Source organism: Frigoribacterium sp. 9N (assembly GCF_902506305.1).
GTDB lineage: Bacteria > Actinomycetota > Actinomycetes > Actinomycetales > Microbacteriaceae > Frigoribacterium.
In genome coordinates, this window is sequence record NZ_LR733392.1 from 1,351,840 (window position 1) to 1,455,611 (window position 103,772).

General features: G+C 71.1%; 100 protein-coding genes. 31 read left to right on the forward strand and 69 right to left on the reverse strand.

Going from position 1 to position 103,772, the window contains the following annotated elements:
• Positions 1-57: 57 nt before the first annotated feature.
• Entirely contained in the window at positions 58-984 is a 927-nt protein-coding gene (locus tag ARTHRO9V_RS09365) for a proline iminopeptidase-family hydrolase (protein ID WP_236557002.1), read from the reverse strand.
• A 127-nt stretch (positions 985-1,111) separates the two neighbouring features.
• Here ARTHRO9V_RS09365 and ARTHRO9V_RS09370 point away from each other — a divergent pair, with 127 nt between their 5' ends.
• Positions 1,112-1,912, forward strand: a complete 801-nt coding sequence (locus ARTHRO9V_RS09370; protein ID WP_056049431.1) for a FadR/GntR family transcriptional regulator — start codon at positions 1,112-1,114, stop codon at positions 1,910-1,912.
• A gap of 673 nt (positions 1,913-2,585) precedes the next feature.
• Here ARTHRO9V_RS09370 and tyrS read toward each other — a convergent pair.
• From tyrS to infC, 20 genes are all read right to left on the reverse strand, one after another.
• Positions 2,586-3,824 (reverse strand): tyrosine--tRNA ligase, encoded by a 1,239-nt coding sequence (tyrS, locus tag ARTHRO9V_RS09375; protein WP_159828620.1) that lies wholly within the window; start codon positions 3,822-3,824, stop codon positions 2,586-2,588.
• A gap of 110 nt (positions 3,825-3,934) precedes the next feature.
• Positions 3,935-4,579 carry a DNA-3-methyladenine glycosylase gene (locus ARTHRO9V_RS09380; RefSeq protein WP_201298930.1) on the reverse strand — a complete coding sequence of 215 codons (645 nt, stop codon included), beginning with the start codon at positions 4,577-4,579 and terminating at the stop codon, positions 3,935-3,937.
• Between the two features lie 31 nt (positions 4,580-4,610).
• Positions 4,611-4,748 (reverse strand): hypothetical protein, encoded by a 138-nt coding sequence (locus tag ARTHRO9V_RS09385; RefSeq protein ID WP_192122614.1) that lies wholly within the window; start codon positions 4,746-4,748, stop codon positions 4,611-4,613.
• Complete coding sequence (gene argH, locus ARTHRO9V_RS09390; protein WP_159826792.1) at positions 4,745-6,211, reverse strand: argininosuccinate lyase; 1,467 nt, start codon at positions 6,209-6,211, stop codon at positions 4,745-4,747. The genes ARTHRO9V_RS09385 and argH overlap by 4 nt, the downstream gene beginning before the upstream one ends.
• On the reverse strand, positions 6,208-7,410 hold the full coding sequence (locus ARTHRO9V_RS09395; RefSeq protein ID WP_056048027.1) for an argininosuccinate synthase: 1,203 nt from the start codon (positions 7,408-7,410) through the stop codon (positions 6,208-6,210). The genes argH and ARTHRO9V_RS09395 overlap by 4 nt, the downstream gene beginning before the upstream one ends.
• Before the next feature lie 55 nt (positions 7,411-7,465).
• On the reverse strand, positions 7,466-8,386 hold the full coding sequence (gene argF, locus ARTHRO9V_RS09400; RefSeq protein ID WP_159826794.1) for an ornithine carbamoyltransferase: 921 nt from the start codon (positions 8,384-8,386) through the stop codon (positions 7,466-7,468).
• Positions 8,383-9,579, reverse strand: coding sequence for an acetylornithine transaminase (locus ARTHRO9V_RS09405; RefSeq protein ID WP_123571770.1), 1,197 nt, complete (start codon positions 9,577-9,579; stop codon positions 8,383-8,385). The genes argF and ARTHRO9V_RS09405 overlap by 4 nt, the downstream gene beginning before the upstream one ends.
• A gap of 2 nt (positions 9,580-9,581) precedes the next feature.
• Positions 9,582-10,628, reverse strand: coding sequence for an acetylglutamate kinase (gene argB, locus ARTHRO9V_RS09410; protein WP_159826796.1), 1,047 nt, complete (start codon positions 10,626-10,628; stop codon positions 9,582-9,584).
• A complete protein-coding gene (gene argJ / locus ARTHRO9V_RS09415) occupies positions 10,628-11,785 on the reverse strand; it encodes a bifunctional glutamate N-acetyltransferase/amino-acid acetyltransferase ArgJ (protein ID WP_056048035.1) in 1,158 nt (385 codons plus the stop codon). The genes argB and argJ overlap by 1 nt, the downstream gene beginning before the upstream one ends.
• Positions 11,782-12,831, reverse strand: a complete 1,050-nt coding sequence (gene argC, locus ARTHRO9V_RS09420) for an N-acetyl-gamma-glutamyl-phosphate reductase (RefSeq protein ID WP_159826798.1) — start codon at positions 12,829-12,831, stop codon at positions 11,782-11,784. The genes argJ and argC overlap by 4 nt, the downstream gene beginning before the upstream one ends.
• Before the next feature lie 59 nt (positions 12,832-12,890).
• The gene (pheT, locus tag ARTHRO9V_RS09425; protein WP_159826799.1) at positions 12,891-15,401 is read right to left on the reverse strand and encodes a phenylalanine--tRNA ligase subunit beta; all 2,511 of its coding nucleotides are present in this window, start codon (positions 15,399-15,401) and stop codon (positions 12,891-12,893) included.
• Complete coding sequence (gene pheS, locus ARTHRO9V_RS09430; protein WP_056048045.1) at positions 15,401-16,441, reverse strand: phenylalanine--tRNA ligase subunit alpha; 1,041 nt, start codon at positions 16,439-16,441, stop codon at positions 15,401-15,403. The genes pheT and pheS overlap by 1 nt, the downstream gene beginning before the upstream one ends.
• A gap of 94 nt (positions 16,442-16,535) precedes the next feature.
• Positions 16,536-17,453, reverse strand: a complete 918-nt coding sequence (locus ARTHRO9V_RS09435; RefSeq protein WP_159826800.1) for an amino acid ABC transporter permease — start codon at positions 17,451-17,453, stop codon at positions 16,536-16,538.
• The gene (locus ARTHRO9V_RS09440; protein ID WP_043596711.1) at positions 17,450-18,118 is read right to left on the reverse strand and encodes an amino acid ABC transporter permease; all 669 of its coding nucleotides are present in this window, start codon (positions 18,116-18,118) and stop codon (positions 17,450-17,452) included. The genes ARTHRO9V_RS09435 and ARTHRO9V_RS09440 overlap by 4 nt, the downstream gene beginning before the upstream one ends.
• 76 nt (positions 18,119-18,194) lie before the next feature.
• Positions 18,195-19,058 (reverse strand): glutamate ABC transporter substrate-binding protein, encoded by an 864-nt coding sequence (locus ARTHRO9V_RS09445; protein WP_056048049.1) that lies wholly within the window; start codon positions 19,056-19,058, stop codon positions 18,195-18,197.
• A 103-nt stretch (positions 19,059-19,161) separates the two neighbouring features.
• Positions 19,162-19,899 (reverse strand): amino acid ABC transporter ATP-binding protein, encoded by a 738-nt coding sequence (locus ARTHRO9V_RS09450; protein WP_159826801.1) that lies wholly within the window; start codon positions 19,897-19,899, stop codon positions 19,162-19,164.
• 129 nt (positions 19,900-20,028) lie between these two features.
• Positions 20,029-20,829 carry an RNA methyltransferase gene (locus ARTHRO9V_RS09455; RefSeq protein WP_159828623.1) on the reverse strand — a complete coding sequence of 267 codons (801 nt, stop codon included), beginning with the start codon at positions 20,827-20,829 and terminating at the stop codon, positions 20,029-20,031.
• 125 nt (positions 20,830-20,954) lie between these two features.
• Complete coding sequence (rplT, locus tag ARTHRO9V_RS09460) at positions 20,955-21,341, reverse strand: 50S ribosomal protein L20 (protein WP_043596706.1); 387 nt, start codon at positions 21,339-21,341, stop codon at positions 20,955-20,957.
• 30 nt (positions 21,342-21,371) lie between these two features.
• Positions 21,372-21,566 (reverse strand): 50S ribosomal protein L35, encoded by a 195-nt coding sequence (rpmI, locus tag ARTHRO9V_RS09465; protein ID WP_043596704.1) that lies wholly within the window; start codon positions 21,564-21,566, stop codon positions 21,372-21,374.
• A 3-nt stretch (positions 21,567-21,569) separates the two neighbouring features.
• A complete protein-coding gene (gene infC, locus ARTHRO9V_RS09470; RefSeq protein ID WP_082060163.1) occupies positions 21,570-22,220 on the reverse strand; it encodes a translation initiation factor IF-3 in 651 nt (216 codons plus the stop codon).
• 378 nt (positions 22,221-22,598) lie between these two features.
• On the opposite strand from infC, the gene ARTHRO9V_RS09475 reads away from it, so the two are divergent.
• Positions 22,599-22,931, forward strand: a complete 333-nt coding sequence (locus ARTHRO9V_RS09475) for a DUF1844 domain-containing protein (protein ID WP_043596743.1) — start codon at positions 22,599-22,601, stop codon at positions 22,929-22,931.
• A gap of 57 nt (positions 22,932-22,988) precedes the next feature.
• On the opposite strand, the gene ARTHRO9V_RS09480 is transcribed toward ARTHRO9V_RS09475, so the two are convergent.
• The 6 genes from ARTHRO9V_RS09480 to ARTHRO9V_RS09505 all read right to left on the reverse strand — a co-directional run bounded on the left by ARTHRO9V_RS09480 (position 22,989) and on the right by ARTHRO9V_RS09505 (position 27,409).
• A complete protein-coding gene (locus ARTHRO9V_RS09480; RefSeq protein WP_056048055.1) occupies positions 22,989-23,792 on the reverse strand; it encodes an SseB family protein in 804 nt (267 codons plus the stop codon).
• Positions 23,792-24,538, reverse strand: coding sequence for a bifunctional 1-(5-phosphoribosyl)-5-((5-phosphoribosylamino)methylideneamino)imidazole-4-carboxamide isomerase/phosphoribosylanthranilate isomerase PriA (gene priA / locus ARTHRO9V_RS09485; RefSeq protein WP_043596701.1), 747 nt, complete (start codon positions 24,536-24,538; stop codon positions 23,792-23,794). The genes ARTHRO9V_RS09480 and priA overlap by 1 nt, the downstream gene beginning before the upstream one ends.
• Positions 24,539-24,604: 66 nt before the next feature.
• A complete protein-coding gene (gene hisH, locus ARTHRO9V_RS09490) occupies positions 24,605-25,243 on the reverse strand; it encodes an imidazole glycerol phosphate synthase subunit HisH (protein ID WP_056048061.1) in 639 nt (212 codons plus the stop codon).
• Positions 25,240-25,857: an imidazoleglycerol-phosphate dehydratase HisB gene (gene hisB / locus ARTHRO9V_RS09495; RefSeq protein WP_056048065.1), complete on the reverse strand. Its 618-nt coding sequence runs from the start codon at positions 25,855-25,857 to the stop codon at positions 25,240-25,242. Before hisB ends, hisH begins: the two co-directional genes overlap by 4 nt.
• The gene (locus tag ARTHRO9V_RS09500) at positions 25,854-26,939 is read right to left on the reverse strand and encodes a histidinol-phosphate transaminase (RefSeq protein ID WP_056048069.1); all 1,086 of its coding nucleotides are present in this window, start codon (positions 26,937-26,939) and stop codon (positions 25,854-25,856) included. Before ARTHRO9V_RS09500 ends, hisB begins: the two co-directional genes overlap by 4 nt.
• A 101-nt stretch (positions 26,940-27,040) precedes the next feature.
• Entirely contained in the window at positions 27,041-27,409 is a 369-nt protein-coding gene (locus ARTHRO9V_RS09505; protein WP_159826802.1) for a hypothetical protein, read from the reverse strand.
• 272 nt (positions 27,410-27,681) lie between these two features.
• Between ARTHRO9V_RS09505 and lexA the strand changes: the two genes are divergently transcribed.
• Complete coding sequence (gene lexA, locus ARTHRO9V_RS09510) at positions 27,682-28,395, forward strand: transcriptional repressor LexA (protein WP_159826803.1); 714 nt, start codon at positions 27,682-27,684, stop codon at positions 28,393-28,395.
• A 96-nt stretch (positions 28,396-28,491) separates the two neighbouring features.
• Here the strand turns inward: lexA and hflX are convergent, their stop codons facing one another.
• Positions 28,492-30,039 carry a GTPase HflX gene (gene hflX / locus ARTHRO9V_RS09515; RefSeq protein ID WP_123571780.1) on the reverse strand — a complete coding sequence of 516 codons (1,548 nt, stop codon included), beginning with the start codon at positions 30,037-30,039 and terminating at the stop codon, positions 28,492-28,494.
• Between the two features lie 76 nt (positions 30,040-30,115).
• Here hflX and ARTHRO9V_RS09520 point away from each other — a divergent pair, with 76 nt between their 5' ends.
• Positions 30,116-30,736: a class I SAM-dependent methyltransferase gene (locus tag ARTHRO9V_RS09520; protein ID WP_123571781.1), complete on the forward strand. Its 621-nt coding sequence runs from the start codon at positions 30,116-30,118 to the stop codon at positions 30,734-30,736.
• Positions 30,737-30,778: 42 nt separating this feature from the next.
• Here the strand turns inward: ARTHRO9V_RS09520 and dapF are convergent, their stop codons facing one another.
• The 16 genes from dapF to thyX all read right to left on the reverse strand — a co-directional run bounded on the left by dapF (position 30,779) and on the right by thyX (position 48,178).
• Complete coding sequence (gene dapF / locus ARTHRO9V_RS09525; protein WP_056048080.1) at positions 30,779-31,657, reverse strand: diaminopimelate epimerase; 879 nt, start codon at positions 31,655-31,657, stop codon at positions 30,779-30,781.
• Positions 31,654-32,565: a tRNA (adenosine(37)-N6)-dimethylallyltransferase MiaA gene (gene miaA, locus ARTHRO9V_RS09530; RefSeq protein ID WP_159826804.1), complete on the reverse strand. Its 912-nt coding sequence runs from the start codon at positions 32,563-32,565 to the stop codon at positions 31,654-31,656. Before miaA ends, dapF begins: the two co-directional genes overlap by 4 nt.
• Before the next feature lies 1 nt (position 32,566).
• A complete protein-coding gene (gene miaB / locus ARTHRO9V_RS09535) occupies positions 32,567-34,144 on the reverse strand; it encodes a tRNA (N6-isopentenyl adenosine(37)-C2)-methylthiotransferase MiaB (protein ID WP_159826805.1) in 1,578 nt (525 codons plus the stop codon).
• A gap of 37 nt (positions 34,145-34,181) precedes the next feature.
• On the reverse strand, positions 34,182-34,604 hold the full coding sequence (locus ARTHRO9V_RS09540) for a regulatory protein RecX (protein WP_159826806.1): 423 nt from the start codon (positions 34,602-34,604) through the stop codon (positions 34,182-34,184).
• 395 nt (positions 34,605-34,999) lie between these two features.
• A complete protein-coding gene (recA, locus tag ARTHRO9V_RS09545) occupies positions 35,000-36,061 on the reverse strand; it encodes a recombinase RecA (protein WP_056048091.1) in 1,062 nt (353 codons plus the stop codon).
• Positions 36,062-36,355: 294 nt separating this feature from the next.
• Positions 36,356-36,580, reverse strand: a complete 225-nt coding sequence (locus ARTHRO9V_RS09550; RefSeq protein WP_159826807.1) for a DUF3046 domain-containing protein — start codon at positions 36,578-36,580, stop codon at positions 36,356-36,358.
• 70 nt (positions 36,581-36,650) lie between these two features.
• Positions 36,651-36,959 (reverse strand): helix-turn-helix domain-containing protein, encoded by a 309-nt coding sequence (locus tag ARTHRO9V_RS09555; protein WP_043596680.1) that lies wholly within the window; start codon positions 36,957-36,959, stop codon positions 36,651-36,653.
• A gap of 149 nt (positions 36,960-37,108) precedes the next feature.
• Entirely contained in the window at positions 37,109-37,600 is a 492-nt protein-coding gene (locus ARTHRO9V_RS09560; RefSeq protein WP_159826816.1) for a CinA family protein, read from the reverse strand.
• Positions 37,597-38,244 carry a CDP-diacylglycerol--glycerol-3-phosphate 3-phosphatidyltransferase gene (gene pgsA / locus ARTHRO9V_RS09565; RefSeq protein WP_159826818.1) on the reverse strand — a complete coding sequence of 216 codons (648 nt, stop codon included), beginning with the start codon at positions 38,242-38,244 and terminating at the stop codon, positions 37,597-37,599. Before pgsA ends, ARTHRO9V_RS09560 begins: the two co-directional genes overlap by 4 nt.
• A 3-nt stretch (positions 38,245-38,247) precedes the next feature.
• Positions 38,248-41,088, reverse strand: coding sequence for a DNA translocase FtsK (locus ARTHRO9V_RS09570; protein ID WP_159826820.1), 2,841 nt, complete (start codon positions 41,086-41,088; stop codon positions 38,248-38,250).
• 54 nt (positions 41,089-41,142) lie between these two features.
• Positions 41,143-42,360, reverse strand: a complete 1,218-nt coding sequence (locus ARTHRO9V_RS09575) for an ABC transporter permease (RefSeq protein WP_236557004.1) — start codon at positions 42,358-42,360, stop codon at positions 41,143-41,145.
• A complete protein-coding gene (locus ARTHRO9V_RS09580) occupies positions 42,357-43,118 on the reverse strand; it encodes an ABC transporter ATP-binding protein (protein WP_159826822.1) in 762 nt (253 codons plus the stop codon). Before ARTHRO9V_RS09580 ends, ARTHRO9V_RS09575 begins: the two co-directional genes overlap by 4 nt.
• Entirely contained in the window at positions 43,118-44,140 is a 1,023-nt protein-coding gene (locus tag ARTHRO9V_RS09585; RefSeq protein ID WP_159826824.1) for a hypothetical protein, read from the reverse strand. Before ARTHRO9V_RS09585 ends, ARTHRO9V_RS09580 begins: the two co-directional genes overlap by 1 nt.
• 436 nt (positions 44,141-44,576) lie before the next feature.
• The gene (locus tag ARTHRO9V_RS09590; protein WP_043596674.1) at positions 44,577-46,253 is read right to left on the reverse strand and encodes a ribonuclease J; all 1,677 of its coding nucleotides are present in this window, start codon (positions 46,251-46,253) and stop codon (positions 44,577-44,579) included.
• A gap of 83 nt (positions 46,254-46,336) precedes the next feature.
• Positions 46,337-47,314: a 4-hydroxy-tetrahydrodipicolinate synthase gene (dapA, locus tag ARTHRO9V_RS09595; RefSeq protein WP_123571789.1), complete on the reverse strand. Its 978-nt coding sequence runs from the start codon at positions 47,312-47,314 to the stop codon at positions 46,337-46,339.
• A gap of 96 nt (positions 47,315-47,410) precedes the next feature.
• Positions 47,411-48,178, reverse strand: coding sequence for an FAD-dependent thymidylate synthase (gene thyX / locus ARTHRO9V_RS09600; protein WP_233568516.1), 768 nt, complete (start codon positions 48,176-48,178; stop codon positions 47,411-47,413).
• A gap of 91 nt (positions 48,179-48,269) precedes the next feature.
• On the opposite strand from thyX, the gene ARTHRO9V_RS09605 reads away from it, so the two are divergent.
• A complete protein-coding gene (locus tag ARTHRO9V_RS09605) occupies positions 48,270-49,175 on the forward strand; it encodes a TIGR01777 family oxidoreductase (protein ID WP_159826826.1) in 906 nt (301 codons plus the stop codon).
• 27 nt (positions 49,176-49,202) lie between these two features.
• Here ARTHRO9V_RS09605 and ARTHRO9V_RS09610 read toward each other — a convergent pair whose 3' ends face one another.
• Positions 49,203-49,622 (reverse strand): tetratricopeptide repeat protein, encoded by a 420-nt coding sequence (locus tag ARTHRO9V_RS09610; protein WP_123571887.1) that lies wholly within the window; start codon positions 49,620-49,622, stop codon positions 49,203-49,205.
• 23 nt (positions 49,623-49,645) lie between these two features.
• On the reverse strand, positions 49,646-50,380 hold the full coding sequence (gene dapB / locus ARTHRO9V_RS09615; protein WP_159826828.1) for a 4-hydroxy-tetrahydrodipicolinate reductase: 735 nt from the start codon (positions 50,378-50,380) through the stop codon (positions 49,646-49,648).
• A 63-nt stretch (positions 50,381-50,443) separates the two neighbouring features.
• Between dapB and ARTHRO9V_RS09620 the strand changes: the two genes are divergently transcribed.
• The gene (locus ARTHRO9V_RS09620) at positions 50,444-50,971 is read left to right on the forward strand and encodes an N-acetyltransferase (RefSeq protein WP_159826830.1); all 528 of its coding nucleotides are present in this window, start codon (positions 50,444-50,446) and stop codon (positions 50,969-50,971) included.
• 24 nt (positions 50,972-50,995) lie between these two features.
• Here ARTHRO9V_RS09620 and ARTHRO9V_RS09625 read toward each other — a convergent pair whose 3' ends face one another.
• Positions 50,996-51,598, reverse strand: a complete 603-nt coding sequence (locus ARTHRO9V_RS09625) for a histidine phosphatase family protein (RefSeq protein WP_056049062.1) — start codon at positions 51,596-51,598, stop codon at positions 50,996-50,998.
• A 14-nt stretch (positions 51,599-51,612) separates the two neighbouring features.
• A complete protein-coding gene (locus ARTHRO9V_RS09630) occupies positions 51,613-52,971 on the reverse strand; it encodes a pitrilysin family protein (protein WP_159828629.1) in 1,359 nt (452 codons plus the stop codon).
• A gap of 252 nt (positions 52,972-53,223) precedes the next feature.
• Between ARTHRO9V_RS09630 and ARTHRO9V_RS09635 the strand changes: the two genes are divergently transcribed.
• Positions 53,224-53,841, forward strand: a complete 618-nt coding sequence (locus tag ARTHRO9V_RS09635; RefSeq protein WP_123571792.1) for a TetR/AcrR family transcriptional regulator — start codon at positions 53,224-53,226, stop codon at positions 53,839-53,841.
• Positions 53,842-53,972: 131 nt separating this feature from the next.
• On the opposite strand, the gene ARTHRO9V_RS09640 is transcribed toward ARTHRO9V_RS09635, so the two are convergent.
• Both ARTHRO9V_RS09640 and ARTHRO9V_RS09645 read right to left on the reverse strand, forming a co-directional pair.
• The gene (locus ARTHRO9V_RS09640; protein WP_236557008.1) at positions 53,973-55,022 is read right to left on the reverse strand and encodes an aldo/keto reductase; all 1,050 of its coding nucleotides are present in this window, start codon (positions 55,020-55,022) and stop codon (positions 53,973-53,975) included.
• A gap of 249 nt (positions 55,023-55,271) precedes the next feature.
• Positions 55,272-57,545, reverse strand: coding sequence for a polyribonucleotide nucleotidyltransferase (locus ARTHRO9V_RS09645; RefSeq protein ID WP_056048130.1), 2,274 nt, complete (start codon positions 57,543-57,545; stop codon positions 55,272-55,274).
• Between the two features lie 338 nt (positions 57,546-57,883).
• On the opposite strand from ARTHRO9V_RS09645, the gene ARTHRO9V_RS09650 reads away from it, so the two are divergent.
• Positions 57,884-59,116 carry a hypothetical protein gene (locus ARTHRO9V_RS09650; RefSeq protein ID WP_159826832.1) on the forward strand — a complete coding sequence of 411 codons (1,233 nt, stop codon included), beginning with the start codon at positions 57,884-57,886 and terminating at the stop codon, positions 59,114-59,116.
• A gap of 123 nt (positions 59,117-59,239) precedes the next feature.
• Here ARTHRO9V_RS09650 and rpsO read toward each other — a convergent pair whose 3' ends face one another.
• Together rpsO and ARTHRO9V_RS09660 are read right to left on the reverse strand one after the other, a co-directional pair.
• A complete protein-coding gene (gene rpsO, locus ARTHRO9V_RS09655) occupies positions 59,240-59,509 on the reverse strand; it encodes a 30S ribosomal protein S15 (protein ID WP_043596660.1) in 270 nt (89 codons plus the stop codon).
• A gap of 93 nt (positions 59,510-59,602) precedes the next feature.
• Positions 59,603-60,064 (reverse strand): VanZ family protein, encoded by a 462-nt coding sequence (locus ARTHRO9V_RS09660; RefSeq protein WP_056048134.1) that lies wholly within the window; start codon positions 60,062-60,064, stop codon positions 59,603-59,605.
• A gap of 148 nt (positions 60,065-60,212) precedes the next feature.
• On the opposite strand from ARTHRO9V_RS09660, the gene ARTHRO9V_RS09665 reads away from it, so the two are divergent.
• The gene (locus ARTHRO9V_RS09665; RefSeq protein ID WP_123571797.1) at positions 60,213-60,947 is read left to right on the forward strand and encodes a M50 family metallopeptidase; all 735 of its coding nucleotides are present in this window, start codon (positions 60,213-60,215) and stop codon (positions 60,945-60,947) included.
• A 40-nt stretch (positions 60,948-60,987) separates the two neighbouring features.
• Here ARTHRO9V_RS09665 and ARTHRO9V_RS09670 read toward each other — a convergent pair whose 3' ends face one another.
• On the reverse strand, positions 60,988-61,527 hold the full coding sequence (locus ARTHRO9V_RS09670) for an adenine phosphoribosyltransferase (protein WP_054147222.1): 540 nt from the start codon (positions 61,525-61,527) through the stop codon (positions 60,988-60,990).
• Positions 61,528-61,669: 142 nt separating this feature from the next.
• Between ARTHRO9V_RS09670 and ARTHRO9V_RS09675 the strand changes: the two genes are divergently transcribed.
• Genes ARTHRO9V_RS09675 through ARTHRO9V_RS09685 form a run of 3 tightly spaced genes read left to right on the forward strand, consistent with a single transcriptional unit; the run spans position 61,670 to position 63,689 of the window.
• Complete coding sequence (locus ARTHRO9V_RS09675; RefSeq protein WP_159826834.1) at positions 61,670-62,707, forward strand: M4 family metallopeptidase; 1,038 nt, start codon at positions 61,670-61,672, stop codon at positions 62,705-62,707.
• Between the two features lie 56 nt (positions 62,708-62,763).
• Positions 62,764-63,063, forward strand: coding sequence for a protealysin inhibitor emfourin (locus ARTHRO9V_RS09680; RefSeq protein ID WP_056048144.1), 300 nt, complete (start codon positions 62,764-62,766; stop codon positions 63,061-63,063).
• A complete protein-coding gene (locus ARTHRO9V_RS09685; RefSeq protein WP_159826836.1) occupies positions 63,060-63,689 on the forward strand; it encodes a hypothetical protein in 630 nt (209 codons plus the stop codon). Before ARTHRO9V_RS09680 ends, ARTHRO9V_RS09685 begins: the two co-directional genes overlap by 4 nt.
• 127 nt (positions 63,690-63,816) lie before the next feature.
• Here the strand turns inward: ARTHRO9V_RS09685 and ARTHRO9V_RS09690 are convergent, their stop codons facing one another.
• The gene (locus ARTHRO9V_RS09690) at positions 63,817-64,785 is read right to left on the reverse strand and encodes a LacI family DNA-binding transcriptional regulator (protein ID WP_159826838.1); all 969 of its coding nucleotides are present in this window, start codon (positions 64,783-64,785) and stop codon (positions 63,817-63,819) included.
• 178 nt (positions 64,786-64,963) lie between these two features.
• Between ARTHRO9V_RS09690 and ARTHRO9V_RS09695 the strand changes: the two genes are divergently transcribed.
• The 5 genes from ARTHRO9V_RS09695 to ARTHRO9V_RS09715 all read left to right on the forward strand — a co-directional run bounded on the left by ARTHRO9V_RS09695 (position 64,964) and on the right by ARTHRO9V_RS09715 (position 69,891).
• On the forward strand, positions 64,964-65,788 hold the full coding sequence (locus ARTHRO9V_RS09695) for an ABC transporter permease (protein ID WP_071257252.1): 825 nt from the start codon (positions 64,964-64,966) through the stop codon (positions 65,786-65,788).
• Positions 65,785-66,582 (forward strand): ABC transporter permease, encoded by a 798-nt coding sequence (locus ARTHRO9V_RS09700; RefSeq protein WP_233568518.1) that lies wholly within the window; start codon positions 65,785-65,787, stop codon positions 66,580-66,582. Before ARTHRO9V_RS09695 ends, ARTHRO9V_RS09700 begins: the two co-directional genes overlap by 4 nt.
• Positions 66,579-67,589: an ABC transporter ATP-binding protein gene (locus ARTHRO9V_RS09705; protein ID WP_159826840.1), complete on the forward strand. Its 1,011-nt coding sequence runs from the start codon at positions 66,579-66,581 to the stop codon at positions 67,587-67,589. The genes ARTHRO9V_RS09700 and ARTHRO9V_RS09705 overlap by 4 nt, the downstream gene beginning before the upstream one ends.
• A 113-nt stretch (positions 67,590-67,702) precedes the next feature.
• Positions 67,703-68,773, forward strand: coding sequence for an extracellular solute-binding protein (locus tag ARTHRO9V_RS09710; RefSeq protein WP_159826841.1), 1,071 nt, complete (start codon positions 67,703-67,705; stop codon positions 68,771-68,773).
• On the forward strand, positions 68,770-69,891 hold the full coding sequence (locus ARTHRO9V_RS09715) for a hypothetical protein (protein WP_236557010.1): 1,122 nt from the start codon (positions 68,770-68,772) through the stop codon (positions 69,889-69,891). Before ARTHRO9V_RS09710 ends, ARTHRO9V_RS09715 begins: the two co-directional genes overlap by 4 nt.
• A gap of 94 nt (positions 69,892-69,985) precedes the next feature.
• On the opposite strand, the gene ARTHRO9V_RS09720 is transcribed toward ARTHRO9V_RS09715, so the two are convergent.
• The 3 genes from ARTHRO9V_RS09720 to ARTHRO9V_RS09730 form a co-directional block, all read right to left on the reverse strand.
• Positions 69,986-72,277 (reverse strand): UvrD-helicase domain-containing protein, encoded by a 2,292-nt coding sequence (locus tag ARTHRO9V_RS09720; protein ID WP_159828635.1) that lies wholly within the window; start codon positions 72,275-72,277, stop codon positions 69,986-69,988.
• A gap of 150 nt (positions 72,278-72,427) precedes the next feature.
• Positions 72,428-73,261, reverse strand: coding sequence for an aldo/keto reductase (locus ARTHRO9V_RS09725; RefSeq protein ID WP_123571801.1), 834 nt, complete (start codon positions 73,259-73,261; stop codon positions 72,428-72,430).
• On the reverse strand, positions 73,261-73,635 hold the full coding sequence (locus tag ARTHRO9V_RS09730) for an FKBP-type peptidyl-prolyl cis-trans isomerase (RefSeq protein WP_043596717.1): 375 nt from the start codon (positions 73,633-73,635) through the stop codon (positions 73,261-73,263). The genes ARTHRO9V_RS09725 and ARTHRO9V_RS09730 overlap by 1 nt, the downstream gene beginning before the upstream one ends.
• Before the next feature lie 225 nt (positions 73,636-73,860).
• Between ARTHRO9V_RS09730 and ARTHRO9V_RS09735 the strand changes: the two genes are divergently transcribed.
• Positions 73,861-75,201, forward strand: a complete 1,341-nt coding sequence (locus tag ARTHRO9V_RS09735; RefSeq protein WP_236557011.1) for an MFS transporter — start codon at positions 73,861-73,863, stop codon at positions 75,199-75,201.
• Positions 75,202-75,268: 67 nt separating this feature from the next.
• On the opposite strand, the gene ARTHRO9V_RS09740 is transcribed toward ARTHRO9V_RS09735, so the two are convergent.
• The gene (locus ARTHRO9V_RS09740) at positions 75,269-76,645 is read right to left on the reverse strand and encodes a PrsW family intramembrane metalloprotease (RefSeq protein ID WP_159826845.1); all 1,377 of its coding nucleotides are present in this window, start codon (positions 76,643-76,645) and stop codon (positions 75,269-75,271) included.
• 84 nt (positions 76,646-76,729) lie between these two features.
• Here ARTHRO9V_RS09740 and ARTHRO9V_RS09745 point away from each other — a divergent pair, with 84 nt between their 5' ends.
• Positions 76,730-77,863 (forward strand): YihY/virulence factor BrkB family protein, encoded by a 1,134-nt coding sequence (locus ARTHRO9V_RS09745; RefSeq protein WP_123571803.1) that lies wholly within the window; start codon positions 76,730-76,732, stop codon positions 77,861-77,863.
• A 64-nt stretch (positions 77,864-77,927) separates the two neighbouring features.
• On the opposite strand, the gene ARTHRO9V_RS09750 is transcribed toward ARTHRO9V_RS09745, so the two are convergent.
• The 4 genes from ARTHRO9V_RS09750 to ARTHRO9V_RS09765 form a co-directional block, all read right to left on the reverse strand.
• Complete coding sequence (locus ARTHRO9V_RS09750) at positions 77,928-79,445, reverse strand: aspartate ammonia-lyase (RefSeq protein WP_159826847.1); 1,518 nt, start codon at positions 79,443-79,445, stop codon at positions 77,928-77,930.
• Between the two features lie 164 nt (positions 79,446-79,609).
• A complete protein-coding gene (locus tag ARTHRO9V_RS09755; protein ID WP_056048161.1) occupies positions 79,610-79,819 on the reverse strand; it encodes a hypothetical protein in 210 nt (69 codons plus the stop codon).
• On the reverse strand, positions 79,819-81,099 hold the full coding sequence (locus ARTHRO9V_RS09760) for an inorganic phosphate transporter (RefSeq protein WP_123571804.1): 1,281 nt from the start codon (positions 81,097-81,099) through the stop codon (positions 79,819-79,821). The genes ARTHRO9V_RS09755 and ARTHRO9V_RS09760 overlap by 1 nt, the downstream gene beginning before the upstream one ends.
• 109 nt (positions 81,100-81,208) lie before the next feature.
• Complete coding sequence (locus ARTHRO9V_RS09765) at positions 81,209-82,768, reverse strand: carboxylesterase/lipase family protein (protein ID WP_159826849.1); 1,560 nt, start codon at positions 82,766-82,768, stop codon at positions 81,209-81,211.
• Positions 82,769-82,911: 143 nt separating this feature from the next.
• On the opposite strand from ARTHRO9V_RS09765, the gene ARTHRO9V_RS09770 reads away from it, so the two are divergent.
• The 3 genes from ARTHRO9V_RS09770 to ARTHRO9V_RS09780 all read left to right on the forward strand — a co-directional run bounded on the left by ARTHRO9V_RS09770 (position 82,912) and on the right by ARTHRO9V_RS09780 (position 86,337).
• Entirely contained in the window at positions 82,912-84,660 is a 1,749-nt protein-coding gene (locus ARTHRO9V_RS09770) for a sodium:proton antiporter (RefSeq protein ID WP_123571806.1), read from the forward strand.
• Between the two features lie 74 nt (positions 84,661-84,734).
• The gene (locus ARTHRO9V_RS09775) at positions 84,735-86,084 is read left to right on the forward strand and encodes an ABC transporter permease (RefSeq protein ID WP_056048169.1); all 1,350 of its coding nucleotides are present in this window, start codon (positions 84,735-84,737) and stop codon (positions 86,082-86,084) included.
• Positions 86,085-86,103: 19 nt separating this feature from the next.
• The gene (locus tag ARTHRO9V_RS09780; RefSeq protein ID WP_056048171.1) at positions 86,104-86,337 is read left to right on the forward strand and encodes a hypothetical protein; all 234 of its coding nucleotides are present in this window, start codon (positions 86,104-86,106) and stop codon (positions 86,335-86,337) included.
• A gap of 24 nt (positions 86,338-86,361) precedes the next feature.
• On the opposite strand, the gene ARTHRO9V_RS09785 is transcribed toward ARTHRO9V_RS09780, so the two are convergent.
• Positions 86,362-86,661, reverse strand: a complete 300-nt coding sequence (locus ARTHRO9V_RS09785; RefSeq protein WP_056048172.1) for a hypothetical protein — start codon at positions 86,659-86,661, stop codon at positions 86,362-86,364.
• 127 nt (positions 86,662-86,788) lie between these two features.
• Positions 86,789-87,286, reverse strand: a complete 498-nt coding sequence (locus tag ARTHRO9V_RS09790; protein WP_056048175.1) for an 8-oxo-dGTP diphosphatase — start codon at positions 87,284-87,286, stop codon at positions 86,789-86,791.
• Positions 87,287-87,419: 133 nt separating this feature from the next.
• On the opposite strand from ARTHRO9V_RS09790, the gene ARTHRO9V_RS09795 reads away from it, so the two are divergent.
• The 5 genes from ARTHRO9V_RS09795 to ARTHRO9V_RS09815 all read left to right on the forward strand — a co-directional run bounded on the left by ARTHRO9V_RS09795 (position 87,420) and on the right by ARTHRO9V_RS09815 (position 91,407).
• Positions 87,420-87,773, forward strand: a complete 354-nt coding sequence (locus ARTHRO9V_RS09795; RefSeq protein WP_236557013.1) for a hypothetical protein — start codon at positions 87,420-87,422, stop codon at positions 87,771-87,773.
• 49 nt (positions 87,774-87,822) lie between these two features.
• A complete protein-coding gene (locus ARTHRO9V_RS09800; protein ID WP_056048177.1) occupies positions 87,823-88,353 on the forward strand; it encodes a hypothetical protein in 531 nt (176 codons plus the stop codon).
• A 95-nt stretch (positions 88,354-88,448) separates the two neighbouring features.
• Entirely contained in the window at positions 88,449-88,733 is a 285-nt protein-coding gene (locus ARTHRO9V_RS09805; protein ID WP_159826851.1) for a hypothetical protein, read from the forward strand.
• Positions 88,734-88,753: 20 nt separating this feature from the next.
• Complete coding sequence (locus tag ARTHRO9V_RS09810) at positions 88,754-90,862, forward strand: S9 family peptidase (protein ID WP_159826853.1); 2,109 nt, start codon at positions 88,754-88,756, stop codon at positions 90,860-90,862.
• Positions 90,863-90,867: 5 nt separating this feature from the next.
• Positions 90,868-91,407, forward strand: a complete 540-nt coding sequence (locus ARTHRO9V_RS09815; protein ID WP_159826855.1) for a DUF1697 domain-containing protein — start codon at positions 90,868-90,870, stop codon at positions 91,405-91,407.
• A gap of 46 nt (positions 91,408-91,453) precedes the next feature.
• Here the strand turns inward: ARTHRO9V_RS09815 and ARTHRO9V_RS09820 are convergent, their stop codons facing one another.
• Complete coding sequence (locus ARTHRO9V_RS09820; protein ID WP_159826857.1) at positions 91,454-93,064, reverse strand: CYTH and CHAD domain-containing protein; 1,611 nt, start codon at positions 93,062-93,064, stop codon at positions 91,454-91,456.
• 74 nt (positions 93,065-93,138) lie between these two features.
• Here ARTHRO9V_RS09820 and ARTHRO9V_RS09825 point away from each other — a divergent pair, with 74 nt between their 5' ends.
• Positions 93,139-94,494, forward strand: a complete 1,356-nt coding sequence (locus ARTHRO9V_RS09825; protein WP_159826859.1) for a maltokinase N-terminal cap-like domain-containing protein — start codon at positions 93,139-93,141, stop codon at positions 94,492-94,494.
• Between the two features lie 123 nt (positions 94,495-94,617).
• Here ARTHRO9V_RS09825 and ARTHRO9V_RS09830 read toward each other — a convergent pair whose 3' ends face one another.
• On the reverse strand, positions 94,618-96,375 hold the full coding sequence (locus tag ARTHRO9V_RS09830) for a pyruvate dehydrogenase (protein WP_159826861.1): 1,758 nt from the start codon (positions 96,373-96,375) through the stop codon (positions 94,618-94,620).
• A gap of 83 nt (positions 96,376-96,458) precedes the next feature.
• Here ARTHRO9V_RS09830 and ARTHRO9V_RS09835 point away from each other — a divergent pair, with 83 nt between their 5' ends.
• Together ARTHRO9V_RS09835 and ARTHRO9V_RS09840 are read left to right on the forward strand one after the other, a co-directional pair.
• On the forward strand, positions 96,459-96,731 hold the full coding sequence (locus tag ARTHRO9V_RS09835) for a mycoredoxin (RefSeq protein WP_056048200.1): 273 nt from the start codon (positions 96,459-96,461) through the stop codon (positions 96,729-96,731).
• Between the two features lie 7 nt (positions 96,732-96,738).
• Positions 96,739-97,776: an NAD-dependent epimerase/dehydratase family protein gene (locus tag ARTHRO9V_RS09840; protein ID WP_236557014.1), complete on the forward strand. Its 1,038-nt coding sequence runs from the start codon at positions 96,739-96,741 to the stop codon at positions 97,774-97,776.
• Positions 97,777-98,083: 307 nt separating this feature from the next.
• On the opposite strand, the gene ARTHRO9V_RS09845 is transcribed toward ARTHRO9V_RS09840, so the two are convergent.
• Complete coding sequence (locus ARTHRO9V_RS09845; protein ID WP_056048202.1) at positions 98,084-98,479, reverse strand: VOC family protein; 396 nt, start codon at positions 98,477-98,479, stop codon at positions 98,084-98,086.
• Positions 98,480-98,633: 154 nt separating this feature from the next.
• On the opposite strand from ARTHRO9V_RS09845, the gene ARTHRO9V_RS09850 reads away from it, so the two are divergent.
• Positions 98,634-99,587: a hypothetical protein gene (locus tag ARTHRO9V_RS09850; protein ID WP_148053714.1), complete on the forward strand. Its 954-nt coding sequence runs from the start codon at positions 98,634-98,636 to the stop codon at positions 99,585-99,587.
• Positions 99,588-99,699: 112 nt separating this feature from the next.
• Here the strand turns inward: ARTHRO9V_RS09850 and ARTHRO9V_RS09855 are convergent, their stop codons facing one another.
• Together ARTHRO9V_RS09855 and ARTHRO9V_RS09860 are read right to left on the reverse strand one after the other, a co-directional pair.
• The gene (locus ARTHRO9V_RS09855) at positions 99,700-101,832 is read right to left on the reverse strand and encodes a DEAD/DEAH box helicase (RefSeq protein ID WP_056048208.1); all 2,133 of its coding nucleotides are present in this window, start codon (positions 101,830-101,832) and stop codon (positions 99,700-99,702) included.
• 380 nt (positions 101,833-102,212) lie between these two features.
• Positions 102,213-103,772 (reverse strand): FAD-dependent oxidoreductase (locus ARTHRO9V_RS09860; protein WP_370516194.1); only part of this gene is annotated, 1,560 nt, incomplete at its 5' end.

Below are 103,772 nucleotides of genomic sequence, written 5' to 3' on the forward strand. Positions count from 1 at the left end.
GGGTCGGGGGGCGGGAAGCGCGGGCCGCGTCGGTTCAGGAGGCGCGGCCCGCGCCGGTCAGGAGGCGCGTGCGGCGTCGCGCAGCTCGTCGTGCGCCGCCAGGAACGGCGCGACGACGGCCCGGAACTCCTCGGGCTGTTCGAGGTGCGAGCAGTGGCTGGCACCGGCGAACACGTGCGACCGGACGTCGGCGATGCCGTCGACGAAGGGCTGCCAGGTGGCGGGCGTCGCCTCGTCGAACTCGCCCGCGACGACGAGGGTCGGCGTCGTGATCGCCGGCAGGCGGTCCACGACGGTCCAGTCGCGCAGCGTGCCGATGACGTGGAACTCGTTCGGCCCGTTCATCGTGTGGTAGACCGTCGGCTCGGCCTCCATCTGCTCCTCGCTGTCGACGAAGTCCTGCGGCATGGGCACCACGCGGCAGACGTGCCGCTCGTAGAACGCCTGGGTGGCGGCGAGGTACTCGGGGTCGGTGGTCGTGCCGTCCGCCTCGTGGCGTGCCAGCGCCTCCTGGGTGTCGGTCGGCAGCTGGTCGCGCAGCTCGGCGGCGCCCTCGACCCAGAGCTGCATGGACGCGGGCGAGTTGCAGATGGCCAGGCTCGCCAACCCGTCCGGCGTCGTCACGGCGATCTCGGCCCCGAGCATGCCGCCCCACGACTGGCCGAGCAGGTGGTACCGCTCGAGGCCGAGGTGCGCCACGAGGTTCGCGAACTCCGAGACGAAGAGGCTGGGCTGCCAGAAGTCGACGGGCGCGTCGGGCAGGTGGGTGCTGCGGCCGCAGCCGAGCTGGTCGTAGTGCACGACGGTGCGGCCGGTCTCGTCGGCGAGGGCCTCGAGGTTGCGAAGGTAGTCGTGGGCCATCCCCGGGCCGCCGTGCACCACGACGAGGGGCAGCGCACCCTCGCGCGGCTCGTCGGGCGTGGTGACCCGGTACCAGGTCTCGGCGTCATGGAAGGCGGCGGTGCCGGTGGTGATCGTGGACATGCGGGTGAGCATGCACCCGGCTAAGGTCTCACGACAAGACCTTTCGCGATGCCTTAATCTGCTCGTAACACGACGAGACCTCGACGGCTGCACGCACGACGGGTCGGCGAGCCGGGACGGGGACGCGATGGGCCAGGACGACAGCCGAGGAGGCGCGGGCGGCGCGCGCTCGGACGTCGCGGTCGACGGCGCCCTCGGTGGCGCCCTCGGGGCCCCTCTCGCCCCCACGACCCGGGTCGACGACCTCACCGACCGCCTCGTCACGGCCATCACGATCGGCGAGTACCTGCCCGGCTCGCGCCTCCCCGCCGAGCGCGACCTCGCCGCCTCGCTGCGGGTCGGTCGCATGACCGTGCGGGCCGCCCTGGCCCGACTCGTCGAGCAGGGGTTGATCGTGACGCAACGCGGGCGCGGCGGGGGCTCGTTCGTCCAGGCGCCGGCACCGGGTTCGGGCACCGACGTCGTGCGCCGCACGCTCGCCGCGCGCTGGTCCGACCTGCGCGACACGAGCGAGGCGATCAGCCGACTGCACGGCGTCGTCGCCGAGGCCGCGGCCGAGAACCGCACCCCGGACGACGTCGACCGGCTGCACGACCGGCTCGAGGGCTATCGCGGCGCCGCGTCCGGCCTCGCGTCGCAGAAAGCCGACGAGGCGCTGCACGTCGCGATCGCCGAGGCCGCCGGCAACGCCACGCTGCGCGGGGTGCTGTTCGACCTCGAGGCCCGGGTGAGCATCTCGGCGCCGGCGCACCTCTGGGGCGGGCCGGACGGCATGCGCGAGATGGAGCTGCGCGCCCTCGCCGACCACGAGGCGCTCGTCGCCGCGATCTGCGACGGGCGTGCGGCGGACGCCGCGGCCATCGCCCGCGAGCACGTCAAGATCGACCTCGAGCTGCTCGAGCGCGAGCTCGGCCGCGCCGCGCCCTGACCCCGCACCCGCGCCAAACAGCACAACCGGAATAGGCCATGACTGCTGAATTTGATGCTGACTAAAGAACAAAACAATCTGACGATTGTTGTTGTCCATCAATCTCAAAGAAACCTAAACACCACTCACAACCCCACCAAAGATGAAGCCACAAGCAATGCCAGGGTATAATTTGGCATTTGACAATGTGCACGCTGTTGAGTTCTCAAGGACCAAACGCACTCGAGGCCCGGTCGGAAAGACCCTCGCTCGAAGCTGCTGTGGAACCGTACCATCCTGATGGACCAAGTCGGAACGACTTGATTTCCGGCCCCCAAAGTTGAGGACCAGCACCTGGTAATGACCAGAGGATGGATTTGAAACCCTACCACACGAATCGCAAGCCGTAAACGACGTGGCTTCGGGGAGGATGTCACCACTTGAGGCCGGGGAACTCCGGAGCAGAACCATTGCTGGTCGCTGTCCTAGCCGTTCCGCCGCACCTTTGGGCTGACTCGAATTACTTTACACAGCTCACCGGTCGCACCTCCAAATGTCTGGGCATCCCGGGCGTGTCGCGTGACTGAAGCCCTGAAAGCATGGCCAGCCGCGTGCATTCCTTGCCGTGGGATGACGTCAAGCCCGCCCCCTCGACGAGGGAACGGGCTTCCGTCGTCCGGAGGTCGATTCGAGGTCAGACCTTGACGGTGACGCCGGCGAGCGTCTTCTTACCGCGTCGGAGCACGACGACTCCCCCGTCGAGTCTCGAGTCGGCGACCAGAGCATCGCCGTTCTCGACCCGGGTGTTGTTCACGTAGACACCACCCTCCGCCGTGGCCCGGCGGGCTGCACCCAACGACGCGACGAGTCCGGTGTCGACCAACGCCTGAGCGATCGTGGTCGACGCATCGGCCTCGGCCGCCGGCAACTCGGCGATGGCACTGGCGAGAGTCCGCGGGTCGAGGACCGTGAGGTCGCCTTGCCCGAAGAGCGCGGCGGCTGCGTCGATGGCCGACTGCGTGGCCGAGGTGCCGTGGACCAGGGACGTGACGTTCCAGGCCAACGCTCGCTGCGCCTCCCGACGGAAGGGTTCGTCGGCGACGGCGCTCTCGAGCCGCTCGATCTCGGAACGCGAGAGGAACGTGAAGACCTTGAGCCGAGGGACGACGTCGGCGTCGTCGGTGTTGAGCCAGAACTGGTACATCGCGTACGGGCTGGTCAACTCGGCGTCGAGCCAGACCGCGTTGCCCTCGCTCTTGCCGAACTTGGTGCCGTCGGTGTTGGTGATCAGCGGCGTGCCGATCGCGTGGACCGAGACGCCTTCGGTGCGGCGGATGAGTTCGGTGCCACTGGTGAGGTTGCCCCACTGGTCGCTGCCGCCGGTCTGCAGGACGCAGTCGTAGCTGCGGTAGAGCTCGCGGAAGTCGAGGCCCTGGAGGATCTGGTAGCTGAACTCGGTGTAGCTGATGCCGGCGTCGGAGTTGAGACGCGCGGCCACGGCGTCTTTCTTGAGCATGGTGTTGACGCGGAAGTTCTTGCCGATGTCGCGCAGGAACTCGATGGCGCTGAGCGGAGACGTCCAGTCGAGGTTGTTCACCACTCGGAGACCGTTGTCACCGTCGGGCGAGAGGAACTTCTCGACGTGGACGCGGATGCGGTCGACCCACTCGGCCGTCTGCTCGGGCGTCTTGAGCACCCGCTCGGCGGTGGGGCGCGGATCGCCGATGAGGCCGGTGGACCCGCCCACGAGCCCCAGGGGCCGGTGGCCGGCGAGCTGCAGGCGGCGCATGGTGAGCAACTGCACGAGGTTGCCGAGGTGGAGGCTGGGGGCCGTCGGGTCGAAACCGCAGTAGTACGTGATCGGCGGACCGGCGAGAAGGGTCTTGAGGGCGTCGGCATCGGTCGACACGTGCACCAGGCCGCGCCACTGCATCTCGTCCCACACGTCGTCGAACGAGGGGTCGTTGCTCTGGGCGGCCAGGACGTCTGCAGTCGTTTCACTGGTCACGTCGGAAACGGTACCAGCGGCCTCCGCCACCGTCTTCACGCCCCACCGCGTCGTCGCGAGACGGCGGCGCGGTACGGGGAGACAGAGGGATCACCCTCGAGCGAGAACCGCCACGGGAACGCGTCGCCACCGGCGTGACCCGACACACCGACACGCGGGCCGGCGGCGATCGGGCCGACCGGTGCGGACGGGAGGCGAAGACGGAACCGCGCCTCCTGACCGGGGGTGTCGGCGACGAGGCGTGAGCCGTCGTCGCCGAGCTCCATGCCGAGTGCGGAGCCGAGACGGCCGGGACCTCGGGCGAGGTCGGCCGACGTCCGCGACGTCGTCCGACGCGCCCGGACCTCGTCGACGCCGGCCACCACTTCGCCCGAACGCAAGAGGACACCGGACGCGAAGCCCTCGGGCCCGCACACGATGTTGACGCAGCGGTGGATGCCGTAGGACAGGTACACGTAGAGCGTTCCGCCGCGTTCGAACATGCTGTCGTTGCGCGCCGACCGGCCCCGGTGCGCATGCGAGCCGGGGTCCTGCCCCTGGCCGTGGTACGCCTCGACCTCGGTCAGGCGGATGCCGACGCCGCCCGACCAGAAGACCGAGCCCAGGAGGCGCGGCGCGACGGCCAGCGCCGGTTCGGCCAGCAGTGCCGCGAGCACGTCGTCGTCGGGTGTCGTCGTCACCACTCCCCCGTGCTCACCGCGATCGTCTCGTTCAGAAGAAGCGCTGACCACTGGCGACTGCGATCACCGCGACGGCGACGAGCACCGCCACGGCGATCGCGACGACGACGGGGACCACCCAGGCACGGACCGGCCGGTCGTCGCGAGCGCCCGGTCGTCGACGGGTCACGGTGCCGCCGGGGCGAGGGACCGGACCAGGTGGCGCATCTGCTCGGTCAGCTGCGCGAGCTGCTCGGCGACCCGCTCGGGAGCCGTGCCGCCGGCCCCTCGACGGCTGGCGATCGAGCCCTCGACCGTCAGGACGGGGCGGATCTCGGGTGTGAGATGCGCCGAGACGGACCGGTACTGCTCGTCGGTGGGCTCGTGCAGCTCGAGGTCGTGCTGTTCACAGAACCGCACCAGCTCGCCGCTGATCTCGTGTGCGTCGCGGAACGTGACCCCCTGACGGACGAGCCACTCGGCGACGTCGGTCGCGAGTGAGAATCCCTGCGGCGCGAGCTCGGCCATTCGGACCTCGTCGAAATCGAGGGTCGCCACCATGCCCGTGAACGCCGGGAGCAGCACCTCGAGCTGGCTGACCGAGTCGAACACCGGCTCTTTGTCTTCCTGGAGATCTCGGTTGTAGGCCAGCGGCAGCCCTTTGAGGGTCGCGAGCAGACCCGTCAGGTTGCCGATGAGCCGCCCCGACTTGCCGCGCGCGAGTTCGGCGATGTCGGGGTTCTTCTTCTGCGGCATGATGCTCGACCCGGTCGAGAACGCGTCGTGCAGACGGACGAAGCCGAATTCGCGGGTGTTCCAGAGGATGATCTCTTCGGCCAGCCGCGAGAGGTCGATGCCGATGGACGCCGTGACGAACGCGAACTCCGACACGACGTCACGACTGGCCGTCGCGTCGATCGAGTTCTCGGTCGTGCGGTCGAAGCCCAGATCGGTCGCCACGAGGAGCGGGTCGAGCCCCAGCGAGCTACCCGCGAGGGCACCCGCTCCGTACGGCGAGGCACCGGCCCGACGCGACCAGTCGCGCAGGCGCTCGAGGTCGCGGACCAGAGGCCAGGCGTGGGCGAGGAGGTGGTGCGCCAACAGCACCGGCTGCGCGTGCTGGAGGTGCGTCCGGCCGGGCATCACGGCCGACGGGTGGGCCGTCGCCTGACCGGCGATCGCGTCGACCAGGTCGACGACGTGCCGACCGATGACGCGGGCGTGGTCGCGCAGGTACAAGCGCACCAGCGTCGCGATCTGGTCGTTGCGGCTACGCCCCGCCCGGAGCTTGCCGCCGAGCTCGGCGCCGGCGATGCCGATGAGCCCCCGCTCGAGGGCGGAGTGCACGTCCTCGTCGGTCTCGGCCGCGGTGAACGTGCCGTCGAGCACGTCCGACTCGAGCCGGTCGAGCGCCGACAGCATGGCCTCGAGCTCGGACGCGTCGAGGTATCCCGCCGCCGCCAGAGCCCTGGCGTGTGCGCGCGACCCGGCGATGTCGTACGAGGCCAGCTGCCAGTCGAACTGCGTGGACTTGCTGAGCGCGGCGAGCTCGGCGGACGGCCCGGAGGCGAAGCGGCCGCCCCAGAGGGCGCCCGCCTCGCCTGCTCGCTCGTTCTTGCCCGACCCTTCGCCGAGCCCGCTCGCGTCGGTCACGCCCCGTGGGCCAGGTCGCGACGAGCCGAGATCTTGCTGGGCAGCGACCAGATCTCGATGAAGCCCTTCGACAGGGACTGGTCGAAGGTGTCGCCCGTGTCGTAGGTCGCGAGGTCGAAGTCGTAGAGGCTCGCGTCGCTCTTCTGACCGGTGACGACCGCGCGCCCGCCCTGCAGCTTGAGACGGATCTCGCCCGACACGTACTTCTGCGTGTCGTCGATGAAGACGTCGAGCGACCGCTTGAGACCCGAGAACCACAGGCCGTCGTAGACGAGGTTGGACCACTCGGCCTCGACGCCACGCTTGTACCGGCCGAGGTCGCGCTCTATGGTCAGGGCCTCCAACGCCTCGTGCGCGGCGATCAGCGCCATCGCGCCAGGGGCCTCGTAGACCTCGCGGCTCTTGATGCCGACGAGCCGGTCCTCGACGACGTCGATGCGGCCGACGCCGTGCTTGCCGGCGAGCTCGTTCATGCGCTCGACGATGCCCAGCGGGGTGAACGCCACCCCGTCGATCGCCGTCGGGACTCCGGCCTCGAAGGTGATGACGACCTCGTCGGCGTCCTTGACGACGGCCGGGTCTTGCGTGTACTCGTACAGGTCCTCGATGGGAGCGTTCCAGGGGTCCTCGAGGAACCCGGTCTCGACCGCGCGGCCCCAGACGTTCTTGTCGATCGAATAGGGGTTCTTGGCGCTCTGGCGGATGGGAAGGGCGTGCTCTTCCGCGTAGACGATCGCCTTGTCGCGGGTGAGGGCCAGGTCACGGACCGGGGCGATGCTCGTCAGGTCGGGGGCGAGGGCCGCGACGGCCGCCTCGAAACGGACCTGGTCGTTGCCCTTGCCGGTGCACCCGTGGGCCACGCTGTTCGCACCTAGTTCCTTCGCGACCGACGCCAGGTGGCGGGCGATCAGCGGACGGCTGAGGGCGGACACCAGCGGGTAGGTCTTCTGGTACAGCGCGTTGGCCTTGAGGGCCGGCATCAGGTAATCGGTGCCGAACTCTTCTTTGGCGTCGACGACGACCGATTCGACCGCACCGCAGTCGAGGGCACGCTGTCGGATGTCTTCCATGTCCTCTCCGCCCTGTCCGACGTCGACGGCGAGGGCGACCACCTCTTTTCCGGTGGCGTCGGCCAACCAGCCGATGCCGACCGAGGTGTCGAGGCCTCCTGAGTATGCGAGGACGACGCGTTCCGCCATGGTTCTCCTTGAGTGGTGTGGGTGTGGCTACGTGTGTGTGAGGTGGTGGGGGTGCTCAGCGGGCCAGCAGCCAGGTGAGCAGCGCCTTCTGGGCGTGCAGCCGGTTCTCGGCCTCGTCCCAGATGACGCTGGTCGGGCCGTCGATGACGTCGGCCGTGACCTCGTACCCGCGGTCGGCGGGGAGACAGTGCAGGAAGATCGCGTCGGCGTCGGCCTGGGCCATCAACGCCTGGTCGACCTTGAACGATCCGAAGACGGCGACCCGTTCGTCTTTCTCGTCCTCCTTGCCCATCGAGACCCAGGTGTCGGTCACGACGACGTCGACCCCGGCGACGGCCTCGACCGCGTCGGTCGTGACGAGCACGGAGCCACCCGTCCGCGCGGCGATCGCCTCGGCGTCGGCCACGACGGTCGGGTCGGGCAGGAAGCCCTCGGGGGCACCGATGCGGACGTGCATGCCCGCGGTCGCGCAGGCCAGCAGGTACGACTGGCCCATGTTGCAGCGCCCGTCACCGACGAAGGCCACCGAGAGGCCGGCGAGCGTGCCCTTCTTCTCGCGGATGGTCTGCAGGTCGGCGAGCAGCTGACACGGGTGGAAGTCGTCGCTCAACGCGTTGACGACGGGCACGGTCGTCCCCGCCGCCATCTCTTCGAGGCCGGACTGCGCGTAGGTGCGCCAGACGATGGCGGACACCATGCGCTCGAGCACGCGCGCCGTGTCGGACGGGGTCTCCTTGCCGCCGAGCTGGCTGTTCGCGGTGGCGATGATCAGCGGGCTGCCGCCGAGGTCGGCGATGCCGACCGCGAAGGAGACCCGGGTACGGGTCGACGACTTGTCGAAGATGACGGCGACGGTCTGCGGACCGGCCAGCGGGCGCTGGGACCAACGGTCGCGCTTGAGTTCGTCGGCGAGATCGAGCACCTCGAGCTGCTCGGCGGTGGTCAGGTCGTCGTCCCGGAGGAAGTGGCGGGTCATTCGAGGCCTTTCAGGACGGTGGTCATGATCTGGGTGAACTCGGCGATCTCGTCGTCACCGACGATCAGGGGAGGCGCGAGACGGATGCTCGAGTCGTTGGGGGCGTTGACGATGAGGCCGGCCTCGAGGGCGTCGGCGGCGACCTGGGCCGCGACGGGCTGCGCCAGCCCCAGGCCGATGAGGAGGCCGTTGCCGCGGATCTCGCGGACGAGCGGCGAACCGATCGACTCGACGGCCGCGCGGAGCTGGTCGCCCCGGACGATCGCGTTGAGCACGAGCTGGCTCGACTCGATCTCGCCGAGCACGGCGTTGGCCGCGGCGGTCGCGAGCGGGTTGCCGCCGAAGGTGCTGCCGTGCTGACCGGCCTCGAACAGGTCGGACGTGTCGCCGAAGGTGATGAGCGCACCGATGGGGACTCCCCCGGCGATGCCCTTGGCGACGGTGATGGCGTCAGGGACGATGTCGTGCTGCTGGAAGGCGAACCACGAGCCGGTCCGGCCGATGCCGGTCTGGATCTCGTCGAGGATCAGCAGGGCCCCGTGCTTCGTGGTGAGTTCGCGGGCACGCTCGAGGTAGCCCTCGGGCAGGTCGACGACGCCGGCCTCGCCCTTGATCGGCTCGACGAACAGGGCGGCCACCGTACCGTCGAGGGCCGCTTCGAGTGCCTCGACGGTCGTGTCGATGTGCTCGACCCCGGGCATCATCGGCTCGAACGGTTCGCGCAGCGCCGGCTTGCCGGTCAGCGCGAGCGAGCCCATGGTGCGCCCGTGGAACGAGTTCTGCAGGGCGAGGATGCGGGTGCGCGAGCCGTCACCGCGGTTGAGGCGAGCCAGTTTGACCGCGGCCTCGTTGGCTTCGGCTCCGCTGTTGCCGAAGTAGACGCGCCCACGCTCGCCGGCACCGCTGATGCGGGTCAGCCGTTCGGCGAGCTCGACCTGCGGGGCCGTCGCGAAGTAGTTGGAGACGTGGATCAGCTTGCTCGCCTGCTCGGTGAGCGCCTCGACGAGCACCGGGTGGGCGTGTCCGAGGGCGTTCACGGCGATGCCCGCCAGGAAGTCGAGGTAACGCTTGCCGTCGACGTCCCAGACCTGGCAGCCCTCGCCGCGGTCGAGCATCACCTTCGGAGTCGACAGCGAACGCATCATCGAGTCGCCGAATCGGCGCTGCCAGGTACCGCCTTGGGTCTGGATCATGGTCACGACTGTCCTTTCGTGTCGGTGCCGCTCGCGGCAGGGCCACCCGGGGCGGTGCCCCCGGTGGTGACGATCTCGCCGGCGGGGGTGCCGAACGAGGTGACGACGGGGGCGCCGGTCGACGCCGCCCGGTCGTCGGGAACCACCTCGGTGCCCGACCCGCGTTGGGTGAACACCTCGAGGAGGATCGAGTGCGGGATGCGACCGTCGATGATGGTCGCTCCTCCGACGCCACCGACGACCGAGTCGAGGCAGGCGCGCATCTTGGGGATCATGCCCGACTCGAGGGTCGGGAGCATGTCGGTGAGGGCCGACACCGTGATGGCCTCGACGAGCGAGTCGCGGTTCGGCCAGTCGGCGTAGAGCCCTGCGACGTCGGTCAGGACGACGAGCTTGGCCGCACCGAGGGCGATGGCCAGGGCCCCCGCCGCCGCGTCGGCGTTGACGTTGAGGGCGTGTTCCGGGTCGATCGTGTTCGTCGCGATCGACGACACCACGGGGATGCGCCCCGCCTCGATCTCGGCCAGCACCGACGACGGGTCGACGTGTGTCACGTCGCCCACGTGTCCCAGGTCGAAGGTCTCGCCGTCGACCACGACACCGCGCTTGCGACCCTCGAACAAGGTCGAGCCCTCGCCGGAGACACCGCGGGCCAGGTCGCCGTGCTCGTTGATCAGGTCGACGATCTCGCGGTTGACCTCGCCGGCCAGGACGTCGCGCACGACCGAGATCGCCTCGGTCGACGTGTAGCGGTAACCGCCCCGGAACTCGCTCTCGATGCCGGCGGCGTCGAGGGCGGCCGAGATCTGTGGCCCCCCGCCGTGGACGACCACCGGGTGCAACCCGGCGTACCGCAGGTAGACCATGTCCTCGGCGAACGCCTGCTTGAGGGCGTCGTCGACCATGGCGTTGCCGCCGAACTTCACGACGACGACCTTGCCAGAGAAGCGCTTCAGCCAGGGCAGGGACTCGATCAGGGTCGAGGCCTTGACCGCCGCGAGCTCCTGCTCGTCGGCCGCCGTCGCACCGGTGCTCGTGTGGACGCCCATCAGCTGGAGTACGCGCTGTTCTCGTGCACGTAGTCGTGCGTGAGATCGTTCGTCAGGATGGTCGCCTCAACCGGCCCCGTCTTCAGGTCGACGAGCACGTGGACCGCCCGGGGCGTCAGGTCGACGTCGTCGCTCGGCCGATCGGGTGCCCCGGCGTGGCAGACGCGGACGCCGTTGATGGTCACGTCGACGTCGTACGGGTCGAACTCGGCCGACGTGGTGCCGATGGCGGCGAGCACGCGGCCCCAGTTGGGGTCGTTGCCGAAGACGGCTGCCTTGAAGAGGTTGTTGCGGGCGATCGAACGGCCCACCTCGACGGCGTCGTCGTCGGATGCCGCCCCCACGATCTCGATGCGGATGTCGTGCGAGGCACCCTCGGCGTCGGCCTGCAACTGCTCGGCGAGGTCGGCACAGAGCGCCGTGACCGCCGCCGCGAAGTCGCCGGCAGGAGGCGCGACACCGGACTCGGCGCTGGCCAACAACACGACGGTGTCGTTCGTCGACATGCAGCCGTCCGAGTCGAGACGGTCGAAGGTGACCCGGGTCGCCTCGCGGAGTGCGGAATCGAGACCGGACGCGTCGACGTCGGCGTCCGTCGTGAGCACGACGAGCATCGTGGCGAGTCCGGGGGCGAGCATGCCCGCACCCTTGGCCATTCCGCCGACGACCCAGCCGTCACCCGAGACGACGGCCTGCTTGGGCTTGGTGTCGGTCGTCATGATCGCCGTGGCGGCATCGAGGCCGCCGTCGACCGACAGGGCGTCGGCCGCGGCCGTGGAGCCGCTCAGCACCTTGTCGCGGAAGGTCTGGTCGCCGACGCCGATGAGGCCCGTCGAGCAGACGAGGACGTCCGTCGCCGACAGGCCGAGGGCGCCGGCCACGGTCTCGGCCGTGGAGTGCGTCGTCTGGAAGCCGAAGGCTCCCGTGAAGCAGTTCGCGCCTCCGGAATTGAGGACGACGGCGTCGACGCGACCGTCGGCGACGACCTGCTGGGACCACAGGACGGGGTTCGCCTTGGCCCTGTTGCTGGTGAAGACGGCCGCTGCGGCCGTGCTGCGACCTCGGTTGACGACCAGGGCGACGTCCGGCGCGCCCGAGCTCTTGAGGCCGGCGACGACGCCGGAGGCCTCGAAACCGGCTGCTGCGGTGACGCTCACGGGGCGACTCCGTTCTGGCCGAGGCCGGTGGTCTCGGCCAGGCCGAGCGCGATGTTGGCGGACTGGACGGCGGCACCGGCCGTGCCCTTCACGAGGTTGTCGAGGGCGGTGACCACGACCACGCGGTCGGCGGCCTCGTCGACGGCGAGTCCGATCAGGGCGGTGTTGGCACCGATCGTGTCGGCCGTCCGCGGGAACTCGCCGTCCGGCAGCAGGTGCACGAAGGGCTCGTTCGCGTAGGCCTGCTGCCAGGCGGATCGCACGTCGTGGGCGGTGACGCCCGGGGCGAGACGCGCCGTCGTCGTGGCGAGGATGCCCCGCGCCATCGGCACGAGCACCGGGGTGAACGAGACGTTCACCTCCGTCGCACCGGCCACCCGGAGGTTCTGCTGGATCTCGGGGATGTGCCGGTGGCTGCCGCCCACCCCGTAGGCCGACGCCGACCCCATCAACTCGCTGGCCAACAGGTGGGTCTTGAGCGCCTTGCCCGCCCCGGACGGACCGACGGCCAGCACGGTCACGATGTCGGCGGTCTCGACGACGCCCGCCTGGACGCCGGGGGCCAGCCCCAGGGTCACCGCGGTGACGTTGCAGCCGGGCACCGCGATGCGCTTGGCCCCGACCAGGACGTCGCGCTGACGACCCGGGGTGTCACCGAGGACGAGTTCGGGCAGGCCGTACGACCAGGCTCCGTAGAACTCGCCACCGTAGAACGCCTGCCAGGCGGATTCGTCGGTCAGCCGGTGGTCGGCACCACAGTCGACGACGAGCGTGTCGTCGGGCAACTGGGCGGTGATCGCCCCCGACTTGCCGTGGGGCAGGGCGAGGAACACGACGTCGTGCCCCGAGAGGGCTTCGGGCGTCGTGTCGACCAGGGTCAGGTGCGCCAGCGAGCGCAGGTGCGGCTGGACCGCGAGGAGTGGCTGACCGGCGTTCTGGAACGCGGTGACGGTCTGCACCTCGAAGTCGTGATGCTCGGCCAGCAAGCGCAGGAGCTCACCACCGGCGTAACCACTCGCGCCGGCCACGGCAACGGAGAAAGGCATGCGTCCACCCTAATGTTCGAATTCGGCCTGGGATCAGGGGCGGCGGCGCCGGGCGAGTGTCAGTCGCGGAGCGCCGCCCCGAATCGCTCGCCGGCCAGGCGGACGGAGCCGGACTTGGCCTCGGAGGCCTCGGCGGCGGTGAGGGTGCGGTCTCCGGCCCGGAAGCGCAGGGCGAAGGTGAGCGACTTCGTCGCGTCGGGCAACCCGGCACCTCGGTAGTCGTCGACAAGCCGGACCGTCTCGAGCAGTTGGCCCGCACCCTCGCGCACGGTCGCGAGCACGTCGCCCGCGGGGACGTCGACGCCCACCACGAGGGAGAGGTCTTGGGTCGCCGCGGGGTAGGACGAGAGGGCCGAGGTGGCCGGCTCGGCGACGGCGAGGGCGATGAGGCGGTCGAGGTCGAGCTCGGCCACGGCGACCACCCGGGGCAGGTCGAGCTCGGCTGCCACGCTGGGCAGCAGCTCGCCCGCGATGCCCACGACCTCGTCGCCGACGAGCACCTCGGCCGTGCGGCCCGGGTGCAGCGAGACGTGCCGGGCCTGTCGGAAGGTGACCTCGGCGGCCACGGCCGACGCCGCGACGCGCACGGCGTCGAGCACGTCGGCGAGGGACGCCGGGACGGCGGATTGCCCGGGGGCGCGATCGACGACCGTGCCGACCGTCAGGAGGCCGAGGTGTCGCGGCTGGCGCGGCAGGGCGTCGGCGAGGGCGCCCAGCGTGGCGTCGTCGGGGCGGGCGGCCCCGAACGGGACCTCGTCGCTGCCGTAGACGACGCCCTCGTCAGGCAGGAAGACCGTGCCCACCTCGAACACCGAGAGGTCGACGAGACCGCGACCGAGGTTGCGACGGGCGACCTCGAGCAGCCCCGGCACCAGTGACCGACGGAGTTCGGGCACCGCCGAGTCGAGGGGGTTGGCGAGTCGGACGGCGGGCAGCCCGGTGCCGTCGGCCGAGCCGAAGGCGAGGTTCTGGGCCGAGGAGACGAACGGGTACGCGGCGACCTCGGTCGAGCCGGCCGCGGCGAGCCCGTTCGACACCTGCCGACGCAGCTGCTGCTCGCGCGACAACCCACGACCGGCCGGGGCGACGGGCAGGACGGAGGGGATGCGGTCGTAACCCGTGATGCGAGCGACTTCTTCGACGAGCGACGCGGAGTCGACCAGGTCGCTGCGCCAGGTCGGCGGGGTCACGAGCCAGTCGTCACCAGCCCGCTCGACGCTGGCCCCGATGGCCGTGAGGGCACCGGAGACCTCGTCGTCGGTGTAGTCGACGCCCATGAGGCGGGCGGCTCGATCGACCGGCAGGGTGATCGTGTCGGGAGGGGTGGAGGCGTCCCATCGTGACCCGAGCGCGTCGGACGTGCCGCCGGCGAGCTCGACGAGCAGGTCGACCACGCGCTGGGCGGCTGCCTCGGCCACCTGCGGGTCGACACCGCGCTCGAAGCGCTTGGACGCCTCGCTCGGCAGCTTGTGGCGGCGGGCGGTACGGGCGATCGACGTGGGGTCGAAGGTCGCGGCCTCGACGAGGACGTCGGTCGTGGTCGCGCCGATCTCGGTCGAGGCGCCGCCCATGACGCCGGCCAGGCCGACGGCACCCGACTCGTCGGCGATCACGAGGTCCTCGGCGTGCAGGTCGCGTACCTGGCCGTCGAGGGTCTCGAGGCGCTCGCCCGGTGCGGCCCGGCGGACCGAGAGGCCACCGCTGACCTTGTCGAGGTCGTAGCCGTGGATCGGCTGGCCGAGCTCGAACATGACGTAGTTCGTGACGTCGACCGGCAGCGAGATGCTGCGGACCCCCGCCAACCGCAAGCGCGACGCGAGCCACGGAGGGGTCGGACGGGTCGCGTCGATGCTGCGGACCACCTTGGTGGTGAAGGTCTGCACGCCGACCCGGTCGCGCACGGGGGCCTGGTCGTCCACGACCACCGGGAAGCCGGACGACGGGGTCGGAGAGACGAGCGACGCGGGGTCGCGGAAGGTCGCCCCGGTGGCGTGCGAGTACTCGCGGGCCACCCCCCGGATGCTGAAGGCGTAGCCCCGGTCGGGCGTCACGTTGATCTCGACCGCGGCCTCGTCGAGGCCGAGCAGCGCGATCGCGTCCGTGCCGACCTCGGGATCGAGACCGAGCGACGAGAGGACGAGGATGCCGTCGTGCTCGTCGCCGAGGCCGAGCTCGCGGGACGAGGCGATCATGCCGTCGGAGACGTGCCCGTAGGTCTTGCGCGCGGCGATCGGGAACGGACCGGGCAGCACCGCACCGGGCAACGACACGACGACCTTGTCGCCGACGACGAAGTTGTGGGCACCGCAGACGATGCCGCGGACGTCATCGGGGTCGGTCGAGGCGTTCGGCCCCACGGCGACCTGGCACCAGTTGATCGTCTTGCCGTTCTTCTGCGGCTCGGGCGTGAACTCGAGCACCTGACCGACCACGAGGGGCCCGGTCACGTCGCCGACGTGGACGTCTTCTTCTTCGAACCCGACCGACACGAGGGCGGCGTGGACGCTCTCGAGCGACACGTCGCCCGGCAGCTCGACGAACTCACCGAGCCAACTCAGCGGAACCCGCATCAGACCACCATCCCGAACTGCTCGCTGAACCTGACGTCACCCTCGACCATGTCGCGCATGTCGTTGAGGTCGTTGCGGAACTGGAGGGTGCGCTCGATGCCCATGCCGAAGGCGAAACCCTGGTAGCGCTCGGGGTCGATGCCGGCCGCCCGCAGCACGTTCGGGTTGACCATCCCGCAACCGCCCCACTCGACCCACCGTGCGCCGCCCTTGGCGTTCGGCTGCCAGACGTCCATCTCGGCGCTGGGCTCGGTGAAGGGGAAGTAGTTGGGGCGCAGCCGGATCTGCGCCTCGGCGCCGAACATCGAGCGGGCGAGGTGCTCGAGGGTTCCGCGCAGGTGCGCCATGGTGAGGCCCTCGTCGACGGCGATGCCCTCGAGCTGGGTGAAGACGGGCGTGTGCGTCGCATCGAGCTCGTCGGTGCGGAACACCCGGCCCAGCGCGACGTTGTAGACCGGCAGCTCTTTCGAGAGGAGCGTGCGGATCTGCACCGGCGACGTATGCGTGCGCAACACCAGGTGACGGTCGACGGGGTCGACGAAGAACGTGTCCTGCATGGCCCGGGCCGGGTGGTCGGCGTCGAAGTTCAGGGCGTCGAAGTTGAACCACTCGTGCTCGAGTTCGGGGCCCTCGTTGACCTCCCACCCCATGCCGACGAACAGGTCGGCCATGCGCTCTTGCAGCAAGGTCAGGGGGTGACGGGCCCCGGCGCGACGGCGCGACGGCAGAGCCGTGACGTCGACGGCCTCGGCCTCGAGCCGCGCGGACTCCTCGATCACGGCCAGCTCGGCCTCGCGCGTGGCGACGGCCTGACCGACCCGACCTCGGGCCTGACCGACGAGCTTGCCCGCCGCCGCCTTCTGGTCGTTCGGCAGGTCGCGCAGACCGGCGTTCAGGCGGGCCAGCACCGAGGCCTCGCCGACGTGCTGGGCACGGGCGGTCTTGAGCTCGGCGACGGTGGCCGCCGTGGCGATCGCCGCAAGGGCGGCGTCGACCGCCGACGCGACGGCGTCTTCGGAGAGGGGGACGGAGTCTGACACGAGAACCAAGCTTAGCGATCGTTGGGAGGCGACCCGCGCCTCCTGGTCGTGACGGACGAGGAGGCGCGGGCTGGGATCGGGTGGACGGACCGGGTCAGGTCGCGCGGCCCGACACGTGGTCGGACTCGTAGCGGCCGCCGCGTCCGAACATGCCCGGGTCCTTCGGCGTGCCCGGGCGCTTGGCGACGACCGCACGCCGCCCCGTCCGTCGGTCGACGACGCGGACGACCCACGAGAGCAGGAGGTTCGTGGCGAGGTAGACGACGAGGACGACCGCGAAGAGGGTGAACGTGTACGTGCTGCCGTAGTAGGTGCCCAGACGCGTGAGACCGCTCCGGGTCAGTTCGACGTAGCCGACGATGTAGCCGAGCGAGGTGTCCTTCAACAGGACGACGAGCTGGGCCAGGATGATCGGCAGCATCTGACGGAAGGCCTGCGGGAACTCGATGGCGAAGCGCGTGCGGATCGGGGTGAGCCCGATCGCGAGGCCGGCCTCGCGTTGCCCCCTCGGCAGCGAGGCTATGCCCGCGCGCAGCGCCTCGCCGATGAGCGCCCCGTTGTAGACCGCCAGCGCCGCGACCACGGCCCAGAAGGCCCCGGTCGAGAAGACCAACAGGATGAAGAGCATCATCAGCAGGACGGGCATGCCGCGGAAGAACTCGAGCAGCACCGTCGTGGGAACGCGCACCCAGGCGGACCGCGCCGTCCGGAGGAACGAGAAGAGGACGCCGATGACCACCGCGAGGACCGACGCGACGGCCGCGGCCTGGATGGTCGCCAACCAGCCCCGACCGATCGCCCGCCAGAGCGCGAGGTCACCGAGGATGTCCCACCGCGACGCGTCGAGCACGCCGGAACTCTCGGCACCGTTCGCGCTGATGCGGGGGCGGCCGAGGAGGTAGACGAGGTAGGCGACCAGGGCCAGGACGAGCACGACGCCGACCACCGAGATGATCCGCGAGGTGCGGCGGGCCCTCGGCCCCGGGGCGTCGTAGAGGACGGAGGTGCTCATCGGAGGACTGCGACCTTCTTCTCGACCACGGCGGCGAGACGGCCGAGCGTGATGGTGACGAGCAGGTAGAAGAACGCCACGGCGAGCAGCGTCGTGATGACGGCGTCACCACGATCGTTCGCGATGTAGCGCCCCGCGGCGAAGAGTTCGGCCACGAAGAAACCACCGGCCACCGAGGTGTTCTTGGTGAGGGCGATGAAGACGTTGATCAGCGGGGGCACGACCATGCGCATGGCCTGCGGGAGGATCACGTGGCCGAGCGTCTGGCCGAAGCCGAGGCCGATGCTGCGGGCCGCCTCGGCCTGCCCGACGGGGACGCCGTTGATGCCCGACCGGATGGCCTCCGCGACGAACGGCGAGGTGTACGCGGTCAAGCCGATGACGGCCAACGGGAAGTACGTGCCGAAGTCGACTCCGAGGTACGGCAGGACGAAGGCGCAGAAGAAGAGCACGAGCGTGAGCGGGATGTTGCGCAGCGCCTCGGTGTAGACCGTCGCGAACGTGCGGAAGGACGCCACGGGCGAGATGCGCAGTGCCGCGACGAAGAAACCGATCACGAGGGCCCCGAGGCCCGACAGAACGAGCAGCTGGAGCGTCGTGACGAAGCCGTCCCAGAAGCGGGGCCAGTTGTCGGTCACGGCGTCGAAGCCGGGGATGACGTCCAAGGGGTTCAACAGGGTCCTTCGGTCGGGGCAGGACGCGGGCACCCGGGGGCTGGTCGCCCCGGGTGCCCGCGCGGTGTCAGTAGCGGTCGATCGTGGGGGGCGTCGGGGTGTCGAGCACCTTGCCCGCGGTCTTCTCCCACAGCTCGTCCCAGGTGCCGTCGTCCTCGGCGTCCTGGAGCGTGTCGTTGACGAACATGCGGAAGTCGGTGTCGTCGAGGGCCAGACCGATGCCGTAGGGCTCTTCGGTGAAGGTCTCCCCCACGACCTCGAACTCGCCCTCGTTCTGGTCGGCGAGGCCGGCCAGGATGACGTTGTCGGTCGTCACGGCCGACACCGCACCGGTGCGGAGGGGCTCGAGGCAGTTCGAGTACGTGTCGGTGGCGAGGATGTCGGTGGTGTACTCGGCCACGTTCTTCTCGCTGGTCGAGCCGCTGACGGTGCAGACCTTCTTGCCGGCCAGATCGTCGGCGGACTCGATCCCCTCGGGGTTGCCGTCGAGCACGAGCAGGTCTTGACCGGCCGTGTAGTACGGGCCGGCGAACGAGACGACCTTCTTGCGATCGTCGTTGATCGTGTAGGTCGCGATGACGAGGTCGACCTGGCCGTTCTGGATGAACGGCTCGCGGTTGGCCGAGACGGTCTCGACCCACGTGATCTTGTCGGCTTCGATGCCGAGCTTCGCGGCGACGAGCTTGCCGATCTCGGCATCGAAGCCCTCGGGCACGCCGTCGGGGTTGGCCAGGCCGAACAGCGGCTGGTCGAACTTGGTGCCGATGGTGATCTCACCGGCGTCGGCGAGGCGGGCCATGGTGCTGCCTTCGGCGAAGTCGGCCGGCGTCTCGACGTCGACGGCCGGGGCCGACGAGTCGGTGCAGGCCGAGAGGCCGAGGACCACGGCGGCTGCTGCGGCTACGGCGACGAATCCCTTGCTGAGTCGCATTCTGATCTCCTTGCTGGGTGACCCGGACGCCGGGCGGCGATCGGGTGTCGTGGGCCGGCTGTTCGGGTGCCGGGGAACGGGTCGCGGACTCGGCCGCGCCCGCTCAGTGCGTGAGGATCTTCGCGAGGAAGTCCTGGGCGCGGGGCGACTGAGGGTCGGTGAAGAACTTCTCGGGCGTCGCCTCTTCGACGATCTGACCGTCGGCCATGAAGACGACGCGATCGGCGGCCTTGCGCGCGAACCCCATCTCGTGGGTGACGACGATCATCGTCATGCCGTCCTTCGCGAGCTGCACCATCACGTCGAGCACCTCGGTGATCATCTCGGGGTCGAGTGCGCTGGTGGGCTCGTCCAGGAGCATCACCTTGGGGTCCATCGCCAGTGCCCGGGCGATCGCGACACGCTGCTGCTGCCCGCCCGAGAGCTGGGACGGCATCTTGTCGGCCTGGTTCGCGACGCCGACCCGCTCGAGCAACTGCATCGCCCGCTCGCGCGCCTCGGCCTTGGTGCGCTTCCGCACCTTGAGCTGGCCCAGCATGACGTTCTCGAGGATGGTCTTGTGCGAGAAGAGGTTGAAGCTCTGGAACACCATGCCGACGTCGGCGCGCAGGCGGGCGAGAGCCGCACCTTCTTCGGGCAGACGCGTGCCGTCGATCGTGATGACGCCGTCGTCGATGGTCTCGAGGCGGTTGATCGCCCGGCAGAGGGTCGACTTGCCCGAACCGCTCGGGCCGATCACGACGACCACCTCACCCTTGCCCACCGTCGTGGTGATGTCCTTCAGGACGTGGAGGTCACCGAAGTGCTTGTTGACGTGGTCGACCACGACGAGGGGTTCCATGCGCCCACACAAACAGACCCCCAGGTCGGGGTCAAATTCACAGTGGATTCTTAATGAAAACGAAACGACGCGTCCCACCGCGACCAGAGTGCCCGACCCGACCCGCGCCTCCTGCGAGACGAGGAGGCGCTAGCCGCGGTGGGCGAAGGCGCTCTCGTAGAGGCACACCGAGGCCGCCGTCGCGAGGTTCATCGATTCGGCGTGACCGTAGATGGGCACGACCAAGGTGCGGTCGGCACGCGCGAGGTCGGCGTCGGTGAGACCCCGGGCCTCGTTGCCGAAGAGCCAGGCGGTCGGCTCGGCGAGCACGCCCTCGGTGCGGGCGGCGAGCAGGTCGTCTCCCTTGACGTCGGCGGCGAGCACCTGGAGGCCGATCTCACGACACCGGTCGACGATCGCCGGCAACTCGACGCCCACGGCGACCGGCACGTGGAACAGCGAACCCGTCGTGGACCGGACGACCTTGGGGTTGTAGAGGTCGACGCTGCGACCGGTCATGATGACGGCGTCGGCACCCGCGGCGTCCGCGGCCCGGATGATGGTGCCCGCGTTGCCGGGGTCGCGGACTTCCTCGAGGATCACGACGAGCTTCGGCTCGGCGGCGAAGACGTCCTTGACCGACGTGGGGAACTGCCGACAGACGGCGACGATGCCCTGTGGCGTGACCGTGTCGGCCATGGCCTCGAGCACCGGCTCGGTGACGAACTGGACGTCGATGCCCTCCGCCCCGGCGGCGACCGCCACCTCGGGGTAACGCTCGAGAGCCGTCGGGGTGCCGAAGAGTTCGACGATCAGCTCGGGCCGGAAGGCCAGGGCCTCACCGACCGACTGCGGCCCTTCGAGCAGGAACGTGCGGGTCTCGGTGCGAGCGTCGCGCTTCGAGAGCTTGGCCACCGCCCGGACTCGGGGTGAACGGGGATTGTCGAGCAGGGAGTCGTGGGGCACCCGTCCATGATGCCGCACGAGGACCACCGCCTGCCGCGGACGCACGAGACCCGACGGCGACACCGGGGTGGGTGTCGGGCCGTCGGGCCTCGAGGGTGGTGCGGGTGCGACTACGCGGCGACCTTGGGGGCCGAGGTGTCGGCGGGCAGCGCGGCCTTGGCGGTGGCGACGAGCGACGCGAACGTGGCGGGCTCGTTGACGGCCAGCTCGGCCAGGATGCGACGGTCGACCTCGACGCCGGCCAGGGACAGACCCTGGATGAGGCGGTTGTAGGTCAGGCCGTTCGCACGCGACGCGGCGTTGATGCGCTGGATCCACAGACGACGGAACTCGCCCTTGCGCGCACGACGGTCACGGTACGAGTAGACGAGCGAGTGCGTGACCTGCTCTTTGGCCTTGCGGTACAGGCGCGAACGCTGACCGCGGTAACCCTCGGCACGCTCGAGGATGACGCGACGCTTCTTGGCGGCGTTGACCGCTCTCTTGACTCTTGCCATTTTCTTGTTCCTCTACGTTCGTGTCAGCGGTCAGTGACCGAGAAGCTTCTTGGCGACCTTGGCGTCGGCGGGAGCGAGCACCTGGTCCTGGTTCAGGCGAGCCTTGCGCTTGGCGCTCTTCACCTCGAGGTTGTGGCGCATGCCAGCCTGCTGCTTCATGATCTTGCCGGAACCGGTGACCTTGAAGCGCTTCTTGGCGCCGGAGTGGGTCTTCTGCTTGGGCATGTCTTACTTACTTTCTTCTGTCGGTCGCTCGGCCGGTGCATCGGCCGGGACCTCGTCGGACGTCGGGTGCTTCGGCGGCTTGTTGGCCGCCTTGCGAGCTTCTGCCTCGGCCTTGGCCTCGGACTTGTTCTTGTGCGGGCCGATGACCATCACCATGTTGCGGCCGTCGATGGTGGGCGTCGACTCGACGCTGCCCCACTCGGAGACGTCTTCGGCGAAGCGCTGGAGCAGGCGGACACCCTGGTCGGGACGCGACTGCTCGCGACCACGGAACAGGATCATGGCCTTGACCTTGTCGCCGCCCTGGAGGAAGCCCTCGGCGCGCTTGCGCTTCGTCTCGTAGTCGTGCTTGTCGATCTTCAGGCGGAAACGGACCTCTTTGAGGATCGTGTTCGCCTGGTTGCGACGGGCTTCTTTCGCCTTCTGCGCAGCCTCGTACTTGAACTTTCCGTGATCCATGATCTTGGCCACGGGAGGCTTCGAGTTGGGGGCCACCTCGACCAGGTCGAGCTCGGCCTCTGCGGCGAGACGCAGGGCCATGGCGATGGGAACGACGCCGATCTGCTCACCTGCGGGCCCGACGAGGCGGACCTCGGGGACGCGGATACGGTCGTTCGTACGGGGATCGCTGATGCGGAACTCCTCTGTCGTCATTTCTGCATCTGGCGGGGCCGGACGGCCTCACCAGAGAAAGAGGAGTTTCGTGCGAGCACCGTCTGACGACGCATCACACCGCACCCTGGCTGCTCGGTCGCCGTCCACCCGAGGCCTCTGACGAGGAACGACGTGGAACGGTGGTGCTGATCGAACGGGGTGCCAACAACCCGGTAACCTTGTCTAACGGTCAAGCGCGGGTGGGAGAATCTCCACTTTCGCACGGAGCAGACGCTCCGAGCCTGGACGAGTTTAGCAGAGGATCAGTTCGTGAGCCACTCCCCCGACGACGCACCCATTCCCGACGCCCGCTTCGGCGATCCGGCACCGGCCACGTCGTCCGACACCTCCCCCGCGACGGCGCGGTTCGAGGACGATCTGCACTTCGGTGACGACGCCGCCCGTGACATCGCCGACGTCAACGCGGTCGAGGTCATCAACACCGTCTGCGTCCACCTGATGAGCGCCGCCGCGGTGAAGGTCGGCCTGGCCGACGATCCGCAGCGACAGACCGACCTCGACGAGGCCCGCAAGCTCATCACCTCCCTCGCCGGACTCGTGACCGCCAGCGCACCCGAGATCGGCGACCAGCACGCCCGGGCGCTCCGCGACGGCCTGCGATCGCTGCAACTCGCCTTCCGTGAAGCGTCGGCCATCCCCGACGCGATCGGCCAGGGCCCCGGCGAGAAGTACACCGGCCCCGTCAACTGAACGGCGCGTCCCCCGAACCGCGCGTCCGGCTCCCGCACCCTGACGGACGGCTCGTCCTCAGCCCGGGACGACCTTCACCGACATGCTGTCGACCCGGTCGGCGATCACCGGATCGGCGGCCCAGGCCGCCTGCAGTCGCTGCAGCAGCGCGTGCAGGGCGTCCCGGTCCAGACCCGGCGCCACGCCCAGCTGGACGACGATCTCGGGGGCACCGAGCCGGGCGTCTCGATAGCCGGGCGCGACGACCAGGCTGACCAGCGCCTCCTCGTCACGTGACGCGTCGAGGAACGCGCGCAGGACCTCTTCGTCGTGGTGGCTCGGCACCCACGGGAGGTCTTGCGCGACGGCCCAGACGGCCGGACGACGCAGACCGAACTCGGTGATCGATCCGGGGTCGACCACGATGCGGTCGGTCGACTCCGAGGCGGCCGCGAGGGCCACGCGCCGAGCCTCCACCGGCACCGGTCGGGCAGCGGGACGCCACCGCGTCAAGGTCTCTACCGAGGTGAATGCCGGCAACACGTCCCGGCCGTCCGGACCGGAGACCGTGACGATGGAGAGCTCCTGCGTCTTGTCGACGCGGCGACCGTGGTCGTCGAGACCTTCGTCCCCCGCCACGGCGACCAGAGGCACGAGCAGGCGCGCCGGACGGAGGGCGTCGACGACGTCGCTCTCTCCGAGCCGCCCCTCGCGGAACCCGAGGAGGGCGTCGAGCAGGTCCGGGTCGGCGGACCCGTCGTCTCCGGCGTGCGCCGTGTCGTGATGGTCGAAGGTTCGCCCGGCCCACGGACGCCCGGCGCTGTCTCCGCCGGGACCGGGATCGTCGTGTGCGTGCCCCGGTCCGCCCGGCGCGGTCGTCATCAGTTCGACGCGACGTCGAGGGCTGCGCCGAGGGTGAAGGCTCCCGAGTAGAGCGCCTTGCCGACGATGGCGCCCTCGAGCCCCTGCGGCACGAGCTCACGCAGAGCCACGAGGTCGTCGAGGCTCGAGATGCCCCCCGAGGCGATCACCGGACGATCGGTGTGCTCCATCACCTGACGCAACAGGTCGACGTTGGGACCCTGGAGCGTGCCGTCCTTCGTCACGTCGGTCACGACGTAGCGCGCACAGCCGGCCTCTTCGAGCCGCGCGAGGACGGTCCAGAGATCGCCGCCCTCTTCGGTCCAACCCCGCGCCGCCAGCGTGGTGCCCCGGACGTCGAGCCCGACGGCCACCGCCTCGCCGTACTCGGCGATGACGTGGGCGGCCCATTCGGGGTTCTCGAGGGCCGCGGTACCGAGGTTGATGCGCTTCACGCCGGTGCTCAACGCGTCCTCGAGGGACTTGTCGTCGCGGATGCCACCGCTGAGCTCGACGTTGACGCCCTTGACCTGCTTGATGACCCTCTTGATGACGGCGCGGTTGTCTCCGCGCCCGAAGGCGGCGTCGAGGTCGACCAGGTGCAGCCATTCGGCGCCCTGGCTCGCCCAGTCGTCGGCTGCCGAGACCGGGTCGCCGTAGTTCGTCTCGCTGCCGGCCTCACCCTGGGTCAGGCGCACGGCCTGACCGCCCGCCACGTCGACGGCGGGGAACAGGGTCAGGGCGGGGGTGGTGCAGAACTCGCTCATGTCGTCTCTCTCACGGCGCCGGGCACCGCAGGGTCAGGAGGCGCGATCGGGTCGGTCGCGCCGGGGTCAGAGGGTGCCGAGCCAGTTCGAGAGCAGCCGGATGCCCGGCCGGCCCGACTTCTCGGGGTGGAACTGCGTCGCCCAGAGCGGGCCGTTCTCGACGGCGGCGACGAAGCGGCCGCCGTGGTCGGCCCACGTGACGTGCGGTTCGGTGAAGGGTCGGATCACGTCGAGGGACCACTCTTGTGCGGCGAACGAGTGGACGAAGTAGAACCGCTCGTCGGCCACCCCGTCGAAGAGCACGCTGCCCTCGGGAACGTCGACGGTGTTCCAGCCCATGTGCGGCAGGACGTCGGCCTTCAGTTCGTCGACCACCCCAGGCCACGCCCCGAGGCCACCGGTGCTGTTGCCGCGTTCGACGCCGCCCTCGAAGAAGACCTGCATGCCGACGCAGATGCCCATGACCGGACGCCCGCCGGCCAACCGTCGGTCGATCAGCTCGCCACCGCGGACGGACTCGAGCTGGCTCATGACGGCTGCGAACGCACCGACGCCGGGGACGAAGAGGCCGTCGGCCGCCTGCACCCGGGCGCGATCGGACGTCAGCTCGACGTCGGCACCCGCCAACTCGAGCGCCTTGACGGCCGAGTGGACGTTGCCGCTGCCGTAGTCGAGGACGACGACGGAGGGACGCGCGCCGCTCACAGGGCGCCCTTCGTCGACGGGATGCCACTGACGCGCGGGTCGGGCTGGACCGCCTGGCGGAGCGCCCGGGCGAACGCCTTGAACTCGGCCTCGGCGATGTGGTGCGGATCACGCCCGCCCAGCACGCGGACGTGCACGGTGATGCCGGCGTGGAAGGTGATCGCCTCGAAGACGTGGCGGACCATCGAGCCGGTGAAGTGCCCGCCGATGAGGTGGTACTCGAACCCTTCCGGCTCGCCCGTGTGGACGAGGTACGGACGCCCCGACACGTCGACGACCGCCTGCACGAGGGCCTCGTCGAGCGGGACGAGCGCGTCACCGTAGCGCGAGATGCCCGACTTGTCGCCGAGCGCCTGCTTCAGCGCGGTGCCGAACGTGATGCCGATGTCTTCGACGGTGTGGTGGACGTCGATGTGCGTGTCGCCCTTCGCGGTGACCTCGAGGTCGATCAGGGAGTGCTTCGACAACGCCGTCAGGAGGTGGTCGAAGAACGGCACCGACGAGTCGATCGTCGATCGGCCCGAACCGTCGAGGTCGAGGGCGAGGGCGATGCTGGACTCGCTCGTCTCGCGCGAGAGGGAAGCGGTACGGGCGGCGCGGGTCGTCTCGGTCACGAAGAGAGCCTAATGTCGCGGAGCGCCTCGAGGAACGCGGTGGTCTCGGCCTCGGTGCCCGCGCTGACCCTCAGGTGGTTCGGGATGCCCAGGTTGCGGACGATGACGCCCCGCTCGAGCAGGCGCTCGAAGACGTCGGTCGGGTCGTCGACCCCGCCGAAGAGGACGAAGTTCGACCAGGTGGGCCATGGCTCGTACCCGAGCTCGGTCAGCTCGTGCACGATGCGATCACGCTGGGCCTTGATGTCGTCGACCATGGCGAGCATCTCGCTCGCGTGCGAGAGCGCTGCGACGGCCGCCGCCTGCGTCAGGGACGAGAGGTGGTACGGGAGGCGCACGAGACGCAGCGCGTCGGCCACGGCCGGGTGCGCGGCCAGGTAGCCGACCCGGGCACCGGCGAACGCGAACGCCTTGCTCATCGTGCGGGACACGACCAGTCGTTCGCGGCCGGCCAGGAGGGTCAGTGCCGTCGGCTGGTCGGCCGGCATGAACTCGGCATAGGCCTCGTCGACGAAGACGATGCCGTCCGTCGCGTCGTAGGCAGCCTCGATCGTGGCGAGATCGAGAGGGGTGCCCGTGGGGTTGTTCGGTCCGCAGAAGAAGACGATGTCGGGACGGGTGCGCTCGATCTCGGAGACCGCGGTCTCGGGCGAGATGCGGAACCCCTCGTCACGACGACCCTCGATCCACCGGCTGCCGGTGCCCGTGGCGATGATCGAGTGCATCGAATACGTGGGGGGGAACCCCAGGACGGATCGGCCCGGGCCTCCGAAGGCCTGGAGGAGCTGCTGGATGACCTCGTTGGAGCCGTTCGCCGCCCAGATGTTGTCGCGGGTCAGGTCGTGACCGAGGTAAGCCGCCAGCGAGTCGCGCAGCGTCGTGAACTCACGATCGGGGTACCTGTTGACGTCGAGGACCGCCCGGGCCACCGACTCGACGATGTCGCGAGCGACGTCCTCGGGGATGGGATGCGTGTTCTCGTTGACGTTGAGAGCGACCGGGACCTTCTTCTGGGGAGCGCCGTAGGGCGTCAGCCCCCGGAGGTCGTCACGGATGGGCAGGTCGTCGAGACTGAAGGACACCCCACCATCGTACGGGCGGGCCGACGGTGTGTCGGGTCGGTCGCCACCGAACGAACACGATGTCAGTGGGCCGGACTACCCACCTCGTCGGCGGCGGCAGTTCAGCGAGTGTACTGAGCGGGGACGGCGAGGCTCTGCCCGGCGGAGACCTCGGCGCTCGGCAGGTTGTTGAGCGAGACGAGGTCGGCGATGACGTCGCGAGGATCGGCGTCGGGGTCGATCTCGGACGCGACCTGCCAGAGCGTCTCGCCACCGTCGACGGTCACGTGCTGGAAGTCCGCGCGACCCGTCGTGTCGGACGCGACGGCGCCGCCACCGTTGAGGACGAGCGCACCCGCCACGACGACGAGCGGGACCGCGACGAGCGCGGCGACGACCGCGCGGCCCCGCCGGGTGATGCGCAGACGCGTGCGCACGACTCGGGTCGAGTCGACGGGGGACACAACTGCTGATGCTGAGGTGACGCTCATGAGGTGGTCCTTTCACCGTGGAAGACAGGGGACGAGTTCGTGCCCGGCACTCGGCCGGGAATGCCGGGCACGAAGACGTGTTCCGAACATACATTCGATTGCCGAGGCTTTCAACCCCCGCGACAGGTATCACCGGACGGAATCGCTGTGGATCGGGAGGCGATAACGCGACACACTCGAACATGTGTTTTGTCGACACCGCCCGATCGGATACGGTTTCGATCGGTGGTAAGAGTCAAACAGGGACCACCGACATCGACGGCAGGAGACCCATGAGCGACCCGAAGCGCACCCCGCAGGCGGCCACCGACGCCCCCCGTCCGCTCGATCCGGGTGTCCTCCCCCGCAAGGAGTTGACGGCGAAGCAGGCGTCGATCCTCGCCGCGATCACCGAGAGCATCGGACACCGCGGGTATCCCCCGAGCATGCGCGAGATCGGCGACGCCGTCGGTCTCAAGTCCCTGTCGAGCGTCACGCACCAGCTGAACCAGCTCGAACTCGCCGGCAAGATCCGCCGCGACCCGAACCGACCCCGAGCCCTCGAGGTCCTCGTGGACGCGACGGCGCCGGCGGCGGCCCCGGCCACCGTCTTCACGACGAGTGACGACGGCGACACGGCTCACGTCCCCATGGTCGGACGGATCGCCGCCGGCATCCCCATCACGGCCGAGCAGCAGATCGAGGACGTGATGCCGCTGCCGCGTCAACTCGTCGGCAAGGGCGAACTGTTCATGTTGCGGGTGGTCGGCGACTCGATGATCGACGCGGCGATCTGCGACGGGGACTGGGTCGTCGTGAGGCAGCAGCAGGACGCCGAGAACGGCGACATCGTCGCGGCCATGCTCGACGACGAAGCGACCGTCAAGGTGTTCCGCCAGAGAGACGGCCACACCTGGCTGCTTCCCCGGAACAGCGCGTTCGAACCCATCGTCGGCGACCATGCGCAGATCGTCGGCAAGGTCGTCGCCGTGTTGCGCTCCGTCTGATCGTCTCTCGGCGGTCGCGACCCGCCCCGCGCACGACGAAGCGCCGACCACCACAGGTGGTCGGCGCTTCGTCGTTCGAGGACGTGGGGCTCGGAGTCAGCGCCCCACGCCCACGGGAGCCACGTAGGGCGTGAGCCCGGCGACGTCACTCGGGTAGACACGGGCGTGGACCCGGGTGCCCTCTTCTTCGTAGTCCGTGCTGACGATGCGGCCCGAGTCGTGGAGGTGGGAGACGACGTCGCCGCGGTCGTACGGCACCAACAGGTCGAGCTCGATCTCGGGTTCGGGCAGGACGGCTGCGATGCGGGCCAGCAGCTCGTCGATGCCCTCACCCGTCCGTGCCGAGACGAAGACCGCCGTCGGCTCGAGTCCGAGCAGGACGAGACGCTGGTCGTCGTCGACGAGGTCGCTCTTGTTGTAGACGACGATCTCGGCGATGTCGCGACCGTCGACCTCGGCGATGACGTCTCGGACGGTGGCGAGCTGGGCGGCGGGGTCGGGGTGCGACCCGTCGACGACGTGCACGATGACGTCGGACGCCTCGACCTCCTCGAGCGTCGATCGGAATGCCTCGACCAGCTGGTGAGGGAGGTTCCGGACGAATCCGACGGTGTCGGCGTACGTGAAGGGACGACCGTCGGCCGTCACGCTCTTGCGGACCGTCGCGTCCAGGGTCGCGAACAGCGCGTTCTCGACGAGGACGCCCGCGCTCGTCAACCGGTTCAGGAGGCTGGACTTCCCGGCGTTCGTGTACCCGGCGATGGCGACGGTGGGCACCTCGTTGCGGTCACGGTTGGCTCGCTTGGCGTCGCGGGCAGGCTTCATCTCTTTGATCTGCTTGCGGAGCCGGGCCATGCGGGTGTGGATGCGGCGCCGGTCGAGCTCGATCTTGGTCTCACCGGGGCCGCGGCTGCCCATTCCGGCACCCGCGCCTCCGACTTGTCCACCGGCCTGGCGGGACATCGACTCGCCCCAACCGCGGAGACGGGGCAGGAGGTACTCGAGTTGGGCCAGTTCGACCTGCGCCTTGCCCTCACGGCTCTTGGCGTGCTGGCTGAAGATGTCGAGGATGACGGCCGTGCGGTCGATCACCTTGACCTTGACCACGTCCTCGAGGGCCCGCCGCTGGCTGGGGGCCAGCTCGGTGTCGGCGATGACGGTGTCGGCGCCGAGGGCCGCGACCGTTCCGCGCAGTTCTTCGGCCTTGCCCTTGCCCAGGTAGGTGCTCGGGTCCGGGTTCGGCCGTCGCTGCAGCAGTCCGTCGAGCACGACCGCCCCCGCCGTCTCGGCCAGGGCAGCGAGCTCGCGGAGGGAGTTCTCGGCATCCGCCATCGACCCCTGCGAGTAGACGCCGATCAGGACGACGTTCTCGAGGCGCAACTGACGGTACTCGACCTCGGTGACGTCCTGCAGTTCGGTCGACAGGCCCGCCACGCGGCGGAGGGCCTGGCGGTCGTCGCGCTCGGACTGATCGCCGTCGGAGTCGCCGTCGTGGTGCAACGAGCGGGTCTGGATGGCCTGAGCCGGCGAGAAGACGGTGTAGCCGGATGCCCTCTGTGCCGCACGATCGAGCACGCGCGCGACGACGTCGTCGGGCTGGTCGTTCCGCTCCGGATCGAGCGGGGTCGTGGTGTGGTCTGTCATCGGGGTGATACTAACCCTTTCGGTGTGCGGAGAGCAGGGAGCGAGGCCCTGCCCGATGTTCGGTAGGTTGGCGACCATGGCCAGCGAGCACTACTTCTCCCCCCAGCCCGGCAGCGCGGCCAAGCCCCGGACGATCGAGGTCGTCCTCGCGGGCCGGGAGCTAACCCTGACCACGGCTGCCGGCGTCTTCAGCCCCGGCCGCGTCGACCCGGGCACCTCGGTCCTGCTGGGGGGCACGCCGACGCCGCCGAGGGCGGGCCATCTGTTGGACGTCGGGTGCGGGTGGGGCCCCATCACACTGAGCCTCGCGTTGTCGTCACCCGACGCGACGGTCTGGGCCGTCGACGTGAACGAGAGAGTGCTCGACCTCGTGCGCGAGAACGCGCGGTCGGTCGGCCTCGAGAACGTCAACGCCGTGACCCCCGACGGTGTTCCCGACGATCTGCGCTTCGCGACGATCTGGTCGAATCCGCCGATCCGGGTCGGCAAGGCCGAGCTGCACTCCCTACTCGAACGGTGGCTCCCCCGCCTCGACGCGGGGTCGGACGCGTGGCTGGTCGTGCAGAAGAACCTGGGGGCCGACTCCCTACAGCGCTGGATGAACGAGACCATGACCGGCGTCGTGGACGTGACCCGCGCCTCCACCAGCAAGGGATACCGGATACTGCGCGCCGAGCGACTCACCGACGCCGACTGATCGGACTTCTCGCCGAGATCTGGACGCCGCCCCCGGCGCGGCTCAGAGCTCGAGCGCGCCGGTGAAGACCAGTTCGGCCGGCCCACTGAGCGAGACGTGCTCACCATCGGCGTGATGACTCACCGACACGCCCACGACGCCGCCGGGGACCTCGACCAACCAGGCCTCGGGTGCCGAGGCTCCTGCCCAGTACCGCGTCGCCAGGGCGGCCGCTGCCGCACCGGTGCCGCACGACAGGGTCTCGCCGCTGCCCCGCTCGTGGACACGCATGCGGATGCGACCCAGCCCGTCGACCACGAGCGGGTCGGCCGGGACCACGAACTCGACGTTCGCCCCGTCGGCCGGGGCCGGGTCGACGATCGGCACGTAGGTCAGGTCGAGACCGTCCAGTTCGTCGTCGCCGGCGAGTGCCACCACCACGTGGGGGTTGCCCACCGAGATCGGCAGGCCGGGACGCGCCGCGTGCAGCTCGCGCGCCCGCACGACCGGATCGTCGTCGCCGAGCCTCCACGGCCCCAGGTCGACGCGGAAGCCCGTGCCGTCACGACGCACCTCACGCGCGCCGGCGCGCGTGCCGACGACGAGCACGTCGTCCTCGCCCAGCTGGACCAGCCCCCGCTCGAGGAGGTAGCGCGCGAAGACACGGATGCCGTTGCCGCACATCTCGGCCGGGCTGCCGTCGGCGTTGTGGTAGTCCATGAACCACTCGGCGCGGGGCTCGGTCTCGAGCAGGCCCGCCTCGGTGGACAACGCCGCCGTGCGGACCGCACGGATGACCCCGTCCCCGCCCACCCCGAACCTCCGGTCCGCCAGGGCCCGGATCATGGCAGGGCTCAGGTCGGTGCCCGCATCGGGATCGGTGAACAAGACGAAGTCGTTGCCCGTGCCGTGCCCCTTGGTGAACTGCAGCGTGGTGGTCACCCCAGGATTCTAGCCACGGTCCGGTCGACCGCCTGGGCGTCGCCCGAGCGGGACCACTCGACGTCGTCGTACCGGCGGAACCAGCTCGCCTGGCGGCGGGCGTAGCGACGGGTGAGGGCCGCCGTGGCATCGATGGCGTCCCCCTCGCCGAGCTCACCCCGGATCTGGGCGACGGCCTGCGCGTAACCGATCGCCCGGCTCGCCGTGACCCCTCGCTCGAGCCCGAGGGGAAGCAGACCCCGTACCTCGTCGACGAGGCCGTCTCGCCACATCTGGTCGACGCGTCGGTCGAGACGTTCGACGAGCACGGGGCGCTCCTCGGCCACACCGAAGACGCTCGACGGCCGCCACGGTGACGACTTCTCGGGCAGCGTTCCCGAGAGGGGACGTCCGGTGAGGTCCCCGACCTCGAGCGCCCGGACGAGACGTCGGGCGTTGGAGGGCCCGATCGACGTGGCGGACGCCGGATCACGCTCTCTCAACAAGTCGTACAGCGCCCCTGCTCCCCGCTCGTCGGCGATCGCTTCGTAGCGACTCCGGATCGCAGGGTCGGTGCCGGGGAACCGGAAGTCGAACAACACGCTCGAGACGTAGAGCCCGGACCCACCGACGAGGACCGGCACCGCCCCGCGCGCGACGATGCCGTCGATGAGGTCCCTGGCTTCGCGTTGATACCACTCGACGCTCGCCTCGTCGGTGACGTCGAGGACGTCGAGGAGATGATGCGCGAAGCCTCGCCGTTCGGCGACCGGCAGTTTGGCCGTGCCGACGTCCATGCCCCGGTAGAGCTGCATGGCGTCCGCGTTGACGATCTCGACCGTCTCGCCCCGGGCCGACAGTGCCTCGGCGAGGTCCAGCGAGAAGGCGGACTTCCCCGTGCCGGTCGCCCCGACGATCGCGACCAGCACGTCAGCGGACGTCGTCGGTCGTGCTGTAGATCGGCGTCGTCGCCACCCGCAGCGTGGGCAGACCGAGGCTCACCCTCGCCGGCCGAGCCGAGGAGGCGCGGGTCGCGTCACCCCCGGACGGCACCCCGCACGAGGCGGCCTGCGCGGCGTCCCAGGCATCGCCCGCCCGCGTGCGACGGACCTCGTAGAGGGATTCGGGCCCCTCGACCGCATCGGCGAGCAGGTAGAACGGCGCGGCGTCGGTGATCCTCACGCTGACGACGTCGCCGGGTCGCGGAACGGCAGCACCCGTCGGCACCTCGAAGTGGACGAGACGGCTGTCTTCGGCGCGACCCGAGAGACGGTGGGTGGAGGCGTCCTTCCGCCCCTCGCCGGTGGCCACGAGGACCTCGACGGGACGCCCGACCTGGCGACGGTTCTCTTCGGCCGAGATGCGGTCCTGAACGGCCGTCAACCGCTCGAACCGTTCTTGGACGACGGCCTTGGGAATCTGGTCGGCCATCTCGCCCGCGGGTGTCCCGGGGCGCACCGAGTACTGGAACGTGAACGCCGAGGCGAACCGGGATCGCTCGACGACCCGGAGGGTCTCGGCGAAGTCGTCCTCGGTCTCGCCGGGGAACCCGACGATGATGTCGGTGCTGATCGCGGCGTCGGGCATGGCCGCGCGCACACGATCGATGATGCCGAGGAACTTCTCGCTGCGGTAGCTGCGTCGCATGGCCCGCAACACCCGGTCGGACCCCGATTGCAGGGGCATGTGCAACTGGGGCATCACAGCGGGCGTCTCGGCCATGGCGGCGATGACGTCGTCGGTGAAGGACGCCGGGTGCGGGCTGGTGAAGCGCACCCGCTCGAGCCCGGGGATCGCGCCGACGGCCCGCAGCAACTTGCCGAAGGCGAGTCGATCGCCGAACTCGACACCGTACGAGTTCACGTTCTGCCCGAGCAGCGTCACCTCGACGGCCCCGTCGTCGACGAGCGCCCCGACCTCGGCGAGGATGTCGCCGGGGCGGCGGTCCTTCTCCTTGCCTCGGAGCGAAGGGACGATGCAGAAGGTGCAGGTGTTGTTGCAGCCGACCGAGATCGAGACCCAGCCGCTGTGCGTGGACTCGCGCTTGGTCGGCAAGGTCGAAGGGAAGACGTCGAGCGCTTCGAGGATCTCGAGCTGGGCCTCGTCGTTGTGCCGCGCGCGTTCGAGCAGCGTGGGCAGGGCACCCATGTTGTGCGTACCGAAGACGACGTCGACCCACGGCGCCCTGTCGAGGATGACGTCCTTGTCTTTCTGGGCCAGGCACCCGCCGACGGCGATCTGCATGCCTTCGTGCTTCTTCTTCAGGCCGGCGAGGGTCCCCAGGGTCCCGTAGAGCTTCTTGTCGGCGTTCTCGCGTACTGCGCAGGTGTTGATGACGACGATGTCGGCCTCGGCTCCGTCGGCGGCCACGTAGCCAGCCGCCTCGAGTGAACCACTCAACCGCTCCGAATCGTGCACGTTCATCTGGCACCCGAAGGTTCGGACCTCGTACGTGCGGGCCGGGCCGTCGACGGGCGAGGGGATGCTGGTGGTGGCGACCGTCGTCATGGTGACTCAGTGTAGATCGCCGCCACCCCCGAGCCGATCACTCGAAGCGGACGCCGCCCCGACCGCTGCCACCCCGAGGCAGGGCCTTCTCGATGGCACGACGCACGACCTCGGAGCGGTACCCGCGGCGCATCAGGTATCCGTTGAGACGACGCTCCGCCGTCTCGCGGTCGAGCCCGCGCAACGAACCGGCCCGTTTGCGAGCCCATTCGTCGGCACGTTCTTGCTCTTCGTCGTCGTCCGTGTCGGACAGCGCCTCGTCGATGATCGACGGATCGATTCCACGGGCGCGGAGTTCGGACGTGACGGCCCCGCGGCCCAGCCCCTTGCGCTCTTGCTTCGACCGGACCAGGGTCGCGGCCAGTTCGCTGTCGTCGAGCAGGCCCACCCGCTCGAGCCGAGCGATCTCGTCGGCGACGACCGATTCGTCGAGGTCACGCGAGAGAAGCAGCTTCTCCATCTCGTGAGAGGACACACCACGGCGCGAGAGGGCGTGCAGACTGACGTTCTCCGCCCGTCGCTTCTGCGCTTCGAGGTCCTCCGGCCCGTCGTCGGGCTGATCGTCGAACCCGGTGGCCTTGGGCCGACCGGCCGCGCCCGCCCGAGAACCTCGCGCGGACGGGTGGTCGGCCTCCGAGGCCAGCGGGGACGCGTCGCCGACCCAGTGGGCGCTGATGGCCGTCAGGACGGCTTCGGAATCGTGAGACGGAGCGTCCGAAGCCGCTGGAGCGACCCTCGCGCCGGACGTCGACGATCCGGTCGCAACACCGAAGAGGGGCGTGACCGGCGCGAGCCGCCCGCTGTCGACGCCGTCGACAGCGGGACCCGCCCCTGTGGCGTCGTCGTCGCGCGTGGTCATGCGCCCTTGCGAGCGGCGATCTTGGCCTCGATCGACTCGACGGGCGCTTCGACGGGCTTGGCACCGCCGACTCCGAGCTTGGCGAGGATCTTCTGCTCGATCTCTTGAGCGATGGCGGCGTTCTTGATGAGGAAGTTGCGCGAGTTCTCTTTGCCCTGACCGAGCTGGTCGCCTTCGTACGTGTACCAGGCGCCCGACTTGCGGACGATGCCGTGCTCGACACCGAAGTCGATGAGGCTGCCCTCGCGCGAAATGCCCACACCGTAGAGGATGTCGAACTCGGCCTGCTTGAAGGGCGGAGCCATCTTGTTCTTGACGACCTTGACGCGGGTGCGGTTGCCGACCGCGTCGGTACCGTCCTTCAACGTCTCGATGCGGCGGATGTCGAGACGCACGGACGCGTAGAACTTGAGCGCCTTTCCGCCGGCCGTCGTCTCGGGGCTGCCGAAGAAGACACCGATCTTCTCGCGCAGCTGGTTGATGAAGATCATCGTGGTGCCGGTCTGGCTGAGCCCACCGGTCAACTTGCGCAATGCCTGGGACATGAGTCGAGCCTGCAGACCGACGTGCGAGTCGCCCATCTCGCCCTCGATCTCGGCACGCGGCACGAGCGCGGCCACCGAGTCGATGACGACGAGGTCGATCGACCCCGAACGGACGAGCATGTCGGCGATCTCGAGAGCCTGCTCACCCGTGTCGGGCTGCGAGACCAGCAGCGCGTCGATGTCGACGCCGAGCTTCTTGGCGTACTCGGGGTCGAGAGCGTGCTCGGCGTCGATGAACGCAGCGATGCCGCCGTTGCGTTGGGCATTCGCGATGGCGTGCAGGGTCAGGGTCGTCTTACCGGACGACTCGGGACCGTAGATCTCGACGATGCGGCCACGAGGGATGCCACCGATGCCGAGAGCGACGTCGAGGGCGATCGAGCCGGTGGGGATCACCGCCACGGGAGCACGCTCGTCGCTGCCGAGGCGCATGACGGCGCCCTTGCCGAACTGGCGGTCGATCTGGGCGAGAGCCGTCTCGAGTGCTTTCTCGCGGTTTTCAACTGAGGGCATGTCGTTCTCCTTCGTGGTGGTCGTCCGTGCGCCTGTAGGCTGTCGCGTCGACGCCGACCGGTGGTGCAAGGTCGTCGTCGCTACGACAAGGCTGGTGTCGCCGGCATGTGCCGGTGACGCGGGACGTCGATGCGAGAAACGCTACGGGCCACCTCCGACATCGCAGTGGCGGTGGGGGCCCGACGTGCAGAACTCGCTCGTCCACGTCCCTGTGGAGGACGCTACCATCCGTCCGAACAGGTGTTCGACCCATCGGCCCCGGCGTGTCGAACACACGCCCGACCGGACTGCGCCTCAGTCCGTCGGTTCGGGCAACCCCACACCGTGGCGACGGCCCACGGGGACGCCCTCGGCGTCGCAGAGGGCGAGCCACACGTCGCGGGGTGACTCGCCCTGCGCGATCGCCTGGTCGGCGGTCCTGTCACCGAGCGACTGGATCACGAGATCCCGGGTGACCACCCGACCGTAGGCTTCTCCGAACTCGTCCTCGACGGCCCGGGCGAACTCGCTCTTGCGCATCAGACGAGGGTACCCCGGACGACGAACGCCCCCGGCGGGAGCCGGGGGCGTTCGTGGCGACGAAGGACGGTCAGCGGACCGCGAGGTCGGAGTCGAACTCGGCGACGAGGTCGTCCGGAAGCGTGTCGGGGATCGGGTTTAGCCCCTCGATGACGGCCATGCGGTCACCGACCTCGCGCATGATGACCGAGATGGGCGTCTCGAGGGCGTCCGCGACGGACGCGAGGATCTCGGAACTCGCTTCTTTCTGACCCCGCTCGACCTCGCTGAGGTAGCCGAGGGCGACGCTGGCCTTGCTCGCGACCTGACGGAGCGTGCGACCCTTCTGCAGACGGAAGTCGCGAAGGACGTCGCCGATTTCTTGACGTACCAGGACCATGGGACCCTCCTTCGGGGACGACCCATCTGCCGGGATGGTTGCAGATGGGGGACGGCGGGTGGTGCTCGGACCGACTGACCACGACTGTAGCCATCGGGGACTGTGCACCTGTTGTGAACTCGAGAGATGTAACGAGACCGAAACGCCGGCTATTCCCTCGTCTCGACCAGCCATCGATCGAGTGCTGCGAGGGATTCGGAGACGGTGGCGTTTCGGATGGCCTGCCGGTCGCCCACGAGCGAGAGCTCGGCGACGCGGACGTCACCGGGCACCGCCAGACCGACGAAGACCGTTCCGGGTGCGTGACCGCCCTGGGGGTCGGGACCGGCGACGCCGGTGGTCGCGAGACCGATGTCGGCCGGGTGACCGCCTGCGGCCAACCGATCCCGCACCCCGACGGCCATGGACGCGGCGACGTCGGGATGCACGGGTCCGTGTCGCGCGAGCAGTCCTGGATCGACCCCGAGGAGCGTGTGCTTGAGCTCTGTCTGGTAAGCGACCACCCCACCCAGGACGACGGCCGAGGCCCCGGGCACGGACACGAGTTCGGCGACCAGGGCACCGCCGGTGAGGGACTCGGCGACGGCGACCGTGAGCCCCCTGCTCGTCAACTCGGCCACGAGGTCGGCAGCCACGGTCATGCGGAGGTTCGTCCGTGCTTCATCGCCACGCGCAGGTAGTCCGCCCCGGAGACGAGGGTGGCGATCGTGGCCGCCGTCATGAGCACGCCGTTGACCCAGTGCATGCCTTCTCCGACGACGTTCCAGAGGGGGAAGAGCGCCAGCGTCACCGCGACGGCTTGCAGCACGGTCTTGACCTTGCCGCCCCGGGAGGCCGGGATCACCCGGTCACGCAAGACGGCGAAGCGGTAGACGGTGATGCCGACCTCGCGGACGAGGATGAGGGCGGTGACCCACCACGGCAGCTCACCGAGGATGGTGAGCGAGACGAGTGCGCCACCGATCAACACCTTGTCGGCGATCGGATCGACGATCTTGCCGAAGTCGGTCACGAGGTCGAGGCCACGGGCCAGCATGCCGTCGAGGCTGTCGGTGAGGATCGCGACGACGAACAGGGCAGCGGCCCAGACGCGGAGTGAGCCGTCGGCCCCGTCGTCGATCAGCAACCAGGCGATGAACAGCGGCGCCATGAGTATGCGCACGACGGTGATCACGTTCGCGATGTTGCCGGTGCTGGCGGGCCCGGGCCCTCTCGAGGCCACCCGCCCTCGGAACGAGAAGGCCGAGCGTGGTGCCGTCGGGCGGGAGGCGTCGTCGTGGCTCATGGTCTACTCCCTGCCGGTCAGGTGCCAGGCGTCTTCGCTGCCGGCGTCGTCGTCCTCGGCGTACCCACGGGTCATGGCCTCGACCGGATCGCCGTCGTAGTCACCGGCGTCGGCGCGCGCGGCGGAAGAGGACCCGGAAGAGGCGCGGCCGGCGCCGGCGTCGGAGGCCGCGTCGCCCCCGCGCAGCTTCGCGAGCACGCCCGGGAGCTGCTCGGTGGTGACGAGCACGTCGCGAGCCTTCGACCCTTCGGACGGACCGACGATGTCTCGCGACTCCATGAGGTCCATCAGGCGGCCGGCCTTGGCGAACCCGACGCGCAGCTTGCGCTGGAGCATCGACGTCGAACCGAACTGCGTGCTGACCACGAGCTCGGCAGCCGCGAGAAGCAACTCGAGGTCGTCGCCGATGTCACCGTCGATCTCGCGCTTCTCGACCACCGCGGCGACGTCGGGGCGGTAGTCGGGTCGCGCCTGGCGGGTGACGTGGGCCACGACCTGGGCGATCTCGTTCTCTTGCACCCAGGCGCCCTGGACGCGCATGGCCTTGGAAGCACCCATGGGGAGGAACAGCCCGTCGCCCTGACCGATGAGCTTGTCGGCCCCGGGCTGGTCGAGGATCACCCGCGAGTCGGTGACGCTCGAGACGGCGAACGCGAAGCGCGAGGGGACGTTCGCCTTGATGAGTCCGGTCACGACGTCGACCGAGGGGCGTTGCGTCGCGAGAACGAGGTGGATTCCGGACGCACGGGCCAGCTGGGTGATGCGGACGATGCTGTCCTCGACGTCGCGCGGAGCCACCATCATGAGGTCGGCCAACTCGTCGACGACCACGAGGAGGTAGGGGTACGGCTTGAGCTTGCGCTGACTGCCGACGGGGAGGACGATCTCGCCACCGACGACGGCGCGGTTGAAGTCGTCGATGTGCCGGAAGCCGAAGCTGGCGAGGTCGTCGTACCTCATGTCCATCTCTTTGACGACCCATTGCAAGGCCTCGGCGGCCTTCTTGGGGTTCGTGATGATGGGCGTGATCAGGTGCGGCACGCCGGCGTAGATCGAGAGCTCGACCCGCTTGGGGTCGATCAGCACCATGCGGACGTCGGTCGGCTTGGCGCGCATCAACAACGAGGTGATCATCGAGTTGATGAAGCTGGACTTACCCGACCCGGTGGCGCCGGCCACGAGCAGGTGCGGCATCTTGGCCAGGTTGGCCACGACGTAGCCGCCCTCGACGTCCTTGCCGACGCCGATCGTGAGCGGGTGGACGCTCTTGCTCGCCGCTGAGGACCGCAGGACGTCGCCGAGCGCGACGATCTCTTTGTCGGTGTTGGGGATCTCGACGCCGATCGCACTCTTGCCGGGGATCGGCGACAGGATGCGGACCTCGTTGGAGGCCACCGCGTAGGCGAGGTTCTTGGTCAGGGCGGTGACCCGCTCGACCTTGACGCCGGGACCGAGTTCGATCTCGTACCGCGTGACGGTCGGACCGCGCTTGAGGCCGGTCACCTTGGCGTCGACGTTGAACTGGTCGAGCACCTGGCTGATGGCGGCCACGATCGCGTCGTTCGCCTCGCTGCGGGCCTTCGCGGGCTCGCCGACCGACAGGCTCGAGGCGGCGGGGAGGCGATACGGGGCGCTCTCGGCACCGTCGTCGACCTCGTCGAGAGAGGGCGGTGCCGCCTCGTCGGGGTCGACCGCCAGGAAGTCGGCCGCTGCGTCGCTCTCGCCGACGGGCTCGGCCGGGACGACCGGGAGCACCGTGGTCGACGCGGTGGGCTGAACGGACGGGACGTCGAACCCCTGGGCACGGACGGCGTCCTCTGCCCGATCGAGGTCGCCGAGGAGGTCGGCGGAGAAGACGTCGGTCGGAGCCGTCGTCGGCGCGGCGGAGCCTGCCGCACCCGCCGCGGCGGCGTTGCCCGCGTCGTCCACGCTCGGCTCGAAGACGGGCTTCTTCCGTCGACGTCGTCCGGACGTCTCGGTGGCGGACGACTCGTCCGCCTTCACGAGTGGGGTGTCGTATGCGGGGTCGTCCTCGCGCTGGTCCTTGTTCCGCCGCCACCAGGGCAACGACTCGGACTCGGCCAGGTCGACGAGGTCGGGATCGGCGTCGGCCCCGTCCGGAGCCGAGGTCGTCTCGCCGAAGAGGTAGGAGTAGAGCTCGCCCAGACGGCGGTGGATGCGGTTCGGCGGCGTCTTGGTGATGATGAGCAGCGAGAACGCCAGGAGGATCACGACGAGAGGGACCGCGACCCACTCGGTGGCGAGAGCGACGAGCCAGGACGCCACGACCCAACCCAGCACGCCGCCACCGGTGGCGAGGGCCCGGAGCCCGGCGGCGGCCTCGGGTTGCCCTCCGAAGATGTGGCACAGAGCGCTGATCGAGACGATGGACAGGCCCAGTCCGATGCCGATGCGGGTGTTGTCGTGGACGGACGCCGGGTGCCGGAAGAGCCAGCCCGCGAAGAGGATCATGATGACCGGCAGGGCGTAGGCCACCCGCCCCACGAGCCCGCCGAAGGTGTAGGCGTCGAAGCCGACCGCGAGGGGGCTGGTCGGGTTGAGCCACTCGACGACGGCCCCGGCGATCGCGAGCAGCACGAGTAGGAACGGCACGCCGTCTCGCCGCTCGTCCTTCGCCAGGGACTCTTTGCCCAGGAGCCGGAACGCGCCCCCGGTCAGGTGCGCGAGCCCCATCCACGCCGTCACGAACGGCCCTGGGCCGTCCGGGACCGGGTCGGGCTGACGGGACGCGGGCAGCTTCTTGGTCGCCTTCGTGACGCCGGAGGTCTGCGACGCTCGCGACGACGAGCGAGCGCGCGCGGTCGACTTGGTGGGCGTGGCCATGGGCTCCAAGGTACCTCTCGGCACCGACAGCGGCCGGAGGTGCTCCGGTGTGTGTCAGTAGCGGATGGCGTCGATCACCTTGACGCGGATCGCCACGAGAGCAGGCAGGAGACCGGCCACCGCTCCGATCGCCGTGGCCGACGCCAGACCGATCAGGGCCGCCTCGACCGGGAACGGCGGGAGATCGCTGACGGCGCCCTGCGCGATGAAGCCCTGGACCGTCGGGTTCTCGACGACCAGGACGGCCACCATCACGCCGACGGCTCCCGCGACGACCGTGCCGACGACGCTCTCGAGCATGACCGAGAAGAAGACCCGAGGAGCCGTGGCCCCGAAGGACCGGCGCACGCCGATCTCGCGGATGCGCTGACGGACGGTCACGAGCGCGATGTTGACGAGGCCGAGACCGCCCAGCAACAACACCAGCACACCGACCCCGGTGATGATCAGCTTGATGGGACCGAAGGGGTCGGCGTCGCCGCCTGCGGCGTAGTCCTGTCGCGACACGTCGACCTGCACGTCGTCGCCGAGGCTGGCCCCCATGTCGGACGCCACCTGAGCGCTCAGGGCATCGCTGGTCTCGGGCGGCAGCCACATCTCGTACTGCGGGGTCTCGGCGCCGTAGCTCGCCAGCGCGAGGTCGTGGTCGGTGATCGGCAGAAGGTACATCTGCGGACCGTCGTACTCGGTCGCGGCCGAGACTCCGGTGACGACGAGCGTCGCCGAGTCCGCCCCTCGGACCAGCAGGGTCGGATGCGACGACAACGGTGGGGAGCCGAGCTGCCGCCAGAGCACCTCGTTGACGATGACGGGCGGCGCGAGACGTGACGCGTCCCCGTCGGTGAACCACGACCCCTCCGTCATGACGACCCGGTGCATCTCGCCGTAGGGGACGTCGACCGTGACGGCCCCGACCTCGGTCACCCCGTCCGGCAGCTGGACGGCTCGATTGCCGTACACGACGCGGCTGGTCTGCTCGATCCCGTAGCGTGCCGTCGTCGTGGCGAAGGCGTCCGCGATCGCCTCGGTGCTCGGCGACGTGGCACCGTTGGAGTAGGCGTTGACGTAGTAGTTCGCGGGACGGCCACCGAACCGCTCCGCGTTCTCGCGGGAGGACTGCTCGGCGAGCCCGCCGAGGGCGACCACGCCGGTCAGGGCCGCGACGGCGACTGCGACCCCGATCAGGCTGAGCAGCACGCGGAGCTTGTTGACGCGCAGTTCGGCCCAGGCCTCGGCGAAAGCCCCCACCACGTCGGCCACCACACGCTTCACGCGTCGACCTCGTCACGCAAGGACGACGTCGACGCGGCAGACGACGACGTAGGCGTCGGTGTTCCGAGAGCTCCGTCGACCGACGCCGAGAGGACACCGGTGTCGAGCTGATAGTGCCTCGAGGCCCGGGCGGCGACGGCCAGGTCGTGGGTGATGGTGACCAGGGCGGCCTCGTTCTCGGTCGCGATGCCGTCGAGCAGCGTCATCACCCCGGCGCCCGTCTCGACGTCGAGGGCACCGGTGGGTTCGTCGGCGAGGATGACGCGCGGCCGCCGCACGAGCGACCGGGCGATCGCGACGCGCTGTTGTTCGCCACCCGACAGGCGATGGGGCATGGAGTCGGCCCGGTGACCGAGACCCACGCGCTCGAGCATCTCGCCCGCGATGGACCGGCGACGCCAGAACTCGGAACCCGACGAGTAGAGCAGGGGGGTCATGACGTTCTCGAGGGCCGAGCGCCCCTGGAGCAGGTTGAACTGCTGGAAGATGAACCCGACCTGGGCACCCCTCAGCCGGTCGCGCCGACCGCGCCGGATCGAGCGTACGTCGACGTCGTCGAACCAGTGCGTCCCCGTGGTGGGCTCGTCGATGAGCCCGAGGATGTTGAGCAGCGTGGACTTGCCCGACCCCGAACGACCCACGATGCTCACGTGCTCGCCGGCGTCGACCTCGAGGTCGACGCCCGTGAGGATGTCCAGCGTCCGGTCGTCGGAGAGGGGCACCGTCTTGGTGACCGCCTCCAGCCTGATCAGCGCCATCAGCCGCAGAGGTCCGCGCCCGTGGCCGGGTCGTCGCAGTCGCCCTGTGGTGCGGCGGCGGCACCCGGGACGAACTCGAGCACCTGGTCGCCCTCGGCGAGGCCACCCGTGACCTCGACGATCGTGCCGTCGTTGATGCCGAGCGTGATGTCGCGCTCCTCGGTGGAACCGTCCGCTCCGACGACCGAGACGACGCCCTTGCCCGCCGCGCCCTCCACGGCCGTGAGGGGCACGGTCAGGACGTCGGTGGCGACACCGGCAGGGATGGTCAGCCTGGCGGCGAGTCCGCTGAACACGGTGACGTCGCCCGGCACGACGCAGGAGACGCTCTGGCCCGACGAGTCCCCCGTCGGCGCCCCGGCGTCGCCGCCGTCGTCCGGCCCGGTGGACGACGAGGTGCTCCCCCCGACGGTGAGCGCCGTGCACGGGAACGGTGCCGGTCCCCCGGTGATCGCGACGGAACCCTCGGTCGGGCGGCTGACGAGACGGTACAGCTGGTCCGCGGCGAGCGACCCCGTCACGTGGAAGGTGGGAGGCGCGACCTGCGCGACCGCGTCACCCACGACGACCGTCTGGTCCTTGATCACCGCGACGGCCGAGATCGTCCCGGCCACGGGCGCCGTGATGACGGCCGTCTTGACGATCGGCTTGCGCTCGGTCACGGTGCCGTCGGCGGCCACCAGGGGCTCCTGCGGCGTCTCGGACCGGAGCGTCGCGAGTCGGTCCCCCGCAGCGACCGCCTGTCCCTTGACGACGTCGACGCCGGTGACCGTGCCCGCCAGCGTCGCGGGCACGGGAGTCGCGGGGTCGGCGACGACGCTCGCGTCCACCACCACGTCGTTCGTGATGGTGCCGACGGCCACGGCGACCTGTGGTTCGACGAGCTCGCCGGTCGGCACGGCGACGGTGTCGTCGCCGACGGCCGGCGCCGCGAAGAACGCGAGCTTGACGAGTGCCGCCGCGATGGCGACGAAGATCAGGATGCGCAGGATCGGGAAGACCCAGACTTTGGCGATGCGCACGGCTACCCCCGGTCGATGTACTGACGTGTCAGACGTCACCGTATCGACGCGCCGGGTGTCGCCGCCTCACCCCCGAGGATGACTGCGGGCCCGCGATGCCCTCCTCGAGGACCATCAGAGTGCCGGCCTCGCGCCCGGGGTACGACGACGGTGCTGCGTGTTCACCCAGCGACCGACCGTGCGCCGCACGACCTGGCTGAAGGCATGCGTGTCACGCGTGCCGTTCTCCGCCGCCTCGGTGAGGGCCGCGATGATCTTGGGCTTGACGCGTGTCAGACGTCACCGTATCGACGCGCCGGGTGTCGCCGCCTCACCCCCGAGGATGACTGCGGGCCCGCGATGCCCTCCTCGAGGACCATCAGAGTGCCGGCCTCGCGCCCGGGGTACGACGACGGCCCACGGGGTCTCCCGTGGGCCGTCGTCGTGTGCCTGCGCGTCAGGCGCTGATGACCACCGGCACGATCATCGGACGACGACGGTGCTGCGTGTTCACCCAGCGACCGACCGTGCGCCGCACGACCTGGCTGAAGGCATGCGTGTCACGCGTGCCGTTCTCCGCCGCCTCGGTGAGGGCCGCGATGATCTTGGGCTTGACGTCGTCGAAGACCCGCTCGTCTTCCGCGAAGCCACGCGACTGGATCTCGGGTCCGACCACGACACGGCCCGTGGACGCGTCCATCGCGATGAAGACCGAGATGAAGCCCTCTTCGCTCAGGATGCGGCGGTCCTTCAGATCGGCGTCGGTGATCTCGCCGACGGTCGAGCCGTCGACGTAGACGTAACCGATGTCGAGCTGGCCGACGACCTCGGCGACTCCGTCGCGCAGGTCGACGACGATGCCGTCCTCGCCGAGGATGGTGTTCTTCTGCGGCACGCCGGTCCGGACCGCCAACGCCGCGTTCGCGTACAGGTGCCGGTGCTCGCCGTGGACGGGCATGACGTTCTTCGGCCGCAGGATGTTGTAGCAGTACAACAGCTCGCCGGCGGAGGCGTGCCCCGAGACGTGGACCTTGGCGTTGCCCTTGTGGACGACCTTGGCCCCGAGTTTGGTGAGGCCGTCGATGACGCGGTAGACCGCGTTCTCGTTGCCGGGGATCAGGCTCGACGCGAGGATGATCGTGTCGTCCGCGCCGATCTCGATCTGGTGCTCGAGGTTCGCCATGCGGGCGAGGACGGCCATCGGCTCGCCCTGTGACCCGGTGCTCATGTAGACGATGCGGTCGTCGGGAAGGTCTTTGGCCTTCTTGGCGTCGATCAGGACGCCGTCCGGCACCTTGAGGTACCCCAGGTCGGCCGCGATGCCCATGTTGCGGACCATCGAGCGGCCCATGAAGGCCACGCGGCGACCGTTGGCGTGAGCCGCGTCGAGCACCTGCTGGACGCGGTGCACGTGGCTCGAGAAGCTCGCGACGACCACGCGACGCGGAGCCCGGCGGATCACGTCGTCGAGCACGGGCCCGATGTCCCGCTCGAGCGCGGTGAACCCGGGCACGTCGGCGTTCGTCGAGTCGGGCAGGAAGAGGTCCACGCCCTCTTCACCGAGGCGGGCGAACGCCCGGAGGTCGGTGATGCGGTCGTCGAGCGGCAGCTGGTCCATCTTGAAGTCGCCGGTGTGCAGCACGGTGCCTGCCGACGTGCGGATGGCGACGGCGAGAGCGTCCGGGATCGAGTGGTTGACCGCGATGAACTCGAGGTCGTACGGCCCGAGCGACTCGCGCCCACCCTCTTTGACGGCCAGGGTGTAAGGCGTGATGCGGTGCTCTTTGAGCTTCGCCTCGATCAGCGCGAGCGTCAGCTGCGAACCGATCAGCGGGATGTCCTTGCGGAGTCGCAGGAGGTAGGGCACGGCGCCGATGTGGTCCTCGTGGCCGTGCGTCAGCACGACGGCGAGGATGTCGTCGAGGCGATCACGGATGGGCGAGAAGTCGGGCAGGATCAGGTCGACGCCGGGCTGGTGCTCTTCGGGGAAGAGCACTCCGCAGTCGACGATGAGCAGCTTGCCGTCGATCTCGTAGACCGTCATGTTGCGGCCGATCTCGCCGAGCCCGCCGACCGGGATCACGCGGAGCGTGCCCTTGGCGAGTTCTCGGGGGGCGTGGATTGTCGTGGGCATCTGTTCCTTCGGTTGGCGTGGGGCTCGTGCCCCTCTGTGCGGGAGGTCTGCGGCCGACGTCGTCGTCGGCGGGGATCAGGAGGTCAGCGCGTGGTGCCGTGCACCTTGGGCAGCGCACCGCCGGCCGCCGCGTTGCGGTCGGGCCGGAAGCGGCTGAGGTCGAGGCCGGGGATCGAGCCCACGTGCGACAGCTCGTCCTCGATCAGGGCGGCCTCGCTGTCTTCCGGGCCGACCAGGGGGAGGCGCACGCGGGGGCTCGAGATGCGCCCGAGGCCGTGCAGGATGTACTTCGCCGCGACGGTGCCCGGCACGTGCGTCATGACGGCGCGGACGAGCGGCTCGAGCATCTGGTGGGCCTCGGTCGCGGTGTGCAGGTCGCCGGCGTTCACGGCGTCGACGATGGTGCGGTACGGCGCCGCGGCGATGTTCGCGGTGACGCCGATGAGGCCCGAGGCGCCGATGGCGAGGTGGGGCAGCACGTTGGCGTCGTCGCCCGAGAAGTAGAGGAGGTCGGTCTGGTTCAGGACGCGACTGACTTCGGCGAAGTCGCCCTTGGCGTCCTTCACGGCGACGATGTTCGGGTGCTTGGCGGCCCGGAGCAGGGTCTCGTACCTGATCGGGATGCCGGTGCGGCCCGGGATGTCGTACAGGATGACCGGCAGGTCGGTCGCGTCGGCGATCATGCGGAAGTGCGTGAGCACACCGGCCTGCGTGGGTTTGTTGTAGTAAGGCGTGACGATCATGACGCCGTCGGCGCCGGCCTTCTCGCTGGCCTTGTAGAGCTGGATGGCGTGCGCCGTCTCGTTCGACCCGCCACCCGTGATGATCTTGGCCCGGCCTGCGGCGACCGACTTGCCCACCTCGACGAGTCGGAGCTTCTCGGGGTCGGTCAGCGTGCTGGTCTCGCCCGTCGTGCCCGTGACGACGATGCCGTCGGCCCCGGCGCTGATGCAGTCGTCGATGTGCTTCTCGACAGCAGGCCAATCGACCTCGCCGTCAGCGGTGAACGGCGTCACGAGGGCGACGAGGACCTGACCGAAGGGGTTGCTGATGTTCGACACGCCCTCCAGCGTACTGGCTCGCGTCGGGCCCGACCTCCTCGTGAGGCGTCGGACGCCCCGGTCAGGAGGCGCCGGTCGCGTCGGCGAGGACGGCCGTCAGGGGGCGACGCGCCCGTTCGCCCCGAACGCCGCGTAGGTGAGGGGCATGAGCTCGGCCCAGAGGTCTTCCATCTTCTCGGCGCACATCTCGATCTCGCGCTGCGGGAACGACGGGAAGTGGGTGCCCTCGCGCTTCGTCCGGAGGCTCAGGAAGTTCATCAGGGACCGTGCGTTCACGGTCACGTACATCGACGAGTAGATGTTCAACGGCAACACGATCCGCGCGACCTCGCGGGCGATGCCGGCGTCCAGCATGCGCTGGTAGGCCTCGAACGCCTGCACCGACGCGGCGCGGGTGGCCTCGTCGACCAGCGCGGACTGCTCGGGTGTGCCGGGCAGGAAGTCGTAGGCGCCGGGCTTGCCGACCTGCTGCAGGTTGCGCGTGGGAGCGGGGACGTAGAAGACCGGGTTCAGCTCGCGGTAACGACCGCTCTCTTCGTTGTAGCTGGCCATGCGGTGACGCATGAACTCGCGGAAGACGAAGATCGGCGCCTGCACGTAGAAGGTCATCGAGTTGTGCTCGAACGGCGAGCCGTGACGGTCGCGCATCAGGTAGTTGATCAGGCCGGCACCCTTGGTCGCCTGGGCCCCGTCGGCCGACGCCTGCGCGCCGTCGAGTGTGAGCTCGCCCATGGTGGAGACCCGGGCCGCGAACAGCACGTCGGAGTCGTGGGCACTCGAGCGGACCAGCTCGACGGTGACGTCGGAACGGAACTCGGGGGTCTTGTCGGCGGGCACGGCGGGGGTGGCTTCGGTCTCGGGCACGGCGTCGACTCTACCTCGCAGGGCGCTCCCGACGGGAAGCGCCCGCGCCACCGGCGGACGCTCCCCCAGCGGGCCGGAATACGGTGTCCCCATGACCGACGCACTCACCGTCCTGATCTCCGGCGCCAGCGGCATGATCGGCACCGAACTCACCCGCCAGCTGCGCGAGGCAGGCCACCGTCCGCTCTCGCTGGTGCGTCGCGAACCCCGGGCCGACGACGAGTACACCTGGGTGCCCAGCGCCGGCATCGTCGACCACGACCTGATCGCCCGCGCGGACGCCGTCGTGAACCTGGCCGGCGCCTCCTTGGGTCGTCTGCCCTGGACGGCCGGGTACAAGCGCGAGATCCTCGAGTCACGTCTGGCCGCGACGTCGACGCTCGTCGACGGCATGGCGGCGGCGTCCACGGCGCCCTCGACGTTCCTCAGCGGCTCGGCCGTCGGCGTCTACGGCGATCGGCCCGGCGAACGACTCACCGAGTCGAGCGGCCGGGGTGAGGGGTTCCTGAGCGACGTCGTCGTCGCCTGGGAGGCCGCCGCCCGGAAGGCCCCCGAGGCCACGCGCGTCGTGATGCTGCGGACCGGCATCGTCATCGGCCCCGGAGGAGGCGCGCTCAAGCCCCTGCTGCCGCTCACCAAGCTGGGGCTCGGCTCACGACTCGGCACCGGTGACCAGTTCTGGCCCTGGATCAGCCTGCACGACGAGGCCGCCGCGATCGTGCACCTCCTCACGTCGTCCGTCTCGGGACCCGTGAACCTGGTCGGCCCCACGCCGGCGACGAGCGACCTCGTGACGCGCACCCTGGCGGCCGACCTGCACCGTCCCTACCTGCTGGGCGTTCCCGAGGCCGTCATCTCGACCGCCATGCAGGAGGCCGGGCGGGAGATGCTGCTGCCGAGCCAGCAGGTCGTGCCCGAGGTGCTCGAGCGCGACGGCTTCACCTTCAGGCACCGCACGGTCGAGGACGCGCTGACAGCGTTCGTCGACGCGCTCTGAGCACGCGCACGACTCGGGTGGGCGGGTTCAGCCGGCCGTCTCGCGCCGGAGCTTGATGGCCCAGCGCAGGGCCTGACGAGCTCGTCGGCGGTCACCGCAGGCGTCGTAGGCCAGGCCCAGGCGGAACCACGCGCGCCAGTCGTCGGGTGCCGCCTCGACGGCCGTCTTGTAGGCGGGGAACGCCGCGTCGGCCGCCTCGCGCTCGTACCGACCGGAGGTACGCCGTGGCAGGTCGTCGACCGGCAATCCGCCCTCGGCCGCGAGTTGCCCGACGATCTGCTGCGTACGCAGACCGAAGCGCAGCTCGACCACCAGGGCGAACAGTCCCAGGAGGGGGAGGACGAGCAGGGCGACGCCGAGCGCGATGGCGACCGGTTCGCCCGTCGACAGGAAGAGGACGGCCCGCTGACCGACCAGCACGACGTAGAGGAGCAGGAGCAGCGCCATCAGGAGCGCGGCCGCACGCCCCTTCACGATTCGAGGGGCAGGACGGCGTCGAGCCCCACGACGACCCCGGTCACGCCCGGGGTGGCCTCGATGGCGACGAGGAGCCCCTTCTCGTACGCGCGCTGCGAGAGCGTGTCGTGCGTGAGCGTGAGGGTCTCGCCGTCACCGCCGAAGACGACCTCCTGCCTCGCGACGACGCCGCGGAGGCGCATGCTGTGCACCGGCACACTCGCCACCTGCTGACCCCTGGCCCGTTGGTCCGCGTGCGGGGCCGACACCGGGCCGAGGTCCCGACGAGCCTCGGCGATGAGTTCCGCCGTGCGCACGGCCGTGCCCGACGGCGAGTCGACCTTGCCCTGATGGTGCGCCTCGACGATCTCGACGGATTCGTAGAAGCGCGCCGCGAGGGTGGCGAACCGCGTCGCGAGCACCGAGCCGATCGAGAAGTTCGGCACCACCAGGACGCCGGGGCCGTCCGCGTCGGAGACGACCGTCGAGAGACGGGCCAGGCGTTCGGCGTTGTAGCCCGAGGTTCCGACGAGCACCGGGATGCCCGCGCGGACGACGTGCTCGACGATCCCCGGACTGACGGCAGGGTGCGTGACGTCGACGACGAGGTCGGCCCCGAGGACGTCGTCGAGATCGTCGCGGGACGAGAGACCGGCGTGGAGCTCGAGCCCCGGGGTGCGCTCGACGAGGCCGACGATGAACGAACCGAGGGTGCCGGTGGCTCCCACCACGGCGATGCGCGAAGTCATGCCGTCCAACTTACCGGGGGCACCACGACGGACCGGGCCGCGCCGCGACCTAGCATGGACGGCATGCCCAGGTTCCGCGAGACGAGCGTCTCCTCCCCCGATGCCGCCGCCCTCCTGACCGAGTACTTCACCGAGCGCGAGAGCACCTTCCCCTCGGCACAAGGCACGTACACGACGACCCTGCCTGACGCCACGGCCTTCGTGCCACCGGGCGGCGTGTTCGTCGTCGTCGAGGGAGAAGCGGCCGACCCGGACGCGGGTCGGGCCTCCGAGCCGACCGCGTGCGGCGGCATCCGACTCATCGCCCCCTCGGCCTCGGGGGCCGTGCGGTACGAGGTCAAGCACCTCTACGTGCGTCCCGCGGGCCGGGGACTGGGTCTCGGTCGGGCCTTGTTGGACGAACTCGAACGTCGGGCGTCCGCATTCGGGGCCGACGAGATCGTGCTCGACACGAACGACAGCCTGGCGGCTGCCGGGGGGCTCTACCGCAGCGCGGGGTACGCGACGATCGAGCCCTACAACGCGAACCCGAACGCCACGACGTGGTACGGCAAGGCCGTCCGGGCAGAGGACCCGCGCGGGACCGCCTGAGGGGGCCACCGGCGGACGAAGAGCTCAGAAGGGCTGTTCGACCGGAAGGCCGGTGCGCAGCTCGACGGGCAGGTGCCCGAGGTCGTTGTGCGTCACGAGCTCCGGCGGCTTCGCCGATCGCACCCGGATGATCGTCAACCCGGCGTTGGCCTGGTTGACGCCCATCCACCGCCAGTCCGGCGCTCCGAACACCTCGCGGACGAACCATCCGATCACGAAGTTGTGCGTGATGAGGAGATCGTGGCGATCCTCTCGGGCCGGGGTGAGCCACTCGGCGACCGCGTCGGACATCTGGGCCTGCCCGGCCTCGATCTGCTCGTCCGTGACCCCGCCGAAGAACGGCTTGTAGGACGACGGCATGTCGGCCGTCGGACCGGACGGCACGCAGTCGAAGAGGAGGGTCGACGGCTGTGACTCGAGTGCCGGCATGCGCTCGGTCATGATCGCGGCCGTCTCTTCGGCACGCTCGAGCGGGGAGTGCCACGCTGCGTCGAAGGGGACTCCCCCGAGGCGCTCGGCGAGGAGGCGCACCTGGCGTTTGCCCCGTTCGCTCAGTGGACCGTCGGGCAGTCCGTGCTCGGCGTCCTGCTGTTCGCCGTGCCGGACGAGGTAGAGGTAATGGGACACCGTCGTCTCCTGGTTCATCGAGGGGTCGCTCCCGACGTCGTCGTCGGGATCGGGAAGGACGTCTCGTCGACCTCGCCCACCAGCACGGTCGACAAGGGGCCGGAGAGGAGGCGGTCCGCCAACGTCCGGACGTCGTCGGACGTCACGGCCTCGACCCGGGCGAGGGACGTGTCGAGGTCGACGAACTCACCGGTCGAGATCTCGGCTCGACCGAGGCGGTTCATCCGGGTGTCGCTGTCCTCGAGGGCGAGGGCCGCCGCCCCTCCGAGTTGGCCGAGGGCTCGTCGGCGCTCGTCGTCGGTGATGCCGTCGGTGGCGAGGCCTTCGAGCTCGCCGAGCATGAGCCGGGCGACCTCACCCGCGTTGGCGGGCGTGCACCCGGCGTAGAGCCCGAAGAGACCGGCGTCGGAGTAGCTCGGGGCGAACGAGTAGACCGAGTAGGCGAGTCCACGGCGCTCACGGATCTCTTGGAACAGTCGAGACGACATGCCCCCGCCGAGCACCGAGTTCAGCACGGCCAGGGCGGGTCGACGGTCGTCCCCGACGGAGATGCCCGGCAGCCCCAGCAGGACGGTGGCCTGCTCGAGGGGACGCCGGATCACCTGGAGCGGTTCACCCGCGACGAGCCCGACGGGTGCGTCGTCGCGACGGGGCACGGGCGACGCCGACTCGGTGGGCCACCCGGCCCGGTCGAGCGCCGCCGTCAACCGCTCGAGTGCTCGGTCGTGGTCGACCGCCCCGGCGATGGACACGACGAGATCCTGCGGACGGTAGTTCGCTCGGTAGTGCCGGTCCACGTCGTCGCGGGCCGCAGCACGGATGCTCTCGGGCGACCCCCCGATCGGACGACCGAGCGGGTGGTCGCCGAAGACCGACTCGAAGAGCCGCTCACCGGCCATGTCGGCTGGATCGTCCTCCGCCATGGCGAGTTCTTCGAGGATCACCCCTCGTTCGGTCTCGAATTCGGCCGGGTCGAGGGTCGACGAGGTCACCATGTCGGTGAGCACGTCGATCGCGTCGTCGAGGTCGACGTCGCGCACCCGGGCGTAGTAGCAGGTGTACTCCTTGGCCGTCGCGGCGTTGTGCTCGCCACCCACCGACTCGAACGACACCGCGATGTCGAGGGCGGACCGGGTCGGGGTGCCCTTGAAGAGGAGGTGCTCGAGGAAGTGGGTCGACCCCCGTTCGGCGTCCGACTCGTCACGGGACCCGACCGCGACCCAGAGGCCGATGGTCGTGCTGCGCGCCCCGGGCATGCGCTCGCTGAGCACCCGGACGCCCGAGGGCAGCACGGTGCGCCTCACCAGCGCGTCGCCCGTGGCGCGGAAGGAGATCTCGACCTCGTCGAGCGGGAAGGAGACAGGGCCGTTCATCATGTCGAGCCTAGGCGACCTCCCCTGCGGTAGTCCGTGAGCCCCACGGGACGGCTGGCACCCGAACTGGGGGACGATTCTGAGGACAAACAGACAACTCTGTTTGTCCTCATCGGTGTTAGAGTCAGACCACCGACGACGACCCCATCCCCCCTGATGGTCGTCGTCGGCGGCTGGTCGGACGTCGTCAGAAGGTCCGGAGCGCGCGTCCCCCACGCGGCTTCTAGCCGAGACGTCCCAAGGAGCCACGCTGTGACGGTCGATTCCCCCCAACCGGCCGTCCAGCGTCTCCCTGGTCGCCCTCGCGCCGACTCCCCCGTCCCCGGTGCCCGATCCCGCGTCCTGACGACCGCCAATCGCCTGTTCTACGACGAGGGCGTCCGCGTCGTCGGCGTCGACCGCCTCATCGCCGAGTCGTCGGTGACCAAGGCGACGTTCTACAAGCACTTCGGCGCGAAGGACACCCTCGTGCTCGAGTACCTCGCCGGTCGTCACGACCTCGAGGCAGCCGAGCTGTCCGCCCTGGTCGAGGCCCACGACGGGGGCCGCGCGACCCTCGAGGCGTACCTCGAGGCGGTCGGCGCCCGACTCCAGACCGTGTCGTTCCGAGGCTCGGCCTTCGCCAACGCGGCGTCCGAGTTCAGCGATCCGACCCACCCCGTCCGTCTCGCCATCGCCGAGCACCGCGAGTGGCTGACGGCCGAGATGGTCTCCCTCTTCAAGGTCGCGGGCCACCCCCTGCCGGGCGACGCAGCGGACGATCTCGTCCTCGCCCTCGACGGCGCCCAGGTGGGCGCCTACGCCGGCGACGCCATCGCCGCGGCGGCCTCCCTGCGCCGCACGGCGGAGCGGCTCCTCGTCGCCGCCTAGGTCATCGGCGGACGACGCAGCACATCGACGTCACCATGGGCGCTGTCCCGGCAGCGCGTCACCGTGGCGCCGTCCCCGCGGACGTCGTCGTCGGGTACCCCCAGGTACGGGCCGACCACGTCGCCTGGCGGTCAGGCCGAGGCGCGGTCGAGGTCGAGGACCTGGTTGCGTGTGAGCTGCACCCGCGCGGCCTGGGCGAGTTCGTAGACCTGCTTGGCGTTCGTCGCACTGGCCACCGGTGCCACGACGTTCGGCTTGGCGAGCAACCAGGCCAGCGCGATCGCAGCACTCGAGACCTCGTGGACGGACGCGATGCGGTCCAGCTCGTGCACGACCCTGAGGCCCCTCTTGGACAAGTACTTCGCGAGCGCCCGGCGACGGGGGCTGTGGGCGAAGTCGGAGCGCGAACGGTACTTGCCCGCGAGGAACCCACTGGCGAGGGCGAAGCGCGGCATGACGGCGAGTCGCTGCTGCGCGGCGACGTGCGCCAGGCCCTTCTCGTACTCGGACCGGTCGAGGAGGTTGTACTGGTTCTGCAGGGCCACCATCGGGGCGATTCCGAGCATCCCCGCCGCGATGCGGGCCTCGTAGAGGCGGTTGCCCGAGTGATGGGAACCACCGAACCATCGGACCTTGCCCACCCGGATGAGGTGGTCGACGGCCAGCAGGGTGCGCTCGAACGCCACCTCGGTGTCGTCCACGTGCAGGTAGAGCAGGTCGATGTGGTCGGTTCCGAGCCGCTCGAGGGACGCGTCGACGGCCCGCTCGATCGCGCGGGGGGTCAGACCGGGGTTGTCGGCGCTCTTGCCCACCTTGGTGGACACGACCATGTCGTCGCGTGATCGACGGGAGCGCATCCACGATCCGATCATGATCTCGCTGCGACCCCCGGCGTAGGAGTCGGCCGTGTCGACGAAGTTGCCGCCGAGATCGAAGTAGGCATCGAGCACGGAGGTCGTCTCGGCCTGGTCGGCCGTCCACCCGAACACGTTGCCGCCGAGGGCCAAGGGGAAGACCTTGAGGTCGGAGAGGCCCAGACGGCGGCGCGGCTGGATGATGCCGAGATCGACGGGAACGGTGGGCTGGGCGGCGGACGCCCGGGCGGCGGCGGCCGCGATGGCGGCTGCGGCGGCGAAGTCGGACGTGGCAGAACGGGCGAGCTCGGCCGTCGTCTCGGTCACGCCGTTCCTTCCTCGTCGCGAATTCCCGATGCGACTCTGTGCGATCGCATGGGGTATGGTTCGCCCTCCACGATCAAGAATACGGCCACGCGCCCGGTTTCCGCCGCCGCCGCACCCAATCGTTACGCCGTGTCGCCGCCCCGATCCGGGGGACGCGCCTCCTGCTCCGGCAGCGACCAGGGAGCCACGCCGGGACGGCGAAGGGCCCGCCCCGACCGAGGTCGGGGCGGGCCCTTCGTGGTGCGGTGACTACGCGTCGACGGACTCGTCGGTCGACTGCTCGGTCGCTCCGCTCGAGTCGGTGTCGGCTTCTTCCGCCACGACCGGGGCGAGCGAGAGCTTGCCGCGGTCGTCGATCTTCGTGATCTCGACGAGGATCTTCTGGCCGACGCCGAGGACGTCCTCGACGTTCTCGACGCGCTTGCCGCCGGCGAGCTTGCGGACCTCGCTGATGTGCAGCAGGCCGTCCTTGCCGGGGAGGAGCGAGACGAACGCACCGAAGGACGCGATCTTGACGACCGTGCCGAGGAACTGCTCGCCGATCTCGGGGTTGGTCGGGTTGGCGATCGCGTTGACCTGGGCGCGGGCGGCCTCGGCCGAGGGACCGTCGACGGCACCGATGTAGACGGTTCCGTCTTCTTCGATGCTGATGTCGGCGCCGGTCTCGTCCTGGATGGCGTTGATCGTCTTGCCCTTGGGGCCGATCAGCTCGCCGATCTTGTCCTGCGGGATCTGGACCGAGATCACGCGGGGCGCGGTCGGGGCCATCTCGTCGGGGGCGTCGATCGCCGAGTTGAGCACGCCGAGGATGGCGGTGCGCGCCTCCTTCGCCTGCTTGAGGGCGGCGTCGAGCACGGCGGTCGGCAGACCGTCGAGCTTGGTGTCGAGCTGGATCGCCGTGACGAACTCGCTCGTGCCGGCGACCTTGAAGTCCATGTCGCCCAGAGCGTCTTCGGCACCGAGGATGTCGGTCAGGGCCGCGTAGCGGGTCTGACCGTCGACGGTGTCGGAGACGAGTCCCATGGCGATGCCGGCGACCGGGGCCTTGAGGGGCACACCGGCGTTGAGCAGCGACAGGGTCGACGCGCAGACCGAACCCATCGACGTCGAACCGTTGGAGCCGAGGGCCTCGGACACCTGACGGATCGCGTAGGGGAACTCTTCGCGGCTGGGCAGCACCGGCACGAGGGCGCGCTCGGCGAGGAAGCCGTGCCCGATCTCGCGACGCTTCGGCGACCCGACGCGGCCGGTCTCACCGGTCGAGTAGGGCGGGAAGTTGTAGTGGTGCAGGTAGCGCTTCTTGGTGACCGGGCTCAGCGAGTCGATCTGCTGCTCCATCTTGAGCATGTTCAGCGTGGTGACGCCCATGATCTGGGTCTCGCCGCGCTGGAAGATGGCGGAGCCGTGGACGCGCGGGATGACCTGCACCTCGGCGTCGAGCGGACGGATGTCGGCGAGGCCGCGGCCGTCCATGCGGATCTGCTCGGTGAGGATGCGGTCGCGGACGACCTTCTTCGTGGCCGACTTGTAGGCGGCACCGACCTGGCCGAGGGCCGTGTCGGGCAGCTCGCCCGCGTCGACCTTGGCGGCGATCGCGTCCTTGACACGCGACTTGAGGGCGTCGTCGGCGTCCTGGCGCTCGATCTTGCCGGCGATCTTGTACACCTCGGCGAGCTCGGTGCCGGCGGCGGCCGTGACGGCCTCGAGCACCTCGTCGGTGTAGGGGAGGAACACCGGGTAGTCGGCGATCTCCTTCGCGGCCTGGGCGGCCATCGTCGCCTGGGCGTCGACGAGCTGCTTGAGGAAGGGCTTGGCGGCCTCGAGGCCCTGGGCCACGATCGCCTCGTCGGGCTTGGTGGCGCCGCCCTGGATGAGACCCCAGGCGTGCTCGGTGGCCTCGGCCTCGACCATCATGATCGCGACGTCCTCGTTGCCGGCGGCGTCGGTGACGACACGGCCCGCGACGGTCAGGTCGAAGACGGCGTCCGCGAGCTGGCTGGCCTTGGGGAAGGCGACCCACTGGTCACCGATCAGGGCGAGACGCACACCGGCGATGGGGCCGGAGAACGGCAGACCCGAGATCTGGGTGGAGGCGCTGGCCGCGTTGATCGCGAGGGCGTCGTAGAACTCGTCGGGAGCGATGCTCAGCACCGTGATGACGACCTGGACCTCGTTGCGCAGACCCTCGACGAACGAGGGACGCAGCGGCCGGTCGATGAGGCGGCAGACCAGGATGGCCTCGGTCGAGGGGCGACCCTCGCGGCGGAAGAACGAGCCGGGGATCTTGCCCGCGGCGTACGAACGCTCTTCGACGTCGATGGTGAGCGGGAAGAAGTCGAAGTTGTCCTTCGGCTTCTTGCTGGCGCTCGTGGCCGACAGAAGCATGGTGTCTTCGTCGAGGTAGGCAGCGACGGCTCCCTGAGCCTGCTGGGCGAGACGACCGGTCTCGAATCGGATGGTGCGCTTGCCGAACTTGCCGTTGTCGAGGACGGCTTCGCCGAACTTGATCTCTGGACCCTCCATGTGGGGGCTACTCCTCTTTGTTTTGCATCGAGGCCCCGTGTGGGCATCGATGTGTACCGGAGCGGGCGGCGTGGACGGCATGGCGACATGCACGTGCAACAACGCGACGGAGGCGGTGGCACGTCTGGCCAACAGTAGAAACGGTCGGACCCCGCACCCGACCCGGACGCTCGGCGTCGGTCGGGGCATTCCGCCTGTCACCACCGGTGACCAGCAGCCGTACCGGCCTGCTCCGAGCGCGATCCTAGCACTCGGACCCGTCCGGCCGGGGTCCGCGACGCGGGTGTCGCCCGGACGGGGAGGCGCGGTGCCGGGGGGACGGCGTTAGGGTCGTCTCCATGCGTGCTCACGACAGGTCCGGCCGGGATCGTCGCGCGAGCCGCCTCGCGGTGGCGACCGGCGCCTCCTTGGCTCTCGTGTTGACGACGCTCGTGGCGCCGTCCGCCGCGTCCGCCGCGGGGTACCCGACCTGGGCCCAGGTCGAGGCCGCGAAGGGGAACGCCGCGGCGACCCAGGCGCAGGTCGACCTGATCGACGCGTCGCTCGACAGCCTCGAGAAGGCCGCGTCCGACCGCAGCGACGAGGCGGTCCTCGCCGACCAGGCCGACGCGGCGGCGCAGTCCGACCTCTCGGCGGCGTCGCAGCGAGCGGACGAGCTCTCGGCCGACGCCGAGCGTGCGCGGGCCTCCGCCGACACGGCGGAGCGGGAGGCCGGCCAGCTCGCCGGCAGCCTGTTCCGCACCGGCGGCACGCAGACCCTGGGCACCGACCTCTTCACGTCGCCCGACCCCGGGGCCGCGCTGTACCAGTTGGGCTCGCTCACGCAGCTCGGCGACCGGTGGCAGACGGTGCTCGCCGACGCCACGACCGCGAGCAACACGGTGTCGTCCCTCAGCGAGCAGGCGACGACCGCGGCCGACCGGCGCGACTCGCTCGCGCGCGACGCCCGGGCCGCGGCCGACCAGGCCGCCGCGGCGCAGGCGACCGCGGACGCCGAGGTGACCAGCGCCACCCAGAGGTCGACCGACCTCTACGCCCAGCTCGCCGCCCTGAAGGACTCGACGTCGGAGCTCGAACAGCAGTACCGGGCCGGCGTCGCCGCGCAGCAGGCGTACGCGGCGCAGGAGGCCGCGGCGAAGGCCCAGGCCGCCGCCGCCGCGAAGGCGCCGTCGCGTGGCGGATCGTCCGCAGGTGGCGGATCGTCCGGGGGCGGGGCGACCGTCCCCGGAACGGGACGTCCCGGCGGAGCGACGCCTCCCCCGACCGGAGCGGTGAACGACCCGGCGGGCGCCAAGACCTACGCGGCCACGAAGGTCGGGTCCGGGGCCGAGTACACCTGCCTCGTCCAGCTCTGGAACAAAGAATCGGGCTGGCGCACCAACGCGACCAACCCGTCGGGCGGCGCCTACGGCATCCCCCAGGCCCTGCCCGGCAACAAGATGGCCTCGAGTGGACTGGACTGGCAGACGAACTACCGCACCCAGGTGGACTGGGGCATCGGGTACATCCAGGGCCGCTACGGGACGATGTGCGCCGCGTGGGCGCACTCGGTCGCGAACAACTGGTACTGAGCGCCGCACCTGCCCTCGAGCACGGGCACCGCCCCTCCCCCGGAACGAGAGAACGGCCCCCTCGGCGTGCAGCCGGAGCTGGGTGCCGAGGGGGCCGTCGTCGAGACGTCCGGAGCGCGAGGACTAGCGGCGCAGGCCGAGACGACCGATGAGCGTGCGGTAACGCTCGATGTCGACCTTGGACAGGTATCCCAGGAGGCGACGGCGCTGGCCGACGAGCAGCAGCAGGCCACGACGCGAGTGGTGGTCGTGCTTGTGCTCTTTGAGGTGCTCGGTCAGGTCGAGGATGCGCTGCGTCATCACGGCGACCTGGACCTCGGGGGATCCGGTGTCGCCGGGGTGGGTCGCGTATTCTTCGATGATCCGGGTCTTGACGTCAGGTGCGAGTGCCATGGAGGGATCCCCTTTCAGTTCGTTGCGCGGTGCTCGTCACCGGATGTGCGAGCTCTCTTTCTCCGCGGCCGTTCAGACGGCAACCTGAGGAGCCTACCAGACGGGCGCCGCCGACCCCTGTCGCGATCGGCCCCGTCCCCGACCCCGACGCCGCCGGGGCAGGACGAGTCCGACGAACGCCGCGCCGATCGCGGCCCCGAGGGTGTTCATGACGAGGTCCTGCGGGTCGGAGAAGCGCGTGGCCGACAGGTACGTCGCCTGGACGGTCTCGATGCCCACCGTCGCGGCGAACCCGACCACGATGCCGACCCACCAGAAGCGCTTCGGCAGCAGGAGCGCGGGGAACATGCCCATCGGGACGAACATCGCCACGTTCGCCGCGGCCTCGACCCGGGCGAAGGTGATCCACGAGGTCTCGTCGTGCCGGGCGAAGACGTCGAGCGCCCGCCAGAGCAACGCCCCGGTGTCCGCGTCGTAGACGCTCGGTCGCAGGGTCATCCAGGCGACCCCGGCGAGGTAGACGAGGGTGAGCAGGAGGAGGACGGCGCGACGCATCCGTCCATGGTGCGGCACCGGTCGGTGGGAGGACGCCCGGAACGGCCGAAGATCAGCCTGGAGGACGACCCGCCCCGGGGGGCGACCGCGGCAGGGCCGAGGAGGCGCGGTGCGCGACCCCGCGCACCCCGCCTCCTAGGCTCGTCGGGTGGACGCACTCACCGACCTCTGGGCCCGGATCAGCCAGCTCGCCGCCCCCCTGCCCGGCTCGTGGCTGCTCGGCAGCGTCGCCGCCGGCCTGCTGCTCGTGCTGCTGCCGGGCACCTGGCACACGGTGCGGCACGCCGTCACCGTCGTGCACGAGGGCGGGCACGGCCTCGCCGCGGTGCTGACCGGTCGTCGGCTGACGGGCATCCGACTGCACTCGGACACCTCGGGCCTGACCGTGTCGAAGGGGCCGCGGACCGGGGCGGGCATGGTCATCACGTTGCTCGCCGGCTACACCGCACCCGCGATCGCCGCCCTGGGCGCCGCGTGGCTGCTGTCGGCCGGCTACGCGGCCGGGCTGCTCTGGGCCCTGCTGCTGCTGCTCGCGCTGATGCTCGTGCAGATCCGCAACTGGTTCGGGCTCTGGGTGGTGCTGCTGGGCGCCGCCCTCGTCGTCGCCGTGACGTTCTTCGCGTCGCCGACCTGGCAGGCGGTGTTCGGACTCGTCGTGACGTCGGTCCTCGGCTTCGGCGCGCTGCGGGCGTCGCTCGAGCTGCAGCGCAGCCGGCGGCGCTCACGCTCGACCGCGTCGGACGCCGACCAGCTCGCCGGGCTGACCCGGGTGCCGGGCGTCGTCTGGGTCGGGGTCTTCGTGCTCGTCGCCCTGGGCTGCCTGCTGGGCGGGGCGGGGTTGCTCTTCCCCGGGGCGCTCGAGGCCGCTCGGTCGTTCGCCTGAGGTCGGACGGCCACCGGCGCCCGGCGGCCGACGCGAGAGGTCAGGCGGGGGCGGACGACAGGGCGTGCACGGGGACGTGGCCCTCGAGGCGGGCCCGGCCACCGAGACCGTCGAGCTCGAGCAGCACGGCGACGCCGGCCACGACGTAACCCGCTCGTTCGAGCAGGGTGACGGTCGCCTCGACCGTGCCGCCGGTCGCCAGCACGTCGTCGACGATCAGGACGCTCGACCCCGCCGGGATCTGGTTCGGACGCAGTTCGAGCGTGGCCTCGCCGTACTCCAGGGCGTAGCTCTCGCTGAGGACCTCGCCGGGCAGCTTGCCCGCCTTGCGCACCGTGAGGACGCCGACGCCCTGCTCGATCGCGATGGCCCCGGCGAGCGCGAAGCCGCGCGCCTCGATGCCGGCGACGGCGACGAACCCGCCGTCGAACGGCTCGGAGAGCGCCGTGGTCACGGTGGCGAAGGCGTCGGCGTCGGAGAAGAGCGGGGTGACGTCGCGGAAGAGGATGCCGGGCTTCGGGAAGTCGGGGACGACGGCGATCTTGCTGTCGACGAACGAGGAGGCATCGGTGACGGTCATGCCCTCAACGGTAGTCGGGCGGACGGCGCCCCCCGCCCCTCGAGGCCTGCTGCGTCCGTCCCCGCGACGCGCGACCGACCGGTACGTCACGATCGTGTGAACAGTCGGGCCCGATGTCGGAGGCGCGTGCGAGAGTGCACGCATGTCGCGGTTCATCGTCCCCCCGTACCTGCTCGCCCACCTCGCCGAAGCCGATTCTCCCCGCCTGCACCGGGCACCTCGGGCGGCGCGCAACGGCCTGCTCGCGATGGAGGCCGTCGACCGCAACGCGACTCCCCCGGTCGTCCGGGGGGCGCTCGGCGCAGAGTCCGTGCTCGAGCGCTCGGTGTTCGACGCGCAGGGCACCGAAGAGCTGCCGGGCGTCCGCGTCCGCGGCGAGGGTGAACCCGCCACCGACGACGTCGCCGCCACCGAGGCGTACGACGCCCTCGGCGCGACCTACGCGCTGTTCCACGAGGTCTACGGGCGCTCGTCGATCGACGGCGCCGGGCTGCCGCTCGACGCGACCGTCCACTACGGCCAGGACTACGACAACGCCTTCTGGAACGGCGAGCGGATGGTGTTCGGCGACGGCGACGGCGAAGTCTTCGGGCGCTTCACGGCCTCGGTCAGCGTCATCGGGCACGAGCTCACCCACGGCGTCACGCAGTACACCGCAAACCTCACCTACCAGGGGCAGTCGGGTGCGCTCAACGAGTCGGTCAGCGACGTGTTCGGGGCGCTCGTCGAGCAGCACCTGTTCGGGCAGACCGCCGACGACGCGACGTGGCTCATCGGCGAAGGGCTCTTCACCGCCGAGGTGCAGGGGCGGGCGCTGCGGTCGATGAAGGCCCCGGGCACCGCGTACGACGACGACGTCCTCGGGAAAGACCCCCAACCCGCCCACCTGGACGACTACGTCGAGACCACCGACGACAACGGCGGGGTGCACCTCAACTCGGGCATCCCCAACCGGGCCTTCTACCTCGTCGCCGAGGCGCTCGGCGGCGAGGCCTGGTTGCGGGCCGGGCAGATCTGGTACGACACGCTCACCGGCGGCACGCTGTCGACCGAGGCGACCTTCGCGCAGTTCGCGGCGGCCACCGTCGAGGCGGCGACCACACGGTACGGAGCGGACTCCGACGAGACCCGCGCGACGTCGGCCGGGTGGGCGGGCGTCGGGGTCACCCCGGCCAGCTGACGCCGACCGGCACGAGACCCTGCTGCCCCGGACACGGCCGGGGTAGCATCGCGCCCATGAAGGTCACCGTGTCGCGCTCCGGTGGCTTCGCCGGTCTCACCCGCAGTTGGACGGTCGACGTCGACTCCGAGCCCGACACCGAGTCGTGGCTCGTCCTCATCGACCAGGTGCCCTGGTCGCAGGCCCCGGCCGCCGCGCAGGCCGTGCAGCCCGATCGCTTCGTCTGGGTCATCACGGCCGAGACCCGGCCCACCCGCAAGGCCAAACTGCCCGAGCAGCAGGTCACGGGGCCGTGGCGCGAGCTCGTGGACCGCGTCCGCAGCACCTCCGAGGCCGAGGCCGGTCCGACCCGATGAGCGACCGTACGCGCCGACCTCGTCGGCGTCTCTCGGGCGAGGTGCTCGCGGGGCTGCTCGCCCTCGTCGTCCTCGTGGCGGGCGGGGTCGGGGTGGCCGTGGTGCAGAGCGGCAACCCGCTGAACGTCCGAGGGGCCGTCACCGCGCCTCCGTGGGGTCGACCCGCCACCGACCGGCTCGAGACCCGGGCCGCCGCCGCCGGTCTCGAGAACGTCTGGGGCCAGGACCTCGCCATGCACGTGCACACGCACCTCTCGATCACCGTCGACGGGCAGGCGGTGACCGTCCCCGGCGACATCGGGCACGACTCGGACGCGAAGTTCGCCGCCGAGATCCACACGCACGACACGAGCGGCATCGTGCACGTCGAGTCCCCCACCCGCGAGACCTTCGTACTGGGCCAACTGTTCAGCGAGTGGGACGTCGCCCTCGACGGACGCGGGGTCGGCTCGCTCGGGCACGACGACGGGCTCGAGCTCCACACCTTCGTCGGCGGCAGCCCCTACACGTCCGACCCGGCCGGCATCCCGCTGCGGGACTTCGAACGCATCGACCTCGTGCTCGCGCCGATCGGCGAGACCGTCACCGCGCCTCCGGCCTTCGCCTGGCCCGCCGACTACCGCTGAGGCGCCTCCCGCTGAGGCGCCCGACGCCCGACGCCTGACGCCCGACGCCCGGCGCCCACCGCCGAGCCTCCTCCGGCCCGGCCGCCTCCAGCCGAGCCGCGTCGGGCTCCGCAGCCCGTCGGCGAGGTCAGGGCCAGCGGACCGGCACCGGGAGGCGCGTGGAGGTCGGCTCGGACGGCCCACCCGGTGCCAGCAGCTCGAGCAGGCGGCCGGCCGCGACCCGCCCCAGGTGCTCGCCGTCGACGTCGATCGCCGGGACGCCGACCAGACCGAGGGCGTCGACGACCATGCGCTCCGAGCTGACCGTGACGGAGCGGTCGCGGTGCTCGTCGGCCCGGAGGACGAACATCAGGCCGAGCCCGATGGCCGTCGCGTAGGGCACGACGGCCGTCGCCCCGGAGGCGAGGACGTGGTCGCTCGCCCGGACGCCGGCTTCGAAGGTCGACGGGTAGGGACCCAGCACCGTGAGCTCGGCCCGGCCGGCCGCCGCGTCGACCACCGCGGCCGTGCGTTGGGTGTTCTGCCACGAGCCGTCGGGCCCGCCGAGGTAGACGACGCGCTCGTGCCCCTCGGCGACGAAGCGCGACACGAGCGAGCCGAAGGCGGCAGCCGTGTCGGCGACGACCGACGACACCCCGGCCACCTCGCGGTCGACGAGCACGGTCGGCTTGTGGCCGGTCGCGGCCCGCACGACGTCGTCGGCCCCGCGCGGGGCGACGACGATGAACCCGTCGACCTGGTGCGACAGCCGCTCGAACGCCGCCAGCTCACCCGCCTCGGCCAGCGGGTGGACGGCGACCGTCAGCTGGAGGTCGGCCTCGCCCGCCGCGGCCTGGGCCCCGGCGATGATCGGCGTGAAGAACGCGTTGTCGAGGGTCGGCACGACGAGCGCGACCACGCCCGTGCGCCCCCTCGCCAGTTGACGGGCCGCCCGGTTGGGCACGAAGCCGAGCTTCTCGGCGGCGGCGAGCACGCGTCCGGCCGTGTCGGGCGACACCAGCTCGGGGCGGCTGAGGACGCGAGAGGCGGTGGCCTTCGACACGCCCGCCAGCGTCGCCACGTCCGCCAGCGTCGCGAGCCGCCCTGCCCCAGTCATGCCCACCACCCTAGGGCCTCCGTGAAACCGGTCCCGCGCGGTGGTCCGACGCTTGTAACAAGGTGTTTACACGGCGGGGCCGACGCAGGCGACCAGCGCCCTTAGGGTCGATGTAACCGGTTTCACCCGAGGTGGGGTCGGCATCCCCCCAGAGGCCACACCGATCGGAGGACAACCCGTGACGTCCCGCAAACCCGCGCTGCTGTTGCTGCTGCCGGGCCTCGCCTTCCTGCTGATCGGATTCGCGGTGCCGTCGCTCGCGATGCTGTTCGCCCCACCCGGCGTGACCGCCGGCGAGATCGTCGGCCGCCTCGGCCAGATGCTCACCGACCCGTTCGACCTGCGCATCATCGGTCGCACCGTGGGGCTCGGCCTGGTCGTCACGGTCATCTGCGTGGCCCTCGGCTTCCCCATCGCCTACCTGCTGGCCCGTTCGACCTCGCGCTGGTCGGGCGTCCTGCTCGCCCTGGCGATCTTCCCGCTGCTGCTCAGCAACGTCGTCCGCACCTTCGGGTGGCTCGTGGTGCTCGGCAAGAACGGCGCCATCGGTCAACTGCTCACGACGCTCGGCCTGGTCGACGAGGCCCCGCAGCTGCTCTACACCGAGCTGGCGATCGTGCTGGGTCTGACCCAGTTGTTCCTGCCGCTCGCGATCATCTCGTGCTACTCGGCCGTGGCCCAGGTCGACCCGGGCCTCGACGACGCCGCCCGCGGACTCGGCGCGAGCCGCACGCGAACCTTCTGGAGCATCGTCGTGCCCCTCTCTCTGCCCGGCGTCGTCGTCGCGGCCACCCTCGTCTTCGCGGGCTCGGTCACCGCCTACACGACCCCGTACCTGCTCGGCGGCTCGGGCCAACGCATGCTCGCCACCCAGCTCTTCTCGTACTCGAGCGTGACGATCGACTGGGCCGGGGCCTCGGCCACCGCCCTGATCATGACCGTGTTGGTCTTCGTCGTCTCCGGCTTGTCGTCGCTCGTCGCCCGGAAGGGAGCCACCTCGTGACCACCCGCCGCCCGGTCGCCGGCACGCTCGCCGTCGCCGGCTACGTCGTGATGATCGTCCCGATCCTCTTCGTCGTCGCCACCGCGTTCACGAGTGAACGCACTCTGCGCTTCCCGCCCCAGGGGTTCTCGCTGCGCTGGTTCGAGGCCGCCTTCGGCTACGACCCGTTCACCCAGGCCCTGGTCTCGAGCCTCCAGCTGGCCCTGATCGCCACCGTGCTCGCCCTGCTCGTCGGCATCCCCGCGACCCTGGCGATCCATCGCGGCAGGCTGCCGGGCAAGGGCCTCGTCGAGGCCCTGTTCCTGTCGCCCCTGATCGTCCCCGAGCTCGTGGTGGGGCTCGCGCTCTACCAGCAGCTCGTCATCGGGTTCCGGCTCGACGCCTTCCCCGTGCTGTTGATCGGGCACACCGTGTTGATGCTGCCCTACGCGGTCCGCGTGACCGGCGCCTCCCTGGCACTGGCCGACCCCGCCCTCGAGGAGGCCGCCCGCGGTCTCGGCGCGTCTCCCCTGCGGGCCTTCGTCACGGTGACCCTGCCCCTGCTGCGGCCCGGCATCTTCTCGGCGGCGCTGCTCAGCTTCGTCACCTCGTTCAACAACGTGCCCCTGTCGCTGCTGCTGCAGAGCCGCGACTTCCGCACCCTGCCCGTCACGATGCTCGACTACGTGCAGCAGAGCTACGACCCCATGGTCGCGGCGATGGCCACGCTGATCCTCGCGGGCACCGTCGTCATCGCCGTCATCGCCGAACGCACCGTCGGCTTCGCCAAGATCTTCGGAGGCATCAACAGATGAGCACCGCAGCAGAATTCGTCGCCGTCAGCCAGGTCTTCGGCGACTTCACCGCCGTCGACTCGATCGACCTGTCGATCGCCGAGGGCAAGCTCACGACGCTGCTCGGCCCGAGCGGATGTGGCAAGACGACGAGCCTGCGCATGCTCGCCGGCTACGCCGCCCCGACGTCGGGGACGATCCGCATCGCCGGCGTCGACAGCACGCGCACCCCACCCGAGAAGCGCGACCTGGGCATGGTGTTCCAGTCCTACGCGCTGTTCCCGCACCTGAGCGTCGCCGACAACGTCGGCTACGGACTGAAGCTGCGCGGCGTCGACACCGCCGAGCGCCGCCGTCGCGTGATGGAGACCCTCGACCTGGTCGGCCTGGCCCACCTCGCCGGCAGCAAGCCGAAGAAGCTCTCGGGCGGCCAGCAACAGCGCGTCGCGCTGGCCCGCGCCATCGCCATCCGGCCGAAGCTGTTGCTGCTCGACGAACCCCTGTCGAACCTCGACGCGCGCCTTCGCGTCCAGATGCGCGCCGAGATCCGCCGCATCCAGGGCGAGACGGGCCTCACCGTCGTGTTGGTCACGCACGACCAGGACGAAGCGCTCGAGATGAGCGACGACATGGTGCTCATGCGGGCCGGCCGGATCATGCAGCAGGGCTCGCCCCAGCACGTGTTCCCGAACCCGGCGAACCGCTTCGTCGCCGACTTCCTCGGCTACGAGAACTTCGTCACGGCGGCCGACGGCACGCTGCTCGCGATCCGCCCCGAGCACCTCGGGGTCGTCCCCGAGCCCCCCGCAGGAGGCGCGGTGCCCGACGGCCTGCATCTCGCCGGGGTCGTCACCGACGTCGCGTACCGCGGGGTCGACCTGCTCGTCACCGTGCAGGCCGTCGACGCCGCCGGTGCCGAAGTGCGCCTGCTGTCGGACGTCCGCAGCACGGGCTCCGAGACGGTCGCGATCGGCGACCGGGTGACCGTCTCGGCGCCGGCGTCGCGGCTCGTGGCCCTCGCCGACTGACCCGCCCGGTGCGCGGAGCCGCGCGCGCCTCCTCGGGTCTCCCCTCCACCGTCCCACCCGCCCGCGTTCCACACCGCCCGGTCTCGCCGAGACCGCCCCGAAAGGACACGACCATGACCTCCACCCTCCGCACCCGCCTGGCGATCGTCGCCGGCGTCGCCGCGACGACCCTCGTGCTCGCCGGCTGCTCCGCCGACGGCGGCGGCGAGTCCGACGCCGACACGATCACCGTGAGCACCTTCCCGTTCGGCGTCGAGGAGTTCCAGGAAGCCGTCATCGACCCGTTCACCGAGAAGACCGGCATCGAGGTGGTCGTCGACACCGGATCGAACTCCGACCGCCTGTCCCAGCTGCAGGTCGCGGGCGGGCAGCCCGACGTGGACGTCATGCTGATCTCGGACTACTACGCGGCACTCGGCCAGGAGGACGACCTCTTCCAGCAGGTGGACGCCTCGGCCGTGCCGTCGCTCGACGAGATCGCCGACTTCGCGAAGGAGGACTCGTACCTCGGCCCGGCCTACAGCTACCAGCTCAACGGGACGATGTACTCGACCGACGAACTGACCGCCGACGAGGCCGCGCAGTGGAGCCTGTACGGCGAGGAGGACCTCTCGGGCAAGGTCGCCCTGCCGGACATCTCGGTGACGGCCGGCCAGCTGATGGTCTCGGGCGTCGCGGAGGAGTACGGCGACGGACCCTACGACATCGACGCGGCCCTCGACCGGCTCGGCGAGTGGGCCCCCGGCGTGCTGCAGTTCTACAGCTCCTCCACCGAGGTGACCAACCTGCTGACGCAGGGCGAGATCGTCGCCGCGGACTCCCTGAGCGGCTTCGCGACCGACCTCGTCGAGTCCGGCGAACCGATCGCCTGGACGGCCCCCGCGACGGGCCGCTACATGGCCACCAACCGCGCGATGATCCCGACCGGCGCCGAGAACGTCGACGGTGCGAACCAGTTCATCGACTACCTGCTCTCGGTCGAGGCGCAGACCTCGTCCGCCGAGATCGTCGGCGACCTGCCGGTCGCCCCGGGCGCCACGGTGCCCGACACGATCGAGGCCGTCGTGGGCGACATCGCCGCCGACCCGGTCGCGGCGGGCTACTCGACCCTCGACCCGACCGAACTCGTCCCCACCCGCTCGGACTGGGTCGACCGCTTCGCCCGCGAGGTGACCTCGCGGTGACGGACACCACCCTGCCCCCGGCCTACCTGGACCGCATGCCCAAGGTCGACCTGCACTGCCACCTGATCGGGACGGTCCGCGCGAGCACCTTCGCCGAGTTGGCCCGCCGCGAGGGTCTCGACCTGCCCGACGAGCCCGAGCGGATCTTCGCCGACATCAACTCGCTCCCGCCCGACCCGGCTCTCTACCGCGACACGCGCATCCCCGTGCCGCAGGGGCGCAGCGTCGACGAGCCCGAGGTGTCGTACTCGTTGTTCCAGGCCTCGAACTGGGTCGTCGAGGTGCTCCGCGACGCGGACGACCTCACCCGGATCGTCTACGAGGCCTTCGAGGACGCGCACCACGCGAGTGCGACGCGGCATCTCGAGCTGTTCTTCGACGCCGTCCCGCCGCACCTCGCGTCGCTCGGCTACACCGGCTCGGTGGAGGCCTACGCCGAGGGCATCCGGCTCGCCGAGCGCGACTTCGGCATGACCGGGCGCATGATCCAGGGCATCGACCGCAGCAGGAGCGGCGAGCACGCCCTCGAACTCGTCCGTCAGGTGGTGGACCACCCGCACGAGTACGTGGCCGGGATCGGCCTCGACAACCTCGAGACGAGCGGGCCACCCGAGCGCTTCGTCGACGCCTACCGGCTGGCGGGCGAGGCCGGGCTGGGCCGGACGGCCCACTCGTCCGAGCACTCCCCCACGGCGGTCAACACGATCACGTGCCTCGACCAGCTCGGCTGCGACCGCATCGACCACGGGTACTACGTGCTCGAGGACGACGAGGTCGTCGCGCGCGTGCGCGACGAGCAGGTGGCGTTCACCGTCGTGTCGACGACCTCCCGACGGTCGTGGCGTCCCTGGCGCCGCGCCTCCATCGAGGCCATGCTCGAGGCGGGCCTGAACGTCGTGCCGGCCTCCGACGACCCGGGCATGTTCCCGACGACCCTCGCCGCCGAGTACCGCATCGTGCACGAACAGATCGGGGCCACCGCCGACCAGGTGCGCTCGATGGCCTCCGCTGGCGTCGACGCCAGCTGGCTGCCCGCCGTCGAGAAAGACGCCCTGAGAGCACGCGTCGACCGGGAGTTGGCGGCCCTCGATGACGAGTTCGGGGTGGCCGGGGCCTGACCGGGTCAGGGGCCGAGCCGGCGCGGGGGCCGGGCCGGCTCAGGCCGAGCCGGCCGGCCCCGGCGCCCCGACCCGGCCTACGAGACGACCCGGCCTACGAGACGACCGTGAGGCGTTGCGTGGGCCGGGTCATCGCCACGTAGAGACTGGCGTTGCCGCGTCGGCTCGCCAGTCGGACGCGCTCGGGGTCGACCACGACGACCGAGTCGAACTCGAGACCCTTCGACGTCGCCGGGCTCAGCACCGAGATCGGCTTGGTCAACGATGCCGTGCCGGCGGCCACGAGACCGTCGAACTCGGCCGACAGGGCCTCGACGAGGGTCGAGACGGCCTGCTCGGGGGCGATCACCGCGAGCGTGCCCTCGGAGTCGATCGCCCGGTCGGCCCGGACGGCGTCGACGGTGGCACGGACGAAGTCGTCCTTCGAGGAGGCGCCGGTCACCTCGCGCACCGGCCATTCGCTCGAGCGCACCGATCGGCTCGGGGTGATCTGCAGACCGCTCGCCGTCGCGACGCCCTCGGCGTAGGTCACGATCTGCGCCGGCGTGCGGTAGTTGACGGTCAGTTCTTCGAGCCGCCACGGAGCCGACGTGCCCTGGGCGCCTCCGCCGCGACGACGGCCGAGCAGGGCCTGGAGGGCGCGGTCCCACGAGGTCGCCGACGCCGGGCTCGACGCCTGGGCGATGTCGCCGACGACGGTGAACGACCGCAGCGGGCAGCGCCGGGAGAGCAGTCGCCACTGCATGGGCGAGAGTTCTTGCGCCTCGTCGACCACCACGTGGCCGAACGCCCAGGTACGGTCGCCCGCGGCCCGCTCGGCCGTGGTCATCGACGCCGCCCGCTCGGCGAAGCCGCCGGCGATCTGTTCGGCGCTGACCATGCCCTCGACGCCCATGTTCTCGATCGCCCGTTCGGCGTTCTCGATGTCGCGCTTGCGCTGGGCCTTGCGGGCCAGGCGCTCGGGGTCGACACCGGTCTGGAACTCGCCGAGCAGCTCGGCGGCCTCGTCGAGCAGCGGCACGTCGGACACCGTGAAGCCCGCTCCGCGTTCACGCCGCAACAGGGCGCGCTGCTCGGGCGTCCAGCGCGGGGTGATCGACGCGAGCCAGTTCGGCCGGGCGAAGAGGTCCTCGACGAGCTTCTCGGCACTGAGCGGCAGCCAGGCCGTGTTGAGCAGCACGCGCACGTCGTACGACTGCCGGATGTCTTCCCGGAGGACGGCCTCGTCGGACTCGTCGACGGTCGTGCCGTGCTCGCGCATCTGGTCGACCAGCTGGCGCGTCAGGGCCGAGAGGGCCGCCTTGTTGAAGGTGACCCGGGCCACGTTGTGGGGCTTGCCGCGCTCCTGCGCCTTGCGCATGGCCTCGCCGACGAGCTCCGGTCGCACCACGAGTCGTTCGCCGTTGATGTCGATGGTCGTCGGCTCGGCCGGGCGGACCTGCCGCGACCGGACGGCGCGACGCATGAGCTCGGCCATCTCGGCCGACCCCTTGAGGGCGGCGACGTCGGGCGCGTCGTCGGTCTGGGCCTCGACGCCCGGGTACAGGCCGCCGAGGCTCGACAGGACGACGCCGCTCTCGCCGAGCGACGGCAGCACCTGTTCGATGTAGCGCAGGAACGACCGGGACGGCCCGACGACGAGCACGCCCGAACCCTTGAGCCGGTCGCGGTGCGAGTAGAGCAGGTACGCGGCCCGGTGCAGCGCGACGGCCGTCTTGCCCGTGCCGGGGCCGCCCTGGACGACGAGCACGCCGTCGAGCTGAGAGCGGATGATCCGGTCCTGCTCGCCCTGGATGGTGGCGACGATGTCGGTCATGCGGCCGGTGCGCTGGGCGGTCAGGGCGGCCATGAGCGCCCCCTCGCCCTGCAGCTGCACGTCGTCGCGATCGAGCAGGTCGGGGTCGAAGACCTCGTCCTCGAGGCGGGTGACCGTGCGGCCGTCGAGGGTCAGGTGACGACGGGCCCGGGCGCCCATGGGCGTCGCGGCCGTCGCCTGGTAGAACGCGCTGGCCCCGGGGACGCGCCAGTCGAGCAGGATCGGGTGGTGGGCCTCGTCGCGCAGGCCGATGCGGCCGATGTAGCGGTACCGCCCGCCCTCGCCCGGTTCGGCCGGGCGGTCGACGTCGCCGGTCTGGCCGAGCAGGTCGGGCGTCTCGAGCTCGAGGCGACCGAACGCGAGCCGTTCGTCGACCGAGCCGAGCTGGACGATGGTGTCTTCGTACAGGCGCGCGTAGGCGTCGCGCTCGCTGCGGCTCTGGTGGTTGCCGCCGACGGTCTCGCGGCGGGTCCGTTCGAGACGGACGCGGGCGTCGGCCTTCAGCTCGTCGAGGCGTTCGTAGAGGGTGCCCACATAGGCGCGTTCGCGGTCGATCTCGGATGACAACAGGTGTTCGTACCCTTCGGGAAAAGTCGGCACGCCAGTCTAGCTTCCGACCACCGACGGCGAGGCCCGGGAATCCGTCCCGAGACGCAGGAGGCGCACTCGTCCTCGGGGGGACGAGCGCGCCTCCTTGGGGTGGCCGCGGTGGAGCCGGGCCTAGAACTCCTCGTGGGTCAGCGGGTCGCCGTCCCACAGCCGGCCCCGCTCGAGGCCGCTGATCGACTCGACCTCGTCGGGCGTGAGCTCGAAGTCGAAGACGTCGAGGTTCTCGCGCTGACGACCGGCGTCGGCCGACTTCGGGACGGGGACCGCACCGAGCTGGACGTGCCAGCGCAGGACGACCTGCGTGGGCGTCTTGCCGTGGGCCCGCGCGATGTCGGTGACCCGCACCTCCGTGAGGAGTTCGCTCTGCTTCGCGAGCGGGCTCCAGCTCTCGGTGACGATGCCCATGCTCTCGTGCACGGCACGCAACTCGGCCTGGGGGAAGTACGGGTGGAGCTCGATCTGGTTGACCGCGGGCACCACGCCCGTCTCGTCGGCGACTCGCTGCAGGTGCTCGGCCGTGAAGTTCGAGACGCCGACCGAGCCGACGAGGCCGTCTTCCTGCAACCGGACGAAGGCCTTGAACGCCTCGACGTACTTGTCGATGCGCGGGAGGGGCCAGTGGATCAGGTAGAGGTCGACGAAGTCGAGGCCGAGGTTCGCCCGGCTCTCGTCGAAGCTCGCCAGGGCCTCGTCGAACCCGTGGTGTCGGCCGGGCAGCTTCGTCGTGACGACCAGGTCGTCACGGGCCACGTCGGTCTCGCGGATGGCCGCCCCGACGGCCGCCTCGTTGCCGTAGTTCAGCGCCGTGTCGAGCAGACGGTAGCCCGACGAGATCGCCTGGACGACCTGCGCCGTGCCCTCGTCGCCGTTCAGCCCGTAGGTGCCGAGGCCGAGCTGCGGCAGGGTGCGCCCGTCGTTGAGGCCGACCGAGGGGGCGACCGTCATCAGCTGACGCCGAGCAGGTCGATGACGAAGATCAGCGTCTTGCCCGAGAGCGGGTGCCCGCCGCCGGCGGGGCCGTAGGCCAGGTGGGGCGGCACGACGAGCTCGCGGCGTCCGCCGACCTTCATGCCGGGGATGCCCTCCTGCCACCCGCGGACCAGGGCCTGCAGCGGGAAGTTGATGGCCTCGCCACGGCTCCAGGACGAGTCGAACTCCTCGCCGGAGTCGTGCTCGACGCCGAGGTAGTGGACGTTGACGGTCGAGCCGGACTGCGCCTCGGCTCCGTCGCCGACGGTGATGTCGGTGATCGTCAGCTCGGTGGGGGCGGGGCCGGTCGGGGCGTCGATCTCGGGCTTGGTCTGGGGATCGTGAGTCATGCCGACCATCCAACCACCGACGGGCCGAGGGGGCGGGTCGGCCACTCGCGTCCTCCCTGCGAGGCTCGAGGAGCCGACCCGACATCCGCACCGAGATGACGTCATCGATGCGAACACATGGACGCTACTCCGACGGTGACGGGACGCCAAATCGATCGGGCTCCGCCGCGGCCGCCGCGGCCGCCGCAGCCTGCGGAAACCTGCACGATCGGCAAGAATGGCAGCTTGTCCACCACCCCGCCTCCGCCTCCGCCGCCCGACCCCGCCGCGCCCGCCCGTCGCCCGCTGTTCGTCGACGTCACCCCGCTGCGGACGAGTCCGGCCTTCGCCCGCCTCTTCGCGGGCAGCGCGATCAGTGGCATCGGGACGCAGCTCACGCTCGTCGCCGTCGGGCTCGAGATCTTCGAGATCACCCGGTCGACCTTCGCCGTCGCGCTCGTCGGAGTCGTCTCGCTCGTTCCCATGATCCTCGCCGGCCTCTACGGCGGCATGCTCGCCGACGCCTTCGACCGTCGGAAGGTCGCGTTGGTCGCCGCCGTCTTCGCCTGGCTCTCGACCGCGGCCATCGCGCTGCACGCGTACCTCGGGCTGCACGAGGTGTGGCTGCTCTACCTGTTGACCACGGTCAACGCCGTGGCGGGCACGATGATCGCGACCTCGCGCGCCTCGATCGTGCCGCGCCTCCTGCCCCGCGAGCTGCTGCCCGCCGCCTCCGCACTGAGCGGCATCAGCATGGGTCTGATGCTCACCGTCGGACCCGCCCTGGCCGGCGTGCTCGTGGCGGGCGTGGGGTTCCCGCTGACGTACACGGTCGACGTCGTGCTGTTCTCGACGGCGTTCCTCGGGATCGTCACGCTGCCCCCGATCCGCCCCGAGGGCGAGACCCAGCGTCCGGGGCTCGAGTCGCTGCGCTTCGGGCTGGCGTTCCTGAAGCGGTCGCCGAACATCCGGACGACCTTCGTCATGGACATAGTCGCGATGACGTTCGGCATGCCCCGCGTCCTCTACCCGGTGGTCGGCACGCTCGTGATCGGAGGAGGCGCGGTGACGGTCGGCGTCCTCTCCGCCTCGTTCGCGGTGGGCGCCCTGCTGAGCAGCGTGTTCTCGGGACGCCTCGGCCACGTGCGCCGACAGGGTGTCGCCGTGCGGTGGGCGATCACCGCCTACGGTCTCTGCATCGCCGCGTTCGGCGTCGTGCTGCTCGTGACGCCGGCCCACGGCGGCGGCGTCACGGCCGGACTCGACCAGGCGAACCTGGCCGCCCTCGGCGGGGCCGCTCTTGCACTGGCCGGAGCGGGTGCGAGCGACAACGTCAGCTCGATCTTCCGCTCGACCATCCTCCAGTCGGCCGCGCCGGACGCGATGCGGGGCCGCCTGCAGGGGATCTTCATCGTGGTGGTCACGGGCGGGCCGCGAGTCGGCGACCTGTTCGTCGGACTCGTCGCGGGCATCGCCGTCTTCTGGCCGCCACTGCTCGGAGGTCTGTTGGTCGTCGCCCTCGTCGCCCTCGTGGCCCGGCTGACGCCCGCGTTCGGACGTTACGACGCCGAGGCGCCGAGGCCCTGACCCGCGGCGGCGGCCACGGTCGCCGCTGCCGCCGTCACCGCCGTCGCCGTCGCCGTCGTGGCGCGCCTCACCACCCGGGGCCCGACTGCGGCGGCACGGGCGGTCCGGCCACCTGCGACGGCCACCCCGGGTGCTGCGGGTAGCCGACGAAGGCCGTCGGCGGTGCCTGCAGGGCGACGCGACTCGCGGTCAGGGCCTGCAGCAGCTCGGCCTCGTCGCGCTGGACGGCCTCGTCGAGCGCGCGGCGGCCCTTCACCAGCCGCTGGCGGGTGAAGGCGAGGCGCGTCGCGTTCGAGATGAAGACCTTCATGGCGGGTCGGATGCCCCGTGACGCCGCCCACGACCGCGCGCGGCGGCGACCGGCGCTCGACGAGAGCATGCCGACCTCGTCGGCGCTGAACCAGCCGACCGCGGCGTACTCGGCGAGCCGGTCGTGGGTGACCCTCCGCTCGTTGCGTCGCAGGAACACCACGAGCAACACCATGGCCACGAAGATCGGCACCTGCACGAGCAGGTAGTAGACGAAGAAGCCGTCGCCGACCACGAAGAGGGCACCGTTCCAGAGCGCGTGCAGTCCCGCCGCGGGGACGAGGCCGACGAAGAACCAGCCGATCGCGCCGTACGGGCCCGTCCGCCGTGCCGCGAGACCGAGGGCGAAGCCCGTGCAGGCCGTGTACATCACGTGGGCGAACGGCGACATCAGGGCCCGCACGAAGAAGACGTAGGCGAGGCCCTGGCTTCCCGTGGCCAGGTCTTCCCCGACCTGCAGGGCGAAGTACTGGATGTTCTCGACGAAGGCGAAGCCCGCCGCGACCGTCGCCGCGTAGACGATGCCGTCGACCGGGCCGTCGAAGTGGCGTTGGAAGATCCACAGGACGAGCAGCACGCCGAGCCCCTTGGCCCCCTCTTCGACGAGGGGCGCCTGGACCACCGCCCCGAGCACGTCCTCGAGCCCGCTCGAGCGGACCCCGAGCACCGACCGCGCCGTCGTGAGGGCGATGTCGACGATCAGTGCGGTGCCGACCGCGACCGCCGCACCCCAGAGGAAGGCGAAGAGCAGCGCCACGCGCGGCTCGGGCTCCCAGCGGTCGACCAACCAGATGCCGACCAGGACGATGGCCAACGGGACGAAGGCGAGCAGGCTCCCGGCCAGCAGGACGGCGGGCTGGACGAAGATCAGGAAGTACAGGCCGACGGCCAGGGCGAAGGTGCCGATCACGGTGAACCCGACGGCGAGCGCCACGGCACTGGCCACCCGGCGGCGAGGCGTCGGCTGGACGAAGACCGGCTGCACGGGGTACCAGACCGGCTCGGGGTTGACCGCGGGAGCATGCGCCGACCACCCGGGAGCGGCCCCCGGGGTGACGGAGGAGGGGTCGGCGTACGGCGTCAGCGGGCGGCCGTACGCGTCGTGTCCGACGCCGCGGGGATCGGACCAGGTCATCCCCCGACCCTACGGGCTGACGCCGGGGTCGGCGCAGCCTGCGGGCGGGCCGCGACGAGCCGGACGGCCCGGTAATCTCGCAGGATGGCCTCGACGCGTTCCCTGCCCGAGGACCCGTCGCTGGTCCGGTACGTGGTGATGCGGGTCTGGCACGATTTCCTGCGCCATCGCACCATCGACGCGGCCGGGTCGCTCACCTTCTTCTCGATGCTCGCCCTGGTGCCCGGCGCGCTCGCCCTCGTCTCGGGGGTCGCGCTGTTCGTCGACGACGGTGACGCCGTGGACGAGATCCTCTCGGTGGCCCGGTACGTCCTCACCCCCGACGCGATCGACACCCTGCGCTGGCCGCTCGAACAGATGCTCAGCCTGTCGAACCCCGGCGTCGCGTTCGGCATCGGCCTCTGGCTCACGCTGTGGTCGCTGTCGGCCTACACGACGGCGTTCGGCCGGGCCATGAACACGGCCTACGAGGTCGAGGAGGGGCGCCGCATCTGGAAGTTCCGCGGCCACATGATGATCGTCACGCTCGTCCTGATGGTGTCGTTCGCCGTCATCGCCGTCATCCTGCTGGTGACGCCCACGTTGAGCGACGCGGTGGCCGCACGGTTCGGCATCGGCCGCCCCTGGACCGACCTCTACGACGTCGTCAAGTGGCCGGTGCTCGTCGCCCTGGCCGTGCTGTCGGTCGCGATGCTCTACTTCTTCACGCCCAACGTGCGGCCACCGCGCCTGCGCTGGGTGTCGTACGGCGCCATGGTCGCCCTCGGCGGCTGGGCGCTCGCCACGGTCGGCTTCGCGGTCTACGTCGCGACGGTGTCGAACTACGACCGCTTCTACGGTTGGGTGGGCGGCGTCGTGGTCGTGTTGCTCTACGCGTACATCAGCAACTTCGTGCTCGTCATCGGCGGTGAGCTCGACAGCGAGATCCTGCGGATGCGCCAGCTCCGTCGCGGGGTGCAGGCCGAAGAGGTCATCCCCCTGCCGCTCCGCGACACGGCGCGCAACCACATCCTGGCTCGCAACCTCGCCTGGGACGTCCGGGTGGGCCGGGCGATCCGCGAGCGTGCCCTGCGCGAGAACGGCGGCGTGCTCGAACCCGACGAACTCCGGCGCGTCCACCTCCGGGGTGATCGAGACCGGCCGGCCGACGAACGGCCGCAGGCCGCTCAGCGCGCCGACCAGGTCGACCCGACCACCCACGCCCCCTCGACGTCGTAGAGGCCGCGCCTCGAGGAGGCGCGGTGCCGGTCGACCGGAACCGCGCCTCCCCGACGTGGTCGCGTCAGCCGGCGGTCTCGTCGCCCGGGTTGCGGGCGCCCGTCGTGTTGGCCGCCCGGGCCACCGCCGCGGCGGGGTCCTCGACGTCGATGACGGTGATGGCGCTCGTGATCGGCGCGAGCCCCGAGAGTCGGGCGGGCGAGAGCACCTTGCGCACCTGCTCGTCGGTCATGAGGCCCGCTGCGACGACGAGCGGCGCGATCGCCGCGTTGGTCGTCAGCGCCGTGTGGGCGATGGCCGCCGCCGCCGTGTAGCCGATGTAGGGCGTGAGCGCCGTGACGCTGCCGACGTTCGTCTCGACCTGCTGGGTCAGGCGGGCGCGGTTCGCCTCGATCCCGTCGACGCAGTTGACCCGCAGGGTCTGGCAGGCGTAGGTCATCCACTGCAGGCTCTGCATGACCGAGTGGGTGATCACGGGCTCGAACGCGTTGAGCTGGAGCTGCCCGGCCTCGGCGGCCATCGTGACCGTCACGTCGGCCCCGGCCACCGAGAACGCGACCTGGTTGACCACCTCGGGGATCACCGGGTTCACCTTGCCCGGCATGATCGAGGACCCCGCCTGGCGCGGCGGCAACGTGATCTCGCTGATGCCGGCCTGCGGACCGGACGAGAGCAGCCGCAGGTCGTTGCAGATCTTCGACAGCTTGATCGCGCTGCGCTTGAGGGCGCCGCTCAGCGTCATGAAGACGCCGGTGTCGCTCGTCGCCTCGATGAGGTCGGGGGCCGTGACGAGGTCCATGCCCGAGAGCGTGCTGAGGTGTCGCCGGACGGCGTCGGCGTAGAGCGGGTCCGCCGTGATGCCCGTGCCGATGGCCGTGGCGCCGAGGTTGATCTCACCGAGCAGCGGCACGACGTCGCGCAGACGCTGGACGTCCTCGGCCAGGGTGTGCGCGAAGCCCGTGAACTCCTGCCCGAGGGTCATGGGCACGGCGTCCTGCAGCTGGGTGCGGCCGACCTTGAGCACGTCGTGGAACTCGGCGCCCTTGGCGGCGAACGAGTCGGCGAGCAGGTCGAGCTCGACCAGGAGGCGGCGCAGGGTGAGCACCATCGCGATCTTGATCGAGGTGGGGTAGGTGTCGTTGGTGCTCTGGCTGCGGTTGACGTCGTCGATCGGGTGCAGGTGGCGGTACTCGCCCTTGGCGTGGCCGAGCAGCTCGAGGGCGCGGTTGGCGATGACCTCGTTGCTGTTCATGTTGGTGGACGTGCCGGCGCCGCCCTGGATGACCCCGACGGCGAACTGGTCGTGCAGCGCGCCCCCGCGGATCTCTTCGCAGGCGCGTTCGATGGCCTCGGCCTTGACCGGGTCGAGCACGCCGATCTCGACGTTGGCGCGGGCCGCCGCCTGCTTCACGAGGGCGAGGGCCGTGACGAGGTCGGGATAGACCGAGATCGGCCGCTGCGAGATCGGGAAGTTCTCGAGCGCCCGGGCGGTGTGGATGCCCCAGTAGACGTCGGCGGGCACCTCGCGGCTGCCCAACGAATCGGTCTCGGTGCGGGTCGGTGCTGCTGTCTCGGTCGTCACGTGTGGTGAGCCTCCGTCGTCAGTCGGGGCCCGGTCGTCGTCGACCGGACGCTTCCGTCGAGCCTACCGGCGGGACCGCGGACGGGCCGTTCCCGCGGAGGCGCGGGGCGGCCGTCCGAGAGGGGTCCCGCCCTGGGGACGAGACGAGCCGGGGTGGCCGAGGGTCAGCGGTGGAAACCCGGGACGATGAGGTAGATGCCGTACAGCACGCCGAGGGCGCAGACGACGAAGCAGGCGTACCCCGCGGCGGTGCGGACGGGCGTGCGGCCCTCGACGGTCAGGAGGCGCAGGCCCAGCGAGTAGAGCGAGACGAGGGCGGCCGCGGAGAAGAGCGCCACGAGCGCGACCACGAGGAAGGCGGACCAGTCGATCATCAGCGCACCTCGTCGTCGGTCGGGACCGGACCCCGGGGGGCGGGGACGGGCTCGGGTGGGTCGTCCATGCGGACGAACGGGGCCTCGACCCCGGACGCGGGAGTGTCGACGCGGCCCTTGCGGACGGCGCGTCGGGCACGGCGGCGCGAGAGCACCGAGGTGGCGGCGACGTCGACCTCGATGGCCGAGCCCTGGTCGTGCGGCCGGCGGCGGGAGATGACGAAGATCCCCGCGATGACGACGGCACCGACGGCGGCGTCGATCACGAGCCCCGCGACGCCGAGCGTGGCGATCAGGGCCGCGACGGCGCCGACCGCCGCCGAGGCGGGCAACGTGATGAACCAGGCGACGACGATCTTGCCGGCGGTGCCCCATTGGATCTTCGAGCCGCGGCGTCCGAGGCCGGCACCGATGATCGAGCCGCTCGCGACCTGCGTCGTCGACAGCGCGAAGCCCAGGTGGCTGGAGGCCAGCACGGTCGCGGTCGTCGACGCCTCGGCGGAGAAGCCCTGGGTGGGCTTGACCTCGGTCAGACCGCCGCCCATGGTCTGGATGATGCGCCAGCCGCCGGTGTAGGTGCCCAGGGCGATGGCGAACGCGCAGACGACGACCACCCAGAACGGCGGGCCGGAGTCGGGCGTGAGCAACCCGCCCGCGATCAGCGTGAGCGTGATGACGCCCATGGTCTTCTGCGCGTCGTTCGTGCCGTGCGCGAGGGCGACCAGCGACGACGTGAAGATCTGGCCGTAGCGGAACCCGCCGCGCTCGCTCTTGTCGTCGCGGCGTCGGGTGATCGTGTAGGCGAGCCGCGTGGCGGTGTACCCCACGACGCCGGCGATCAACGGCGCGAGCAGGGCGGGCAGGACGACCTTCGACAGCACGACGCCGAAGTCCACCGACCCCATGCCGGCACCGACGATCGCCGCACCGATCAACCCGCCGAACAAGGCGTGCGAGGAACTCGAGGGCAACCCTCGCAGCCACGTGAACATGTTCCAGACGACGGCGCCGATGAGGCCCGCGAAGATCATCTCGGGGGTGATCTGCACCCCGCCGTCCCCCTCGCGGATGATGCCGCCGGAGACGGTCTTCGCGACCTCGGTGCTGAGGAAGGCGCCGACGAGGTTGAGGATCGCGGCCACCGTGACGGCGACCTTGGGCTTCATCGCGCCGGTCGCGATCGGGGTCGCCATGGCGTTGGCCGTGTCGTGGAACCCGTTCGTGAAGTCGAAGAAGAGAGCCAGCGCGATGACCAGGACGACGATGAGTGTGATGTCCACCGGCCTGAGTGTCACAGGTGGGTGGACGCGGGTCAACTCGGTGGTGACCAGCGGGGTACATCCCGGTGAACGGCGGGTGACGCGGACCGTCGCGCGGCCGGGGCGCGCCTCACACGTGCGGGACGAAGTCCTGCCAGGCCCGGCGCCGTTCGCCCCGCGGATCGTGCTCGACGCGGTCGCGGGCGTCGATGATGAGGGTGCGTCGGCGGTGCGGGTCGTAGGTCGGCCAGTCGGCGACCGCCCCGGTGCGGACGAACTCGAGCCAGCGGGAACGCGTCCGCGCCGCCGTGCGCAGGAACGCCCGACGGCCGCCCAGGAGGCTCATCGCCCACCCGAACGCGGAGCCCATCCGGTCGTAGATCGCCCAGAGCTCGAGACCGTGGAACGCGTCCACCCCGACCGTGCGGAGGATGCGCGTCGTGGCGTCGAAACGGTAGAACCGGACCGGCTGGTGGACCGCGTGCCGCTCGGCCACCTTGACGCTCGGGAACCAGAACGCGTAGTCACCGCCGAAGTCGAGGGCGGCCGGGCGGGCGGGCAGCCCCGGGTAGTGCTTCTTGATCGCCTTCCGGGCCTTCTTCTCGGTCGCGGCGAAGATGGCCCGGATGCGGGGCTTCGTCGTGGCGAGGATGTCGCGGCGGCCGGTGAACACCGACCCCTCGCGGTCGTTCGTGCCGATGATCAGAGGCACCGGGTGGGCCCGGCCCGCCTTGAAGGCGTCGAGCGGGCGTTCGGGCAGGAAGTCGCCGTCGATGACGGGGCTGAAGCAGATCGTCCCCGGATCCTCGTCCGGGGTGCGCAACTGCAACCGGCTGGCGGCCCGGACGATCGCCGTCGTCGGTGCCTCGGCGAGCATCGTCGCCGCGTCGTCGACGCTCGTGGCCTCGAGGTCGTCGTCGCGCAGGTCGTGGGCGAGCAGCTCGAGGAACTCGCCCGCCCAGCGCCGCGTCACGTCCGGCGGGTAGATGGCGTTCGGCGGTGCGCTCTGGGCGACGACCCCCCGGAAGAGGCCGCGAGCGCGCGGCACCGTCATGAGGGTCGTCACGGCGTTGCCGCCGGAGCTCTCGCCCGACACGGTGACCCGGCCGGGGTCGCCGCCGAACGCGGCGACGTTGTCGCGGACCCACTCGAGGGCGGCGACCTGGTCGCGCAGCCCGAGGTTCGAGTCGAACGGGCGGTCCTCGGTCGCCCAGTGGCTGAAGTCCAGGTAGCCGAAGGCGCCCAGCCGGTAGTTCAGGCTCACGTAGACGATGCCGCCCTCACGGACGAGCGTCTCGCCCTGTCTCGGGAACTCTCGCGACGACCCCACGCTGTACGCGCCTCCGTGGACGAACACGAGGACGGGCAGCCCGTCGCCCGGTGCCGTGCCCTCCGGTGCGACCACGTTGACCGTCAGGCAGTCCTCGCTGAGCGGGGTGGTGGCGTCGACGCCCACGAACTGCACGCGGTCCTGCGGGGCTGCGGGTCCGAACCGGCCGGCGTCGCGGACGCCCGTCCACGCCGCCGGCGCCTCGGGGGCCCGGAAACGGAGGCGCCCCACGGGTGGTGCGGCGAAGGGGATGCCGCGCCAGGCGAGCACGCCGCGCTCCCGCACGCCGCGGACCTCGCCCGAGCGGGTGGTGCGGACGAGGTCGGGGGCCGGGACGGTCGCCCGGGGCTGTGCGGTCACGGAGCGATGCTACGGGTGGTCGGACGGTCGACCGGGGCCGTTCACCCGACGTTCTCCTAGGGGGTGCCTGGGAGGATGGTCGGGACTTTGCAGTCGATGCACATCGCACGGCTGCCCCGACGACTGGACGGAGCCCGGCTCACATGGAACTCGGCGAGCTGCTGATCATCTTGACCGGGTCGCTCGTCGTGACCGCCTTCGCCCGCTGGCGCGGCCTGCCCGCCCCCCTGCTGACGGTGGGCGTCGCCCTGCTCGTCTCGTTGATCCCCGGCGTGCCCGACATCGAGATCGACTCCGAGGTCATCCTGACCGTGGTCCTGCCGCCGCTGCTCTACTCGGCCGCCCTCGACGTCTCGCTGCTGAACTTCCGGGAGAGCCGCGTGCAGATCGCCCGGCTGGGGGTCGGTGCCGTGATCGTGACGGCCTTCGCCGTCGGGGGCGTCGCCTACGTGATGATCCCCGACATGACCCTTCCGGCCGCCCTCCTCGTCGGGGCGGTGGTCGCGCCTCCCGACGCCGTGTCGGCGGCCGCCATCGGCCGGAAGCTCGGCCTGCCGCGCAAGGTGATGACCGTGCTGTCGGGCGAGAGCCTGATCAACGACGCCGCGTCGCTCACCCTGGTCAAGGTGTTCCTGGCGATCGTGGGCGGTGCCAGCCTCACGCTCTGGGACGACCTCGGCATCTTCGGCCTCGCGATCGGCGTCGGCGTCGCGGTCGGTCTGGTCCTCGGCTTCGTCGCCCACCGCGTGCGCATGCGGATCGACGACCCCGTGGTCGAGAACGTCATCGGCCTGCTGCTGCCGTTCATCGCGTACATCGCCGCCGAGGAGCTGAGCGGCTCCGGCGTGCTGGCGGTCGTGGCCGCGGGCCTCTACGTCGGCTTCAACTCGCCCCGCACGGGCTACGCGACCCGGCTGCAGGAGCGCCCGTTCTGGTCCGCCGCCGACGTCCTGCTCGAAGGGTTCGTGTTCGCCCTGATCGGCCTCCAGCTGCGTGCCGTCGTGCTCGACGTCAGCGAGAGCGAGCGCGGCCTCGGACAGAGCGTCGGCGTCGCCCTCGCCGTCCTCGCCGTGGTCGTCCTCGTGCGCCCGGTCTTCGTGTTCGGCACCTACCACGCAGCCCGCGCCGGCCGGTACCTCTTCCTCTCGACGGTGCTCCGGAAGCTTCGCCGGGTGCCCGCGCTCCGCCGGCTGCGGCGGGCGCCGGCTCTGCGAACGGTGCGCTACCACCCCCAACCCCGCATGGACTGGCGACAGCTGAGCGTCATCTCGTGGACCGGCATGCGGGGCGTGGTGACCCTCGCCGCCGCCGTGTCGATCCCGGCCGTCACCGAGTCGAGCATCCCCGTGCCGGCGCGCGACACCATGTTCCTCATCGCGTTCATCGTCACGGTCGGCACCCTGCTGCTGCAGGGGCTCACGCTGCCGGTCGTCATCAGGGTGCTCGGCGTCCGGGACGACACGCAGCGCGACCGTGACCTCGCCGCCGAGCTGGCGGTCTTCGCGACGAGCACGGACGAGACCATGGCCTACGTCGCGGAACGGCGTGCCGACTGGGAGAAGCGCTGGGGTCCCGAGCTCACCGAACGCGCCGTCCTGCTCGCGACGACGCGGCTGCTGCGGCAGAACGAGGCGCTGCAGCGCACGGCCGTCGACGACGCCGACGAACGGGACGTCTCGGGGGCGACGGCCGCCCAGCGCGCCCGCCGTCGAGCGGCGCCCCAGGCGCTCGGCTCGATCCGACGCGAGCTGCTCGCCAAACGCCGCGAGGTGGTGCTGCGCGAGCGCGACGCCGGGGCCCTCGACGAGGAGGTCATGAGGCGCGTGCTGCTCGGGCTCGACGCCGAGGAGCTCGCCATGGACACCTCGGCCTTCACGAGCACGAGGTCGTGACGCCGCCGCGGCGTATCGTGAGCGGGACCGGCGACGAGACGGGAACACGACCGAGAGCAGGAGGGCGCGGCACCGTGGCGACCACGACGAACCAGACGACCACGGACGACGCGGGAGGGCCGCCCAAGCCCGAGCTCGGACGGTACCGTCGCTGGTACTCGACCCTCCACCCGTCGCTGCAGCTGATCGGCCTGCAGCTCTGGCTGCCGCTGTTCTTCATCGTCGGCTTCTGCCTCTGCTACATCGCGGCCTTCCACGCCCCCCACCCGCACGACGTCCCCGTCGCGGTCGTCGGGTCCTCGTCGGCCGCCGCCGACCTGCAGACGGGCCTCGACGACGCCCGCCCCGGCGTGATCGACGTCCGCGCCTACGGCTCCGCCGACGAGGCCGAGGAGGCGGTGCTCGCCGGACGCGTCGCCGTGGCCTACGACCCGGCCGAGACCACGATCTACACCGCGAGCGCCCACCAGTACCAGGTCGCCGCCCTCATCCCGGCGACGATCACCCCCGTGCTCGAGGCCCAGGGGGTCACGCCCACCGTCACGGACCTGGCACCGCTGCCCGCGAACGACGAGTACGGCACCGTGTCGATGTACCTCATGCTCTCGTGGTGCATCGGCGGCTACATGGTGGCGATGTTCATCGGGCTGATGGGCGCCCCGCTCCGCCACCGCACCCGGATGACGGTGATCGGCGTCGGCGGCGGCGTGATCTCGCTCGTGACGAACGTCCTCGCCGGGCCGGTGATCGGGGCCGTCGACGGGCACTTCGTGCCGCTCTTCTTCATCGCCTGGGCCTGGATCATCGCGATCGGCCTCGCGGTCAACGGCATCAGCTACTTCGTCGGACGGTTCGTCGCCCTGCCCGCGATGATCGTGTTCGTCTTCCTGTCCATGCCGTCCTCGGGTGCCGCCTACCCCGCATGGTTCATGCCCCAACCGTTCGCGTGGCTCAACGCCGTCGTCGTCGGGAGCGGCATCACCGAGATGCTCAAGCGCGTGCTCTACGGCGTGGGCCCCGGCTACGGCCGCGGCGTGACGATGATGCTCTGCTACGCCGCTCTCGGCATCGTGCTGATGCTCGTCGGCAAGCGCTGGTGGGAGAGCCGCCGCATCGCCCGCATCGTGTCCGGCCGCACGACGATGTTCGCCGACGCCCAGAACGCGAACCGCGAGTTCCTCGTCGCCGAGCGCGACGAGGTGCTCGCCCGCCACGGCCTCGTGGCGACGGACACGGGCACGATCAACACGATCCCGGCGGACGAACGCGACGACCTCGGTGACCCCGGCGAGCGGGGCGACATGTTCCTCGGTGCACCCGGCGGGCTCGAGAACGACGAGCTCGCGACGCGACCCGTGCGCGTCGTCCCGAGCGACCGGATCGGGTCGGGGCACCCCGGGCGCGAGGACGGCGTCGCGCGCTGAGGCGGTACCCTCGACGCTCGTGACCACGACCACCCTGCACCGCCTGCTCGTCGCCCTCGCCGTCCTGCTGCTCGTCGCGGCCGGGGCCCTCTACGTCCTCTCGGTGACGCTGGCACCACAGGGCGGTCCCGACGTGGCGGCGCGCTTCGTCGGCTACGCCTGGTTCGCGGTCGTCGGTGCCGTGCTCACCGGCGTCGTCGACTTCTTCGTACGCGCGGGTCTGTCGCGCACCGGGACCCGACGCGGACGCTGACCCCGCCCGGACGGGGTGTCGGGCTCAGACGAGTCGTGCCTCGGCGGTCGAGGCACGTCGCTCGGCCAGCTCGATCGCCGCGAGGCGTTCGATGCGCTGCCACCGCGCGGCCGTGGCGGCCATGCCCGCGACGAGGGCGACCACGCCGAGGCTCGAGAGCGCCAGCAGGACGCCGCCGAAGGCGGCCCCCACCACGACGACGACGAGGCCGAGGGCCCAGGCCACCGCGGGCAGCCAGAGCGGCAACGACAGCTGGCGGGGCGCCACGGCGGTGCGGGCCGGGCTCCGGAGCGTGGTCGTGGTCAGGCCGTCGTAGCTGGTCATGTCGCTCCCCGTGAGATCCGTCCGACGGCGGGGATCTCCCCGTGATCCGTCTCGGAACCGACCCTAAGCGGAGCACGGCGCCACCGCGCCCCCCTCTGCGAGGGCCAGGCGTCCGGGCCGGAACGCCTCAGGGGCCGGCGTGTTCCGCCGGCAGCGGAGCGTCGGAGGCCACCGTCGCGAGGTCGGCCGCGAAGACGAACGTCCGGGTGACCCGTCCCCCGGCGAGCACACCGGGCAGCCAGTGCGACGCGTCGTCCCACATCTCGTCCAGGGGCAGCTCGTCGAGGTCGAACCACCGGGGCACCAGCTCGTCGCTCTCGGCGGGGTCGCCGCGCCACGCGGTGACGACGAAGACCGTCGACCGCTGGCTCCAGCTCTCACGGTGCGGGAAGAGGTAGAGCAGGTCGCCCCTCCGGTCGAGGTCCGACGCGAGCACCTCGACGCCGCTCTCTTCCGCGATCTCGCGGACCACCGCCTCCTGCACGCCCTCCCCCGGCTCGAGCTTGCCCCCGAGGCCCACCCAGTGCCCCGTGCCGAGTCCGCGCTTCTTGCGTCCCAGCAGGACCTGCCGACGCCCCTCGTGCTCCCGCAACAGGTAGGCGACGCAGACGCGGTAGACCGGCATGCCGGAAGGCTACCGGCTGTCGTCCCGCCCACAGGGCGGACGGCAGGAGGGCGGACGGCAGGAGGGCTGACGGCAGGAGGCGCGGGCCGCGTCCCCGGGAACCGCACGACGCCTCGCGCGTAGGCTCGTCGGCATGTCCGAAGCACGATCGAGCGGGAGGCGACGCCCCGGGCCCGAGTTCCGCGGCGCCGGCCGGAGCCTCGAGGTGCTGCGCGCCGAGGCCCACGACGAGCTCTCCGCCCTGATCGAACTGCGCTGCCGCAACGGCGAGGACCCCTGGGACGTCATCCCCGGGCTCCCCACCGTCGACGAGCAGGTCGTGATCTCGCTGCGGGCCGACGCCCTGGGCACCGACGGCCTGCCGACCGCGACGGGGCTCGGTCTCGCCGACGAGCTCGGCTACCTGCGCACCATCGCGTTGTGGCACCCCGAGCTGTCACGGGCCGTCTGGTCGCTCATGGGGCGGCTCGACGACGCCTCTCGCTGACCGCGCCTCGCCCGACCCGGCTGTCGGTGGTCCGCCGTAGCGTGGCCCCATGAGCTGGTGGGACGTCGTGACCGTGACCGTGGGTGCCTTCGTGGGTGCCGGGGCGGCGTTCGCGTCGAACCTGCTCGTGCGGCTGATCGAGTCGCGCCGGCGCGAGGCGTCGGCCCTCAACGAGCTGATCACCGAGATCCACTTCCGGCGCGTGCTGCGCCGGGTGGCACCGAGGCTCAGCCCCAACCCCCGCGCCCTCGACCCCGTCTACGAGCAGGCCCGTCATTCGATCTCGGCCCTGCGGGGTGAGATCCGGCGGGCGCGACGGGCGCTCCGTCCTCGCTCGTCGGCCCTGCCCGTGCTCAACGAGATGACGCTGGCGTGCAACACCTTCCTCGACGACAGCGACGACGCCCCCGAGCGCTACCGCCTGCACCTCATGCAGCTGCACGCCCGGCTCAACGCCTCGGTGAGGCGGCTGCGCTCCGACCGCCGGTCCATCTCCGACCTCGAACCCGGCGAGGCGCACCTCGGCGCCACCGTCCAGGGGTTGAGCGCGCCCACCACGGCCCTGCCCGTCGACGACTGACCGCCGCCGGGTCGGACGCCGACCCGCGTCAGGGCCGGCCGCCGCCCGACGGCCTGGCCGGACGTCACCGAGGAGGCGCGGGTACCGTCCCCCGCATGAGCGACCGAGACCAGACCCCGGCCCCCGACACCACCCCCCGCGACGACGCGTCCGGCGCGAGCGAGACGGTCGACCCGGCCGGGCACGACGTCGACGCGACGTACACCGTCCCCGGGACGCACTCCGAGTCGGCCGCCGAGAAGGCCGGCACCCCCGAGCAGGCGATCGACGAGGCCCGCGAGGGCGAGGCGCCCGACCCGGCCGACGTCCACGTCGCCTCGGACGAGTACCCCGAGGTGCCGGCCTTCAACGGCATCACGGCCAGCGACCGCTCCGTCTGAGCCGCCGTTAGGCTCGGGTGATGGCCTCCGTTCCCGCTCCCCGTGCCCCCCAGAAGCCCGTCACCCGGTCGCACCACGGCCACGACTTCGTCGACGACTACGAGTGGCTCCGTGCCAAGGACGACCCCGAGGTCGTGGCGCACCTCGAGGCAGAGAACGCGCACACCGAGGCCGAGACGGCCCACCTCGCCGTTCTGCGGCAGACGGTCTTCGACGAGATCAAGGGCCGGGTGCAAGAGACCGACCTGGGCGTCCCGGTCCGTGAGGGTTCGTGGTGGTACTACTCGCGCACGGCCGAGGGGCAGCAGTACGGCATCCACTGCCGCGCACCGATCACCGGGCCCGACGACTGGACTCCCCCGTCGATCGAGGCGGGCGAGGCCGCCGAGGGCGAGCAGGTGCTGCTCGACGGCAACGCCGAGGCCGAGGGGCACGACTTCTTCTCGATCGGCAGCTTCGACGTCTCGCCCGACGGCACCCTGCTCGCCTACGCGGTCGACGTCGAGGGCGACGAGCGCTACACGCTGCGCATCCGCGACCTGGCGACCGGCCGCGACCTCGACGACGTGGTCACCGGCACGGCCGCCGGCGCCCTGTTCGACGCCACCGGTCGCTACGTCTTCTACCCCACCGTCGACGAGTCCTGGCGGCCCGACACCATCTGGCGTCACGAGGTCGGGCAGCCCGGCGACGACGTCACGGTGTTCACCGAGACCGACGACCGCTACTGGATCGGGGTGGGCCTCACGCGCAGCCGCCAGTACCTCGTCGTCGACGTCGGGTCGAAGATCACGAGCGAGACCTGGCTGCTCGACGCGGCCGACCCGACCGGCGAGTTCCGGGTCGTCTGGCCGCGGCGCGAGGGCGTCGAGTACGACGTCGAGCACGCGATCGTCGCGGGCAGCGACCGCCTGCTCATCGTCCACAACGACGGCGCCGAGAACTTCGAGCTCGTCGACGTGCCGGCCGACGACCCCACGTCGACGACCGACCGCCGCGTCATCGTCGAGCACCGCGCCTCCGTCCGGCTCGAGTCCGTCGACGCGTTCTCCGGCCACCTCGTGGTCGAGTACCGTCGCGACGCGCTGCCGCGCTTCGCGGTCGTGCCGCTCGGTCCCGACGGGTACGGCGAGGTCTCCGAGGTCGGCTTCGACGAGCCGCTGTTCGCCGCCGGCGCGGGCGGCAACCCGGAGTTCCACCAGCCGACCGTCCGCTTCGGGTACACCTCGTTCGTCACGCCGTCGACGGTCTACGACCTCGACGTCCGCACGGGCGAGCGTCACCTCCTCAAGCGTCAGAACGTGCTCGGCGGCTACGACCCGGCCGACTACGACCAGGCCCGCGAGTGGGCCACGGCGGCCGACGGCACCCGCGTGCCCGTCTCGCTCGTCTGGCGCCGTGACGCCGTCCCCGCCAAGGGGCCCTCGCCCGTGCACCTCTACGGCTACGGCTCGTACGAGCACAGCATCGATCCGGGCTTCAGCGTCGCCCGCCTGTCGCTGCTCGACCGCGGAGTCGTCTTCGCGGTCGCCCACGTCCGCGGCGGCGGCGAGCTGGGACGCTCCTGGTACGAGGACGGCAAGACGCTCACCAAGAAGAACACCTTCACCGACTTCGTCGCCGTCGCCGACCACCTGATCGCCGAGGGCCGCACGACCCCCGAGCTGATGGTCGCCGAGGGCGGCAGCGCGGGCGGCCTGCTGATGGGCGCGGTGGCGAACATCGCCCCCGACCGGTTCGCCGGCATCGTCGCGGCCGTCCCGTTCGTCGACGCCCTGACGAGCATCCTCGACCCCGACCTGCCGCTCACCGTGATCGAGTGGGACGAGTGGGGCGACCCCCTGCACGACGCCGAGGTCTACGAGTACATGCGCGGTTACAGCCCGTACGAGAACGTGCGCGACGACGTGACCTACCCGCGCATCCTCGCCGTGACCTCGATCAACGACACCCGGGTGCTCTACGTCGAACCCGCCAAGTGGGTGGCGCGGCTGCGCGAGGTCGACGCCCCGGTGCTGCTGAAGACCGAGATGTCGGCCGGGCACGGCGGCGTCAGCGGACGGTACGAGTCCTGGCGCGAGCGGGCGTTCGAGATCGCGTGGATCCTCGACGTCCTCGGGCGGGCCTGACGAGCGTGGACCACGTCGCCCTGCTGCGGGGCGTCAACGTCGGCACGGCCAAACGGGTGGCCATGGCCGACCTGCGGCGCGTGGCCGCCGACCTCGGCTTCGAGCGCCCCGAGACGCTGCTCAACAGCGGCAACCTGGTGTTCGGGGCGTCGTCGCGGCTCGGTGCCGACGACGCCGCCGGGCTCCGGGCGGCGATCGCCCGGGCCACCGGCGTCGACGCCGACCTGGTGCTGCTCGACGCCGAGCGCTTCACGCGGCTGGCCGTGGCGAACCCCCTCCGACGCGAGGAGCGCGAGCCGAAGCTGCTGTCGGTCGCGTTCGCCGAGGTGCCGGGCGCGCTCGACGGGGTGGCGCCTCCCGACGTCGACCTGGGCGACGAAGAGATCGTGGTCTCGCCCGACGCCGTCCGCCAGTGGCTGCCGGCAGGCGTGCTCGCCTCGCGGGTGCCGGCGGCCTGGTGGCGGGGGCTGCCGACTCCGGTCACGGCCCGGAACGACGCGACCGTGCGCAAGCTCGAGGCGCTGCTCGCCCGCCGCTCCGCCTGACCCCTTCCGCGCCCGAGGTCCGACGTCAGAGGTCGGCGTCCCGACGTCAGAGGTCGGCGGCGGCGCGGCGGAAGCGGCGGAGGGCGTCGTCGGCACGGGCGGACTCGAGGGTGGCCAGCACGCCGTAGCCGAAGCCGTCCTCGTCCGACCGGTTCGCGAGCGTCGCGACCTCGCGCATCGTCCGCACCGCCGCGAGGGCGTCGCGGTGCTCGCCGAGGGCGTCCTGGACGGCCTCGGCCCGGCGGGCCCGGCCGCGGCCCGATCCGCTGCGGGCCCGGTCGGCCTCGAGGGCGTACCGCAGTCGTCGGGCGGCCTTCCGCACGTCGTGCAGGACCGGGAGCGCGTCCACGGCGCCTGCGCGGTCCGTCGCGTCCACGGCCGCCAGCCCTGCCCGGACCGCCCGCCTCGTCCGCTTCCGCTCGGCCCGCAGCCGCGCGGCCGAGAGGTCGGCGGCCGGGTCGGTGGCGTGGTCCCCCGTCGCCGGGGCCGCCACGATCGCGTCGACCGCGTCCAGCAGGTCAAACCAGGCGCCCGAGTCGAGCAGGCGACGCACGTCACCGACGGCCTCGTCGAGTCGTTCGCCGAGCCGGGCGTCGATCCGCCCCGTGACCTGGGCGGCCACGAAGCCCTCCGGAGCCGAGGAGGCGCGGGTCGCCACCCGGCCTCGCGCCACCTCGACGTCCCGAGCGGCACCCGAGACGTGGCCGACGTGGCGGGCACCCGCCACGACGGCGGCGGCGAGCCCGGGGTCGAGGACGCCGTCCCACACGGTCAGCAGGGCGCGCAGCCGCCGGGTCGTGGTCCGCAGCCGATGGACCGCATCCGGCCGGCCGTCGCGCACGGCGGCGTCCACCGCGAGCAGGTCGTCACGGAGACCCGTGGCGGCGGTCGCGACGAAGGCCGCCGCCGACTTCTTCTTCGGGGCCGGGGTGGCCGGGGCAGGCACGACCGTCGAGGCGGCCCCGCCGGCGCCGTCGCCCGACGCCGCCGGCACCGCGAGTTCCGAACCCAGCCCTCTGGCCAGCTTCGACTTCGACGACGAGAGCGACGCACCGGCCGCCTCCAGCCGCTCCGCGACCGCGTCGAGCAGCCGCTCGCCCTCGTCGCCGTCGACGCCCGGCGCGAGCTCGACCTCCCACTCGCGCCAGGTGCGCAGCACGCCCGTGTCGGGGTTCGACGCCCGCACCACGTCGTCGGCGAGTTCGGCCAGCTCGCGGTCCGAGCCGTCGAGCAGGCGGGTCACGGTGCGCGTCGTCTCGAGTCGGAGCACGGGGTGCACCGGCCGGCCCCGCAGCCGCGCCTCGACCAGCCGGCGCAGCGCGTCCGGCACGGGCTCGCCGGGGTCGCCGAGCGGCCAGTGGACCTCGCGGCGCCCGGTCGTGCCGGCCGACGGCGGCAGCTTGAGGTGCCATCCGGCGTCGCCACCGCCCTCGCGCCTCCTCAGGGTGGTCCGGGCCCCGAGCAGCGTGTGGTCGACGGTGTCCCAGTAGGTCGCGGCGAGCTCGACGGGGTCGTCGTGCCCCACGCCGTCGACGACGAGCGCCTCGGCGGCGCCGCCCCCCACCCCGACCAGGTCGGGCACCCCGGCACTCTCGTGGACGTCGTACTTGCGTTCGATCTCGGTCTGTTCGGTGCGGCGCGGTGATGCGGGGCTCATCCCTCCGTTCTAGTCGGGAGGCCTGGTGACCGGCCTCCCGGACCCCGCGGGGCGGCCCGGCGTAGGGTCGTCGCATGAGCGATGTGGCACCGATTCTTGCCGGATGGATGGCGCGTCAGCGCTGGTACGCGACCAAGGGACGAACGCCCGCCCTGCGGGTGATCGGATCGTTCGAGGCCGAGGTGGACGACGCCCTCACCATGACGCTGCTGATCATCGACGAGGCGGCGGACGTCCCCGTCCTCTACCAGGTGCCCCTCGTCAGCCGCGCGACCCCCCTGCCCGGCGGCGACGCGGCCTTCATCGGCTCGGCCGACGGACGCTACCTCTACGACGGTCCCCACGACCCGGCCTACGCCCGGGAGTTGCTGCGCACCATGTCCGCCGAGGCGCACGTGGTGGGTGCCGACGTCACGGTCGACGGCACACGAATCGTCGACCCCGGGCAGGTGCGTCGCTCGCGCGTGCTCTCGGGCGAACAGTCGAACACCTCGATCGTCTACGACGTCGAGGGCGGCCCCGTCGACCAGGTCATCGCGAAGGTCTTCCGGGTGCTGCACCACGGCGACAACCCGGACGTCACCACCCAGGCCGCCCTGACCCGTGGCGGGTCGACGCACGTCCCCTCGTCGTTCGGCTCGTTGCGCGCGACCTGGCCCGACGTCGGGCGCGAGGGCGGGACGGCCACCGGCCACCTCGCCTTCTCGCAGGAGTTCCTCCCCGGCCTCGAGGACGCCTGGCGCGTGGCCCTGACGGCGGCGGCCGACGGTACCGACTTCACCGCCGAGGCCCACGCGCTCGGCGTCGCCGTCGCCGAGGTGCACGCGACCCTCGCCGCCGACCTGGGCACGGTCCCCGCGGGCGACGACGAGATCGCCGGGGCCCTGACGAGCATGCGTCGACGCATCACGACCGCGTCGCGCGAGGTGCCGCAGATCGCCGAGCACGCCGCCGCGATCGGAGCCGTCTACGACGCGGCCGAGCACCTGCACTGGCCCGACCTGCAGCGCATCCACGGCGACCTCCACCTCGGTCAGGCCCTGCTCTCGCCCGAGCGCGGCTGGATGCTCATCGACTTCGAGGGCGAGCCCCTGCGGCCGATGCCCGAGCGCTCGCGCCCCGACCTGCCGATCCGCGACATCGCGGGCATGCTGCGGTCGTTCGACTACGTGGCCGGTTCGCTGGCGCAGGAGGCCGTCCCGGTGGACGCCGCGGCCTGGGCGCACGACGCCCGCCGCGCGTTCGTCGACGGGTACGTCGCCTCGTCCGGCGTCGACGTCCGGGCCGCCCGGGCCCTGCTCGACGCGTTCGAGATCGACAAGGCCGTGTACGAGGCGATCTACGAGAGCCGCAACCGGCCGGACTGGATCGACATCCCGCTCGCGGCCGTCGCCCGGCTCGCCGCACGTAGCGCTCCCGCCGCCGGCTGAGCCGGGCGGGCAGGGTCGCCAGGCGTCCCCCGCGTGGCGGGCAGGGTCGCGAGGCGTCCCCCGCGTGCGCCCCGCGCCTCCTGACCCCTCGACAGCGAGGGGGCAGGAGGCGCGGCGCCGACCTCAGGGACGCGGCACGTTGCGCAGGTTCGACCGCGCCATGGCCACGGCCTCGCCCGCGCCGCCGTTCATGACGATCTTCGACATGGCGAGCGAGAAGCCCTTCACCTGGGCGCCCGTGATCGTCGGGGGCAGCGAGAGCGCCTTCGGGTCGGTCGCGATGTCGACGAGCGCCGGACCGTCGTGTTCGAAGGCTGCCTCGTAGGCCGCCAGGAGGTCGCGGGGGTCGTCGACGTGGACGGCGTGGATGCCGATGGCGCGTGCCACGGCGGCGTAGTCCGTGTAGGGCACGTCGACGCCGAAGTCGGGGAACCCGTCGACGAGCATCTCGAGCTTGACGAGGCCGAGCGTCGAGTTGTTGAACACGACGATCTTCACCGGCAGCTGGTACATCTGCGCCGTGACGAGTTCGCCCATCAACATGGACAGCCCGCCGTCGCCCGAGATCGAGACGACCTGGCGATCGGGGTAGGCCATCTGCGCGCCTAGGGCGTGCGGCAGGGCGTTGGCCATCGAGCCGTGCAGGTACGAGCCGAAGATGCGCCGCCGCGGGGTCGGGGTGACGTAGCGCGCGGCCCAGACGTTGCCCATGCCCGTGTCGGCCGTGAAGATGGCGTTGTCGGCGGCGACCTCGTCGAGCAGCGAGGCCGCGTACTCGGGGTGGATCGGCCGCATCTTCTCGACGTTCTTCGTGTAGGCCCCGACCGCACCGGTCATCAACTTCTCGTGCTTCTTGAGGGTCTTCTCGAGGAACCTGCGGTTCTTCTTGCGCTTCACGAGCGGCATGAGCGCCCGGAGCGTCGGGGCGATCGCCCCGTGGACGGGCACCTGCACGTCGGCGCGACGACCGATCACGGCGGCGTCGACGTCGACCTGGGCGATGGTGACCGTCGAGGCGTCCGGCAGGAACTGCGGGTACGGGAAGTCGGTGCCGAGCAGCACGAGCAGGTCGGCGTCGTGGATGCCCGCGTGGGCGGCACCGTAGCCGAGCAGGCCGGTCATGCCGACGTCGAACGGGTTGTCGTACTGGATGACGTCCTTGCCCCGCAGGCTGTGCCCGATCGGGGCACCGACGAGGTCGGCCAGGGCGATGATCTCGTCGTGCGACCCACGACCGCCCTCGCCGACGAAGAACGCGACGGTGTCGGCCTGGTTCACGGCATCGGCCAGGGCCTGCACGTCGTGCCGGTCGGGCACGAGCTCGGGCGGGCGGACGCTGACGTAGGCGGGCACCTTGCCGCCCGCGTCGAGTTCGGCGATGTCGCCCGGCAGCGTGATCACGCTGACGCCCTCGCCCGCCAGGGTGTGCCGGATCGCGCTGGCGACGACCATCGGCGACTGCTCGGCCGACGAGATCATCTCGCTGTAGCCCGAGCACTCGACGAAGAGGCGGTCGGGGTGGGTCTCCTGGAAGTAGTCCGAGCCGATCATCGTGCTCGGGATGTGGCTGGCGATGGCCAGGACCTTGGCACGGCTGCGGTTGGCGTCGTAGAGCCCGTTGATGAGGTGCAGGTTGCCCGGGCCGCACGACCCGGCGCAGACGGCGAGCTCGCCGCTCATCTGGGCGTCGCCCGAGGCCATGAACGCCGCGGCCTCCTCGTTGCGGACGTGGATCCAGTCGATCCCGCCCTTCGCCGAGCCGCCCGTGCGACGCACGGCGTCGACGATCGGGTTCAGGCTGTCGCCGACGATGCCGTAGATCCGGCGGACGCCGGCGGTGACGAGCTGGGCGATGATCTGGTCGGCGACCGTGTCTGCCATGGTGTTCCCTTCGTGGTGCGTGCTGGTACGCCTCCCAGACAACTCCCCCGGCGCTCACCGCCGACCGGGCTTAACCTGGGGTGATGAGCGACATCGCGAGCACGTACGTCCCCGAGTCCGGCACCATCACCATGTTCAGCACCTCGTGGTGCGGCTACTGCGCCCGCCTCAAGCAGCAACTCGGCAAGCAGGGCATCGCCTTCACCGAGGTCAACATCGAAGAGGTCCCCGGCACGGCCGAGATCGTCGAGAAGGCCAACGGCGGCAACCAGACCGTGCCGACGATCGTCTACCCCGACGGCTCGACGGCCACGAACCCCTCGCTCGCCGACGTCCAGGCCAAGCTCGGTCTCTGACGCCGTCGTGGGCCCGACCGGCACGACCTCCTCGGCACGTCGCCCCCTGCGGCTGCTGATCCTCGGCGGCACCGCCTGGCTCGGTCGGACGATCGTCGAGGCCGCCCTCGCCGGCGGCCACGACGTCACGTGTCTCGCCCGCGGGTCGTCCGGCGACGTCCCCGAGGGCGCGGCGTTCGTCCGGGCCGACCGTCGCACGCCCGGGGCGTACGACGCCGTGCTCGAGGGCGGACGACGCTGGGACGCGGTCGTCGACCTGAGCCGCGACGCGTCGCACGTGCGTGACGCCGTCTCGGTGCTCGAACCCGCCAGCGCCTCCTTCGTCTTCGTCTCGAGCGTCAGCGTCTACGCCGACACCGCGACCACCGGCGCGGACGAGACGGCGGCCCTCGTCGACGCCGACGAGTCGGACTACGGCGGGTCGAAGGTCGCGGGCGAGCGCGCCGTCGTCGAGGCGTTCGGTGCCGACCGGTCACTGCTCGTCCGGGCGGGCCTCATCGGCGGACCGGGCGACCACACGGGCCGCACGGGCTGGTGGCCGCTGCGCTTCGCCCTGGCCGCCGCGTCCTCGGAGCCCGATCCCGTGCTCGTGCCCGACGTGCCCGGCCTCGACGTGCAGCCGGTCGACGTCCGGGACCTGGCGAGCTGGATCGTCGCGTCCGTCGAGCGAGGTCTCTCGGGGACGTTCGACGCGGTGGGCGACCGTCACCCGCTGACGGACCACCTCGCCGCGGCCCGCCGGGTCGCCGGCCACACGGGCGAGGTCGTCCGGGTCGACGAGGCCTGGCTCGACGCACACGGGGTCGGGCCGTGGGCCGGGCCCCGGTCGATGTCCCTCTGGGTGCCCGTCGCCACGCACGCTGGCTTCGGCGCCCGGTCAGGAGGCGCGAGCCGGGCCGCCGGGCTCGTGCCGCGCCCCGTGGACGAGACGCTGCGCGACGTCCTCGCGTGGGAACTCTCGCGTCCCGGCCCGGCGGGCCCCCACGGCGCGGGGCTCGAGCCCGCCGACGAACGCAAGCTGCTCACCGCCGCCCGCGACCGCTGAGGCCGACCCCCGCTCTGCCACTCTTTGCCGGTCTCTGCAAGCCGCGCCCCGCTCGTCGCACGCCGCCCCGCCGCCCGCCGCCCGCCAGCCGCCGCCCGCCGCCATGCAGCGCACCGCGTTCCGTGCAGCACGCCCCCTCTAGTCGCGGTGCGGTGAACGAATCGCGGTGCGATGCCGGCAGGCGGCCCGGTCCGGCGCGTCCTGGGTAAAAGGCCCCCGCGCGTCCGCACCCCGTTTCGTGCGCCACACACCGTCTAGTCGCGGTGCAGTGCAAGAAACGCGGTGCCGTCGCAGCAGGCGGCCCGTGTCAGCTCTGTGCGGGCGGGGCGAAGAACTCGATCTGGTTGCCGTCGGGGTCCTTGATCATGAGGGCGTGGCCGAAGTCCGCGTCCTGCAGGTCGGACTCGATGCCGACCGACGTGGCGTGCTCCTGCCAGGCGACGACGCCGTCACGATCGGTCACGGCCAGGCCGATGTGGTCGAGCCCGGGGACGGTCGGGTCGAAGGCCGCGCTCGATCCCCCGGTGTAGGCCGTCACCCCGAGGATCTGCCCGTTGCCGACGGAGAAGATGCGGCGATCGAGGCCGTCGAGTTCGATGCGGCCGACGGGGCCGGCGCCGAGCAGCTTCTCGTAGAAGGCGAGGCTCGTGTCGAGGTCGGAGACGGTGATGGCGACGTGGGCGTAGCCGGAGAGTTCGGGCATGGGGTGCTCCTTCGGTGGTCGGGTGTTCTCCGACCCACCGAACTCGCCTCGACTGAGAACGGCCTCTCGTCCCGCGCTCCGCCGTCCCCCGCATCCCTCCACAGGGTGGCGAGATCCGATCCCGGAGTCCGCTCGCGCCCGAGACGATCGACGCGTGACCACCCACGAACGAGACCTTCGTTCCCTCCTCATCCGCTCGCGGTTCGACGATCCGTCGGAACGCCGAGCCCACGCGCGTGGCGAACTCGTGCGCGTCGCGCCCGGACGCTACGTCGAGTCGGCGGCCTGGCGGGGCCTGCGCCGCGAGGAACGCCACGCCGTCCGAACGGCGGCCGCGGTCGGCCGGATGCGTGACGCGGTCGTCGTCTCCCACACCTCGGCGGCCGCGGTGTGGGGCATGCCTGTGCTCGGCCCGCCGCTCGCCCGCGTCTCGACGACCGACCCGGCGCGCGCCCGGACCCACACGGGTGCGCACGTGACGAGGCATGCGGCACCGCTGCTCTCGGACGAGGTCACCAGTCATCGGGGTCTCCTCGTGACCACGCCGGCCCGGACGGCCGTGGACGTCGCTCTGAGCGGGACACGCAGCCAGGCCGTGGCCGTCCTCGACCACTGCCTGCGACGTCGGTTGTGCACGCTGGCCGAGTACCAGGCGTGCCTGCTGGGACGAGACCGTGTCCGGGGCTCGACCCGCGCCTCCTGGGTCGCCGAGTTCGCCAGCCCCCTGGCCGGTTCCGCCGGTGAATCGGTCTACCGGGTCGCCCTGGACGGTCTCGGATTCCCGGCACCCCGTCTCCAGGAACGGCACGTCGACGACGAAGGGCTCATCGGGTTCACCGATTTCGGGTGGGAGGCCTACGGCGTGTACGACGAGTTCGACGGCTTCGTGAAGTACCTCGACCGCGAGATGCGGCACGGGCTGACGGCGGAGGAGATCGTGGTCCTCGAGAAGGTCCGTGAAGACCGGCTGAGGGGGCTGCCCTACGTGAACCGGGTGACACGAACCGTCTGGCGCGATCTCGCGCGTCCGCAGCGGATCGTCACACGGCTCGAGCGAGCCGGCCTCCCGCGCGTCCACACCGCGAATCGTGCACGGCACCGTGACTAGTCGGGGTGCCGTGCACGAAACGCGGTGCGTCGAGGTGCGGCGGTGTGTCGCGGTGCCGTGCACGAAACGCGGTGCGTCGAGGTGCGGCGCGGTGCGGCGGGGTGAGGGCGGGTCAGGCTTCGAGGGCCTCGGTGAGCAGGGCGACGAGGGCCGAGAGCTGCACGTCGACGGAGTCGACGACCTCGGAGTCGTCGCCGTCGAGTGCCCGGGCGGCGAGGCCGGCCTTGCTGTCGATCAGCTCGGCGATCTTCGTGTCGATCGTCTGCGCCGCGATGACGCGCCACGCCGTGACCGGCTCGGCCTGGCCGATGCGGTGCACGCGGTCGATGGCCTGCGTCTGCTCGGCGTCCGTCCACGACAACTCGGCCAGCACGACGTTCGAGGCGACCTGCAGGTTGAGCCCGACGCCGGCCGCGGTCAGCGAACAGACGACGACCTCGACCTCGGGGTCGTTCACGAAGGCGTCGATCTGACGCTGTCGGACGGCCGGGGTCTGGTCGCCGCGGATCGACGAGTACTTGATGCCCCGCTTGGCGAAGGTGGCCTCGGCGACGTCCATGACGTCGATGTGCTTGGCGAAGAACACCACCTTGCCGACGTTGCGGGCGAGCTGGGCGGTGTAGTCGGCGGCCAGGCCGGCCTTGGCCTGACCGATGCGGCGCACCATGCTGAAGACGTTCTCACCCGTGCTCGACGCGCTGGCGTCCTCGAGCTCCCACTTGGCGACCTGGCGGACGAGGTCGTGATCGATGCCCTCGACGCGGACGCCGGACGTGCGGGTGGTGAGCGCGGTGCGGTACTTCTGCACCATGCGGCGGGCCAGCTCGCGTTCGGCGTCGCGGATGGACCGGCCCACCTCGTCGTCGAGCTCGACCGGAAGGTCGGCGATGCGGCGGGCGGGGATGTCGGAGGCGACGTCGACCTTCTTGCGACGGACGATGCCGAGGTCGATCACGATCTCGCGCGCCGACGAGAAGAACCCGGGGTCGGCGGGGGTCAGGCCGACCTCTTCGAGGCGCTCCATCAACTCGGCGGCGGGCTTCTTGTCGCCGATCCAGCCGAGGAACTCCCAGATGGCGCGGAAGTCCTCGATGTCGTTGATCAACGGGGTGCCGGTCAGCGCCATGAGCAGCGGGTGGGCGGTGCGCGACCGGATGCGCTGGGCGAGCTGCAGCACGTGCCTCGACCGCTGCGATTCTTTGTTCTTGATGAAGTGGGCCTCGTCGACGATCATGCCCTTGAAGCCGAGCTCGCCGAGCCAGCCGACGTGACGGTCGAGCACCTCGTAGTTGACGATGACCACGTCGGCGAAGGCGTCGAGCTTCTCGCCGTCGCCGTGGATGACGGTCGCCGTGCGCGTCGGCGTCCACAGCTGGACCTCGCGGGCCCAGTTCGTCTTGACGACGTTCGGCACGACCACGAGCAGCGGGTACGCCGCGGCCGCCTGGGCGGCGAGCAGGGCCTGGGCGGTCTTGCCGAGGCCGGGCTCGTCGGCGAGCAGGTAGGTGCGGTGGCCCTGGCGGGCGGACTCGACGAGCTGCGCCTGGTGGTGCATCAGGGTGGCGCCCGCGGGGGCATCGACCGTGGTGGGCTCGGGCAGCGGCATGCAGGCCGAGCCTCCCCCGGCGCCGTACTCGAAGGACTTGAACAGGGGGCCGAAGAGCTCCCAGTTCGCGAGCCGGCGCGGGTGCGCCTCGCGGGCGACCTCGGCGAGCGCGAAGTCGGGCGGCAGGAACGGGTTCGCCAGCTGCCGCGAGATGACCGACTGCGGGACGACCTGTCGCTCGGAGGTCGGCGCGACCGGCGCCGCCTCGGTGACGATGATCTGCTGCTCGGGCTCGAGCTCGAGCCCGGCCGACATCTGCATGTCGCGCTTGAGCGTCTTGGCGGCCTCGCTGACCGTGGCCGCGTCGCCCAGCAGGGTGATCAGGGACGTGTCGCGGGCGGCGGTCTTGGCCAGGATCTGGGCGACGCCGTCGAGGCGCTTCATCTGCTCGGCGCGCTCGGACTCGCTGATGGCCTTGTCGACCTTGACCCGGGCGCGTTCCTCGCGCATGAGCAGGGCGATGACCTGGAACTTGGTGCGGCTCGAGGGCTTCACCTGACCGCGTTGCGCGGCGGCCTCGACCTCGCGCACCGCACGGGCGAGGACGGGGATCAGCCCGTCGTTGTCGACCTCGCGGCGACGGTTCGGACGCTGGGCGGTGCGGGTACCACCCGATTGACGCTGGCCTGGTCGAGCCAAGGCTCCTCCTCGTGGTCGACGCGGGACGTCGACGGTGCTGTGCCGCCGTGTCGGCGGAGGGTGCTGCGCGGGACGCCGAGAGGCTCGGCGACCCGGACGGACGACGACCGAGAGGGTCGCGCCGGATGCGTGCGGGGCGGGGTGCCGCGCGATGGACAGCTGTACCGGCTTCGCGACGGGCGACCTTCGTGGCGGGCAGTCCGACGACGGCACGTGCCCCGAAGCCCCGTCACGCCGAGGTGTCGACTCGCACCGGAGGAGGCGCGGACCGGAGAACACCCGGGCGGTGAAGCTGGGGACAGTTTACGCGTACGACGCGCCGGTACGCCACCAGCGCCTCCTCGTGTCTCGGGGCCAGGTGGCGACGGACCGGCGGCGCGTCAGCCGCGACGACGCAGGCCGCGGGTCGCCGGTCCTTCGAGCACGCTGCCGTCGGCGGCGAACCGCGACCCGTGCAGCGGGCAGTCCCACGACCGTTCGGAGTCGTTCCAGGTGACGATGCCGACGAGGTGCGGGCAGATCGCCGACACGGTGCACACCTCGCCGTCGACGGTCGAGCGCGCGACGGGGGCGAAGCCACCCGAGCGGCCCACTTCGCCCTGGCCCTCGGCGGGGGCGACGGCGACCAGACGGCGGGTCATCGCGCCGGCCCAGCCCTTGGCCGCCCACCACGCGTCGGCCGCGTTGATGCCGATCCCCGACGCGATGGCGATCGGCGTCGTGACCCGCCCGTGCAGCGTGGTCATCCAGGGCTGCGGGTCGCCGAGCACGTCCGACACGAGGGTCATCGCGGCCTGGACCGCGTTCGTCAGCCCCCAGTGCTCGTAGCCGGTCGCGAGGTAGATGCGGCCCCGACCCCGCGGCAGCCAGCCGACGAACGGCACGTGGTGCGGCGTGCCGTAGTCCTGACCGCTCCACGAGTGGGTCGGCCGCGCACCCGGCCAGTGGCGCGTCGTCCACTCGGCGAGGTCGTCGACCATCGCGATCGTCGAGGAGGCGCGACCCACCGGGTGCCGGTTGCCGCCGGTCACGAGGCGGTCGCCCACCGCGGAGAACGACCGGGTGGGACCGTCGACCGCCTGGTACATGCCGTCCGGCAGGTCGTCGACGCCCTCGAAGGCCAGGCCGTAGGAGCGCTCGCTGCGGAGCTTGGCGAAGTAGAGGCCGCGGTCGAGCACGGGGCTGCCCGTCGTGACGTGCACGCGGCGGCCGCGGACGTCGGGACCGTCGCTGTGGGTCACCGTCGGATTCGTCGCGTCGACGCCGGTGACGCGCACCCCCTCGACGACGACGCCACCGAGCGCCCGGACGTCCGCCACCAGCGCGACGATCGCCTGCACGGGGTCGAACTGCGCCTGGTCGGGCAACCGGAGTCCGCCGGTCGTGCCGAACGGGAGGTCGAGGCCGAACTCCTTGACGACGGGGAGGCCGGCCTTCCTCGCGACGAGGTACTCGTCGTCGACCGTGGCGAGCCCGGCCCGGGTCGTCGCGTAGCTGAAGGCGTCCCGGCGCTCGACCTCGACGCCGGCCTCGTCGAGGTAGTCGACCATCCAGTCGAAGCCCGCCCGGTTGGCCGCGACGTAGGCGTCGACGACGCTCTGGTAGGTGTTCGTGCGGATGCGCTGGAGCTGCCTGCCCTGCAGCAGCGACATCGACGCGGACCCGCTGCCGCTCGCGACGCTGCCGACCGTGCGCGCCTCCAGGACGGCGACCCGGTGACCGCGACGCGCGAACAGCAAGGCGGTGACGAGTCCGGTCAGGCCCCCGCCGACGATCACGTCGTCGTAGACGGTCTCGGGGTCGATCCTGTCGGTGGTGACGTCGGGAGCGGCGTCGAGCCAGGGTGACGGCATGGGGGCCTCCGGGTGCGCGGGTGGGTGCTGCGCGCCACGGTAGGCCCGTCCGCCCGTCCGTGGGTGCGCGGCGGACCCGTCCGTGGG

Coding starts and splice junctions, on each gene's coding strand:
- ARTHRO9V_RS09365 (WP_236557002.1), bottom strand. CDS start 984: ATGTCCACGATCACCACCGGCACCGCCGCCTTCCATGACGCCGAGACC.
- ARTHRO9V_RS09370 (WP_056049431.1), top strand. CDS start 1,112: ATGGGCCAGGACGACAGCCGAGGAGGCGCGGGCGGCGCGCGCTCGGAC.
- tyrS (WP_159828620.1), bottom strand. CDS start 3,824: ATGCAGTGGCGCGGCCTGGTGCACGTGTCGACCGATGCCGACGCCCTC.
- ARTHRO9V_RS09395 (WP_056048027.1), bottom strand. CDS start 7,410: ATGGCGGAACGCGTCGTCCTCGCATACTCAGGAGGCCTCGACACCTCG.
- argF (WP_159826794.1), bottom strand. CDS start 8,386: ATGACCCGCCACTTCCTCCGGGACGACGACCTGACCACCGCCGAGCAG.
- ARTHRO9V_RS09405 (WP_123571770.1), bottom strand. CDS start 9,579: ATGATCCAGACCCAAGGCGGTACCTGGCAGCGCCGATTCGGCGACTCG.
- argB (WP_159826796.1), bottom strand. CDS start 10,628: ATGGGCGTCCACACGAGCACCGGTGCGACGGCGGCCGACGAGCAGGAG.
- argC (WP_159826798.1), bottom strand. CDS start 12,831: ATGCCTTTCTCCGTTGCCGTGGCCGGCGCGAGTGGTTACGCCGGTGGT.
- pheT (WP_159826799.1), bottom strand. CDS start 15,401: ATGCGGGTTCCGCTGAGTTGGCTCGGTGAGTTCGTCGAGCTGCCGGGC.
- ARTHRO9V_RS09435 (WP_159826800.1), bottom strand. CDS start 17,453: ATGAGCACCTCCGTCCTCTACGACGCCCCGGGGCCGAGGGCCCGCCGC.
- ARTHRO9V_RS09445 (WP_056048049.1), bottom strand. CDS start 19,058: ATGCGACTCAGCAAGGGATTCGTCGCCGTAGCCGCAGCAGCCGCCGTG.
- ARTHRO9V_RS09450 (WP_159826801.1), bottom strand. CDS start 19,899: ATGGAACCCCTCGTCGTGGTCGACCACGTCAACAAGCACTTCGGTGAC.
- rplT (WP_043596706.1), bottom strand. CDS start 21,341: ATGGCAAGAGTCAAGAGAGCGGTCAACGCCGCCAAGAAGCGTCGCGTC.
- rpmI (WP_043596704.1), bottom strand. CDS start 21,566: ATGCCCAAGCAGAAGACCCACTCCGGCGCCAAGAAGCGCTTCAAGGTC.
- infC (WP_082060163.1), bottom strand. CDS start 22,220: ATGACGACAGAGGAGTTCCGCATCAGCGATCCCCGTACGAACGACCGT.
- ARTHRO9V_RS09480 (WP_056048055.1), bottom strand. CDS start 23,792: ATGACGACCGCGCCGGGCGGACCGGGGCACGCACACGACGATCCCGGT.
- priA (WP_043596701.1), bottom strand. CDS start 24,538: ATGAGCGAGTTCTGCACCACCCCCGCCCTGACCCTGTTCCCCGCCGTC.
- ARTHRO9V_RS09505 (WP_159826802.1), bottom strand. CDS start 27,409: ATGAGCGTCACCTCAGCATCAGCAGTTGTGTCCCCCGTCGACTCGACC.
- lexA (WP_159826803.1), top strand. CDS start 27,682: ATGAGCGACCCGAAGCGCACCCCGCAGGCGGCCACCGACGCCCCCCGT.
- hflX (WP_123571780.1), bottom strand. CDS start 30,039: ATGACAGACCACACCACGACCCCGCTCGATCCGGAGCGGAACGACCAG.
- ARTHRO9V_RS09520 (WP_123571781.1), top strand. CDS start 30,116: ATGGCCAGCGAGCACTACTTCTCCCCCCAGCCCGGCAGCGCGGCCAAG.
- miaB (WP_159826805.1), bottom strand. CDS start 34,144: ATGACGACGGTCGCCACCACCAGCATCCCCTCGCCCGTCGACGGCCCG.
- ARTHRO9V_RS09540 (WP_159826806.1), bottom strand. CDS start 34,604: ATGGAGAAGCTGCTTCTCTCGCGTGACCTCGACGAATCGGTCGTCGCC.
- recA (WP_056048091.1), bottom strand. CDS start 36,061: ATGCCCTCAGTTGAAAACCGCGAGAAAGCACTCGAGACGGCTCTCGCC.
- ARTHRO9V_RS09550 (WP_159826807.1), bottom strand. CDS start 36,580: ATGCGCAAGAGCGAGTTCGCCCGGGCCGTCGAGGACGAGTTCGGAGAA.
- ARTHRO9V_RS09555 (WP_043596680.1), bottom strand. CDS start 36,959: ATGGTCCTGGTACGTCAAGAAATCGGCGACGTCCTTCGCGACTTCCGT.
- ARTHRO9V_RS09560 (WP_159826816.1), bottom strand. CDS start 37,600: ATGACCGTGGCTGCCGACCTCGTGGCCGAGTTGACGAGCAGGGGGCTC.
- pgsA (WP_159826818.1), bottom strand. CDS start 38,244: ATGAGCCACGACGACGCCTCCCGCCCGACGGCACCACGCTCGGCCTTC.
- ARTHRO9V_RS09570 (WP_159826820.1), bottom strand. CDS start 41,088: ATGGCCACGCCCACCAAGTCGACCGCGCGCGCTCGCTCGTCGTCGCGA.
- ARTHRO9V_RS09580 (WP_159826822.1), bottom strand. CDS start 43,118: ATGGCGCTGATCAGGCTGGAGGCGGTCACCAAGACGGTGCCCCTCTCC.
- ARTHRO9V_RS09590 (WP_043596674.1), bottom strand. CDS start 46,253: ATGCCCACGACAATCCACGCCCCCCGAGAACTCGCCAAGGGCACGCTC.
- ARTHRO9V_RS09605 (WP_159826826.1), top strand. CDS start 48,270: ATGACCGACGCACTCACCGTCCTGATCTCCGGCGCCAGCGGCATGATC.
- ARTHRO9V_RS09610 (WP_123571887.1), bottom strand. CDS start 49,622: ATGGCGCTGCTCCTGCTCCTCTACGTCGTGCTGGTCGGTCAGCGGGCC.
- dapB (WP_159826828.1), bottom strand. CDS start 50,380: ATGACTTCGCGCATCGCCGTGGTGGGAGCCACCGGCACCCTCGGTTCG.
- ARTHRO9V_RS09620 (WP_159826830.1), top strand. CDS start 50,444: ATGCCCAGGTTCCGCGAGACGAGCGTCTCCTCCCCCGATGCCGCCGCC.
- ARTHRO9V_RS09630 (WP_159828629.1), bottom strand. CDS start 52,971: ATGAACGGCCCTGTCTCCTTCCCGCTCGACGAGGTCGAGATCTCCTTC.
- ARTHRO9V_RS09645 (WP_056048130.1), bottom strand. CDS start 57,545: ATGGAGGGTCCAGAGATCAAGTTCGGCGAAGCCGTCCTCGACAACGGC.
- ARTHRO9V_RS09650 (WP_159826832.1), top strand. CDS start 57,884: ATGCGTGCTCACGACAGGTCCGGCCGGGATCGTCGCGCGAGCCGCCTC.
- rpsO (WP_043596660.1), bottom strand. CDS start 59,509: ATGGCACTCGCACCTGACGTCAAGACCCGGATCATCGAAGAATACGCG.
- ARTHRO9V_RS09660 (WP_056048134.1), bottom strand. CDS start 60,064: ATGCGTCGCGCCGTCCTCCTCCTGCTCACCCTCGTCTACCTCGCCGGG.
- ARTHRO9V_RS09670 (WP_054147222.1), bottom strand. CDS start 61,527: ATGACCGTCACCGATGCCTCCTCGTTCGTCGACAGCAAGATCGCCGTC.
- ARTHRO9V_RS09675 (WP_159826834.1), top strand. CDS start 61,670: ATGTCGCGGTTCATCGTCCCCCCGTACCTGCTCGCCCACCTCGCCGAA.
- ARTHRO9V_RS09680 (WP_056048144.1), top strand. CDS start 62,764: ATGAAGGTCACCGTGTCGCGCTCCGGTGGCTTCGCCGGTCTCACCCGC.
- ARTHRO9V_RS09685 (WP_159826836.1), top strand. CDS start 63,060: ATGAGCGACCGTACGCGCCGACCTCGTCGGCGTCTCTCGGGCGAGGTG.
- ARTHRO9V_RS09690 (WP_159826838.1), bottom strand. CDS start 64,785: ATGACTGGGGCAGGGCGGCTCGCGACGCTGGCGGACGTGGCGACGCTG.
- ARTHRO9V_RS09705 (WP_159826840.1), top strand. CDS start 66,579: ATGAGCACCGCAGCAGAATTCGTCGCCGTCAGCCAGGTCTTCGGCGAC.
- ARTHRO9V_RS09710 (WP_159826841.1), top strand. CDS start 67,703: ATGACCTCCACCCTCCGCACCCGCCTGGCGATCGTCGCCGGCGTCGCC.
- ARTHRO9V_RS09725 (WP_123571801.1), bottom strand. CDS start 73,261: ATGACGGTCGCCCCCTCGGTCGGCCTCAACGACGGGCGCACCCTGCCG.
- ARTHRO9V_RS09730 (WP_043596717.1), bottom strand. CDS start 73,635: ATGACTCACGATCCCCAGACCAAGCCCGAGATCGACGCCCCGACCGGC.
- ARTHRO9V_RS09740 (WP_159826845.1), bottom strand. CDS start 76,645: ATGACCTGGTCCGATCCCCGCGGCGTCGGACACGACGCGTACGGCCGC.
- ARTHRO9V_RS09745 (WP_123571803.1), top strand. CDS start 76,730: ATGGCCTCGACGCGTTCCCTGCCCGAGGACCCGTCGCTGGTCCGGTAC.
- ARTHRO9V_RS09755 (WP_056048161.1), bottom strand. CDS start 79,819: ATGATCGACTGGTCCGCCTTCCTCGTGGTCGCGCTCGTGGCGCTCTTC.
- ARTHRO9V_RS09770 (WP_123571806.1), top strand. CDS start 82,912: ATGGAACTCGGCGAGCTGCTGATCATCTTGACCGGGTCGCTCGTCGTG.
- ARTHRO9V_RS09785 (WP_056048172.1), bottom strand. CDS start 86,661: ATGACCAGCTACGACGGCCTGACCACGACCACGCTCCGGAGCCCGGCC.
- ARTHRO9V_RS09790 (WP_056048175.1), bottom strand. CDS start 87,286: ATGCCGGTCTACCGCGTCTGCGTCGCCTACCTGTTGCGGGAGCACGAG.
- ARTHRO9V_RS09795 (WP_236557013.1), top strand. CDS start 87,420: ATGTCCGAAGCACGATCGAGCGGGAGGCGACGCCCCGGGCCCGAGTTC.
- ARTHRO9V_RS09800 (WP_056048177.1), top strand. CDS start 87,823: ATGAGCTGGTGGGACGTCGTGACCGTGACCGTGGGTGCCTTCGTGGGT.
- ARTHRO9V_RS09805 (WP_159826851.1), top strand. CDS start 88,449: ATGAGCGACCGAGACCAGACCCCGGCCCCCGACACCACCCCCCGCGAC.
- ARTHRO9V_RS09810 (WP_159826853.1), top strand. CDS start 88,754: ATGGCCTCCGTTCCCGCTCCCCGTGCCCCCCAGAAGCCCGTCACCCGG.
- ARTHRO9V_RS09820 (WP_159826857.1), bottom strand. CDS start 93,064: ATGAGCCCCGCATCACCGCGCCGCACCGAACAGACCGAGATCGAACGC.
- ARTHRO9V_RS09825 (WP_159826859.1), top strand. CDS start 93,139: ATGAGCGATGTGGCACCGATTCTTGCCGGATGGATGGCGCGTCAGCGC.
- ARTHRO9V_RS09830 (WP_159826861.1), bottom strand. CDS start 96,375: ATGGCAGACACGGTCGCCGACCAGATCATCGCCCAGCTCGTCACCGCC.
- ARTHRO9V_RS09835 (WP_056048200.1), top strand. CDS start 96,459: ATGAGCGACATCGCGAGCACGTACGTCCCCGAGTCCGGCACCATCACC.
- ARTHRO9V_RS09845 (WP_056048202.1), bottom strand. CDS start 98,479: ATGCCCGAACTCTCCGGCTACGCCCACGTCGCCATCACCGTCTCCGAC.